The following is a 113,820-nucleotide window of genomic DNA, read 5'->3' as shown; positions in this document are numbered from 1 at the left end:
CGCCGGCGCCGGGCGAAAGCGCCTCCAGCTCCGACAGGCTGAGGCCGAAGGAGCTGGCGTGCGGCGTCAGCCCCGCCACCACCCGGTCGCGCAGCGCCGCATGCGGATAGTCGCCGAGCTCGTGATGGATCAGCCCGAGCCCCGCCGCTCGCCAGGCATCGGCGAGTTCGGCGGCGGATCGGATGGAGGCGTCGACCGCGTCCGGCGGCAGGCCGTTGAAACCGGACAGGATCCCGGCCCCGGCCGTCAACGCCAAGCCAACGCTGGCGAGCCAAAAATCCGGATCGTCGTCCAGCCCCTCGTCGGCGAAGCGGACGATGGTGCGGGAGGAGCGCCGCGGCATCGCCGGCCCGACCGGGGTGCCGGCGGTGAACTCGAAGATGTAATGAGCCGGCTTGCCGACCCCGCCTGGCCGCGCCTCCCGCGCGGCGACGATGCGGTCGCCTTCGGCCAGGCGGATATCGGGGTGCAACAGGCCGAGCTGCGCCGGCGTGCGGTCGCCGAGGGCCAGCAGCGCCGGCGCCCCCAGCAGGGCCAGCGCCTGGGCCGCCTGGGCGCCGGTGCCGCCGAGGCCGGGGGTGGAGTGGAGATGCCGGTCGATCCAGGCCGGCCCCTCCGGCCAGTCGACCAGGACCTCGCCGCCGATCCCTTCCGCGGCCCGGCGCAGCAGCTGCGCCGCCAGCGCCGCGGCGGGGGTGCCGGGCTCAGCCGCCAGCACCGGCCAGGCGCGGTGCAGCGGCAGATAGGCGTCGACGCAGGTGGTCAGCCCACAGAGTGTCGGCCGGGCCGTGGCGGCGAGACACGGCAGCCGGGCGGACAGGTCGCGGTAACGGCGGTCCCACCTCATGCCATTGGCCCTCGGGATCGGCTCTTCAGTCCTTCCCCCGTCATGGCGCTGAGGCACCTACACATTGGTGGGCGGCGCCGGACGGCGGGCATACGAACAGATTGCCTCTCCCGCTTGCGGGAGAGGTCGGGCTCGCGCAGCGAGACCGGGTGAGGGCGACCCGGCCGCGACAGCAGAGCCAGCGTTTCAGGACATGGGCGGATCATGCGCTCGCTCACCGCAAGCCCGTGCTTTCGGCAAGGCCGCGATCCCCTCACCCGGACATCCTTCGGATGTCCGGCCTCTCCGGCAAGCGGGAGAGGCAAAGGAATCTGCTCTTCGAAGATGTGCAGATGCCCAAGCGTCATGGCGAGGAGGCGAAGCCGCCTCCTTGCGTTCAGAAGGGGCCATCCAGGGGCCTCGACGAGCGGCCCTGGATTGCTTCGCTGCGCTCGCAATGACGGATCAATATGTCGGGCGGCGGGCATCATTCCTTGACCGCCCCCTGCGTCAGCCCGGCGATGATGTGGCGCTGGAAGGCCAGCACCAGCAGCACCAGCGGCACGGTCACCACCACCGAGGCGGCGGCGATGTCGCCCCAGGGCACGTAGTAGAGGTTGGTGAAGTTGGCGATTCCGACCGGCACCGTCTGCGTCGCGATGTCGGAGGTGAAGGCCAGCGCGAACATGAACTCGTTCCACGCGGCGATGAAGCCGAGCAGCCCGGTGGTCACCACCCCGGGCAGCGACATCGGCAGGGTGACGCGGAACAGGATGGTCAGCGGCCCGGCGCCGTCCATCCGCGCCGCGTCGTCGATCTCGCGCGGGATGCTGTGGAAGTAGCCGAACAGCACCCAGATCACGAGCGGCAGGCCGAGCGCGACATAGACCACGACCAGCACCGTGTAGGTGTCGAGCAGCTCCATCGAGGCGGCGAGCAGGTAGAGCGGCGCGACGATCGCGATCTGCGGAAACATCGAGATCGACAGGATCAGCCCGAGGATGCCGAAGCGGCCCTTGATGTCGAGCCGCGCCAGGGCAAAGGCGGCCAGCGCGCCGAGCACCAGGCAGAAAAGGGTCGTCGCCCCGGCCACGATCACCGAGTTCAGCAGATAGAGCTGGAACTGCTTGACCGTGAAGATGTTGACGAAATGCACCAGCGTGGCCGGGATCGGCAGCCAGCTCGGCGTCTCGGCGACCAGCGCCTTGTCCTCCTGCAGCGAGGTCGAAAGCTGCCACAGGAACGGGCCGGCCGACCAGGCGACGATGAACAGGGCCCCGGCATGCAGCAGCACGCCGCGCCAGACCCAGACCGGCAGGCCGAGCAGCCGGCCGCGCATGGCGGAAAGCGGCGTCATCGCTCGGTCTCCCGCAGCTTGCGGATCAGCACGGCGCCGAACACCCCGGCGATCAGCACCTCGGTCGCGAACATCGTCGCGGCCATGGCCGAGCCGTAGCCGAACTGCAGCGTCGAGAAGAGGGTCTTGTAGGTCAGGGTCGACAGCGTCTCGGTCGAATCCGCGGGGCCGCCGCCGGTCAGCACATAGACCAGGTCGAAGATGCGGAAGGCGTCGAGCGCCCGGAACAGCGCCGCGATCAGCAGTGTCGGCATCAAGAGCGGCAGCCGCACCCGCCAGAAGGTCGCCCACGGCCCGGCCCCGTCGACCAGCGCCGCCTCGGACAGCGAGCGCGGGATGGTCTGCAGCCCGGCCAGCAGCAGGAGCGCCATGAAGGGCGTGGTCTTCCAGACATCGGCGATGATGATGGTCAGCAGCGCCGTGTCGGTCGACCCGTACCAGTTGATGTTCTGGTCGATCAGCCCGGTCGCGCGCAGCAGGTGGTTGACGATGCCGTTCTGGCCGTCGAACAGCCAGCCGAACATCTTCGAGGTGACGACGGTCGGGATCGCCCAGGGGATCAGCATCGCCGCCCGCACCAGGCCGCGGCCGATGAACCACTCGTAGAGGATCAGCGCCATGCCGAGCCCGAGCAGCGTCTCGGCCAGGGTCGAGGCGACCGTGAACTCGACCGTGTGCAGCCAGGCGTTCCAGAAGGTCGGGTCGGCGATCAAGTCCTGGTAGTTGCGCAGCCCGAGGAAGGCGTCGTCGGGCGCGGCCAGCGAGGTGTCGCGGAAGGACAGCCAGAGGCCGAGCCCGACCGGATAGACCGAGACCGCGGCCAGGGCTCCCGCCGCCGGCAGCAGCAGGAGCAGGGCCGGGATCCGCACCGGCCCGAGGCGGGAGCGCCCCGGGCCGGCGATGCGATGCGCGATGGAGCCGGTCATCGCCATGCCGGTCACACCCCGACGATGGCGTCGATCCGGGACTTGGCGGTCTCCAGCGCGCCCTTGACGTCGCCGCCGGCCAGCGCCTTCGAGACTTCGGACTGCAGCACCAGCGAGACCTGCGGGTATTTCGGCGTCACCGGCCGCGGCGTGGCGCCGAGGAACACCGGCTTCAACTGCGCCATGAAGGGCTGGGCCTTGGCCAGCTCCGGATGATCGAACACCGCCTGCCGGGTCGGCGCCAGGCCGAGCTGCAGGGCGAAGCGCAGCTGGGTCTCGGGCGAGGACATCCAGCGCACGAAGTCGAGCGCCGCCTCCTTGTGTTTGGACGAGGCGTTGACGCCGTACTGGTAGCCGCCGAGCGAGGCGGCGCTGGACTTGCCGGGGAAATGCGGCAGCGGGGCGACGCCGACCTTGCCGACGACGCTGGATTCGCTCGCGTCCTGCGAGATGCCGTAGACATAGGACCAGTTGCGCAGGAACACCGCCTGCCCGGCAGTGAAGGGCCGGCGCGACGGCTCCTCGTCCCAGCTCAGGAGGTCGGGCGGGCTGATCTTATGGGTGGCGATGGTGTCGTGCATGAACTGCACCGCCTCGACCGCCGCCGGGTCGGCGATGCGCACGGTCCTGCCGTCGGTGTCGAGGATGGCGCCGCCGTTCGAGCCGGTGAAGGAGACGAGGTCGCAGACCAGCACCTCGGCCTGCTTGCCCTGCCACAGGAAGCCCAGCTTGGCCTGGCCGGCGTCGGTGATCTTCTTCGCCGTCTCGACCAGCTCGGGCCAGGTTTCCGGCACCTTGGCCCCGGCGGCCTCCAGCAGGTCGCGCCGGTAGTACAGCATGCCGGAATCGACGAACCAGGGCAGCGCCACCAGCTTGCCCTGCCATTTGCAGCCGGCGACCAGGCCGGGGAAATAGGCGCCGATCTCGCTGGAATCGATATGCTCGTCGAGCGGCAGCGACCAGCCGGCGGCGGCGAATTCGGCGATCCAGATGATGTCCTGGGTGAAGACATCCGGCGCGCCGTTGCGGCGGGCCAGCTGCTGCACCAGCGCCTGATGCACCTCGGTCGATGCGCTGGGCGGCGGCAGCTCGCGATAGGTGACGTGGACCTTGTCCTGGGATGCGTTGTAGGCGTCGACCAGCTGCGCGATCGTCTCCTTGCCGAAGAACTTCGCGCTGGCGAAGGTGATCTCGGTCGCCGCGCGCGCCGGCCGCGACCGGCCCAGGATCGGGGCCGCGGCCCCTGCCCCCAGCGCCACCCCAGACAGCTTCAGAAGATCACGCCGGAACAGACCGCCGGAACACGCCCGGCCAGGGATCTTGGTCATTCCTCCCTCCCATTGATGGAAACGGGAATCTGGCGCTGTTTTATGCGTGTTTGTGCGCCTATTCCGGTATAGGGCCGCAGGCATCTGGCAGAGTCAAGCAAGTTGTCTTAGACTCGATGCGGTTTTTTGCGAGGAGCCATGACCTCAGTCGACCAGGCCGCCGATGCGGCCCTGCCCGCGCGGCGGCGCAACGAGCTGCTGCGCCTGGCCCGGACCCAGGGCCAGGTGACGGTGGCGGAGCTGTCGAGCCTGTTCGCGGTCTCGGCGGACACGATCCGGCGCGACCTCGACTTCCTGGAGGCGCGCGGCCTGCTGACCCGGACCCATGGCGGCGCGGTGCCGGTCGACGGGCTGGTCGGGCACGACGTGCCCTATGCCCAGCGCATGAACGTGCACATCGACGCGAAACGGCGCATCGCCCGGGCCGCCGCCAATCTGATCGGCGACGGCGAGACGCTGATCGTCAACGGCGGCTCGACCACCCGGCTGTTCGCGGCCGAGCTCGTGGGCCGGCGCGACCTGACCATCGTCACCAACAATCTCGAGCTGCCGCTGGCTGCGCCGGCGCAGGCGGTGCGCGACGTCTATGTCCTGGGCGGCCAGTTCCGGCGGGAATCGCACGTCACCATCGGGCCGCTGGGCTTCGCCGGCGCCGGCGGCATCACCGCCGACACGGCGGTGCTCGGGGTCGGCGGCCTTTCGGCATCAGCCGGCCTGTCGACGACGCTGCTGGAGGAGGCCGGGCTGATCGCGGCGATGATGGCGGCGGCGCGGCGCACCGTTATCCTGGCCGACGCCAGCAAGTTCGGCCACGCCTCCTTCGCCCATATCGCGCCGCTGGATCGGGCGCATGTGCTGGTGACCGACCAGCCGCCGCCCCAGGACATCGCCGAGCTGCTGGAACGCGCCCAGGTCGACGTGGTGGTGGCGGGCTGAAGGGCGCGGGCGCCGGCAGCCCCTCACCTCGCCGTGAAGTAGGACGCCCGCCGGAGCCGCGTCTGCACGTAGACGTGCTCGCGGTGGGTGCCGGGCGCGTAGGACCGGTCGACCTCGGCCACCGGCACGGCGACGTTGCGCTCGCTGGGATGGCGCGCGACGAAGTCCTCGTCGATGTCGCAGCCGAGGCCCGGCGCGTCGGGCACGGCGATGAAGCCGTTCTCTTGCACCGGATGCGGCACGATGGTCTTCGCCCGGCCCGGCCAGTCGTCGTCGAGGCGCTCCAGGATCAGGGCGTTCGGGATCGCGGCCAGGAGATGCAGCGCCGCATATTCGGCGACGGGGCCGAGCGAGCCCGAATGCGGCGCCATCATGATGTGGTGCGCCTCCGCCATGGCGGCGATCTTCTTCATCTGGGTCAGGCCGCCCGCCCGGCCGGTGTCCGGCTGGATGACGTCGACCAGCTCGCGCTCGATCAGTTCGCGCTCGCCGAAGATCGTCGCCATGCGCTCGCCCGCCGCCAGCGGCACATGGGCGGCGTCGCGGATGCGCTTGTAGCCGTCGAGGTTGTCGGGCGCGATCGGGTCCTCGATCCACAGCAGGTTGTAGGGCTCCAGCGCGCGTGCCACCCGCGCCGCGTCGGCCGGCGTCAGCCAGGGCGGGCCGTGCAGGTCGATGGCGATGTCGACCTCATCGCCCACCGCCTCGCGCAGCATCGCGACCTTGCGCACCGGGTCGGCGACGCCGCCGCATTTGATGGTGCGGATGCCGCGGCCCTTCACGGCCAGCGCCATCTCCGGCGTGTTGGCGTGGGAGTAGATGCGGACGCGGTCGCGCATCTTGCCGCCCAGCAGGTTCCACACCGGCACGCCCAGCGCCTTGCCCTTTATGTCCCAGAGGGCGACATCGATGCCGGTCATCGCGCCGGCGCCGACCGTGCCGAGCAGGCCGTGCCCCATCATCGCGACCTGCATCTTCTGCCACAGCCGCTCGATATGCGTCGGATCCTCGCCGATCAGCAGGCCCTTCAGGTCCTGCACCGCGGTCTCGATCACCCGCGGCCAGCCGGAGCATTCGCCGATGCCGACGATGCCGGCATCGGTGGTGACCTTGACGAACAACCAGTTGCGGAAGCCGCCGGGCTTGCCCTGCGTCGCCGCGTCGTCGAACCGGCCGTCGGTCGCCCATTTGGCCGGATCCGGCGGGCCGGCCTGCATCAGGAAGGTGCGGATATCGGTGATCTTCATTGCGCGAGGCTCCGTTCGGCCGGTTCGGTGTAACGGATGCGGTTGTGGATGCTGCGGCGGCGCGGATCGGGCCGCGGCACGGCAGAGATCAGCGCCCGCGTGTAGTCGTGGCGCGGTGCCTCGCACACCTCCTCGGCATCGCCGATCTCGACCAGCCGTCCCCGGTACATCACGCCGACGCGGTCGCACATGTAGCGGATGACGCTGATGTCGTGGCTGATGAAGATGTAGGCGAGGCCGAGCTGGTCCTGCAGCCGGAGCAGCAGGTCCAGCACCTGGAACCGCAGCGAGACGTCGAGCGCCGAGGTCGCCTCGTCGGCGACGACGACGCGGGGGTTGAGCGCGATGGCCCGGGCGATGCCGATGCGCTGGCGCTGGCCGCCGGAGAAGGCGTGCGGGTAGCGCTCGCGCCAGGCGGGGTCGAGCCCGACCTGGCGCATGAGATCGGCAACGCGCTCGTCGAGCTCCTTCCCCTTGGCGACGCCGTTGACCAGCAGCGGCTCGCCGATGATCTGCGCCACCGTCATCCGCGGGTTGAGCGAGGAGACCGGATCCTGGAAGATCATCCGGATCTCGCGCCGGCAGGCGGCGAGCATCGGCTTGTCGGCCCTGGCGAGATCGACGACGGAGCCGTCGGCGCGGCGGTAGCGGATGGCGCCTCCGGTCGGGTCGTGGATGCGCAGCAGGCAGCGCCCCATGGTCGTCTTGCCGGAGCCGGACTCGCCGACGATGCCGAGCGTCTCCCCCGCCCTGACGGCGAGCGAGACGTCGTCGACGGCTTTGACCGCGGCGTTGCCGGTGCCGAAATGCATCTTCAGGCCATCGACCTCGACGACCGGCGGACGGTCGGCCGGAAGTTCGGGACGCTTCAGGCGGATCTCGGCCTTGTCCTCGAGCTTGAGGACCGAGCCGATCAGCATCTTGGTGTAGGGATCCTCCGGCGCGTGGAAGATGCGGTCGGCCGGGCCGCGTTCCATCACCTTGCCCTGGTACATGACCAGGACGTCGTCGGCGATCTCGGCGACCACGCCCATGTCGTGGGTGATGAACATGACGCCCATGCCGTATTCGGCCTGCAGGCGCTTGATCAGGTCGAGGATCTCGGCCTGGGTGGTGACGTCGAGGGCCGTCGTCGGCTCGTCGGCGATCAGCAGCAGCGGGTTGCAGGCCAGGGCCATAGCGATCATGGCGCGCTGGCGCATGCCGCCGGAGAACTCGAAGGTGTAGCGGTCGATCGCCCGTTCGGCCCGCGGGATCTCGACCTGCTTCAGCAGCTCGACCGTCCGCGCCCGGGCCGCGGCCTTGCCCATGCCGAGATGCAGGCGCAGCACCTCGGCGATCTGGTCGCCGACCGTGTGGATCGGCGACAGCGAGGACATCGGCTCCTGGAAGATCATCGCGATCTCACGGCCGCGCACCCGGCGGATCGACCGCCCGCGCGGATGCAGCCTGGCCAGGTCGACGCTGCTGCCGTCGGGGCGGTTGAGCACCATCTCGCCCGAGACGATGCGGCCCGGCGCGTCGACGATCTGCAGGATCGAGCGCGCGGTCACGCTCTTGCCCGAGCCGCTCTCGCCGACGACGCAGAGGGTCTTGCCGCGCTCGACCGTGAAGGAGACGCCGTCGACCGCCTTCACCAGCCCGGCCCGCGTCGGAAACTGGGTCACCAGGTCGCGCACCGCCAGGACGGGCTTCGGGCGGCCGGGGAACGGCACGGGGGCGGCCGGGGGTGTCGACATCGGGGCCTCCGCCGTCACTTGTTGTAGGGGTCGGCCGCGTCCCGCAGGCCGTCGCCGAGAAGGTTGAGCGCCATCACCGCCAGGACGACGAAGGCCCCCGGCGCGAACAGCCAGGGCGCGGTCGCGATCGAGCGGATGTTCTGCGCCTCGCGCAGCAGCACGCCCCAGGAAATGGTCGGCGGCTGCAGCCCGAGGCCGAGGAAGGACAGCGCCGTCTCGGCCAGGATCATCGCCGGGATCGCCAGCGTCACCGAGGCGATGATGTGGCTGAGGAAGCTCGGCATCATGTGCCGGAAGATGATCCGCCCCTCGCTGCAGCCGTCGAGTCGGGCGGCGGTGACGAACTCCTCGGTCCTGAGCGACAGGAAGCGGCCGCGGACGACGCGGGCCAGCTGCGCCCAGCCGGTCAGCGACAGGATCACCGTGATCATGAAGTACTGGGTGATCGCCGGCCAGTCCTGCGGCAGGGCCGCGGCCATGGCGAGCCAGATCGGGATCGTCGGCAGGGCCAGGACGAATTCGATCACCCGCTGGATGACGAAATCCGGCTTGCCGCCGTAGTAGCCGGAGATGCCGCCGAGCACGATGCCGATGACGAGCGACAGGAACACGCCGACCAGGCCGACCGACAGCGAGATCTGGCCGCCCTGCATGATCCGGCTCCAGACGCAGCGGCCCAGCCGGTCGGTGCCGAACAGGAACAGCGGCTGCTTCGGATCGGCCGAGGCGAGCAGGTGCAGGTCGGTGGTGAACAGGCCCAGCACCGAATACTCGTACCCGCGGCCGAACAGCGAGACCGCGACCTTGCGCGTCGGATCCTCCTTGTAGACGGCGGCCAGCGTCTCCGGGTCCCGCGTCAGCTTGTGGGGGTGGAAATAGAGCCCGAAGCTGAGGCTTCCGTCCTCGGCCCGGTCGAACAGATGGATCGCCTGCGGCGGGTGGAAGGCGGCGCGGGCGTTCTGCTTGTTGGGATCGTTGATCGCGAAGAAGCCGGGCACGGCCGCGACCAGGTAGAGGATCGCGACGATCACCAGCGAGACCATGGCCAGCCGGTGGCGGCGGAAGGCCCACCAGATCAGCTGCCATTGCGAGGCGACGGCGAGCTGGCCGGCGGGGGCGACGGTCGCGATGTCGGTCATGAAGCCCTCCCGGCTATTCGAGGCGGATGCGCGGGTCGACCAGCGCCAGCAGGATGTCGCTGATCAGCGAGCCGATCAGCGTCAGCGCGCAGATGAGCAGCACGAAGGCGCCGGCGAGATACATGTCCTGAGCCATCAGCGACTGCAGCAGCAGCGGCGCCGCCGTCGGCAGGTTGAGCACGATCGCCACCACGATCGAGCCGGAGACGAGATTGGGCAGCAGCCAGGTCAGCGTGGAGATGAAGGGGTTCAGCGCCACGCGCACCGGGTACTTCATCAGCAGCCGGAACTCGGACAGGCCTTTGGCGCGGGCAGTGGTGACGTAGGGCTTATGGATCTCGTCCAGCATGTTCGCCCGCATCACCCGGATCAGGCTGGCGGTGCCGGAGACGGCGAGGATCAGCACCGGGATCCACAGGTGCTGCAGCAGGTCGATGGTCTTGGCGATGCTCCAGGGCGCCTTCTCGAATTCCGGCGAGAACAGGCCGCTGACGTCCTGCCCGAATTCGATGGCGGCGACATACATCAGCACCAGCGCCAGCAGGAAGGACGGGATGGCGAGCCCGGCGAAGCTGATGGTGGTGACGATAGTGTCGCCGATCGAATATTTGCGGACCGCGGAATAGACCCCGATCGGCAGCGCGATGGCCCAGGTCGCGATCAGCGTCGCCAGGGTCAGCACCAGGGTCAGCGCCATCCGCTCCCAGATCAGGTCGCTGACCGGCTGCTGCCATTCGAAGGACAGGCCGAAATCGCCGCGGGTGATGATGCCGCCGATCCATTTGGCGTACTGCACCAGCATCGGGTCGTTGAGGCCGAAGCGCTCGCGCAGCGCCGCGGCCGCGTTCTGGTCGACGACCTCGTTCGAGGCGGCGAGCGTCGCGACATAGCTGGTCACGAAGTCGCCGGGCGGCAGCTGGATCAGGACGAAGGCGAGGAAGCTGACCGCGAAGAGCGCGGGCACCATCCACAGCAGGCGCTTGGCGATGAAGCGGAGCATCCGGGGTTCTCCTCGAAACGGACGCTGAGCGGCGGAGGAAGACCGGCGGCGCCGGGTGTCAGCTCGAGAAGAAGAACTGCTGCGGCATGGCCGGGCCGGGATTCGGCCAGGTCCAGGAATCCGGCTCCTTCTCCGGCGCGTTGACGAGGGTGTTCTTGACCACGCCGAAGGTGTTGACGGCGAGGCAGACGCCGACCGTCTCGAAGGCCTCGGCGGTCAGGTCGAACAGCTGCTTCATGATGGCGCCGCGCTTGTCCAGGTCGGCGGTGCCGCGCGCCTCGTCGAACAGCTTCATGCGCTGCTTCTGGCTGTCCGGCGGCTCCTCGCCCGACTGGCCGTTCGAGACGTACCACAGCGTCCAGGGAATGGCGTAGCGCGAGCCCTGCGGATGCTGGGCGAAGAAGTCGCGCGGGTCGAACATCGGGTCGAGCCCGCCCGCCCCCGGCCACACCTGGGCGTCGTGGTCGTTGCTGTCACCGCGGGTGTAGTAGAGGGCGCGCTCGATGGTGTTGACCTTGATGTCGATGCCGATCGCCCCCCAGTGCCGCTTCACCAGCTCGAGCACGTCGACGAGGTCGGCGTTGAGCGTCGGGATGACGTCGACGGCGAAGAAGATCTTGCTGCCGTCGGGATGCAGGCGGAAGCCGTCGCCGTCGGTCTTGTCGTAGCCGAGCTTGTCGAGCAGGGCGCCCGCCTGGTCCGGGTCGAACTCGGTGAATTGCCGGGCGAGCTTCTCATGATACCAGGGATGGCTCGGCCGCGGTCCGGTCTGGTACGGCTCCGACTGGCCGAAATAGACCAGCTCGATGATCTCCTGCCGGTCGATGCCGAGCGATAGCGCCTGGCGCACCTCCTTGTTGCCGAAGAAGGCCCGCAGCTTCGGGTCCTTGTGGCAGATGTTCAGGTAGATCTGGCACTGCTGCGCCGCCGAAGGCTCCAGCTCGATCAGCCGGTACCCACCCTTCTCCCGGTTCTGCGACAAGGTCGGCTTGTTCTGCAGCAGGCTGATGTGCCGCTCCTGGATGTCGAGCTTGCCGGAGATGGCATCGAGCAGCAGCGATTCGACATCCTGCGAGATGCCGAAATACAGCTCGTCGATATAGGGCAGCTGGTTGCCCTCGGTGTCGACCTGCCAGAAATAGGGGTTGCGCTTCATCACCACGCGGGTCGCGCCACCGACATAGGGTTCGGCGATCACCCAAGGGTCGAGGGTCGGCTTCTCCGGATTGCCCCAGCGCGAGGGAATCTCGATGTCGCCGCACTTCGCCCGGAACAGGTCGGTCCAGTTCGACAGCTTCGCCTGCTTCACCAGCTCGTCGATCTTGTCGTTGTACTTCGGATGGAACTGGCTGGCATAGTGCTTGGCGAAGAGGGTCGGGTGCTGGCCCAGCGGGGCCGCCAGCATCTCGAGATAGGTGGCGTAGGGCGCCGCGAAGGTGAACTTGACCGTCGCGTCGTCGATCTTGCTGACGACCACCGGCTTGCCGGCAATCGAGAGCTGTGAGGGGACCGAGCCGTAGAGCTCGGCGTTCTTGGCGCAGTCCTCGACCGAGAAGACGATGTCGTCCGCGGTGAAGGGATGGCCGTCCGACCATTTCGTCCCCTTGCGGAGATGGAAGACGAACTCGGTCGCGCCGGCGTTGATCTCCCAGCTCTCCGCGAGATTGGGCAGGGCCTCGGTGAATTCGAGGTTCCAGCGCACCAGGCCCTGATTGCCGACCACGCGCAGGATGCCGTTGTGGTCGGACGACCCGCGCAGGCCGCGATGCAGCGTGCCGCCATAGGTGCCGACCCTGGTCAGCGGCTGCACCACCAGCGGGTTGGCCGGCAGCCGCTCGGCCAGCGGCGGCAGCTTGCCGTCCTTCACCAGCTGCGCGAGGGCGGGCGCCTCACCCTTCGCGGCCTGCGCATGGGCGAGCCGGACCGCGAGCGGCATCGCCGCCACCCCGGCGAGCCCCCTCAGAACCGTGCGTCGGGCGAACACCTGCGGCGAGGCGCTGAGCTTGTCGTCCATCCTGGACTCCTCCCCTGTGTGCTGCGTCGGATCCGGCTTCGCCATGCGTGCCGACCCGCTTCCTTTGCCGTTCCGGTCATATTACAAATATTGACAAATCACAACCGGAATGGCCTTGTTCCGGACGTTTTCTGTCGCCCAGGATTGCCGCAGCGCAAACAGAGAAAAGATTCGCAAGGTCCAGGCGACAGTTGATGAATTCGGCATGCGGGGCCAGGCGGATCACAGCCGTGATCAATCTTGACAACTTGCCAGCAGGGGGATGGCGGGCATGAGTGGCACGGACGGCGATGCCGGCCTTCTGCCGCGGGACGGCGGGCCGCCGGCCCGGCTGAGCGAGGTGGTCTATGACGGCATCGTGTCGCTGATCGCGCATGGCGACTTCGCCGTGAACAGCCGGCTGCCGTCGGAATCGGAGCTGTCGGCGCGCTTCGGCGCCTCGCGGCCGGTGGTGCGCGAGGCGCTCGGCCGGCTGCGGCAGGACGGGCTGATCGTATCCCGCCAGGGCTCCGGCTCCTATGTCCGGCAGCGGCCCGATCTCGCGGTGCTGCGCTTCGCCCAGGTCCGCTCGCTGGCCGATGTGCAGCGCTGCTTCGAGTTCCGCGCCGGCCTCGAATCCGTTGCCGCGGCTCTCGCCGCCGAGCGCTGGGAGGCGGAGGACCTCCGCGAGATCGAGGATGCGCTCGAAGCCCTGGAGGCCTGCCTCGGCAATGGCGAGCTGGGGGCCGACGAGGACCGGCGCTTCCACGAGGCCGTCGCCCGGGCCACCCGCAACCCCTATCATATCGCCGTGCAGTCCTCGCTGGCCTCGCACATCGCCGTCGGCATGAACATCACCCGGCATCTCAGCCGGATGCGGACGCCGGAGCGGATCCGGGCGGTGCAGGACGAGCATGTCGCGATCGTCGAAGCGATCCGCCGGCGCGACGCCGGCGCCGCGGCCGAAGCCATGCGCCGGCATGTCCTCAATGCCCGGCAGCGGATGTTCGAAGGAGTGTGATCTTGACCCCAACCGTCCCGCCCGGCGGCAGCAGGGCCGGCGTCGACAGCGTTGCGCCCGCCGTCTCCGCCAAGTCGATCGTGCTGACCGGCGGTGCCGGCAATGTCGGCCGCGTGCTGCGCAAGGCGTTGGCGGGCCGCATCGGCGCGGTGCGGATCCTCGACATCGCCGATCCCGGCCCGCTGGCGGAGCATGAGAGCTGGACAGCCGTCGACATCACCGACCTGGCGGCGCTGACCGCGGCGGTCGAGGGCGCCGACGCCATCGTCCATTTCGCCGGCTACCCGAACGAGCGCGCGGTCGAGGACATCCTGAGGGTCAACGTTCTGGGCACGCACAACGTCTACGAGGCGGCGCGGCGCACCGGCATCGGCCGCATCGTGCTGGCGTCGAGCAACCATGTGACCGGCTTCTATCCGCGCGACGCCCGCGTCGGGGTCGAGGACCAGATGCGGCCGGACGGCCTCTACGGCCTCAGCAAATGCTGGGGCGAGCTCGAGGCCGGCGTCTATTTCGAGAAGACCGGCATCCGCACCCTGGCGATCCGCATCGGCAATGCCGGCGAGCGGCCGGTCGACGCCCGCGGCCTGGCGGTCTGGATCAGCCCGCGCGACCTGGCCCAGCTGGTGCTGATCGGCCTGGAGCATCCCGGGATCGACTGCACCACCGTCTACGGCGTCTCGGCCACCGACGCCGCGTGGTGGGACAATTCGGTCGCGACCGCGCTGGGCTACCGGCCGCAGGACCGCACCGCCGACTTCGCCGCGCCCGAGGCCTTCCAGCACAAGCCGTCGGCCCTGCCGCAGGTGGCCGACCACTTCCAGGGCGGGTGGTTCAGCGCGCAGGGCCATGACGGGGTGGTGCGCCGACGCCGATTTTGGCGGGCGAAGGCGTGACATCGCCAAGCGGGGCGGCGCGTAGCGCACCGGGGGGAACGGCTGCACGGCTTGCAAAATCAAATCATCTATTTCAATCGAAATTATAGCATCCTTTTGATTGAATTTTACTCAACAGAAACCCAGCAGATCCAAGACCTCCTCTATTTACTTTCAGGACGAATCAAATATTAAGAGAAGAACAGCCGCAACGTGCTCGCCTCGGCATGCCCTGCGACCTGACGGTCGCGCCGGTCAAGCGGCACATCTTCTCGGGAGGTTTCATGTCCGCTGCCTGGTCGAGCCAGATCGCGATGACGCGGCACGGCACCGGCAAACGGCGCATGGGATGGCGCGCGGCCTTGGTCCTTTCGGGCGTTCTGGCCGTCGAATGCGCGGCCCCGGCATGGGCACAGATCTCCGGAACGCTGCCCCTCCCGCCGGGCGAGGTGGTGTCCGGCCCCGTCTACCGCCGGGACGGGTCTACCGTTGCCTCGGTCACGACCGGAGCCGACGCCAACGCCTATATCTTCAGCACCCCGCCGACCGAATCCTTCGTGAACTCGGCCCCGGCTGCGGTGGTGCGGACCGCGGCCGAGACCCAGTATGTCCGGGTCTACACCGAGGGCACCACCCGGCCGGTCGGCGGCTTCATCGCCGGCTCCGACGTGGTGCGCGGGCTGACGGCCGCGGAGATCAAGGACAGGCTCGCCCTGCCCTATCTGCCGGATTCCCTGACCATCGTCCGCGTGCCGGCGGGGACCTGCATCCTGACCGGAACCGGCGCGCCGATCCTGGGCAACTTCCCTGCCAATCCCCCGTCGATTCCCGTCGGCGGCCCCTGGGGCAGCGGCGGCACAGCTCAAGGACTGCTGATCGGGCGCTCCGATGATCCGAACTGCGCCAACCCGCAGTTCCTGCCGTCCGACGCCTACACCAACCGGCAGCTGATCGGGGACAAGGCCCTGGCCTATGCGCCGCGGGCCGGCGGCGGCAATGCCGGCGCGATCGCCGAGGCCCTGGACCGCGCCACGCCGCCGCAGCTCTTCGGCGACATGGACCGCGTCTACAACAGCCTCGACCTGCTGAACTACGGCGACCAGGGCCCGCTGCGGTCGGCGCTGCAGCAGCTGAGCGGCGAGGTCTATGCGGACCTGCCGTCGGTCGAGATCGCCGGCGCCCAGACCTTCCTGAACGCGGTGCAGCAGCAGATGCGCCTGTCCCGGAACGGCGGAGCCGCCGCTGCGCCCGGCGGGCTCGTTGCCGCGGGGCGCGGCCAACCGGGCACGCCGAACGCCTGGATCGCCGGCCTGGGCAATTTCGGCCGGCTGTCGGGGGGCGGCGATACGCATGATGTCGATTTCGACATCCTCGGCGTCGCCATCGGCTTCGACCATCGGCTGGACGATGCCCTCTCCGTCGGCGGAGCGCTGGCCTTCTCCACCAGCAGCTTCGACACCCGGAAGCTTTCGGGCGACGGCGACCTCAGCACCCTCTCCCTCGGCCTCTACGCCAGCTATTCGCCCGACGCTTGGTATGTGGACGGCGCGCTGGGCTACGCCCATGGCTGGGGCTCGGTGAGCCGGGCGATCTCCTTCCCCGGCATCGACCGCCTCGCCGCGGCCGACACGGATTCGAACCTGTTCCTGTCCGGCATCGAGACGGGCTATCGGCTGGCGCTGGGCGACAGCACCGATCTCACGCCCTTCGCGGCGTTCCAGACCATCGTCGTCGGACAGGACGAGATCACGGAGAGCGGCGCCGGCGCCGTCAATCTCCGCATCGGCGGCCGGGCCGTCACCTCGGCCCAGGGCATGCTGGGCGCGGAGCTGGCGCATCGCCTCGACATCGGCCTCGACGCACCGCTCGGCCTGTCGCTGCGGGCGGCGTGGAGCCACGACGTCGCCGATACGGAGCGGTCCTTCGACGGGCGGTTCGAAGGCTCGGATGCGGAGTTCACCGTGGAAGGCGCCGAGGCGCCGCGCGACCTGGCCAGGATCGGTGTCGGCGTCACCCTCGCGGCGCAGGCGGTGAGTCTGTTCCTGCGCTACGACGGCAGCTTCGCCGACGGCTATCGCAGCCAGGCCGCCACCGGTGGGCTGCGCGTCAGCTTCTGAAGTGGGTTCGAACACCGCTCGGGCGGATCGAGGATCCGCGTTGTCCACCCGGCCGGGCGCTGAAATTCATCAGCTGCGGCGCCTTCCACGTAATCTGCGATAACGCGGCCGCTCACGCTTTTACTGCGAGTGGCGCCCTCGCCGTCGAACGCACGCCTTCGACCTCACCCCCAGGCCGCTCATCGAGCTCCGGGATCGGACTTGTCGGTTGACAAGCCTCCATCTCGAAAACTAGCTTCAAAATAGAGAACGCGTTCAAAATATTGAACGACAACACATGGAGGCCCGGGAGTGAGCGGCAGGGGCGCGGAGCGCATCCTCGATCTTCTGGAATGGCTCGCGGCGCGCGCCGACCCGGCGGCGCTGGCCGATGTCGCGCATGCGCTCGACCTGCCGAAGAGCAGCACCCTGCTTCTCCTGCGCATGCTGGTGGAGCGCCGCTACGCCGAGCGTCTGGCCGACGGCCGCTACCGCCTCATCCGGTTGCCCGGCGAGCGGTCCGAAGGCCGGGAGGCCTGGAACCTCCTGCTGCGCCTCGCCGCCCCCCATCTCGGCCGCGCCGTCGAGGAATCGGGCGAGAGCGTCTTCGTCGCCGTCCTGGACGGCGACGAGATCCGGTACCTCAACAAGCTGCTGCCGGCCCGGGAGATCCAGTACGACCGGAACATCGTGCCCACCCGCGTCGCGCATCAGGTGTCGAGCGGCGTGGTGCTCCTGGCCAGCCTGCCGGCCGGGGAGCTCGAGGCCTATTGCGGCCGCCTCGGCCTCGATCCCGAGCAGCGGCGGGAGCTTCTTGCCCGCGTCGACGCCGCCGCGCGCGACGGCTTCTACTTCAATGCCAAAGGCGTCGTCGAAGGCGCGTCCGGCATCGCCGCGCCGATCGTCGACGGCGCCGGCCGCGCGCTGGCCGCCCTCAACATCTCCGGCCCGCACCCCAGGGTCGCCGCCAACCTGCCGAGGATCACCCGGGCCGCCCTGGCCGGCGCGCAGGCGATCTCGGCGGAACTCGCCAAACGCAGCAGAACCAACAACCGCTCGGGGAGGAGCACCAGCACATGAAGCAGCACATCACCGCCGCCATTCTCGCCTTCGGCCTCGCCGCCGCCACCGCCGGCCACGCGCAGGAAGCGGCCGTGCCGGCCGGCTATCCCGCCGACTATGCCGCCGTGATCGAGGGATCGCGTTCGGAGGGGGGCCTCGTCATCTACTCCAACATGGCGGACAACAACTGGCAGCCGCTGCTGGAAGGCTTCCGGGCCGCCTATCCCTGGATCAAGGTCGAGACGCTCGACCTCGGCTCCGGCACGGTGCATTCGCGCTGGGAGGCGGAAGCCGGGTCGGGGTCCCGCACCGCCGACATCCTGATCTCCGGCGCCAACGATCGCTGGGCCGCCTATGCCGGCGACGGGCGGATGCTCGACTATCAGAGCCCCGAGCTGGCCGCCCTGCCCGGCTTCGCCCATCCCGCGCCCGGCATCTACACCCTCTCCGCCGACCCGCTCGTCATCACCTACAACGCAGCCCTGCTGCCGGAAGGCCAGCGGCCGACGGGCTTCGCTTCGCTGGTGGCGATGGCGGCCGAGGATCGCGGCACCTTCGACGGCAAGATCACCACCTATGACGCGGCCCGCAACTCCTTCGGCCTCGCCGCCTGGTGGAGCTACCTCAACGCCAAGGGCGGGAACGGCTGGGCGGAGCTCGCCAAGATCGGCCCGATGATCCGCGGCGAGGTGTCCGGCGGCGCGATGAACGAGAAGATCGCGACCGGCGAGTACGTCGTCGGCCTCGCCGTGTCCGGCATCACCATCTTCCCGCGCCTCGACCAGCCGGGCGGAGAGCTGCTCGGCTTCGCCTTCCCCGACGACGGCACGATCATGATGCTGCGCGGAATGGGCATCCCGAAGGGCACGGCCAATCCGAACTCGGCCAAGCTGTTCATCGACTACGCCCTGAGCCATGCCGGCCAGACCCTGCTCGGCAAGGGCGGCCTCACTCCGCTGCGCGACGACGTCGACGAGGCGGAGGTCCGTTACACCTACCAGGGCATCGAGAAGACGGTCGGCAAGGACAACATCGTCGTCGCCGGCTTCGACAAGGGCCTGATCGCGGAGGCTGCGCCCTTCGTCGAGAAATGGAAGGCGGCGATGGCGGGCCACTGACCGCCCGCCCCATCCCGACCTCCCGGCTGGCCCATGCATCGGACAGGCCCATGACCGCCCTGACAGACCACCGGATCGCGTCGCCCGGCCGGGACCGCTCGCGCCTGATCTTCTGGTGCGTCTCGACCCTCACGACCCTGCTGGTGATCGGGCCGCTCGCGCCGATCCTGGCGCAGGCCTTCCTCGACCGGCCGCTCTATGCCGAGGGCGCCGGCCCGACCCTCGGCAATTTCCATCGTCTGTTCGGCGACCCGGCCATCCTCGGCATCTTCGGCAACACGCTGTACTTCGCGATCCTGACCATGGTCGTCGCGCAGATCTTCGGGTCGGTGATGGCGGTGGTGGTCGGGCGCACCAACCTGCCCGGCCGCAAATGGATCGGCGAGATCCTGATCTGGCCGCTGTTCGTGTCGAACCTGGTGATCGCCTTCGGCTGGCTGACCATGTACGGGCCGTCCGGCTACATCTCGCTGGCGATGAAGAGCTGGTTCGGCTTCGTGCCGTGGAACCTGTATTCGCTGACCGGCATGGGGATCGTGGCGGGCCTCAGCCAGGCTCCGCTCGCCTATCTCATGTGCCTCGGCGCCGTCACCAAGGCCGACCCGCAGCTCGAGGACGCCGCCCGTTCCGCCGGGGCCGGCCCGTTCCGGGCCCTGTTCTCGGTCACGGTGCCGATGATGCGGCCGGCGATGATCTATTCCGCCGTGCTGAACTTCGTCATCGGCATCGAGATGCTGGCGATCCCGCTGCTGTTCGGCGCGCCGGGCGGCATCAACACCGTCACCACCTTCCTCTACAACAACGGCATCAACGCCGCGGTGCGGCCGGATTACGGCATCGTCGGCGCGGCCGCCCTGATCCTGCTGCTCGTCGTCGCCGCGCTGGTCTGGCTGCAGGGCGCCCTGATGAAGGGCAGCGGGCGCTTCGTCACCGTGCGCGGCAAGGCCAGCCGCCCCTCGACCCTCGACCTCGGGCCGTGGCGCTGGATCGCCTTCGCCGCCGTCCTCGCCTATGTGCTGTCCACCATCGTCGCGGTGTTCGCGGGCATCGTGATGCGCTCGGGCGTCAGCTTCCTGACGCCGCTCGTCCCCTTCTGGAAGCTGGTCACCACGGCGAATTTCGCCACCGTCTTCGCCTCCGAGACCTATGTCCGCTCGATCGTCAACTCGGTCGTCATCGCCCTGGTCGGCGGCGCCGTCGGCACCTTCTTCATCGCCGTGGTCGCGCTGGTCGCGCGGCGGTCGGAGTTCCGCTATGCCCGGGCGCTGGAATATGTCGCCCTGTTCCCGCGAGCCCTGCCCGGCATCATCGCCGGCCTCGGCTTCTTCTACGCCGTGGTCTGGATCCCCGGCCTCGACCTGATCCGCGGCACGATCGTCATCCTGATGGTCGCCTTCATCCTGCGCTACATCCCGGTCGGCTTCGGCGCCATCGCGCCGGCCCTGGCCCAGATCGGCGAGGAGCTGGACCGCGGGGCCCGCATCTCCGGCGCCGACTGGTGGACCACGGTGACGCGGATCATCCTGCCGATCCTGAAGCCGGCGCTGTTCTCCTGCTTCGCCCTGCTGTTCATCCACTTCTTCAAGGAATACGTGACCGCCGTGTTCCTGTTCCAGCCGGGGTCGGAGATCATCGGCACCACGATGCTGCAGCTGGCGGCCCAGGGCGACAACGGCCCGGTCGCGGCGCTCGCGACGGTCCAGGTCGTCATCACCGCCGCCTTCGTCCTCCTCGCCCGCCCGGTTTTCGGAGCCAAGATCTATGGCTGACCTCGTCCTGGACCACCTGACCATCCGCTACGGCGACGTCACCGCGGTCGACGACGTCTCGATCCATGTCGGTGCCGGGGAGTTCCTGACCTTCCTCGGTCCTTCCGGCTGCGGCAAGTCGACGACGCTGTTCTCGATCGCCGGGCTCAACCACGCGACCTCGGGCACGATCCGGATCGGCGACGCGGTGCTGTTCGACGGCGCCCGGCGCGTCTTCGTCGCCCCGGAGCGGCGCGACATCGGCCTCGTGTTCCAGAGCTACGCCCTGTGGCCGCACAAGAGCGTGGCGGAGAACCTGGCCTTCCCGCTGAAGCTGCGGAAGATCGGCCGCGCCGAGCGCGACGAGCGGATCCGCGAGGTGCTGTCGCTGGTCGAGATGCTGCCCTATGCCGAGCGCTATCCGTTTGAGCTGTCCGGCGGCCAGCAGCAGCGTGTGGCGCTGGCCCGGGCGCTGGTCTACCGGCCTCGCCTGCTGCTGCTCGACGAGCCGCTGTCGAACCTCGACGCCAAGCTGCGCGAGCGCGCCCGGGTCTGGCTGCGCGAACTGCAGGAGCGGCTGCACGTCACCACCATCTATGTGACGCATGACCAGTCCGAGGCCCTCGCCGTGTCCGACCGCATCGCGGTGATGAGCATGGGGCGCCTGCGCCAGCTCGGCACGCCGAAGGAGATCTACGAGCGCCCGGCCGACGCCTTCGTCGCCGACTTCATCGGCTCCTCCAACTTCCTGCCCGGCCGGATGGTGGCAGAGGCGAACGGCCGCGCGACGGTGGAGCTCGGCGACGGCACCCGGCTCAGCATGCCGGCGGGCAGCCCGGCCGGGGACGGCAGCCTCGTCGTCGCCGTGCGCCCGGAGCGCATCGAGCTGGTCGACGGGCCGGGCGAGAACGCGATCCGGGTCGAGGTCTCGCACGGCACCTATCTCGGCGCCGTCTACCAGTACGAGGTGGCGGGCGGCGGATCGACCTTCCGCATCCAGACCAACCGGCCGGTCGAGGCCCGGGCGGCCTTCGTCCGCATTCCCCCCGACGCCGCGGCGATCTTCGCCGCCGGCCCCGAGGCCGCGTGAGCGAGGCGCCGATGACCGAGCAGCCGATCCGCTTCGACCCAGCGCTGGCAGGCCCGCTGTCCGGCGTGCGCGTCCTCGACCTGTCCCGCCTTGTCGCCGGGAACATGCTGTCGCTCCAGCTCGCCGATTTCGGCGCCGACGTGGTGAAGATCGAGCCGCCCTCGGGCGACCCGCTGCGCGACTGGACCGATGACGGCCAGTCGCTGCACTGGAAGGTCTATGGCCGCAACAAGCGCTCGATGGTGCTGAACCTGCGCGAGGCGGCCGACATGGACGCGCTGCTCGCACTGGTCGAGACCGCCGACGTGTTCATCGAGAACTTCCGCCCCGGGACGCTGGAGACGATGGGCATCGCGCCCGCCCGGCTGCTCGAGATCAATCCCGACATCGTGGTGGTGCGGATCTCCGGCTTCGGCCAGACCGGCCCCTATGCCGCCTATCCGGGCTTCGGCACCCTGGTCGAGGCGATGAGCGGCTTCGCCGCCCGAACCGGCTTCCCCGACCGTGAGCCGGTGCTGCCGCCGCTGGCGCTCGCCGACATGATCGCCGGCATCACCGGGGCGCAGGCCGTGACCATGGCGCTGCTCGCCCGCGAGAAGGGCCGCGCCCGCGGCCAGGTGATCGACCTGTCGCTGCTGGAGCCGATGGTCGCCGTGCTCGGCCCCGAGGCCGCGATCCACCGCGTCACCGGCAAGGTCAAGCAGCGCACCGGCAGCGCCTCGAACACCTCCTCGCCGCGCAACGTCTACCGCTGCGGCGACGGCAAGTATGTCGCGCTCTCGGGCTCGATGCAGGTGATCGCGATGCGGATCTTCGACATCATCGGCCGGCCGGACATGAAGACCGACCCGCGCTTCTCCACCAACGCGGCGCGGGTCAGGAACCGCGACCTCGTCGACCAGGCCGTCGGCGCCTGGTTCGCCGAGCGCGACCGCGACACGGCGTTGCGCGTCATGCGCGAGGCGGGGGCCACGGTCGGCCCGGTCTACGACATCGCCGACATCGTCGCCGACCCGCATATCCGCGAGCGCGGCGTGGTCGTCGAGGTCGAGGACGCCGACAACGGCTCCCTGCCCATGCATGCCGTGCTGCCGCGACTGTCCGGGACGCCGGGCGGCCTGCGGCGCCCCGCGCCGAGGCTCGGCGAGCATACGGAAGAGCTGAAGGCCGAGATCGCCCGTGCGGCACAGGCGCGCAAGAGCACGAAGACGATGGGAGAATCCCCGTGATCCGCTCGCTCCTCTACGTCCCCGCCTCCGAGCCGCGCTTCATCGAAAAGGCCCATACGCGCGGCGCCGACGCCGTGATCCTCGATCTCGAGGACGCCGTCGCGCCGTCGCGCAAGGCCGCGGCGCGGGACGCGCTCGCCGACAGCGTCGCGCAGGCCGGCCGGTCCGGCGCCATCATCTATGTGCGGATCAACGCCGGGCCGGAGCTGCGCTTCCTCGACGCCGAAGCCGCGTGCCGTGCCGGCGCGGCAGGCCTCCTGGTGCCGAAGACCGGATCCGCGGCGGAGCTGGCCGATCTGGCCGGGCGGCTCGCCCCCGTGGAGCAGGCCCTCGGCCGGCAGCCGATGGAGTTCGTGCCCCTGATCGAGGATCCGGCGGCGCTGCTCGACGCCCGCCTCATCGCCGCGGCTCCCCGGGTCGCAGCGCTGGCCCTCGGCTCGGAGGATTTCGCCACCGCCACCGGCGCGTCCCCGACGCCGGAGACGCTGCGGCTGCCGAAGCTGCTCCTTCACTACGCCGCGAAGGCGGCGGGGCGGCGCTCCTACGGCCTGCTGCGCTCGGCCGCCGACTTCCGTGACGTCGAAGCGCTGAAGGCCGCCGCACGCGAGGCGCGTGCCTTCGGCTTCGACGGCGCGACCTGCATCCACCCGGCGGTGGTGCCGATCCTCAACGAGGCCTTCGCGCCGACGGAAGAGGAGCTGGCCTGGGCCCGCAGGGTGGTCGAGGCCGACGCCGCGGCGCAGCGCGAGGGCAAGGGCGCCTATCTCGTCGACGGGCGTTTCGTCGACGCGCCGATCGTGGAGCGGGCCCGGCGTATCCTCGCCGCGGCCAGATGAGCGATTGCGGCGGCTGTTGGAGGAGCATTCCAAGGTCGGCGGCGACCTATGCTTGCGCGACGTCGAGTGCTTGACGGGCGTGCGTCGCCATAAAGCGTCGGACGCGCTCGTGCCGCGGCGCCGTCAGCACCGGCCCGGGCGGTCCGCTCTCCACCACTTCGCCCCGGTCCAGGAACCAGACGGCGTCCGCCACCTCGCGCGCGAAGCCGAGCTCGTGCGTGACGACGATCATCGTCATGCCACCGCGCGCCAGCGTCTTCATCACCTGCAGGACCTCGCCGACCATCTCCGGGTCGAGCGCGCTGGTCGGTTCGTCGAACAGCATGATCTCAGGATCCATCGCCAAAGCCCGGGCGATGGCGACGCGCTGGCGCTGCCCGCCGGACAGCCGGGCCGGCAGGGCATCGGCCTTCTCGGCCAGCCCGACCCGGGCGAGCTCGGCCATCGCGCGATCCCGCGCCTCGGCCTTCGGCATCCGGCGGAGGCGCCTGAGGCCGAGCTCGATATTGCCGCGCGCGGTCAGGTGCGGGAACAGGTTGAAGGCCTGGAACACGAAGCCGATCCGGCGGCGCAGCCGGTTGATGTCGACCGCGCGCGACGCGACGTCGATGCCGCCGATCAGCACCCGGCCCTGCTGGATCTCCTCGAGCCGGGTCACCGTCCGGATCAGCGTCGACTTGCCGGAGCCGGAGGGGCCGAGCAGCACCGCCACCTCGCCCCGGCGGACCTCGCCGGAGACGCCGTTCAGGACCGGCAGCGGCCCGAAGGACTTCCGGACGTTCTCGAACCGGATCATGCTGCCGCCTCCGCCACCCGTCCGGCCCGCCCCCCCGTCCGCCGCGCGGCGACGCGGCGTTCCAGCCGGCGCGCCACCGATGTCAGGGCGAAGCAGAGCGTGAAATAGGTCAGCGCCAGCAGGCCGTAGACCTCGAACGGCTTGGTCATCAGCTGGTTGTTCACCTGGCTGGCCGCGAAGGTGACCTCATGGGCGCTGATGACGTAGCCGAGCGAGGTCTCCTTGATGGTCGAGACGAACTGGCTGACCATGCTGGGCAGCATGTTGTGCAGCGCCTGCGGCAGCACGACCCGGAAGGTCGTCGGGATGTAGCCCAGGCCCAGGGCCCGCGCCGCCTCCACCTGGCCGCGCGGCAAGGCCTCGATGCCGGCCCGGATGATCTCGGACAGGTAGCTGGCCTCGTAGATCACAAGGGTGATGACCAGCGTCTCGACGCCGCCGATCGGCCTCCCGATGACGAGCGGCGCGACGAAATAGGTCCAGAAGATGAACATGATCAGCGGCAGGCCGCGGACGACATGCACCACGGCCTTGGCCGGCCAACGCAGCCAGGAAAACGGGCTGAGCCGCGCCAGCGCCAGCGCGACGGCGAAGGGGAAACTCAGCAGCAGGCCGGCCGCCGCCATGAACAGCGTCATGGCGAGACCGCCCACGGGCCCGTGCGGATATTGGCCGATCAGGAACAGGAGCCAGTTGTCCTGCAGGATCTGGAGCATCAGCGGATCTCCAGCTTCAGCCTGCGGTCGGCATAGCTGCCCAGCGCCATGATCCCGAAGGAGATGGCGAGGTAGAGCACGGTGGCGACGGCGAAGGCCTCGAAGGTCTTGAAGGTGTAGCTGTCGACCTCGCGTGTCCGGTAGGTCAGCTCGCCGAGGCCGATCGCCATGGCCAGGCTGGTGTTCTTGAACAGCAGCAGGGTCTGGTTGATCAGCGGCGGGACCACGATCCGCAGCGCCTGCGGCAGGATCACCCAGCCCATGGCCCCGAGATAGCCGAAGCCGATCGAGCGGGCGGCTTCGTACTGCGTCTTCGGGATCGAGCGGATGCCGCTGCGCAGATCCTCCGAGACATAGGCCGCGCAGGCGAGGCCGAGCGCGACCGCGGCCAGGAGGAACTCGCTGCCGTGGCCGTTGATCCAGACCCGCATGGCCCGCGGCAGCAGCTGCGGGATGCCGAAATACCAGACGAAGATCTGCACCAGCAGCGGCACGTTGCGGTGGTATTCGACATAGGCCGCCACCAGCCATTCGCACGGCCGGAACGGAATCATCCGGATCAGGGTCAGGAGGATGCCGGCCGCCATGCCCAGCAGCCAGGCGGCGATGGTCAGCGCGATCGTGGTGGCGAGGCCCCAGACGAACCAGTCCAGGTACTCGCCGGTCAGGACCGCGGCGGGATCGAAGACGTAGCCCATGGCGTCGCGTTCCGCCTGGGCGGCGGGCACGCCCGCCGCCCCTGCCGGTTCAGCCCTTGATCTCTTCGATCCGGAAGTCCCGCTTCAGGCCGTAGACGGTGTCCGGCCCGAACCATTTGGTGAAGATGCGGTCGGCCTCGCCCGAGGCTTCGAGCGCCGCCAGGGCCTTGTCGACCTCCGCCTTGAACGCCGTCTCGCCCTTGCGGATGCCGAGGCCCCAGGGTTCGACGAACACCGACTTCTCGATGATGGCCAGGGGCGCCGACTCCTCCGCCTGCTTGCGCAGCTTCACCAGGATCAGCTCGGAGGCGCAGAAGCCGTCGACCTTGCCCTGGATCAGGGCGAGGAAGGCGGAGGACGAATCCTGGAACGTCACCGTCTCGGCCTCCGGGATCTCGCGGCGAACGCCCTGCTCCGAGGACGAGCCCTTCAGGGCGCTGACCTTGTGGCCGGCCAGCTGGTCCAGGGTCTCGATCCCGGAATCGGCCGCCACCAGCATCTTCTGCTGGCTGACGAAGTAGGAGTAGCTGTAGTCGATCTGCTGCGCCCGCTCCTTCGACCAGCCGAGATTGGCGGCCAGGATGTCGACGCGCCCCTGCAGCAGCTCCGGAATCCGGGCCTCCACAGCGATCGGCTTCAGCTCCAGCTTGACGCCCAGCGCCTCCGCGACCTTGCCGCACATGTCGACGTCGTAGCCGACGATCTCGCGCGTCTTCGGGTCCTGGAAGCTGAAGGGCTCGGCCGTGCCGAGCGTGCCGCAGATCAGCGTGCCGCGGGCCTTGACGTCGGCCAGCTCGTCGGCCCGGGCGGTGACGGAAACCCCTGCGGCGAGGGCCATGCCCAGCACTAGGATGCGAAGCGACATCATGACGGAAACCTCCTTGCTTGGTCTTGTTTGGTGTCAGGCGAGCGCGGCGCAGGCGCGCGCCAGCCTGGCGCAGGCCTCCTCGATCTGCGGCAGCGACGCCGCGATCGACAGGCGCAGATAGGGCGACAAGCCATAGGCCGTGCCGTCGACCACGGCGACGCCGGCCGCGTCAAGGAAATACATCACCACGTCGCCGTCGGTCTCGAGCACCCGCCCCTCCGGCGTCCGCCGCCCGATCAGCCCGGCGCAGGACGGATAGACGTAGAACGCGCCGTCCGGGGCGCGGCAGCTCAGGCCGGGGCAGGCGTTCAGCAGCTCGACCGCGCGGTCGCGCCGCGCACGATACGCCGCCCGCATCTCCGCCACGCCCCCCTGGTCGCCGGTCAGCGCCGCCGCCGCCGCGGCCTGGCTGACCGAGCAGGCGCCGGAGGTCGACTGCGACTGGATGGTGTTGATGGCGGCGATCAGCGGCGCCGGGCCGGCGCCGTAGCCGATGCGGAACCCGGTCATGGCGTAGGTCTTCGACACGCCGTTGACCAGCAGCGTGCGGTCGAGAAGCCTGGGCTCGACCGCGACCGGGCAGACCGCGGCGCCCCCATCGAAGCGGATGTGCTCGTAGATGTCGTCGGTCATCAGCGCGACATGCGGCTGGCGCAGCAGCACATCGGCCAAGGCGCGCATCTCGGACTCGGCATAGAAGGCGCCGGTCGGGTTGCAGGGCGAGTTCAGGATCACCCAGCGCGTCCGCGGCGTGATCGCCCGCTCCAGCGCCTCGGCCGACAGCTTGAAGCCGGACTCCTCGCCGCAGGCGACGACGACGGGCGTCGCATCGCAGGCCAGCACCATGTCGGGGTAGGAGACCCAGTAGGGCGCGGGGATGAGGACCTCGTCCCCTTCGCCCACCGTGGCGGCCAGGGCGTTGTAGATCACCTGCTTGGCGCCGCTGCCGACGCTGATCTGGTCGGCCCCGTAGCGGACGCCGTTCTCGCGCTCCAGCTTCGCGACGATGGCCCGGCGCAGCGCCGGCGTCCCGTTCACCGGCGTGTACCGGGTCTCACCGGCGTCGATCGCCGCCACCGCGGCCGCCCGGATATGGGCCGGCGTGTCGAAGTCCGGTTCGCCGGCGGTCAGGTCGATGATATCGCGGCCCTGCGCCTGCAGCTGCCGGGCACGGGCGCGGGCCACCATGCTGGGCGACGGCTTGATCCGCCGCACCCGGGCGGACAGGGCGATGGCTTCGGAGGATCCGGTCATCGCGCGGTCTCCTGCCGCAGGCCGATATAGCCGTCGGCGCGGCCGTCGCGGATGGCCTGCAGGGCCTCGGCCTCGCGCGCCTCCTGGCGGCGCACCAGGGCCAGGAGATCGCCGGCGACGGCACGGTCGAAGCACACGACGCCGTCCTCATCGCCGAGCACGACGTCGCCGGGCATCACCACCATGCCGTCGACCGCGACCGGGACGTTGATCTCGCCGGGGCCGGACTTGTAGGGGCCGCGATGCGTCACGCCGCGGGCGAAGCAGGGGAAGTCCGCCGCCGCGAAGGCGGCGACGTCGCGGATCGCGCCGTCGATCACGAAGCCGGCCGCGCCGATGGCGCGCGCCTTGCTCATCATGATCTCGCCGACCAGCGCCTGGCCGAGATCCCCTCCCCCGTCGACCACCAGCACGTCGCCCGGCCGCAGCTGCTCGAACGCCTTGTGCAGGGTGATGTTGTCGCCGCCCCGGGTCTTGACCGTGACCGCCGTCCCGATCAGCCGCGCGCCGCGATGATAGGGCCGGAGCGAGTGGGTGCCGTGCAGACGGTTCATGTTGTCGGAGACGACGGCCACGGCCGCCTGGCGGAATCCATCCAGGATCTCGGGCGGGACCGGCGGCTGGGAGGGGAGTTGGCGATGTCCGGGAATGTCCATGACGGGAACACGAAGGTGGCGCGCCTCGGCGCTGATCGGACGATCTTTCCGTGATCCAGACGTGAGCAAAAGCGAATATTTTCGTAAGATACGGATCGCTTTTCTTCATTGATCGGTCGGTTTCCATGACGGTGACGCTGAAGCAGGTGGAGGCCTTCCACTGGATCGTGCGGCTCGGCAGCCTGGTCGACGCCGCCGAACGCCTGAACCTGGCCCAGTCGACGGTCTCGAAGCGGATCCAGGAGCTGGAGGCGATCCTCGGTACCCCGCTGTTCGACCGCGGCAGCCGTGCCGTGACCCTGACCCGCACCGGCGAAGCGCTCGTCCCGCTCGCCGCCGATCTGCTGAAGTCGGAGGCCCGGTTCCGCGAGGCGGCCGCCGGCCCCCTCGCCTTCAGCGGGCCGTTCCGCTTCGGCGTCACGGAGCTGATCGCCGTCACCTGGCTGTCCAAGCTGATCGTGGCCATGAAGGCGGCCTATCCGCAGGTGGTGCCGGAGCCCGAGGTCGATTCCAGCGTGACCCTGTTCGAGCGGCTGGCCGAACGCAGGCTCGACCTCGTCATCGGCCTCGACCCGCCGGCCAATCCGGAGTTCAAGGCGGTGCCGCTCGACAGCGTCCATCTGCAGTGGATGTGCGCCCCCGGTTTCGGGCCGGCCGAAGCGGTCGTGCCGCTGGCGCGGATGGCGGAGTATCCGATCCTGACGCAATCCTCCGGCTCGGGCCTGCAGCGGCTGGTGCTGGACTGGCTGGTGGCCAACGGCCTCACCATCAACCGCACCGTCCGCTGCAACAGCCTGCATGTCCTGGCCGAGCTCGCCGCCGCCGGGCTCGGCATCGCCTTCCTCAGCGAGGTCTACAGCCGGCCCGAGGTCGCCAGCGGCCGGCTGCGGGTCATCAGGACCGACCCGGCGATCCCGCCGATCCAGTATTTCGCCGTGCACCGCACCGGGGATCTGGACTCGCTGAGCGCGCTGGCGGCGCAGATCGCGAAGGAATGCTGCGACTTCTCGGTCGGGCGGCCACCCCTTCGCCTGCGGTGAGGCATGGCTGCCGCGTCAGCCGCCGGCTGGCCGAAGACGTCCCGAAACCTTTCGTCCTATGGTGGCCGACAGGCATCGGACAGCACCAGCCGCTGGATGATGGAGCAGAGGAGCAGCGCTCATGACCACCCTCGACATCGACCATCTGCGCTCCTGGATCGGCCGCGAGGAGGTGGCGGAGGACATCGTCACCGCCGACCTGGTCCGCAAGTTCCGGGCGATGCTCGACCTGCAAGCCGATCCGCCGCGGGTCGCGGAGATCGCGCCGCGCCTCTTCCATTTCTGCCTGGCGCAGCCGGCCGCCCCGACCGCCGTGCTCGGCCCCGACGGCCATCCGCAGCGCGGCGGTTTCCTGCCGCCGGTGCCGCTGCCGCGCCGGATGTGGGCGGGCGGCAGCGTGATCTTCCAGGGCGATCTGCGGGTCGGGGACGGCGTGCGGCGCGTCTCCCGCATCGCCGATGTCGTGGCGAAGGAGGGCCGCACCGGCCTCCTCTGCTTCATCGCCGTCGACCACGCCATCGAGGTGGACGGCCGGCCGGTGCTGCGGGAACGGCAGGACATCGTCTATCGCGGCCCCGATGGCGGCGGGGCCAAGGCACCGCCGCCCCCGGCCGAGTCCGGCCGCCACCGGCGCCGCGTCGATCCCTCCCCGCCCCTGCTCTTCCGCTACTCCGCCCTGACCTTCAACGGGCACCGCATCCACTACGACCGCCGCTACGTCATGGAGGTCGAAGGCTATCCCGGCCTCATCGTGCACGGACCGCTGCAGGCGACCCTGCTGTTCAACTTCGCGGCGGAGTTGCGCGGCGCGCCGCCCGCGCGCTTCGCCTTCCGCAGCCTGTCGCCGCTGTTCGACGACGACGCCTTTCTCCTGCATGCCAGCGAGGACGGTGACGGGCTGAAGCTGTGGACGGCCCGGGAGAACGGCCCCGTGGCGATGGCGGCGGAGGCGCACTGGGCATGAGCCTCGACGTCGTCGCCCCGCTCTTCGTCCCGGCCAACCGGCCCGAGCGGTTCGGGAAGGCGGCGGCCTCCGGCGCCGACGCCGTTATCATCGACCTGGAGGACGCGGTCCCGGCCGAGGCCAAGGACCAGGCGCGGGCGGCGCTGCGGGCGGACTTCACCGCGCTGCCGGTCCTTGTCCGCATCAACGCGGCGGGGACGCCCTGGCACGCCGACGACGTGGCCGCGGTCTCAGCCCTGCCTTTGCCCGCGATCGTGGTCCCGAAGGCCGAGCTCGGCGAGGGGCTTGAAGCAATCGCCCGAAGCCATTCCGTGGTTGCCCTGATCGAGACGGCGCGCGGGCTGGCGGAGGCGCGGCGGATCGCGGCGCTGCCCAGCGTCGCGCGCCTGGCCTTCGGCTCGATCGACTATTCCGCCGATCTCGGCTGCGCCCACACCCGCGACGCCCTGCTGGCGGCGCGGTCCGAACTGGTCCTCGCCTCCCGCCTCGCCGGCCGGCCGGCGCCGCTCGACGGCGTGACCGCGGCGATCGACGACGCCACGCTCGTGACCGGGGATGCGCGCTATGCCCGTGATCTCGGCTTCGGCGGCAAGCTGTGCATCCATCCGAAGCAGGTGGCGCCGGTGCTGGACGGCTTCCGGCCGGACGAGGCCGAGATCACCTGGGCCCGCCGGGTTCTGGCCAGCGGCGACGGCGCCGCGGCCGTGGACGGCGCCATGGTCAACGAGCCGGTGCGGATCCGCGCCCGCTCCATCCTCGCCCGCAGCGGACGGACGGCGATTGACGGCGGCCCAACAGCGCTGTGACCGGGCCTCAGCCCGGGGCAAATGCGGCTACACGCCCTTCGTCCAGACGTCTTCCTCGGTGAGGCGGTTGAGCAGCGGCTGCCCTGCCCGGTAGCGGCGGAGGTTCTCGATAACGACGTCCAGCGACCGTTCGGTTCTGTCGGGCAGCGCGGCCGTGAAATGGGGCGTGATCAACAGGTTGGGCGTGTCCCAGATCGGATCGTCGGCCATCGGCGGCTCGGGATCGGTGACGTCCAGCCCGGCGCCGGCGAGCCGCCCCTCCTTCAGGGCCGCGATCAGCGCCGCCTGGTCGATCACGCCGCCCCGCGACAGGTTGACGATGACGGCGCTCGGCTTCATGCGCCGGATGGCCCGGTCGCCGATCAGATGGTGAGTCGCGTCCGACAAGTTGAGGACGAGAGCCAGGATGTCGGCCTCGTCGAGGATCGGATCGATCGTCTCGCCCCGGTCCGCCGAGAACATCCGGTCGACGCCGGGCGGATGCGGCAGGTCGCGGCGGCGATAGCCGAGCACCCGCATGTTGAACGCCTTCGCACGGGTGGCGAGCTCCCGCCCCGTATGGCCCATCCCGATGATCCCCATGGTCCGGCCATAAAGGGCGCGCAGGTCCTTCATCCCGGGCGTGCGGAGCCATTCGCGCCGCTTCTGGGCCTCGTAGACATCCGGATAGCGGTAGCTGAGCATCAGGCTGAACATCAGCACGTGTTCGGCCAGCGCCGGGCCGGAGCGCCCTGCGGAGCCGGTCACGATCAGGCCGCGTTCGAACACCTCCGGGCGGGCGGATCTGGTGAGCCCGGCATGGTCGCAATGGACCCATCTGAGCCTGGGCGCCGCCAGATGCCGTTGGTCGAGATCGCCGGCGAGGATGGCGATCTCGGCCTCCTGCAGCGCGGCTTCGACAGCCGCCGCGTCCCGCGACGAGACGGCGATCAGGCGGTCCGGTCCGACCGCCTCCGCCAGACGATCCCAATGCGCGCCCTTGAAGGGCGTTTCGGTGTCGACCATCACCACCCGTTCAGCCATGTCCTCCCTCCGGTTCGTGCCTGGCGGGCCCGCGCTCCGCGTCAGCCTTCAGCTCGAATTCAAAACAGCACACACTAAAATACATTTTGTGTGTGATATTAAAATTTGTCTTCTCGACGACCTTCTCCGTCCTGTCGTTCGGGGTCGACGTCTGGTAGGAATGGACCGGGATGACAGGTGAGGTGGCCTTGGACGGGATCGATCCCAGCGCCCGTGCGGATGAGCCCGAGATCCAGGCGAAGCGGCCTCGCGGCCGGCCGCGAAAGGGAACGCCGGCCGCGCCGAAACCGCCGAAGCGCGAGCCCGGATACGGGCGGCTGCAGCAGCTCCTGCGCGACGATATCCTCGAGGGCCGCATCCCGGCCGGCTCGCGCATCAAGGTGAGCGAGATCGCCGCGCGCTACGCCACCAGCACCAATCCTGCGCGGGAGGCGCTGCAGGGCCTCGAGGGCGAAGGCCTCGTCATCATCAGCCCGAACCGGGGCGCGCGCGTCCGCGTCATCGACGAGGACTTCATCCGCAACATCTTCGACATACGCGGGCTGATCGAGCCCTATCTCGTGCGCGGCTTCGCCGAGTTCGCCGGCGCCGAGGACATCGCCGCCATCGAGGCGATGCAGCAGGCCTGCCAGGACGCCGTCGATGCGGCCGACTATCCCGCCTTCCACCGGGCCAACGTCGCTTTCCACGACTATATCATCGAGCATCACCACAACGTCGAAGCCGTGCAGCTGATGAAGCGGCACAGCGCCTGGATCCGGGCGCTCTCGCGCCGGAATCCGCTGACGCTCGCCAATATGCGGCGCTCCACCGCCGAGCATTGGGACCTGGTCGAAGCGGTCCGCCGGGGCGATCCGGACGCCGCGGCGGCCGCGATCGAGCGGCACATCTCCAATTCCCGCGCGGTGTTCCTCGGACGGATGCGACGCGATCGCGCCCTGCGATAGGGCATTGAATACATCATTCGCACACCAATTAATATGAATAACACATAATCTCTATTTTTCGCTTCCCATTCCGCCGACGCCTGTTCTAGTCTTCCCGCCATCACGACGGCCACGCGCCCAGAGACTTCGGGCGGCGAAGTGCGCCGCGCCGGAGGGAGGACGTTGCGCGTGGCCCTCGAGCACACCAGCGGCAGGAACGGATCGCTCTTCGCCGGGACGCTATCCAGGCCGCGGCGGCGCAGGCGTGCGGCGCGGCCGCAATACGAGGCCTATCTCTTCCTGCTGCCGTGGTTCGCGGGCCTCTTCATCCTGACCGCCGGCCCGCTCGCGGCCTCGCTCTACCTGTCCTTCACCGATTTCGATCTGCTCGGCAGCCCGTCATGGATCGGGCTCACCAACTACATCGACCTCTTCACCTATGATCCGCGCTATCTCGGCGCGTTCACGGTGACGTTCGTCTATGTCTTCCTCGGCGTGCCGCTGCACCTCGCCTTCGCGCTGCTGGTGGCGATCCTCCTGAACCAGAAGGTCCGGGCGCTCGGCTTCTTCCGCGGGATCTACTACCTGCCGTCGCTGCTCGGCGGCAGCGTCGCCGTCGCCGTCATGTGGCGCCAGCTCTTCGGCGACGGCGGTGTCGTCAACCAGCTCCTCGGCCTCTTCGGCGTCGACGCGCCGAATTGGATCTCGAATCCGCGATACGCGCTCTACACGCTGATCCTGCTGCATGCCTGGCAGTTCGGATCGGCGATGGTCATCTTCCTCGCCGGGCTGAAACAGGTGCCGCAGGAGCTCTACGACGCCGCGGAGATCGACGGCGCCGGCCGCTGGAAGCAGTTCCGGCACATCACCCTGCCGATGATCACGCCGGTGATCTTCTTCAACCTGGTCATGGGACTCATCCATTCCTTCCAGGCCTTCACCTCCGCCTACATCGTCAGCGGCGGCACCGGCGGCCCGTCGGACTCGACCCTCTTCTACACGCTGTACCTGTACCAGGAGGGATTCACGAGCTTCCACATGGGCTACGCCTCGGCCATGGCCTGGGTCCTTCTGGTCGTGATCGCGTTCTTCACGGCGATCAACTTCGCCTTCTCCCGGCGCTGGGTCTTCTACGGAGATCAATGACGATGGCTTCGCTGGAGCTGGGCCTCAGGCCGAGAAGCGCGACCGGACAGGCGCGGCGGGGACGGGCGGGATGGGGCGTCTATGCCGTGCTCGTGATCGGCGCGCTCGTCATGATCTATCCGCTGATCTGGATGGTTCTGAGCTCGTTCAAGTCCGACCAGGAGATCTTCTCGAACCCGGCCGCATTTCCGACGCAGGTCGATCTCGACAACTACATCCAGGGCTGGACAGCCGCCAAGCCCAGCTTCACCCGCTATTTCCTCAATTCCTTCGCCATCTGCCTCGGCGCGGTGATCGGCAACGTGTTCGCCTGCTCGCTGGCGGCCTTCGCCTTCGCCAGGCTGCGGTTTCCGCTGAAGGGCGTGCTGTTCACCATCATGCTCCTGACGCTGATGCTGCCGTCGCACGCCCTCCTCATTCCGCAATACGTGCTCTATGTCGGCCTCGACTGGGTGAACACCTATCTTCCCCTCGTCGTGCCGAAGTTCCTGGCGACGGACGCGTTCTTCATCTTCCTGATGGTGCAGTTCATCCGGACGATCCCGCGCGAGCTCGACGAGGCGGCGACGATCGACGGCTGCGGAACCTTCGCGCTGTTCCGGCACATCATCTTCCCGCTGCTGCGGCCGGCGATCATCACGACGATCATCTTCACCTTCATCTGGACCTATAACGACTTCTTCTCGCAGCTCATCTACCTGACCTCGCCGGAGTCGCTGACGGTGCCCGTCGCGCTGCGCAGCCTCGTCGACTCCTCCGGAGGCGCCTATGCGCAGCTGCTGGCGATGTCGGTCCTCAGCCTGGTCCCGACCTTCGTCGTCTTTCTCGTCTTCCAGCGCCGGCTCGTGGAGGGGATCAGCACGTCCGGAATCAAAGGATAGGCCGGCGCTCCGCCGCACGCCCATCCGTCCACGCAGGGCACGCCGCCGAGAACGGCACGGCCCGAAACAAGGGAGGAGGACTACCGAGATGGCCACGATCAACACCACGATGAGCCGACGGGCGCTGCTCCTCGGCGGTGCCGCGCTCGGCGGGCTCGCCGTCCTGGGCAGCCCGGCATCGCGGGCTGAAGCAGCGCCGGTCCGCTTCGGCATCTTCGGCAATGCCCAGAAGCTCGAGATCCGCAGCCGCTCGATCGCCAAATACAACGAGCTTCACCCCGACACCCCCGTCACCTTCGAAGGCGTGCCGAGCGCCTCATGGCCCGACAAGATCGCCGCCATGGTCGCGGGCGGCAATGCGCCCGACGTCATCACGCTCGGCGCTCCCGACATGGTGCAATACGCGTCCCGCGGCGCGCTCGCCCCGCTCGACGATTTCGTCCCGGCCCTCTTCCGCGCCGATCTGTTCGACACGGCCGTGCTCGATCTCGGCCGGATGAACGGCAAGATCTACGGCGTGCCGATCGCCGTCAGCATCCAGGGGCTCGCCTGCAATCTGTCCGCGCTGCAGCGCCTCGGCATGGGCGAGCCGCCGGCCGCATGGACCTACGAGGAGTTCGCCAGGTTCTGCGCGGAGATCCATCGCGCCGACCCGCAGCTCCACGGCAGCCACGATGGCGCCGCGCGGCTCGACACCTTCCAGATGTATCTGATGAGCCAGGGCCGGTCGCTCTACGACGGCAAGAGGCTGGCCGTCACCGTCGACGATGTCGCCCAGTGGCTCGACTATTGGGACAGGATGCGCAAGAGCGGCGGCGCGGTGCCGGCCGACCTGCAGGCCCCGTTCACCGGCACCGAGTGGCCGAACAGCCCGCTGGTCAAGGGCAAGGCGGTCTTCGCCTCGATCGCCTCGCAGGACCTCGCCGGCGGCTACCAGGCGCTCACGAAGGACACGCTCTCGATCACGACGCCGCCCTCGGCGAGTGGCGGCGCAAGCCCAGGATACTACCCGCAGCCGACGAGCTCGCTCTGCCTCTACGCCAGGAGCGAGAACAAGGAGGCCGCGGTCAAGGTCATCGACTGGTTCGCGAGCGATCCGGAGTCGGCCAGGATCCTCGGCCTCATCAGCGGACCGCCCGCCTCGAAGCCGGCGCTTCAGGCGGTGCTGGAGCTCGAGGACCTCGCGCCGGTCGACGAGCGCGTTCTCAAATACAGCCAGGCCGCGCTCGCCAAGGCGCTGCCGGCGCCCCCGCCGCAGAAGGCCGGGCGCGCCATCGAAGACCTGATGCGCCGGGTGAACGAGGACGTCGGCTTCGGCAAGTCCTCGGTCCAGGAGGCCGCCCAGGCCTTCGTCGATCAAGGCCAGGCCCTGATGCGGCGGGCCTGAGCCCAGCCGCCCCGAACCGAGCCCACACAGGAGACGTCCCCGATGCCCCTCGATCGTGAAGCGACACCTGCCGTCGAAGCCCCCGGAGACCGCTCCGGCGGCTGGTGGCGCCGGCCCTTCTCGGTGTTCCAGACCAATCTTCAGGAAATCGACGCGGTCATGGATGTCGAGAAGGCGCTGGATTTCATCGAGGACTACGGCGCCGACACTTGGCTGATCAATACGGGGGGCATCGCGTCCTTCTATCCGACGGAGCTGCCGTTCCAGACGCGCAGCCCGTTCCTCGCCGACCGGCCCTCGGGGGACCTGATCGGCGATGCCGTGGCGGCCGCGCACCGCCGCGGTATCCGGGTGCTCTCGCGGCTGGACTTCTCCAAGGTCTCCGCGCGCATCGCGCGCGAGCACCCGGACTGGCTCTTCGTCTCGCCGACCGGGAAGCCGCAGGTCTACAATACGCTGTTCAGCACCTGCCCGTCGGCCGACTATTACCAGCACCGCTCGCTGGAGATCCTCGACGAGATCATCGGCCGCTATCCGGTCGACGGCTTCTTCTTCAACTGGTTCGGCTTCTCCGAGCGCGACTACAGTCGCGTCTATCACGGCGTCTGCCACTGCAAGAAGTGCCAGGAGGGCTTCAGCGCCTTCAGCAGCGGACAGGAGCTGCCGGACGGACCGGGCTCGCCGACCTATCCCGAATGGCTGCGGTTCTCGAGCCAGGTGATCAGGACGCTGACTTCGAAGATCGCCGCTCACATCACGATGCGGCGGCCCGACGCCGCCCTCGTGCTCGGCCGCGGCGCGCCGATCGTCTATCACGAGGCGAACAACGCCTTCGGCCGCGAGCTGTGGCATCACAACACGGCGGAATGGGTCAGCGCGCATGTGACGGCGATGCCCGAGATCGCGCTGATGGTGAACTCGGTGTCGTTCGTCGACATGCCCTACCGCATGGCGGGCGAGCAGCCGGAGCACTTCGCGCAATATCTGCTGCAGGCGATCGCGCGCGGCGGCAACCCTTCGACCTACATCATGGGCGCGCCCGGCCGGATCCCCTACGCCAACCTCGCCTATTCGAGCCCGATCACGAAGTTCCACCGCAGGCATCGCGATCTCTACGCCCGGCTGAAGCCGGCCGCGAGCATCGCGCTCGTGCGGCCGGACCGGCTGAGAAGCGCCAGCCCCGGCTACACGGAAGCGGTCGAGGAGTTCCGCGGCCTCTACACGGCGCTGCAGGAGAAGCATCTTCCGTTCGACGTCCTCGCGGTCGAGCTCATCGGCAAGATGGCCGAGGAAGGCGCGCTCGAGCGCTACGCCCTCATCATCCTGCCCGATCTCGGCGGGCTCGGCCGGCAGGCCGCCGAAGCCCTCGACACCTTCGTCCGCAGGGGCGGGAACCTCGTGCTGACCGGCAACAGCGGCGTCACCGAGGACGGCGGCATCGAGCTCGCCACCAGCCCGGCCCTGATGCGCGTCGGTGCGCCGACATGCGGTGATGAGCTCTGGTCGACCTATGTCGCCGGCAGCGAGCAGCCGGAGATCGGGAATTATCGCTATGCGCCGCCCATCGTCCCGGTCTATGGCAGCTATGCCCGCTTCGTCTGGAAGCCCGGCGTGGAGAAGATCGGCAGGCTGCTGCCCCAGGCGCCCTTCGGGCCGCCGGAGAAGTGCTATGGCCATGCGGCTGGCGACGATCCCGATCTCGTCCGGCTCGCAGGCCGGGGCACGGTCGTCCAGATCCCCTGGACGATCGGCCGGACCTATCGCGAGTTCGGCACCACCCAAGTGCGCGATCATGTCTTCGACGCGATCGGGCCGCTCACCGGCCAGCGCCTTTTTGCCGAGCTGCCGGAGCAGGTCGAGCTGATCCTCGGCCGCGATGGCGAGCACCTCGTCGTGCATCTGATCAATCAGTCGGGCGCCCGGCGGAAGTCCTTCGGCCCGCATCTGCCGGTCACGGGCGGGCGGCTCCGGCTGAAGGACACGCGCCTGTCCCGGGAACCGGAACTGCTCGTGTCGGGAGAGGCTGCGACGGTTCGGGAAGCGGATGGCGATCTGTTGATCGAGCTGCCGCCGCTCGAACTCTTCGAAGTGATCAGAGTCACGGCGGCAGGATGAGCGCGGCCGCGCGGGCGAGCCGTCCGACAGCGGCGGCTGCGCCCGCGCGGAGCACCGACGGCTAGGTCAGCCGGATCGCCAGAGCATCCCGCGGCGGGACCACCACTTCGGCACCCTCGACCCGGGCGCCCTCGCCCGCCCAATGCGTCTTGCCGAAACCGGGCGTTCCGTACCGGGAAGCGAGCGTCGCGGTCGAGCGCTGGATCTCGCGCGTCGGGTTCACCACCCAGAGCACCCGGCCGCTCTCGGCCTCGTGCAGCCTGGCCTGCATCGCGGCATTCGAAAGCCGTACATGCTGCTCCTTGCCGGTCCAGGCGAAGACCTCGGCAAAATAGCTCCGGTTCGCCGCGCCCGAGGACTTGAAGTAGCCGACCCCCGGATGGGTTCCCACCAGCAGCGTCCGTCCGCGGCCATGGGTGCTCTCGACCACCGCGATCCGCCCATCGGCAAACCGGCCGCGCTCGGTCCCGCCCGCCAGCGTGTAGCTCTGCAGGAAACCGCCGCCCGTGACGGTCTGGCCGGCATAGGCGAAGCGGATGCGGTCGCCAATATCGGGCATGAACTCGACCTCGTGCTCGCGCGCCCCGAAGACGCGGTCGAGCCCGTGGTTCGGCTGCACCGTGCCCACCTTGCCGCGATCGCCGAAATAGCCGATGCAGGCCTCGCTGATGAGCTTGCCGCCCGCTTCCACCCAGCGGGCCAGCTTCTCCGCACGCGCCGCGGTGAGCATGATCGGATAGGGCGCGTAGATGGCGTCGTAGGCATCGATATCGTCGATATGCACCCAGTCCGCCTGGATGCCGTTGTCGAAGAAGCCGCGATAGGCGCCCCACATCGCCTCGGCATAGGTCTCCGGGCAGTGGCGGTGGTTGAGCAGGTGGTCCCAGGCCTGCGCCTCCGGAATCACCAGGAGGCCGATATCGCCCTTCACGGGCCGCGCCGCGAACAGCTCCTTCTGCTCCGGCGCGTTCGCCCACTTCGCGATGGCGCTCGCCATATCCGAGCGCGGCGTGCGCGAGCCGTCCATCCCGTAGGAGCCGAAGGCGCCGAACAGCGGGCCGTCGAGCAGCGGCCGCCAGCGCAGGTTGAGGACGCCGGTCGCGCCCGCGGCGAAGGACGTCATGGTCCAGAGGCGGATGTCCTCGGGCTCGGCGACACGCCCATCCTCCTTGTCGCGGCCGAGCACCTGCGGCTGCAGCCAGAGCGGCCCGCCCTGGCGCTCCGCATGCCACCACGGCTTTCCGCGGGATGCCGCGCGGGTGAGATCCGCGCCGTAGAAATTGCGCCAGGGCTGGTTGCCCTTGCGGGCCGCGATCCAGGTCATCCCGTAGATCTCGACCTTCGAGGCCGCCAGCCAGTCGTCGCAGCCATTCGCCGCCATGTTCGGGATAGCGCCCGCGACCCCGTGCGCGGCGATCAGGCAGTCCGGGTCCACCGCCCGGATCGTGTCGATGCGCCACCGCATCTGGCCGTAGAAGTTGTCGCGCCTGAATTCGAGCCAGTCGAGCCCTTCCGGATAGGCGGCGATCTCAGCCGGCGGCTCGACATCCTCCCACTCGGCATAGGAGTAGCGGTGCCAGGCCTGGGCAAGCGTTTCGAGGTCGCCGTATTTCCGCTGGAGCCATTCGCGATAGGCGGCCTTGGCATAGTCCGAATAATCGACGTCGGCCGCGTAGTTGACCTCGTTCCAGACGTCGTAGCCGAGCAGCGCCGGATGCCCCTTGTAGCGGGTGGCGAGCGCCGTCAGGAACTGGCCGGCGGCTTCCTTCACCTCTGGGCAGTTCATGGTCAGGGCACCCGCCCCGCCGCCATTGTTCGCGAACCCGCCGACAGCGGCGCTGACGCCCATGTTCGAGGTGAGCGGACGCCCGTCCATGCGGATCTGCCGCGCATGGGCGAATTTGCGATAGGCCCAGTCGGGGACGGTATGGGTGAGCTCGGCGATGATGGTCTTGATGCCGTGCTCGGCCGCGAGGTCCATCTGCCGGTCGTAGTCGCCCCAGTCGTAGACGCCGGGCCGGCGCTCGATGACGCTCCACATGAACCAGTGGCGGAAGACGTTGAGCCCGTCCTCCGCGGCCGTCCTGTAGTCCCGCTCCCAATCCTCCCGCGGCGGGTTGGACTTGCGAAAATAGACCGCTCCGAAGGGGATCTGCGGGACCTTGTCCGTCGGCATCTGAATGCTCCTTCCGCGCAATATTGTCCTGTCGGCGGGCGCGCCGCGCCCACCGCCTGATCGCCGGCGTGGTGGACTCCTCGAGCTAGCCCGTCTCGCCGGCCAGCGCCTCGAGGGTCAGGATGAGGCCCGAATGATCCTTGTCGCCCGCGCCCATGGCGATCGCGGCGTTCATGAGCTGCTGCGTCGCCGCGGTGTTGGGCAGCATCAGATCGAGCGCCTTGGCCGCGTCGATCGCGAGGGTCAGGTCCTTCCGGTGCAGCCGGATGCGGAAGCCCGGATCGAAGCTGCGCTTGATCATGCGCTCGCCGTGCAGTTCGAGGATGCGGGAAGTGGCGAGGCCGCCCATCAGCGCCTCGCGCACCTTGGCGACATCCGCGCCCGCCCTTTTTGCGAACAGCAGCCCCTCCGCTACCGCCTCGATGGTGAGCCCGACGATGATCTGGTTCGCGACCTTGGCCGTCTGCCCGTCGCCGCTGCCGCCGACGAGGGTAATGGTCTTGCCCATCGTCTCGAAGATCGGCTTCGCGCGTTCGAAGACCTCCGCCTTTCCGCCGGCCATGATGGTGAGCGAGGCGTTCCTGGCGCCCACCTCGCCGCCCGAGACCGGGGCGTCGAGATAGTCACAGCCGAGCGCCTCGATCCTGGCCGCGAAGTCCTTCGTCGCCACCGGCGAGATCGAGCTCATGTCGATCACGAGCTTGCCGGCGCTCAGGCCGGAGGCGACGCCCTCGGCCCCGAACAGCACCTGCTCGACATCGGGTGTATCGGGGACCATCAGGATGATCACGTCCGACTCTTCGGCGACGGCCCGCGGGCTTTCGGCGGCCGTGCCGCCCCTCTCGACAAGATGGCGCGACGGCTCCTTGACCCGGTGGAGGAACAACAGGTGGCCGGCGTCGATCAGATGGCCGGCCATCGGCCGCCCCATCACGCCCAGCCCGATGAATCCGATCCTCATCGGCTTTCTCCCCAGTCTTGTCTGACCCTCTTTGGCATGGCGTCCTCAGGCGACGAAGCGGGTGCGATGCATCATCCGCTTCCGGCGCGGATCGGGGCTCGGCACCGCCGAGATCAGGCTCCTGGTGTAGGGCTCGCGCGGGGCGGTGCAGATCTCCTCCGCCGGGCCCATCTCGACGAGACGCCCGCGATGCATGACCGCGACCCGATCGCAGAAGTAGCGGACGACGGAGATGTCGTGCGAGATGAAGACGAAGCTCAGCTTCAACCGCCTCTGCAGCTCGAGCAGCAGGTCGAGGATCTGCGAGCGGATCGAGACATCGAGCGCGGCGGTCGCCTCATCGGCGATGACGATGCGCGGGTCGAGCGCGAGGGCGCGGGCGATACCGATGCGCTGCCTCTGCCCGCCGGAGAAGGCATGCGGATAGCGCTCCATGGCGAGCGGATCGAGGCCGACCAGCTCCATGAGCTCGGCGACCCGCTTCGTCAGGGCCGCCCCGCGCGCCGTCCTGCTGACATGGAGAGGATCGCCGATGATCTGCTTGACCGTCATCCGCGGGTTCAGCGACGCGAACGGGTCCTGGAACACGAGCCGCACGTCGCGATGGAAGGCCTTGAGCCCCGGCTTGCCGAGCGCCGTCACCTCCACCGGCTGACCCTTGCCGTCGACATAGGCGATGCGGCCGGCGCTGGGCTCGATCGTCCGCAGGATCAGCCGTCCGAGCGTGGTCTTGCCGGAGCCGCTCTCGCCGACGATGCCGAGATTCTCCCCCGGGAAGAGATCGAGGCTGACATCGTCGACGGCGGTGACGGCATAGTCGCCGCGGCCATAGACCTTCGACACGTTGCGCAGCGACAGCACCGGCGCCGTCTCGCCCGGCGCGACGCCCGCCGGCCTCGTGACCGCCCGCCGGCTCTCCTCCAGCTTCATCGTCGAATGCAGCAGGGCACGGGTGTAGGGGTGCCTGGCGTCGTGGAAGATCGCGTCGGCGCTGCCCCGCTCGACGATGCGGCCGTAATGCATCACCGCCACCTCGTCGGCGATCTCGGCGACCAGGCCCATGTCGTGCGTGATCAGCAGCATCGCCATGCCGCGGCTGTCCTGCAGCCGCTTGATCAGGTCGAGGATCTCCGCCTGGGTGGTCACGTCGAGCGCCGTCGTCGGCTCGTCGGCGATCAGGACGTCGGGGTCGCAGGCGAGCGCCATGGCGATCATCGCCCGCTGCCGCATGCCGCCCGAGAACTCGAAGGTGTAGCGATCGACCATCCTGTCGGGATGGGGGATCTCGACCTGCCGCAGCAGGTCGATGGCCGCGTCGCGCGCGGCCCGCTTGCCGAGCCTGCGGTGGAGCCGCAGCGCCTCCACGATCTGGGAGCCGATCGTGTGCACGGGCGAAAGCGAGCTCATCGGCTCCTGGAAGATGAGGCCGATCCGCCCGCCCCGGATCTTCAGGAGTTCCGGGCTGCGTTCGCCGAGCCCGGCGATGTCGATCTCGCCGCCATGGCCCCGCAGCAGGATGCGCCCGCCGGCGATCCGCCCGTTGCGGTCGATGATGCGCAGCAGCGCCCGCGCCGTCACGCTCTTGCCCGAGCCGCTTTCGCCCACCAGGCAGAGCGTCCTGCCGCGCTTCAGCTCGAAGCTCACTTCCCGCGCCGCGTGCAGGACATGGGTGCGCAGGTTGAAGTCGAGGCTGAGCTGTTCGACCCGCAGCACCGTCTCGGCATCGGCGGCGGCCGTGGCGGGCTTTTCCGCCGTCATGAGTCCCATCGCGGCCCCGGTCATGAATCGTAGGGGTCGGCGGCGTCGCGCATGCCGTCGCCGAGGAAGTTGAAGGCCAGCACGGCGAGCACCACGGCGCCGGCCGGCCAGGCCAGCAGCCACGGGGCGCCGGCGATGGTGCGGACGTTCTGCGCCTCCTGCAGCAGCACGCCCCAGGACACCACCGGCGGCTTCAGCCCGATGCCGAGGAAGGACAGCGCCGTCTCCGCCACGATCATGGTCGGGACGGCGAGCGTCACCACCGCCAGGATGTGGCTGGTGAGCGAAGGCAGGATGTGCCGGAAGATGAGCCGGCGCTCGCTCGACCCGTCCAGCCGCGCGGCGGTGACGAAGTCTTCGCCCCTGAGGGCATAGAACCGGCCGCGTACCTCGCGCGCCAGCCCGGTCCAGCCGAACAGCGAAACGATCAGCGTGATGACGAAATAGACCTGGAGCGGCGACCAGGTGAGCGGGATCGCAGCCGCGAGCCCGAGCCAGAGCGGGATGGTCGGCATCGCGCTGATCACCTCGATGATGCGCTGGATCACCATGTCCACCGCCCCGCCGTAGAAGCCGGAAAGGCTGCCGAGCGTGACGCCGAGCAGCAGGCTGATGCAGACGCCCACCAGCCCGATCGACATGGAGACGCGGGTGCCGTGAATCAGCCGGCTCAGCATGTCGCGGCCGAGCTTGTCGGTGCCGAGCAGATACATGGTGTCGCCCGGCCGCAGCGGCCCGACGAGGTGCCGGTCCATGGGGATCAGGCCCCACAGCCGGTAGGCCGGGCCCTTCACGAAGACCCCGATGGGCACCACCTTGGCCTCGTCCACCACATAGCTGCGGCGGAGCGAGGCCTGGTCCACCTGCATGGAATAGCCGGTGACATGGGGCAGGAAGCGCGAGCTGCCGTCTGGCTCGGTCGTGAAGAACCGGATCTTCTGCGGCGGCGCATTGGTGAATTGCGGCCGCGCGGCATTGGGCAGGGCCGGCGCCAGGAACTCCGCGAAGGCGCCGATGAGATAGAGCGCGAGGATGATGATGCCCGAAGCGACCGCCAGCTTGTTGCGGGCGAAGCGCCGCCAGATCAGCGTCCACTGCCCGGCGGCGGCGATCTCGCTTCCGTTGGTCCCGGGCTTCAGGAGGGTGATGGCGGGTCCCGTCTCCGCCGGCCCGTCGATGAAGATGTGCTCGCTCATCAGGTGAACCGGATCCGTGGATCGAGCAGCGCGAGGAGGAGGTCGGAGACCAGCATCCCGATCAGCGTCAGCACGCCCATCAGCAGGATGAAGCTGCCGGCCAGATACATGTCCTGCGAGATCAGAGCCCGAAGGAGGAGCGGCCCGGCCGTCGGCAGGTTGAGCACGATGGCGGTGATGGTCACCCCCGAAATCAGCTCCGGCAGCACCCAGCCGATGGCGGAGACGAAGGGATTCAGCGCGATGCGCACCGGATACTTCACCACCACCTTGTATTCGGGCAGGCCCTTCGCCTTGGCCGTGATGACGTAGGGCTTGTTGAGCTCGTCGCTGAGATTGGCGCGCAGGATGCGGATCAGCGCCGCGGTGCCGTTCGTGCCGATGACGATGACCGGAATCCAGAGATGCGAGAGGAGGTCGAGGAATTTCGCCCAGGACCACGGCGCATCGGCATATTCCGGCGAGTACAGCCCGCCCACGCTCTGGCCGAAGTATTTGTAGGAGAGATACATCAGCGTCAGCGCCATGATGAAATTCGGCACTGCAAGACCGAGGAATCCGAGAAAGGTGAAGCTGTAGTCACCGATCGAATGGCGGCGGATGGCGGAATAGATGCCGATCGGCAGCGAGACCGCCCAGACGAAGAGCAGCGAGACGATCGAGATCGCCAGCGTCGAGCCCATCCGTTCCCAGATGAGGTCGGCGACCGGCCGATTCCATTCGAAGGAATAGCCGAAGTCGCCGCGGAACAGGATGCCGCTCATCCACTTCCAGTACTGCACCCAGATGGGGTCATCGAAGCCGTAGATTTCCCTGAGCCGCGCCACCTGCGCCGGATCCACGTTCTGGCCGGAGTCCGTCATCATGGCGATCATCGAGGTGAGGTAATCGCCCGGCGGAAGCTGGATGATGAGGAACGCGATGATCGACATGCCGAACAGCGTCGGGACCATGTAGATCAGGCGTTTGATGACGTAGCGCAGCATGTCCGCCCGCGCCTCCTTCCCCCTCAGGCCCAGGTGATGTGGACCACCTCGACCAGGTCGATCCCCGGCACCGTCACGATCACCCGGTCCCCGTCCCCCCTCGCCTCCGCCTTCGCCCCGGCGACGAGCAGCCGTGCGTCGGCGAAGGAGCGGTCCGCGGGGATGGCCACCGAGACCTCCTGCCGCTCCACGGGGTGGATCTCCCGGGTCGGGCCTTTCATCATCATCGGGTTGGTGAGGTTCTGCAGCGCGACGGCGAGTCCGTTCTCGCCTTCGCGCACGGCGACATCCAGCACCGCCCGCCCGCTCACCTCGACGTCCGGCCGCTTGCCGAGCGCCCAGCGCACGGCGTTCGCGATCAGCCGCTGGTGGTCGGCGGCCAGCACCTCCCAGAAGATCCCGCCGATGTTCCAGGGGATGTAGACCGTGCGGCCCCCGCCCGGGTGCCGGCGCGCCACCACCGCGGCGCCCTTCGGCGCCTCGCGCGGATAGACCTCCTCCATCGGCAGGTCCGGGAAGTCCGGCACATACAGGAACGGAGCCTCGGCGTCGGCCGCCGCCTCGACGGCGATCAGATGCGTGCCGCCGATGATGCGCTCCGCCCCCTCATAGCCCTCCGAGATCGGATGGCTGCCGTTGAGCGCCACATAGCTGTTCTGGACCGGCCCCCTGGACGGCGTTGTCATCGTCGCGCCGAGAAGGCCGCCCAGCGCCAGGGTCCCGCGCGGGCGGTTGTTCTCGTCGCGCACCGAGGTCTGATAGGCCGCGACCACGCTGCCGCCGCGGGCCACATAGGCTTCCAGCGCGGCGCATTGCGCGTCGGAGAGGCAGGTCGCATTGGCGAGGATCACGACCTTGAAGCGGTCGAGCCGCTCGGGCGTCATCGCCTGGTCCGACAGCATCTCGAAGGGCAGCTTCTCCTCGACCAGCGCCTGATAGAAGCCGAGATCGTCGGCCTCCGCCTCCTTGTGCGTCTCCGGCCCGTGGTGGCGCAGGGTGGTGGCCGGATCGATGATGGCGATCTCCGCCGCCGGCCTGGTCGCCGCAAGGACCGGCTCCAGCGCGGCGTGCAGGCCGAAGCTCTCGACGACCGGTTCGACCCAGCGCCTGTCGGGCACCACGCCGTTGAACTTCGTGAACCAGGGCAGCATGCCCTGGACCACGCCGTCGAGCATCCACGACCGGATCTCCGGGCCGGTCGTCACCGCATCCTTCCAGCGGTACTTCTCCTCGGGCCCGATGGAGGTGATGAGGACCGCCGGCCGCTCGCGGAAGGTCGCCCGCATGCGCTTGCCGTTCCGGCCCGCCATCCAGATCGGCTCGGTGCCGCGCCGGCCCTGATCGTCGACGACGAGGAACGGGCAGTGCCGTTCGATCAGCTTCAGATCGAACTCCATCAGCGACACGCTGCCCATGTTGGGGATGAAGCTGGTGTCCGGCTTGATCGCCTTCATCGCCTCGTCCCATTCGACGACAAGGCGGCTCAGCACCGCGCGCCGCCAGGCCGCCCAGGCCAGCCAGGCCGGATTCTCGGGATCGGCGTCGAGCGGCAGGTCGTGGCCGGACGCGTCGCGGAAATTCCTCCGGCAGGTATCGCAGTAGCAGACCCCGTGCCCCTGCCAGCGATTGGCGAAGATCGCATCGATGTCGTAGTCGCGCGTGATCTCCCGCAGCACCTGCGGCATGAACCTGAAGTTGTAGTCGCTGTAGGCGCAGGTCACCCAGACGCTCGGATAGGCCCAGTGGCGACGCTTGTTGCCGTCCTTGTCGACGGCGATCCATTCCGGATGGGCGTCGGCCGCATCCTGGTGGATGGCGTGCGGGTCGACACGTGCCATGACATGCATGCCGAGGCGACGGGCGCCCTCGACCAGCGTGCCGAAGGGGTCGGTCTCGCCGAGATATCGGCTCACATAGTGGAAGGGCACCTTCGACGGGTAATAGGCGATATAGCCCCCCGCGCTGAGACAGGTCGCGTTCGACTTGCTGCGCTTGAAGAGGTCGATCCAGAACTCGGGATCGAAGCGGATGGGGTCGTCCTCGGCGAGGGTGAGCTGCGTCCAGCGCGTCGCCGACCTGTACCAGTCAGCTGTCCTCAGGCCTCCGGCCGACGGCGCAACGGTCTCCAGCATGTCTCGCGTCCTGTTTACCGGTCGAGGGGGCCCGGCGCCGGCCATGGGCCGGATCCGGATGCGACGAAGGGTGTGCCGATCAGGCCTTGAAGAACTGCTCCGGCCGCGCCGGACCGGGGGTCGGCCAGCCGAAGGAGTTCGGCATGGTCTTCGGCACGTTGACCATGGTGGTCTTGACGATCCCGTAGCCGTCCGGCGGCAGGCTGACGCCGAAGGTCATGAACAGATCCGCCGCGTTCTCCAGGATCTGCCGCATCAGCGTCTTCTGCTGCCCGGGATCGGCGGTGGCGAGCAGCTTCCGGTAGAGATCCTGCTGCGCCTTCACCTCCGGCGGCGGCTCGATCGCGTCCGGATTGCCCGGATCGAGATAGTGGAGCGACCAGCCGGGGGCATAGAGCGAGTTGGTCGAGAAGGGCACGAAGTACCGCGCATCGAGCATGGCGGCGATGCCGCTGTTGGCCCCGAACTGATGCGCCGTCGCGTCGAAGTCGCGCCCGCGGCGGACCCGCGTCTCCCAGAGGGAGCGGTCCATGCTGCGCACCTGCGCATCGATGCCCACCGCCTGGAACATGGGCACGGCGAGCTGGAACATGTCGAGGAAGGTGGTGCGGGTCTGGTCCAGCTCGAAGATGATCGTCACCCGCCGGCCGCTCTCGTCGAGCCGGAAGCCGTCGCCGTCCTTGTCGGGGATGATCTTGTCCAGCATCGCATTGGCGGCGTCCGGATCGTACTGCGTGAAATCCTTGGCCAGCCTTTCGACATAGAGCGGGTCCTCGGGCCGGATCGAAGCCTGCGCCGGCTCACCCTGCCCCACGAACACCGCGTCGATCAGCGCCTGACGGTCGATGGCGATCGAGAGCGCCTGGCGGAATTCCCTGGTGTTGAACAGCTTGTTCTTGACCGGATCGGTGTGGTTGAGGTTGAGCTGGAAGACCATCACATTGGCGGCGGTCTCCTTCAGAGTATAGAAGCCGTAGCCGCCCTTCTCCTGGCCATCGAACAGGACCGGCTTGTTCGCCGGGGTGGCGATGTACTGGTCCATCATGTCGATCTCGCCCTGCAGCGTCTTCAGCAGCAGGACTTCGGGGTCGGCCACCATCTGGTAGACGATGCGGTCGAAATAGGGCAGCTGGGCGCCTTCCGGATCGACCTTGAAATAATACGGATTGCGGACCGCCAGCGCCTGCTCGGTGTTCTGCCCGGGCGCTATCGTGAACATCCAGGCATTGAGCGTCGGCCGGCTCGGGTTCTGGAAGAAGGTGTTGTCGTCGACGAAGCCGATCTCGCGCTGGAACAGCGCGATCCAGCTTTCCAGCCCCCGCTCCTTGGCCAGCTTGTCGGCGTCCGGGTTGTATCGGATGTGGAATTGCTGGAGATAGTGCTTCGGCGCGCGCGTCAGCTGGTCCTGCTGCGCCCAGGCGAGATTCTGCACGAAGAAGCCGTTGGGCGACGGAAAGATCACCTTGAAGGTCGTTTCGTCGACCACCTCGATCCGCGCCGGCTTGCCGTTGGCGTACCACCAGGTGTTGCCGCCGGTGTTGGTGTCCTTGTCGGTGAAGAAGGCGTCGTACCAGAACTGCACGTCCTCGGTCGTGAAGGGATGCCCGTCCGACCATTTGTGGCCCTTGCGCAGGCGGAAGGTGTATTCGGTGGCGTCGGCATTGACCTCCCAGGACTCGGCCACGTTCTCGACCAGCCCCGACCAGTCCGGGTTGAAGCGGACGAGCGGTTCGTAGCCCTGATACCGCACCACCATCGAGAGCGATCCGCCGCCGACCAGAGCGTGCTTCCAGTCGCCGCCCTGCCGACCCGGGCGCTCGAAAGGGGTGATGACCAGCGGGTTTGCCGGCAGTCGCTGCGCGACGGGAGGCAAGGCGCCGGCGTCGACCTGCCCCTTCAGAAAGGCCGACTCCTTGAGATCCGCGGCGCGGACAATTCGGGGCAGCGCGAGCGATCCGGCGACGGCGGAACTGGCGGCGATGAAAGCCCTGCGGCTCAACTTCACCATCTCGATGTCTCCTCCCCGCCCGGCCTGTTATGATCGGCCGTGACATGTTGAAGGCTGTCATATGCCCATTTGTTAGGTAAAGCGTTATGTTCTGGAAATTTTGCAGTTATCTAACCGAGTGTTTTGATCTGGATGTGAATGATGTTTGCCTCCCGCAAGCGTCTTCGGGCAGCGCAACAAAACTTTTTTCTGCGGTATGCGCCGATGCTAGAAGGGATGGCCTGAGAACAAGGATCAACAATGGCCAAGGTCACATTGGCGACCATCGCCCAGCGCACCGGCCTGTCGAAATTCGCCGTGTCGCGCTCCCTGTCCGGCAAGAGCGGAGTGTCCGAGGAGACGCGCCGCCGCGTGCAGGAGGTGGCTGCCGAGCTCGGCTACGCGCGCGCGAACCCCGAGCCGGAGCCGCTCACCCTGGGGGTGATCTTCCACGACACCGATCTGATCAACAGCGAGCTTCACCTGCTGATCCAGAATGGCGCCCAGTCCGAAGCGCAAAGGCTGGGCTACCGCCTCACCATGCGCTGGACCCATCAGGCCGATGAGATCGAGGCCTTCGTGCGCTCCTGCGCCGGCGCCGTTCTCGTCGGGCCGCATGGCCGCGACAGCCTTGCCCGCGCCTATGCGCTCGGCACGCCGATCGTGCGGCAGGGCTGGCTCGAGCCGCTCGAGCAGGCGGACCATGTCGGCGGCACCGATCACGAGGCGGGCTCCGCCGTCGCCAACTATCTCCTGGCCCTCGGACACCGCCGCATCGCCTATGTCCACGGGACTCCCGGCTACCGCGGCCGTGTCGAGCGCTTCTATGGCGTCCGGGAGGTCCTGGAGAAGCATGAGGACGTGGAGTTCCGCGAGATGAAGTTCGATGCGGAGACGCGCTTCACCGAGCATCTGCGCGCCGCGCATGCGGAGGGCTTTCGCCCGACCGCCTTCTTCTGTGCCCATGACGGGCTGGCGCTGACGGTGATGTCCGAACTTCTGCGGCTCGGCTATCGGATTCCGGAAGACGTATCGGTCGTGGGCTTCGGCGACTACTCCGCCGCGACCCAGATCTCGCCGCAGCTGACCACCGTCAAGGTCTTCGGCCAGCAGATGGGGGCCACCTGCGTGCGTCTGCTCGATGATCGGATCCAGGGGCGCATTCCGCCCGACATTTCCCTGCGCGTCCACATCACGAGCCGTATCATCGAACGCGCTTCCTGTGGCCCGAGCAGAACGCCGGAGATCGCAGCCCCAGCAGTGTCGGCCGAGTGAGAGCGCTTCACGTCGGCCCGGCCGAAGCCCGCCACTCGGTCAGGCCATGGCGCCACGGGCCGCGACCGGCCACAGGCATTCGACCCGGCCGGACCTAATCCCGACATACCAGTCAAAGCGATCGACCGTCGGGTCGCAATGGCCCGGCACCAGGCGCAGCCGCTCGCCGAGCTTCGGCCTGGCGGCGCCGGGCTCGATCACCAACCGGCCATGCTCGTCCGACGGGCCTTCATAGCGGATGCCGTCCCGGCCCCAGACCAGCGGCATGCCGCTGTCGGTCGGGAGCGCCTTGTGGCCGGCATCGACCACGGCGGCGCCGTCGCGCGGGACGCTCATCACCGTCGCCAGCACGAACAGCGCCTGGAGGAAGGGCGGCGGCGGGTCGTTGCGGGCGTAATCCGCGTCCATGAAGGCGTAGGAGCCGACCTGCAGCTCGGTGAAGACGCCGCTCGCCGCCTCCAGCGCGAAGGTGCCGGTGCCGGCGCCGCCGACGACCGGGCAGTCGAGGCCGGCCCGGCGCAGATCTTCCACCGTCCGCCCCGCCGCCTCCGCCGCTTCGGCGATGGCGGCGGCGCGCTCCTCCGGCGACCGGCGGTGCTGGGCGCGGCCGTGATAGGCCTGCAGCCCGCCGAAGACGAGATGCCGGCTGGCGGCGATGCGCCGGGCCAGCGCCATCGCCTCCTGCCCCGGCGCCACGCCGCAGCGGCCGGTGCCGACATCGATCTCCACCAGCACGCTCAACCGCGCGCCGGCGGCCTCCGCCGCGGCCTCGATCGCCGCCACGGCATCGAGATGGTCGGCGCAGACGGCGACCCGCGCGATCCGGGTCAGCGCCGCAAGGCGGGCCAGCTTGCGCAGGCCCACCACTTCGTTGCTGACCAGGATGTCCGGCACGCCGCCCCAGGCCAGGATCTCGGCTTCCGCCACCTTCTGGGTGCATTGGCCGACGGCGCCGCGCGCCAGCTGCAGATGGGCGATCACCGGCGATTTGTGGGTCTTGGCGTGCGGCCGCAGCTTGACCCCGGCCGCCGCGGCCAGACCGGCCATGCGGTCGAGATTGGCCTCGAAGGCGTCGAGGTCGAGGATCAGGGCCGGGGTGTCGACCTCCTCCTCGCGCATGCCCGGCTCGGCCGGCGGCGGCTGCAGCATCGATCGGACTCCCTTGAGCTCCTGCCAGCGATACGAAACCTTAATCCGTCATGGCGAGCCCCGCAGGGGCGTGGCCATCCAGGGACCGCTCGCACTGGCCCCTGGATGGCCACGTCCCCCGGCTCAAGGCCGGGGCCCTCGCCATGACGGTTTGGGAGACGGCCGCCATCTCTTGTAATCGGTATCACGCCGCCATCGGCCGGGTCGCGCCCTTGAGCTCGCGGAAATTGTCGCGGATATGGGTCGCGGCCCGCAAGGCCAGGGCCGAGATCGTCGGGGTCGGGTTGACCACGCCGCCGGTGGCCAGGACGCTGCCGTCGACGATGAACAGGTTCGGCACGTCCCAGCTCTGGTGCCATTGGTTCACCACCGAGGTCTCCGGGTCGCTGCCCATGCGGCAGGTGCCGATCATGTGCCAGGCCGGGGTGCGGTAGACGCCGTCCTTGTCGCGGTAGTCCTGCAGCTTCACCTCGAAGGCACCGGCGGCGGTGCCGATGTCGACCAGCCGGTCGAGCATGTAGTTCATCATCCGCCGGTCGTTCTCGCCCGGCAGGTAATGCATGGTCGCGACCGGGATGCCGTCGGCATCCCGCCTGACCGGGTCGAGGGCGACGCGGTTCTCCGGGTTCGGCAGGTCGTCGCCGATCGCGTAGATGCCGATGCCGTGGCCGAAATGGCGCTCGAACCAGCGGTGGTGGTCGCGGCCCCAGGGCGCCCGGGTCTCGGTGATCCAGCCCGCGGCGACCTCGGCGGCGGCCGAGGTGCTGGTCAGGCAGTTGAAGTTGAAGCCGTTGACGAAGCCGCGGCGGACATCGGTCTCAGCGAATTCGCGGCTGATCAGCGAGGCGACATAGCCCATATGGCCGTCGACCGGCTCGTCCACCCAGATCTCGGCCCCCACCAGCGTGTGGTGCAGCAGGTTGCGGCCGACCTGGTCCGACTGGTTGGCGAGGTTGTCCGAGGCCAGCAGCAGCCGTGGAGTGCCGACGCCGTTGGCGGCGACGACCACGATCTCGGCCGGCTGGAACTCGGTGCGGCCGGTTTCGCGGTCGATGTAGTGGGCGCCGGTGGCCCGCCCGTCCCTGCCCTTCTCGATCCGCAGCACCCGGGCGTGGATGCGCAGCTCGGTCCCGGCCGCGAGTGCCTTGGGCCAGATCGACAGCGAATACTTGCTCATCGACCCGCGCGGGCAGCCGTTGCAGATGCCGCAGCCGTTGCAGCCGGGTCGGCCGTCGTAATCCTCCGAGATCACCCCCGCCTCGGCCGGCCACCAGTGCCAGCCGAGGGTGTCGAAGGCCTGGGAGAGGCGGCGCGCCGCCTTGGTGAAGGGCAGCGGCCCGGTCGGGCAGGCCTCGCGCGGCGGCATCGCCGGATCGCCGGCCAGGCCGCTGACGCCGATCATGCGGTCCGCCGCCTCGTAGAACGGCGCCAGGTCCTCATAAGCGATCGGCCAGTTCGGCTGCAGCCCGTGCTCGTCGCCCTTGCGGAAATCCGAGGGCCGGTAGCGCGGCCAGATCGCGCCATAGACATTGGTCGAGCCGCCGACGCCGTTCCACATCAGCACCTGCGAGCTGTCGGAGACGACCGGGTAGTCGTCCGGATGGCGGCGGCGGTTGACGTCGGCGTTCCACCGGGTGCGGCGCTGCCAGGACCAGTCGGAGCTGTAATGCGGGTGGTCGCCGGCCTCGACCCAGGAGCCCTGCTCGAGGCAGACGACCTTCAGCCCGGCCTCGGCCAGCACCACGGCGGCCAGCGATCCGGTGGCGCCGGCGCCGATGATCAGGATGTCGCAGGACGGCTTGGTCATCGCTTCAGGCCCCAGGCTTGCGTGCGGTCGCTGTCGAGTTCGAGGCGGGAGATGTCGACCCGGCGCACGGCCGCGGTCGGCAGATAGCGGCCCCGGCCGTGCCGCGGCGTGTCCCGCGCCGGATCGAAGCGCGGCAGCGGATAGCCCTTCACATGCGGCCGCAGCCGGTAGGGATGGCCCTGGGCGTTGATCACCGCCACGATGTACGGGCTTTCGTAGTAAGCGAAGTAAGCGGCATCGCGGACCCAGCCGAACAGCTCCGGCTCCGCCGCTTCGAAGGCCTGTGCGATGGCGATGCGCCGCTCCTCCGGATGGTCCGCGAAGGGCCCGCCGGCTTTCAGGATGGCCTGCGCCAGCCGGTCGAGGTCGGCCTCGCCGCGCTCCTCGACCAGGCGCATGGCCAGCGCCGACTGGACGCCGACGGTGGCGCCAGAGGGCCAGTCGCCGCCGCCCGGCAGCAGGAGGTCGACGAGGTCGGCCAGCAGCCGTGCCGCCACAGCCGCAGAAGGTGTGCTCATCTTGGATGTCATTTCCCGGTCCGGGTGATCGAGATCATCTTGAGTTCGGTCATCGCTTCGAGCGTGTGGCGCCCGCCGAGCCGGCCGATGCCGCTGCGGGTGCCGGAGCCGCCGCCGAAGGGCAGGTGCAGCTCCCACCAGGTGCTGCCGGCGTTGACGTTGACGATGCCGGCGGGGATCGCCTCGCCGAAGCGCAGCGCCCGGTCCATGTCCGCGGTGAACAGGCCGACGCTGAGCCCGTGGTCGGTGTCCAGCGCCAGGTCCAGCGCCTCCGCGTCGTCGTCGAAGGCCAGGACCGGCACCACCGGGCCGAACGTTTCCTCCCGGTTGATGCGCATGTCGCGGGTGACGCCGGCGATCACGGTCGGCTCGAAGAAGAGGTCGCTGCCCAGATCCGGCCGCGGCCGGCCGCCGGCCAGCACCGTGGCGCCGCGGGCGACGGCGTCCTCGACATGCTCGCGCACCTTGGCCGCGACCTTCGGGTTGTTCAGCGGCCCCATGGTCGTGCCCTGCTGCAGCGGATCGCCGAGCTTCTGCGCCCGCGCATGTTCGACCAGCCGCTGCGCCAGCGGCTCGACGATGCTGCGATGGGCCAGGACCCGGCCGGTGGCGGCGCAGACCTGGCCGGCGTTGAAGAAGGCGCCGCCGGCGGCGGCCGCGGCGGCGCGGTCGAGATCGGCGTCCTCGAACACCAGCACCGGCCCGTTGCCGCCGAGCTCCAGCAGCATCGGCTTGCCGGCGCCGCGCTCGGCGATGCGCTGCCCGGTGGCCGGGCTGCCGGTGAAGCCGATGCCGTTGGTGTCCGGATGGGCGACGATCTCGTCGCCGACCACCGCCCCCTCCCCGATCACCAGATTGACCACGCCCGGCGGCAGCCCCGCCTCCTCGATCGTATGCATCAGCTCGACCGCCGCCATCGACGTGCTCGGCGCCGGCACCCAGACGATGGCGTTGCCGGTGGCGATGCCCGGCGCGAGGTATTCGACCGGGATGTTCACCGGGAAGTTCCAGGGCGTGATCACCGCATAGACGCCGCGCGGCTGGCGCAGGGTCAGCACCAGCTTGCTCGGGTCCTCCGCCGGCAGGGTCTCGCCACGCAGCTGCTTGACCAGCTCGGCCGCCAGCCGGAAGCCGTCCGCCGCCTTGCCGACCTCGCCCTGCGCCTCTTTGAACGGCTTGCCCTGCTCGAGGCTCAGGGTGCGGGCGATGCGGTCGCGCGCGCCGTCGATCTGCGCGGCGATGGCGAGGCAGGCGCGCGCCCGCTCCCACACCGGCGTCGCGGCCCAGCCGTGCTGCGCCTGCCGCGCGGCGGCGATGGCGCGCCGCGCCGTCTCGCGGCTGCTGCGCGGCAGCCGGCCGATCGTCTCGCCGGTCGCCGGGTTCACTGCCGGCATCCATTCCGGCTCCGCCTCCCAGCGCCCGCCGATGTGGTTGGCGAAGGTCTCGATGTCGTCGCGCTGCATCATTCCGTTCCTTCCACCGGGTGCCACCAGCGCCCGTTGACCACGACGCCTTCGGCGAAGAGCCGCCGGCCGGCGGTGACGACCTCGCCGCGCACATCCTCCAGCGGGAAGGCGCCGTCCTTCAGCGACAGGATGCTGACGTCGCCGACGCTGCCCGGCCGGAGCGTCCCGAGCTCCGGCCGGCCCAGCGCCTTGGCGGCGTTGACGGTCGAGGCCGCGATCACCTCGTCCAGCGGCATGCCCAGCGCCAGGAACTTCGACAGCGTCGTCACCTGGTCATAGGCCGGCCCGTTGATGCACAGCGCATGGACGTCGGAGGAGATGGTGTCCGGCTTGAAGCCCTGGGCCAGCATCGCCCGCGCGGTCTTCCAGCCGAACGACCCCATGCCGTGCCCTATGTCGAACAGCACGCCGCGCTCGCGCGCCGCCAGCACCTCGGGCTTGACCTTGCCGTCGCCGGTGACCGGCGCGTTCGGGAAGGGCCGGAAGCAGTGGGTCAGCACATCGCCCGGCCGCAGCCGGTCCACCACCGCCTCGTAGGAGGGCGGCGGCTCGTCGATATGGACCATCAGCGGCAGGCCGGTCTCGTCCGCCACCTGCAGGGCGACGTCGAGCGGGGCGATGCCGGACGGGCCGCTGGCGATCCGGCCGATCCGCACCTTGATGCCGATGATCACATCGCGGTTGGCGTCGGCCACCTCGACTGCATCCCGCGCGGCCATCAGCCGGATGTCGTGGCTTTCGCCGACCATGACCCGGCTGGAGAAGCCGAAGATGCCGGCGAAGGAGACGTGCAGATAGACCAGGATGCGGATCCGGCTCGGCTCGATCACATGCCTGCGGAAGCCCGGGAAGTTGCCGGGCCCGGCGCTGCCGGTGTCGACGCAGGTGGTAACGGCGCTGGCCCTGGCGAACGCCTCGGCGTCGATGCCGAGCGAGGTGCCGCCCCAATAGACATGGGTGTGCAGATCGATCAGCCCCGGCGTCACGATCAGGCCGGACACGTCGCGGACGGCCGCGCCGCCGGGATCCAGGCCGGCGCCGATGGCGGCGACCTTGCCGCCGGCGAAGGCGATGTCGGCGACGCGGTCGATGCCCTGCGACGGGTCTATCACCCGACCGTTCCTGAGCACGAGATCGAAGGCCATGGGATGCAACGCTTCCTTGCGGTGGAACTAGACCCGGGCGCCGCTGGCGCGGTCGAACAGGTGGATGCTGCGGTCCGGGGCGGTCAGGGTCAGGCTGGCGCCCGGGCGCAGGCCGTCGGGGTCGCTGCAGGTGGCCTTGACCATGCGGTCGCCGACCAGCACGTCGAGGAAATGGACCGGCCCGGCCGGCTCGATCAGCGCCAGCTCGCCGGTCAGGGACAGCGCCCCGTCCTCCGGCCCCGCCGACGGCGTCAGATCGTGCGGGCGGATGCCGACCACCCGGCTGTCGTCCCGGCCGCCCGAGACGGCGGAGCCCGGCAGGAAGTTCATCTGCGGGCTGCCGATGAAGCCGGCGACGAACTGGTTGGCGGGCTCGCGATAGACCGCCATCGGGTCGGCGAATTGCTGCAGCACGCCGTCATGCATCACGGCGATCCGGTCCGACAGGACCATCGCCTCCTCCTGGTCATGGGTGACGAAGATGGTGGTCACCGCCAGTTCGCGCTGAAGCCGCTTGATCTCGGTCCGCATCCGCACCCGCAGGCTGGCGTCGAGGTTGGACAGCGGCTCGTCCATCAAGAGCGCCGCGGGGTTGCGGACGATGGCGCGGCCGACCGCCACGCGCTGGCGCTGGCCGCCGGACAGCTCGGCCGGCGACCGGTCCAGCAGCTCCTCCAGCCCCAGCAGCTCCGCCGCCCAGGCGACCTGGCGCCGGATGGCGTCGGCGCCGACCTTCTGCTGGCGCAGCGGGAAGGCCATGTTGTCCCGCACCGCCATGTGCGGGTAGAGCGCGTAGTCCTGGAACACCAGGGCGATGTTGCGGTCGCGCGGCGCCAGGCCGCTGATGTCGCGCCCATCGAACAGGATGCTGCCGGTGGTGATCTCCTCCAGCCCGGCGATGCAGTAGAGCAGCGTGCTCTTGCCGCAGCCGGAGGGGCCGAGGAAGGAGATGAACTCGCCGTCGGCGATGTCGAGGTCGAGCCCTTTCAGCACCCGGTGCTGGGCATAGCTCTTGGACACGGCGCGGATGTTGATCGAGGTCATGGGGGCCTCCCGCTTCTCAGCCCTTGACGGCGCCGGAGAGCGCGCCCTGGACGAGGTAGCGTTGGAACAGGAAGGCGACGAGCACCGGCGGGGCGATCGACAGCACGCTGGCAGCGAACATCGGCCCGTATTCGTAAAAGCGCGCCTGGCTGAGGAAGCCCGACAGCACCACCGGGATGGTCTGGGAATTCGGCGTAGAGGTCAGGATCAGCGCGAACAGGAACTCGTTCCAGCTGACCAGGAAGCAGAAGATCGCGGCGGCGATGATGCCCGGCCGGGCCACCGGCAGCAGGATCTTCCACAGCATCTTCAGCCGCGAGCAGCCGTCGATCAGCGCCGCCCGGTCGAGGCTGGCCGGGATGCCCTCGAAATAGCTCTTCATCATCCAGGCGCTGAGCGGCAGCAGGATGCTGCTGTAGGCGATGACCAGCCCGATGCGGGTGTCGATCAGTCCCAGGGTGCGGAAGATGACGAAGAAGGGCAGCACCAGCGTCAGCGCCGGCGTCATCCGGGTCAGCAGCAGGCCCCACAGGCTGATCTTGAAGAAGCGCGCCTTGCCGTGCCGGGCGAAGGCGTAGCCGGCCAGAGTGCCCAGGGCGACGCTGATCGCCACCACGACGACGCCGACGACGAAGCTGTTCAGCAGCGACAGCGGCACCCGCTTGGCCTGGACGCTGGTCTCGTTGCCGCTCGCCAGCTCCGGCGCCAGCACCGCGGTGAAGTTGTGCAGGGTGAAGCCGCTGGGGACGACCGTTGGCGGCATGCGGATCAGGTCCGAGGCCGGGGTCAGGCTCATCAGCACCAGGGCGATGACCGGCAGGGCCGACCACAGGAAGATCAGCAGCGCGGCGAGAGCGAAGCCGAAGCGGGCGAGGGCGGCCTCGACCGGCCGGGGCAGCCGCGCCCGCGGCCGGTGGGGCGGCAGCGTCACCATGGCGTGACGCCGCCCGCCGACGGCCCGCCCATCATCGGAGCCAGCGTCGGCTGCGGCCGCCGCCCGGCGGCGCTGCCGCGGCCCGAGCACCAGGAAGTAGAGGATCGCCAGCACGAAGCTGAGGATGGTCAGGTCGTAGAGGATCGCCGCCCCTTCCCCGAACTTCAGGAATTGGAAGGAAGTGAGGTAGCCGAGCCAGGCGAAGACCGTGGTGGCCGCCCCCGGCCCGCCCCGGGTCATGATCCACAGGATGTCGAAGGCCATCAGCGAGTTGATCGTCGCGATGATGGCGATGAACAGCAGGTTGGGCTTCAGCCAGGGCAGCGTGATGGCGAAGAAGCGGGCGACCGGCCCGGCGCCGTCCAGCATCGCCGCCTTGTGCAGGTTCCGCGGCATCGACTGCAGCCCGGCCAGCAGCAAGAGGGCCGTCAGCGGCGCCTGGTTCCAGACCTGGGTCAGGGCGACGAGGTTGAGCGCGCGGAACCCGTCGCCCAGCCAGGGCGTGACCAGGAAGCCGAGGCCGAGATCGGTCAGCAGCCCGTTCAGCGTGCCGTAGTCGCCGGCGTAGACGAAGGACCAGAGCACGCCGACCGAGACCGGCGCCATGGCCCAGGGCACCAGCATGACGCTGCGCAGGAAGCCGCGCCCGGCGAAGCGCTCGTTCAGGACGAGGGCCATGCCCATGCCGATCAGCGTGGTGCCGATCACCGAGAAGGCGGCGAAATAGGCGGTCCGGCCCAGCGCCGCCCAGAACTCGGCGTTGCCGAGCATGCCGGCATAGTTGTCGAGCCCGACGAAGATCCAGCGCTTGGTGATCGGGTTGGTGCGATGGAGGCTAAGATAGAGGCTGTAGGCCAGCGGCAGGGCGACGACGGCGATCACGATCGCCAGCGTCGGCGCCACCGCGCCATAGGCGAAGCCCGGGATCCGGCCGACGCGGCGGCGCGGACGGTCCATGGCGGGTGCTCGCGGGATGGTGATCGACACCGGGCCGCCCCTCCGACGAATGGCTCGCGAAGGACGATCGCGGCACGGCCGCGATCGCCGTTCCTGCTGGCTACTGGTACTGCTGCTTCAGCTCGGCCACCTTCTGGCCGAGCTCGTCGACGATCTGGTCGGTCGACATGCTGCCGCGGATGTATTCCTGCACCCGCTGCATCATGAACAGGTCCCATTCCGGGAACCAGATCTGCTTGGCGATGTCGCGGGAGGTGGCGATCTCGAGCTGCTTGTTGGTGACGTCGAGGTCGCGCCACTTGCCGAAGCTGGCGACGACTTCGGGATCCGTCATCACCTCCTTGTAGGCGGAGCCGAGACCGAATTCGAGCGCCCAGCGCTTGATCACATGGTACTGGCCGTCCTTGGACTTGCCGCCGAAGAAGCGCAGCAGGTTCCAGGTGCGGTCGACGTCGGTCGGCTGCGCCCCCATCATGTAGACGGCGGTCCAGGCGAAAGTCGACTTGGTCTTGCCCGGCATCAGGGCGTTCCTGACCTTGCCGGCGGCCTTGGAGAGCTTGGGATCGTTGGCGACCTTCTGGTCGTAATCGTGCAGCACCATGAAGGTGTGGCGGCCGGTGGCGTAGCTGGGCACGCCTTCATTCGGCAGCGTCATGATGTCGGCCGCCACCAGCTGCTCCTTGTACAGCGCCTGGTGCGTCTCCAGCACCTTGCGCAGCGCGGCGTCGTCGACGAAGTCGCCGGCCTCGTTGAAGACGGGCGCGCCTTCCGCGTACCAGCAGGCGAAGATGCTCCAGGACAGCTCCGGCCATTTCTGGCCCCAGGCGCTGTTGTAGGGCGCGTCCGAGATGCCGTCCTTCTTCAGCTTGCGGCAGGCGTCCAGCAGCGAATCCCAGCTGTCGGGCACCGCGAGGCCGGCCTTCTGCAGATGCTCCTCGTTGTAGATGAAGGCGTTGTGCCCGGCGTAGTAGGGCAGCCCCGCCAGCTTGCCGTCGGGCAGCGACATCGACTTGACGCTGACCGGGAACATGCCGGCCTTCATCTCGTCCACGCCGTCCAGCCCTTCGAGGTCCCGTGTCCACTCCGCCGCGCACCAGCGGGCGATGTGATCCTCCTCGGCATACAGCATGTCGATGCGCTGGCCGCCGGTCAGCTTGGTCTCGACCACCGGGTGGTAGTCGCCGGTCACCAGCTCGTAGTTGACGTTCTCGTCGTACAGCGACTTGAAGGTGTTGACGTTCGCCTCGACGATCTGCGGCTGGAACTGCCAGCCGATGAAGCTGAGCGGCGTGGCCGGCGCGGCGCGGGCCCATCGGCCGCCCAGCCCCGCGAAGGCGGCGCCCGACCCCAGGGCGGCGCCCTGCAGCAGACGACGGCGGGACACCAGATAACGACCCAGCAGATCCTTATCCATTCGCCTCTCCTGTGATTTTTTCGGGCTTGCTTCCAACCGGCATGGATGGTGGCCGGGACGGGCTCGCTCCATTGGTATGTTTGTTATATTTCCAAACAAACTTGCCGTCAACGCGGAAGGCGTGCCACAGAGCGTGCATCCGGAGGCGGCGCGAGGAGGATCGTTCCGCACCACGCGCCACCGCCGGTAGACTGTCGCAAGGCCGGGCCCTGCCCGGCTCGTGGGAAGAGTAGGTGATGTCGACTGGAAAGATGTCAGGCCGGGTGATGGACGGCGCCGCCGGCGAGGACACCCCGCCATCACGCGGAACGCCGGCCGGGGCGGCAAAGCCGCGGCCCCCTTCCCTGTTGTCCCCGGCCAAGATGGGCGACGTGAACCGCAGGCGCCTGCTGCAGTCGCTGTTCGATCTCGGGCCGACCAGCCGCGCCGACCTGGCCCGCCACATCGGCGTCAACCGCGCCACCATCACCGGCATCGTCCAGCCGCTGATCGACGACGGCATCCTGGTGGAGGGCGAGCCCGCCTCGCCCGGCGGCGCCGGCGGCAAGCCGGCCCGGCCGCTGCAGTTCTCGCGCGACGCGCCGCAGATCGGGGCGGTGGCGCTGAGCCACGGCTCGGTCCGTACCGCGCTGGTGTCCTGGACCGGCGAGATCACGGCGGTCGAGCGCGCGGAATTCCCCACCGACGACGGCGACCCCGGCCACGCGGTCGCGGCCGTCGCCGGAAGCCTGTCGCGCACGCTCTCGGCCGCCAGGCAGCCGCCGCTCGGCATCGGGGTTGCCGCGGCCGGCATGATCGACCGCGACCGCGGCGTCATCGTCAAGGTCAACCTGGCGCCGGTCCTGTCCGGCCTGAGCCTGGGCGCGATGCTGGAGGAGCGGACCGGCCTGCCGGTCTATCTCGACCATCATCCGCGGGCGCTGCTGCTGGCCGACCGCTGGTTCGGCATCGGCCGCAGCCTGCGGACCTTCGCGGTGCTGTTCCTGTCCGACGTGATCGGCGGCGCGCTTCAGTTGGATGGACACCTGCAGAGCGGGCCGGCCGGCGCCGGCGGCGAGCTGGGCCACACCTTCGTCCAGATCGACGGCGAGATCTGCGCCTGCGGCCGCCGCGGCTGCTGGGAGACGGTCGCGACCATCGGCTGGCTGCGGCGCCAGGCGCGGGCCGCCGGCCTGCCCGGGGCCGAGGAGATGACCCCCGCCCTGCTGGCCGGGCAGGCCGATGCGGGGTCCGAAGCGGCGGAGCGCCTGCTGGACCTCTATGCCCGCAACATCGCGGTCGGCATCGCCAACCTGCAGCAGACGCTGGCGCCCAACCACTTCGTGCTGCATGGCGAGGTGGTCGAGGCCGGGGAGCGGCTGCGGGCCGCGATCGAGGCGCATGTCGGCCTGCTGGTGCCGCCCCGTCCCGGCAGCGATCCCCGCGTCCTGCTGACCGACCAGAGAGGGTTCGCCACGCTGCGGGGGGCCGCTGGGATCGTCCTGTCGCGCCGGCTGCAGTTCCAGCTGTAGCGCTTGTGGCCGGCCCGTGCGCTTCCGGGGAGGACCTGCTGGTCCATGCATCACTCGGACCGGGGGGCGCCATAATGAGACGTTCACCAGCATGCCGTGATCGCCTCTCGGCGCTTTTGCGGAAGACTCGGTACATCGTCACCTCCCCGGGGCGACCGGCCAGGCGCCGCGCCGGATGGGGCCTCGCCGACGCTCGGCGCCGAAAGCGGTTCCGGCCCTGGGCCATTTGCCTCGCCGAAACGCGAAATTAAGCATCGCGGCTGCAGCATGCCCCCCCGAGGGGCCAAGACGGATCGGACGCCATGAATGTTGCCCGCCTTCTCGCCCGGCGCGAGCAGCAGCGCCTCGATGACGTCCAGCGCACCGCCGTTGCGGTCGAGCGCCAGCTGGACGAGCTCGAGCGGCAGGATCGCGCCGACATGGCCGAATCCAGCCGGCAATTTACCCTTGCCGACGAGCACGGGCTGCGGCAGATGCCGGCCTATCTGGCTGGGCTGCGCGCCCGCCGGGCCGACCGGGCGAGAGAGCGGCTGGCACTGCAGGAGCAGCTGGAGCAGTTGCGGCGACGGGTGCTGCTGCATCACCGCGAGGCCGAGAAGTTCGCGACGGTCGACGCCGCAGCGCGGGAGCGGACGCGCAAGGCCCGCGCCGTGAAGGCGGAGGCCGCGCTTTCCGACCTTGCCACGCTGGGCTTCGCCGTCCGCCGCCGGGCCGATCGCGGCTGAGACCGGGGAGCCTGTGGGAGAGTTAGGCAGGGCCCTCGCCCGCCAGCGCCCCGGCGAGCCGGTCCTGCCCTTCCCCGGGCGGCGTCCGGTCCTCCCGCTCCTGGGCCAGGAACCGCTCCAGTGCGGGCAGGATCCGGATCGCTTCGTCGACATCGGGGTCGGAGCCGGCGACATAGGCGCCGATGCGGATCATCTCCGCCACCCCCTCATGCACCGCCAGGAGCTGCCGGGCCCGGGCGGACAGGGCCAGCGCCTCCGGCGTCAGCGCCCGGTCGACGGCGCGCGACAGGCTGCGCAGCACGTCGATCGCCGGGAAGCGGCCGGCCTGGGCGATCCGGCGCGACAGCACGATATGGCCGTCGAGGATGCCGCGCACGGTGTCGGAGACCGGCTCGTCGTGATCGTCGCCCTCGACCAGCACGGTGAACAGCGCGGTGATGTCGCCCTGCAGCCCGCCGCCGGTGCCGGCGCGTTCCAGGAGGCGCGGCAGCTCGCCGAAGACCGAGGGCGGGTAGCCGCGCGTGGTCGGCGGCTCCCCGGCCAGAAGGCCGATCTCGCGCAGCGCGGTGGCGTAGCGGGTCAGCGAATCCATCAGCAGCAGCACGTCGAGGCCGCGGTCGCGCAGATCCTCGGCCACGGTCATGGCCAGATGGGCGGCGTCGCGGCGCAGGAGGGCGCTCTCGTCCGAGGTCGCGACCACCACCACCGACCGCGCCAGCCCCTCCGGCCCCAGCCCCTCCTCGATGAACTCGTTCACCTCGCGCCCGCGCTCGCCGACGAGGCCGATCACGATGGCGTCGGCCTCGGCACCGCGCGCCAGCATCGACAGCAGGGTCGACTTGCCGACGCCGGCGGCGGCGAAAATGCCCATGCGCTGGCCGCGGCACAGCGGGGTAAAGGCGTCGATCGCCCGCACCCCGGTCCCGACCCGCGGGCCGAGCCGCCGTCGGGCGGTGGCGAGCGGCGGCTTGCCGCGCAGCGGGCGCGGCGCATCGCCGGCCGGGATCGGGCCGCGGCCGTCGATCGGCTCGCCCAGCCCGTTCACCACCCGGCCGAGCCAGGCCGGCGACGGGCGGATCAGCGCGTCGGCCCGGCGCAGCTCGACCGGGTGGCCGGGCGCCACGCCGGCCGGATCGTCCATCGCCATCAGCACCGTCCGCCCCTCGCGGAAGCCGATCACCTCGCAGCGGATCTCGCGCTCCGGCGCCCCGCCGCCCCCGGCCAGCACCGTACAGCGGTCGGCCAGGGCGATGCGGCGGCCGAGGCCGCCGGCCTCGATCGTCATGCCCGCCGCGGCGGCGACATGGCCGCGCAGCACCGGCCCCGGCAGCGCCGCGATCTCGGCCGCGGCCCGGCGCAGCAACGACGCAGCCTGGATGCGGTCCGCCATCGCGAATTCCTTCAATCCTTATTGAATCCAGCGATTGAATCCTTTAGTGAAAATTCCGCCGGACATAAATCCATTAATGTCCGAGAGAAAATTACCTAGAATCCGAGGTATCGGCGGAATGGACATCAAGGCGATCGGGGTGGTCGGCCTCGCCGACAGCCGCATGACCTATCTGGCCGAGCGCCAGAAGGCGGTGGCGCAGAACGTCGCCAACGCCGACCAGCCGGGCTACCGTGCCAAGGATCTGCCGCCCTTCGCCGAGATGCTGAGCGGGGCGCAGTCCCGCCTCGCCCTCGCCGCCACCCGGCCGGCGCATCTGGCCGGCACCCGGCCGGGCGGGCCGCTGGCGCCGCGGCCGGTCGAGACCTGGGCCGCCGACCCCAACGGCAATTCGGTCAATCTCGAGGAGCAGATGGTGCTGTCCGGCGAGATCCGTGACGCCTACGGCCTGGCCGCCGGCGTCTATCAGCGCAGCATGGGGCTGTTCCGCATCGCCACCGGGCAGCAGTGACCCGGTCAACGACAGGAGCCGAGGCATGGATCCGCTGAGCGCGGCGATGAAGGTCGGGGCCTCCGGCCTGCGGGCGCAGAGCCTGCGGCTGCGGGTGGTGGCCGAGAACGTCGCCAATGCCGAGACCACCGCGACCCAACCGGGCGGCGACCCGTATCGCCGCAAGACTGTGACCTTCGCCTCGACGCTCGACCGCGCCAGCGGGGCCGAGCTGGTGGAGGTCCGGCGGGTCAGGACCGATCAGAGCGCTTTCCCGATGTCCTACGACCCCGGCCATCCCGCCGCGGATGCCGCCGGCTACGTCAAGCTGCCCAACGTCAACACGGTGATCGAGATGGCCGACATGCGGGAAGCCTCGCGCAGCTACGAGGCCAATCTCTCTGTGATCGAGCAGGCGCGGACCATGCTGTCCCGCACCGTCGACATGCTGCGCGGCTGACATCATGGCCCTGCCGCCCCTGCTCCTGCAGCCGGTCGCCCCGGCCGGCGCCACCGCCGCCCCCCTGTCCACCGCGGCGCCGTCCAGCGCTCCCGTCGGCCCGGCCGCGACCAGCTTCGGCGAGGTGCTGAAGGATGCCGCCGCTTCGACCATGGACAGCCTGCGCGGGGCCGAGTTGGCATCCCTCGCCGGGCTGCGCGGCGAGGTGCCGGCGCAGCAGGTGGTGAACGCGGTGCTGGAGGCCGAGACCACGCTGCGCACCGTGGTCGCGGTCCGTGATCGCGCCATCGCCGCCTACAACGAGATCATGCGCATGGCGATTTGACCGGGCGCCGGCATGAACGAAGCCGACATCATCCAGGTGCTGCGCGACGGGCTGTGGACCTCGATCCTGGTGGCCGGGCCGGCGCTGGCGGTGGCGCTGGTGGTCAGCCTCGGCATCGCCCTGTTCCAGGCCCTGACCCAGGTGCAGGAGATGACGCTGACCTTCGTGCCCAAGGTCGTCGCCATCATCGCCACCGTCATGCTCGCCCTGCCGCTCATGTTCCAGCTCCTGACCGGGCTGATGGAGCGGATGACCGACATCATCGTCCGGCTGTGATGGGGCTGCAGGAGATTGACCCCGTCCAAAACAAGCCCCCCCTCCCCTTGCGGGAGGGGGGCAGGGGGAGGGGTCTGCGCGCGTCCGCGCGCGATGAGGCGAGGACCGAACCTTTCCTCGCCGAACGCCTTGATCATGATTCCGCGCCAGCGGCGAAAACCCCCTCCCCCTATCCTCCCGCAGGGGGAGGGGGGACTCCAAAGAGAAGCACCGTAAGGGCGGTAGCCATCGTCCTCGCCTGCTTGATCCCGGTCCTTCCCGCCCTCGCCGCCCCCGGCGCGATCGGCGGCAGTTGGGTGACGCCGGGGGCGAGCGGCCCGGCCGCCGATGCCGCGATCTGCGCCCGCGAGATCATGCGCCAGGCGCCGGGATCGGGCGTCGACGCCGCCATGGCGCTGTCGGTCGGGCTGACCGAATCCGGCCGCCGGGTCGAGGATGGCCGCGTCGTCATCTGGCCCTGGACCGTCAATGCCGAGGGCGAGGGCCGGCGCTTCGACAGCAAGGCCGAGGCGGTGGAATGGGTGCGCCGGGCCCTCGCCGCCGGCATGCGCTCGATCGACGTCGGCTGCATGCAGGTCAATCTGCGCTGGCATCCCGACGCCTTCGACTCCCTGGAGGCGGCCTTCGACCCGAAGGCCAATGTCGCCTACGCGCTCGGCCATCTCGGCGAGCTGTCGCGGCAATACGGCCCCCGGCTCGGCGTCGGGCGCTATCACTCCGCAACCGCCGAATACCAGGAGCGCTACCTGGCCCGGATCGACCACAATCTCGGCTATGTCGAGGAGATGCGCCGCCGGGTGCAGACGGCGCCGCCGGGGATCGAGCCCGGCGGCTGGGGCGAGGCGGTGCTGGGCGGCATCGCCTTCACCCGCGGCCTGATCGCCGACACGGCACCGCAGCCGCTGCTGCCGACGGGATTCGTCGAATGAGTTCGTCTTCGCGGACCGCCCGGCCCCGGGTGGCCGGGGTGAACGGCAACAGCGCCCTGGCGCGGCTGTCCCTCGCCGGCGCCTTCGGCGCCCGGCACCGCGACATCCTGTTCGCGATGGGCATCGCCGCGATCCTGTCGGTGCTGCTGCTGCCACTGCCGGTGGTGGTGCTGGACATCAGCCTCGCCTTCTCTTTCGCGATCTCGGTGCTGATCCTGATGGTGGCGCTGTGGATCGGCCGCGCTTCCGACTTCTCCTCCTTCCCGACCGTCCTCCTGGTCGTCACCCTGATGCGGCTGGCGCTGAACGTCGCCACCACCCGGCTGATCCTGTCGCACGGGCATGAGGGGCCGGGCGCCGCCGGCCATGTAATCCAGGGCTTCTCCGGCTTCATCATGTCGGGGAACTTCGTGATCGGGGTGATCCTGTTCGCGATCCTGGTGGTGGTGAACTACATCGTCATCACCAAGGGCTCGACCCGCATCGCCGAGGTCGGGGCGCGCTTCACCCTGGACGCCATCCCCGGCAAGCAGATGGCGATCGACGCCGACCTTTCGGCCGGGATGATCGACGAGAAGGAGGCCCGCCGGCGCCGCCAGGAGCTGGAGGACGAGAGCTCCTTCTACGGCGCCATGGACGGTGCCTCGAAATTCGTCCGCGGCGATGCCGTGGCTGGCCTCATCATCGTCTTCATCAATCTGGTCGGCGGCATCGTCATCGGCACGCTGCAGCGGGGCATGCCGATCGGCGAGGCAATCACCACCTTCGCCACCCTGACCGTGGGCGACGGCCTCGTCAGCCAGATCCCGGCGCTGCTGGTCTCGCTGGCCGCCGGCCTCGTCATCTCCAAGGGCAGCAACCGCGGCCCGACCGAGCAGGTGGTGCTGTCGCAGCTCGGCGCCTATCCCAAGGCGCTGCTGGTCGCCGCCGGGCTGCTGCTGCTGCTGGCCGTCGCCCCCGGCCTGCCGGCCTTCCCCTTCCTGGTCCTGGTCGCGATCTTCGGCGGCCTGGCCTGGATCATGCCGCGGGTCATGGCCCGGCGGGCGGAGGAGGCGCGCCGGGCCGAGGCCGCGGCGGCGGATCCGCCGAAGACCGCCGAGCAGACGGTGCAGATCCTGCTGCGGCTCGACGAGCTGCGGCTTGAGATCGGCGTCGCCCTGGTGTCGATGGTCGGGATGTCGGACGACCTGGCGGAGAAGCTGAAGACGCTGCGCGGCCGCTTCGCCGGCGAGTACGGCTTCGTGCTGCCCTCGATCCGGATCAAGGATTCGGCCGATCTCGGCAACACCGCCTACCGCCTGCTGGTGCATGGCGAGGAGGTGGCGCGCGGCGAGGTGCGGCTGGCCAGCCGGCTGGTGCTGGCGCCGGGCGGATCCGTGGCGCTGCCGGGCGTGCCGACCAAGGACCCGACCTTCGGCCTGCCCGCCCTGTGGGTCGACGCCGGCCTGGCCGAGGAGGCGGAGGCGCTGGGCTGCACCGTGGTCTCGCCGGAGGGCGTGATCGTCACCCATGTCGCCGAGGCGGTGAAGGACAACTTCTCCGCCCTCCTGACCTATGCCGCGGCGGAGCGGCTGATCGACGGCATCGACCCGGAATACGCCAGGCTGGTGAAGGAGCTGGTGCCGACGCAGCTGCCGATGATGACGATCGTGCGGGTGCTGCAGTCGCTGCTGGCCGAGCGGGTGTCGATCCGCAACCTGCCGGCGATCCTGGAGGCGATCGCCGAGGCCGTGGCCTGGACCCGCAGCGCGCCGATGCTGGTCGAACATGTGCGGATGCGCCTGGCCGGCCAGATCTGCCGGTCTTTGACCGACGCCGACGGCTATCTTTCCGTCATCACCATGTCGGCCGACCGCGAGCGGGAGCTGGCCCAGGCGGTGATGGTGGAGGGCGAGGAGCGCCGCTTCGCCCTGGCGCCCGACCGGGTGCAGGGCTTCCTGGCCGAGCTGCGCGGCAAGATCCAGGCCCATGCCGGCCGCGATCCCCTGCCCGCCGTGCTGGTCAATCCGGATGCCCGGCCTTTCGTCCGCTCGCTGCTGGAACGGATCAGCCCGGCGACCGCGGTGATCAGTCACAACGAGATCGCCCGCCGGACGATGCTGCGCACGGTGGATGTGGTGTAGCGGGATGAAGCAGAGCCATCACCGCCTTCCGCGTTGCCTCTCCCGCGGGGCGGGAGAGGTCGGACGTCCGCCAGGACGTCCGGGTGAGGGCCGGCACAGACCTCGACGAACTCCCCTCACCCGGTCTCGCTGCGCGAGCCCGACCTCTCCCGCAAGCGGGAGAGGCAACCGGAAATGACCATCGACGGCTTCGCCCTGGCCGGGCTGGTCACGCCCTGGGTCTATGGCGCCCTCCTGGTGTTCTGCCGGATCGGCGCCGCCTTCATGCTGATGCCGGGGCTGGGCGAGGCGCAGGTGCCGGTGCGCGCCCGGTTGGTCGTCGCGCTGGCGGTCTCCCTGGCGCTCACCCCCGCCGTCGACGGCGTTCCCCTACCCGTCCCGGCCGATGCCGTGACCATCCTGGCCCATGTCTTCGGCAACATCCTGGCCGGCGCCCTGCTCGGCGTCGGCGCCCGGCTGCTGCTGTCCGCCCTGCATGTCGCGGCCCAGGCGGCGGCGCAGCAGATGGGGCTGTCCAATCCCTTCACCGCGGCGGTGCCGGGCTTCGAGGGCGCCTCGGCCCTCTCCGCCTTCTTCGTCATGTGCGGCGTCGCCGTGACCTTCGCCGCCGACCTGCACCACCTGCTGATCCAGGCGCTGGCCGGGTCGTTCCGCCTGGTGCCGGTCGACGGCATCCCCGACGGCGGGCTGCAGGCGCAAGTCGTGATCCGCGCCGCCGGCCAGGCGATGCGCCTCGCCGTGCAGTTCGCCGCGCCGTTCCTGGTGATCGGCCTCGTCGCCAATGTCGGCCTCGGCATCACCAACCGGATGATGCCGGCCCTGCCGGTGTTCTTCGTGTTCTCGCCGCTCCTGATCGGCGCCGGGCTGGTGCTGGCCTTCCTGGTCGCCGGCGCCGTGATGGCCCTCTATGCCGACGCCGTCGGCCTGTGGCTGCGGGACGGCGGGATGCCGCCCTGATGGCCGAGGAGGCGCAGGACAAGGACCAGAAGACCCACGACGCCACCGACCGCAAGCTGGAGCAGGCGCGCGAGAAGGGCAACGTGCCGCGGTCGCGCGAGGTCTCGACCTTCCTGATGCTGCTGACCCTGCTGGTGCTGGCCTGGATGGTGTTCCCGGCGGTCGGCGGCGCCTTCGTCCAGGCCGTCCTGCCCTTCATCGAGAGCCCGGATCTGATCCCGCTGGCGACGGCCGAGGACGCCTTCCACGCCGCCGCCGCCGTCATCCGCGCCATGGGGCTGGCGCTGGCGGCCGGGGTGGCGCTGCTGGTCGTCGGCGCCGCCGCCAGCGCCTTCCTGCAGGGCGAGGTGGTGGTCGCGCCCGACCGGCTGTCGCCGAAGCCGGAGCGGCTGAGCCCGCTCAAGGGCATCGGCCGGATGGTCTCCCGCAACGGGCTGGTCGAATTCGCCAAGGGCATCCTCAAGACCTCCGTCGTGCTGCTGGTCACGGCGCTGTTCCTGCGGCCGAGCTTCGAGCAGGCGGAATGGCTGGTCTCGGTGCCGGTCGAGGGCATGCTGGGTGCGATCCGATCGCTGGTCATCGGCCTCGTCGCCGTGCTGGTGCCGGTCGCGGGGCTGGTCGCCGTCGGCGACCGGCTGTACCAGTCCTGGGAGTGGCGGCGCGGCCAGCGCATGACCCTGCGCGAGGTGAAGGACGAGCTGCGCAGCACCGAGGGCGACCCGCAGGTCAAGGCCCGGCGGCGCGAGATCGGCCGCAGCCGCGCGCGCCGCCGGATGATGGCTCAGGTGCCCTTCGCCAGCGTCGTGCTGGTCAACCCGACGCATTATGCCGTGGCGCTGCGCTATGAGCGCGGCCGCGACGACGCCCCGGTCTGCGTCGCCAAAGGGCAGGACCGGATCGCGCTGAAGATCCGCGAGATCGCCCGCGAGAAGGGCGTGCCGGTGATCGAGAACCCGCCGCTGGCGCGGGCGCTGCATGCGGCGGTCGCGGTCGACCAGCCGATCCCGGAGGAGCACTACAAGGCGGTGGCCGAGATCATCAGCGTCATCCTCGGCCTGCGCCGGCCGGGCCCGGCCGTCCCCTCGTCCACGAGCCTGATCGGCCGGCCCGGGAGCGGCCGCTCCGCAGGGTGATCTAGGACGGCGGCAGCTGATGCCGCTCCAGGATCAGGCGGGTGACCTCCTGCGCCTTGAGCGGCGTCATCGCCCCCAGGATCGGCGCCGAGCGCCGCTCCGGCATCTGGTCGAGGATGGACACCACCGTGGCCGGCTCCATCTCGTCCATGATCCTGGCGGCGTCGCGCGCCCGCATCGCCGCATAGGTCGCGCCCATCCGCTTCAGATCGGCCGCCAGAAGGCCCGACTGCTGCGCCAGCTGGCCCTCGATCTCGCGCTTCAGCACGGCCAGCCGGTCGACCTCGTGCCGCACCCGGGCCTCGGCCACGGCCAGCAGCGCCTCGCGCTCGTCGAGCTTCGCCCGCAGTTGCTCCAGGTCCCGCCGCTCGGCATCGATCGCCGCCAGCAGCTCGGAGGGGGTCGGATCGGCCGCTGCCGGCTGCGCCGGAGGAGAAGCCGGCGCGTCCTGGCCGCCCGCCGTCGCCACTGCGACCGGGACGCTCAGGACCGCCATGACGGCGATGGCGCCAAGGGCACGCATCAGGAGCCACCGCCTTCGGGCACGGCGGGAGAGGCCGAATCGGCCTGCTCGATCCGCAGGGCGCGGACGCCGCGGCTGTGGCCGATCGTGCCGTGAAGGAGAGCGCGGCCGCCGGCGACCAGCCGGGCCCGGTCGGCGTCGCCGGCCGGCAGCGGGATCATGTCTCCCGGCTTCCAGGACAGGATCTCGGCGGGGGTCGCCGTCACCTCGCCGAAGACTGCCAGCGCCGGCAGCTCGACCCCGTTCAGCGCCTCCCGGAAGCCGGCGGCCCAGACGGCATCGGCGTCGCCGCGGCGCCGACGCGACCAGGCATCGCGCAGCGCGGTCAGCGACGGCACCGGCAGCACCACCCGCAACGAGCCCGACCGTCCCCCGGCCTGCACCGGCACGGCGATCTCCACCGCCGTCGCAGTGCCCGGCGCGACCGCGGCGAGCCGCGGATCGGTCTCGACCCGCTCGATCTCGAACACGGCTTCGGAGAGCGGCGCCAGGGCCTGGGCCAGGGCCGAGAGAGCCGACGTCATCACCTCTCGCAGCAGCCGCTGCTCGATGGGCGTCGGCGGGCGCCGCGGCGCCGACGCCGCCGGTTCCGCCGCCCCGCCCAGCAGCCGCTCGATCAGCGCGCCGGCCAGCGCAGCATCGAGCAGGAGGAGGATCCGGCCGGCCCAGTCGCGGGCGCGCACGACGCCGGCCAGCGCATCCTCCGCGGCCAGAATCTCGGCCAAGGGCGCCGACCGCACCGAAGCCGGAGCGGTCTCGATCGTCCCGGCCCCCAGCCCGCGCAGCGCGGCGCCCAGGTGGAAGGCGAAGCGCTCCGCCGCCGAGTCCAGCGCCGGCAGCCCGCCTTCCGCCGCCGCCCGGATCATGACGCGGATCGCCGCGGCCTGGGTGGTCGTCGCGGTCATTGCAGCACGAGATCCTGGATCAGCACCTCGGCCACCGCGTCGTCCCCGGCCAGCGCCCGGGCCCGGCGCAGCAGGTCGCCGCGCATCCGGTAGACGCCGATCGAACCGCGCAGATCCGACTCGCCGAGCTGCCGACAGTACTCGAGAAAGGAATCGCGGATCCTGTCCAGCTCGCCGCGCACGGCCGGCTCCGCTGCCGCCGGGACCACCAGCGCCACCGAGGTGCGGATCAGCCGTGCCTTCGAGCCGGGGGCGAGATTGGTCAGGATCTCCGGCACCGGCACCACCGCCCGGCCCGGCTCGGGTGCGGTTTCTGCGCGAGAACCGACGAAGGGCAGCGCCCCGAGCGCCCAGGCGCCGAGAATCGGCGTGGCGAAGCCGAGGGCGAAGGCGACGCCGACGGCAATGGCGAACGGGCGCCAGCGGCGGCGTGCCGACGCGGCATTCGGATCGGCCGACCTATCCTTCATATCCTTCGCCAACGAATCCTCCGGCTGCCAGCCGACCGCAACCCTCTTCTATGAATTCATCAGGTAACAGATCGCTTTTGTCTTGTCATCTTGATGCATCCGGTGGATTCATCCCTGGCCATGCTTAACGGCCGCCGTCCCGTCGCGGGCGTTCCGGCGTGGCATCCTGACCTGCGGCTGGTGGGCCTGTTTTCGTGAAAGCCTTGCTCGACAACCTCAAAGCGCTGGGGCCGCGGAGGCTGGCGATTCTCGGCGGTGTCGGCCTGCTGGTCCTGGCCGCGATCGGCTGGCTGGCCTGGGAGGCGTCCCGGCCGAAGATGGCGATCCTCTATTCCGGCATCGCCCCCGCCGAGGCCGGGCAGATCGTCTCCCAGCTCGAGGCGATGGGAATCACCGTCGGCACCAGCTTCGACGGCAGCACGATCCAGGTCCCGGCGCCCGATGTCGCCCGCGCCCGCATGGCGCTGGCCGAGAAGGGCCTGCCCTCCGCCTCCGGCGTCGGCTACGAGCTGTTCGACGCCGACAACGGCCTCGGCCTCACCAGCTTCATGCAGCAGATGAACCGGCTGCGGGCCATGGAGGGCGAGCTCGGCCGCACCATCGCCACCTTGTCCGGCGTCGAATCCGCACGGGTGCATCTGGTGCTGCCGGAGCGTGAGGCCTTCGCCCGCACCGCTCCGACCCCGACCGCCGCCGTGGTCGTGCGCATGCGCGGCGGCTTCGGGCTGGACCGGCAGCAGGCCCGCGCGATCCGGCACCTGGTCGCGGCCGCCGTGCCGAACCTGAAGCCGGCCGACGTCACCCTGCTCGACGCCGCCGGCGAGGTGCTGCTGACCGAAGGCGACGACGGCCCGGGCCAGCCCTCCTCCGAGGGGCTGAAGGCTTCGCTCGAGACCCGGCTGGCCAAGGCGGTGGAGGACCTGCTGGTGCCGCGCTTCGGCCGCGGCAATGTCCGCGTCACCGTCGCCGCCGACCTCGACATGAGCCATGAGGTGGTTCGGACCGAGCGCTTCGACCCCGACGGCCAGGTGCCGCGCTCGACCCAGACGGTGGAGGAACGGCAGAGCAGCAGCGACGGCACCGGCGACCTGCCCACCACGGTGCAGCAGAACCTGCCGGACGCGCAGATCCCGGGCGCGCCGCAGCCGCCGGGATCGAACACCACCTCCCAGTCCCAGCGCACCGAGGAGACGGTCAACTACGAGATCAGCGCCGAGCGCCGCGAGAAGGTGCGGGAGGCCGGCGAGCTGCGCCGCCTGTCGGTCGCCGTACTCGTCAACGGCCGGCGCGAGCCGGACGCCGACGGCACCAGCCGCTACGTCCCGCGCAGCCAGGAGGAGCTCGACGCGGTCACCGCCCTGGTCCGCACCGCCGTCGGCGCCAGCCAGGACCGCGGCGACGTGGTCACGGTGCAGAACCTGGAGTTCGCCGACCTGATGCCGGCCGGCGCCGACGAGGATTCCGGCTTCTTCGCCGGCCCATGGGCCGGCCTCCTGGGCACGCTGGTGCAATGGCTCGCCGTGCTGGGCATCGCCGCGCTGGTCGTGCTCTATCTGCTGCGGCCGCTGCTCGAGCGGCTGACCGCGCCCCCGCCCGCGCCGGCGGAGCCGCCCCTGGCCTCGGCCGAGACCGCGGAGCCCACCGCGACCGCCGAGGCGGCTGCGGATGAGGGTTCGCCCTTCCGGCTCGACTTCGGCGACCGCGAGGAGGCGATCCGCGCCCTGGCCGACGCCTTCGAGGATTATCCGGATGAGGCCGCTGCCATTCTGCGCAGCCTGATCCGCGAGGACGCCCCGGCGTGAGCCCGCGGCGCCTGACCTGGGACCAGGGCTTCGATGCAGGCCCGGACGCCCCCGCCCCCTCCCCCGTGGAGGAGGCGGCGGAACGCCGCCTGCACCAAGCCTGGGAGGACGGCTATGCCGCCGGGCGCGCCGCGGGCCGGGCCGACGCGGCCGCCGCGGAGGAGGCCCGCTGCGCCGAGGCCCTGGAGCGGCTGCTGCAGGCGATCGGCCATGAGGCCGAAGGCCTGCGCTCCACGCTGGACGACGTCGCCGCCGCCGGCGCCCGGGCGGTCGTCCAGGCCCTGCAGGCGCTGCTGCCGGCCTTCTCCCCGCGCTTCGCCGCGATCCAGGCCGAGAGCCTGATCGAGGAGGCGATCCTGGCCGCGGCCGGCAAGCCGACGCTCCTGATCGCCGCCGCGCCCGATCTGCATCCCATCCTGGCCCGGCGCCTCGCCGACCGGGCCGCGCCGGCCACGCCGGCCATCACCGTCGATGCCGATGAGGGCCTCGCCCCCGGCACTGTGACCGCGCGCTGGGACGGCGGCGGCGCGCATTGGAGCGCCGCCGGGACGGCCCGGCGGATCGAGGCGGTGCTCGACCGATTGCTGAAGGACCTGGACCATGACCGAGCCGACTGACACCGCCGCGGCGGACGCCCCGGGCGAGCACGCGATCTACGGCGTGCCCTTGACCGTCCAGGTGGTCCTGGGCCGCGCCGTGCTGCGGCTGGACGAGCTGATGAAGCTGGGCCGCGGCGGCGTGGTCGAGCTCGACCGCCGGGTCAGCGATCCGGTCGAGATCATGGTCAACGGCCGGGTGATCGCCCGCGGCGAGATCATGGTCTTCGACGAGACCGGCCAGCTCGCCGTCACCCTCTCCGAGATCGTCCGCCACCCGGCGGAGTGAGGCGACGGCGATGTCCTTCAGGTCGGGCCGGTTGTGGCTTCTCCTCCTCGTCCCCGGCCTGCTCCTGCTCCCGGGCGTCGCCGCCGCGCAGAGCCTGACCATCGATCTCGGTCCGCAGGGCGCCAGCCTGTCCGGCCGGGTGATCCAGCTGGTGGCGCTGATCGCGGTGCTGTCGGTCGCGCCCGGCCTCCTGATCATGGCCACCTGCTTCACCCGGCTCGTGGTGGTGCTCTCGCTGGTGCGCTCGGCCCTCGGGCTGCAGCAGACGCCGCCGAACATGGTGCTGGTCAGCCTGGCGATGTTCCTGACCTACTTCATCATGCAGCCGGTGTTCGAGCAGGCCTGGGACGAGGGCTTGAGGCCGCTGATCGACCAGGAGATCTCCGAGGAGGAGGCGTTCGACCGCACCGTCGACCCGTTCCGCGGCTTCATGGAGGCCAATGTCCGCGACAAGGACCTGGCCTTCTTCCGCGACCTGGAAGGCAAGTCGGCGCGCGCTGTCCCCGGGCCCGCCGATGCCGCCCCGGCCGGGGCGGAGGACCGCCCCAGCCTGCGCGCCCTGGTGCCGGCCTTCATGCTCAGCGAGCTGCGCCGCGCCTTCGAGATCGGCTTCCTGCTGTTCATCCCCTTCCTGGTGATCGACATCGTCGTCTCCGCCATCCTGATGTCGATGGGCATGATGATGCTGCCGCCGGTGATGATCAGCCTGCCGCTCAAGCTCGTCTTCTTCATCCTGGTCGACGGCTGGCACCTGATCGCCAGCTCGCTCGTCCGCTCCTATCTCGGCTGACACGCATGACCACCGCCACCGCGAAATCCGCCCCCTTCGCCCTCTCCGGCGTCCAGCGCGCCGCCGTCCTGATCCTCGCCCTGGGCGAGGAGCGCGGCGGCAAGGTGCTGGCGTCGCTGGACGAGGAGGATCTGCCGGTCGTCACCCGCGCCATGGCGGAGATGGGCCGGGTGCCGCCCGAGACGGTGACCCGCGCGATCCAGGATTTCCTCGGCCGGCTGGCCCGCGGCGATACCGTGGCCGGCGGCCTGTCCGCCGCGGCCCGGATGCTGGGCCGGTTCCTGCCGGAGGACCGGGTGGCGCAGATCCTCGACGAGATCCGCGGCCCGGCCGGACGCACCACCTGGGACAAGCTGTCCAACGTCAGCGAGAAGTCGCTGGTCGACTACCTCTCGGCGGAGCAGCCGCAGACCGTCGCCGTGATCCTGTCGAAGCTGCGCCCCGACTATGCCGCCAAGGTGGTGGCGGCGCTGGCCCCTGCCCTGCGCCTGGCGGCGATCGAACGGATGATCGCGCTGAAGGCGGTGCCGCGCGAGGTGCTGGCCCAGATCGAGGAGACGCTGCAGGGCGAGTTCATGTCCGGCTTCGGCGCCGGCGGGGCGCGGCGCGCCGACCCGCCGCGGATCCTGGCCGAGATCTTCAACCGCACCCCGTCCGATCTGCTGGACGAGCTGATGGCGGCGCTGGAGCCGCGCTTCGGCGCCGAGCTGGATCGGATCCGGTCGCTGATGTTCACCTTCGAGGATCTGGCGCGGCTGGACGCCCGCGCCCTGGAGGCCGTGATCCGCGCCGCCGACAGCCGCCTGCTGCCGGTGGCGCTGAAGGCCGCCTCGCCGGGGCTGCAGGAGGCCTTCCTCGGGGCGCTCAGCGAGCGCGGCGCCGCCATCCTGCGCGACGAGATCGCGACCCTGGCCAATATCCGCCTGCGCGACGCCCAGGCGGCGCAGGCCGAGATCCTGGAGGTCGCCAAGCGTCTGGCCGAGGACGGAGCGATCGTCATCCCCGAGGCCGGCGAGGACGACCGGGTGATCCCGTAGCCGCAGCTCGGGTACGCGGCACGCGAACCCGAGCTGCGGCTCGATCGGCCGCTTCCGGAGCTCGCTAGGACCTTCGCGCCGTCCACCAGGCGCCCACGATGAAGCCCGCATTGAGCGCCAGCCAAACGATCCCGGCGAGGATGGTCCAATGCACCACCGATCAGCCCTCCACGAGGGCCGGATCGAGGCCGGCCGGCTCCCGGTCCATGAAGGCTCTCGTCGACGCTCGCGGCACGCCGCCCCTCACTGCAGCCGGACCTTCGTCGCCGCGGCCAGGGTCGCCGGATCGAAGGTGATGATCTGCGGCGATGCGCTGCGCGAGACGAGCAGGTTCGGCACCCGCGCCGTCGCCGTGCCCTGGTCCATGTCGGTGAAGATGGCGAAGCGCTGCAGCAGGGCCCCGACCTTCTTCGGGTCCTTGAGGTCGGCGATCGGCATGCGCCTCTCCAGCATCTCCTTCTGCTTGTCGATATCCCTGCCGGCGGTCGCGGCCGGGATGCGGAAGGCGGTGCGGATCACCTCCGACAGCGCCTTGTCGCCCAGCACCTGGTACCAGCTGGTGATCGTCGGCGCCTTGCGTTGGAAATACATCGCCAGCCGCACGCCGACATTCTTCTCGCCCTGCTCCGCCTCGATGCCGCTGGTGACGAAGCGGCCGACCAGGGCTTCGATCTCCTTCGGGTCGGTCAGGCCGGGCTTGGCCGCGTCGTCCTTCGACAGGTTCAGCGTGTCGGCCAGCTCGGCATAGACCTTGTTGGTCATGCGGTTGGCGAGCGATTTCGGGTCCTGGGTGCCACCCTCGATCACCTGCCTGATCAGGGCCCGGTACGGGATCTGCTCCTCCAGGCCGAAGGCCTTCATCACGAAGCTGTACAGCCGGTAGTCCTTCATCAGGTCGTCGGCCGTCCTCACCGTCGCGATGGTCTTGCGGAAATAGTCGATCTCGCGCTGGTTGACCGGCCGGGCGCTGAACAGCTTGACTTGCCGGTCATAGGTCCGCTGGACCAGCTGGAAGTCGAGCAGCGTGGACATGGGTCGTCTCCTCAGGCGGCCGTGCGGCCGAGCACCCGGTCCTCATGGGCGAAGACATCGCGCAGCGCCGCGAGGGCCTTGTAGAAATCGCGGCGCGACAGGGCGTCGGCGGCCTCCAGCACCCGATGGCGGGCATCATCGGAGGCCGCGAATGCGCCCTGCAGCCGTTCGAGCGCCGCCGCGGCCTCCTTGTGGAGCAGCACGGCGTCGCCCTCGCCGAGCAGCAGGAGCTGGATCCGGACATAGGCGGCCCGGCCCGGCGTCGTCGCCTGCTCCGGCTGCAGGATGTCCTTCTCGCGCAGGATCTGCGCGAAGTTGTCCACCGTCAGGGTCGTCTGCCGGCCCTCGTTGCGGATGACGCAGCCATTGACGACGACCCGCTCGTTCGGGCGGAGCTTGAGCTTCAGGGGCATGGCCGCCCTCCTCAGACCTGGCCGCGCAGCCCGGCCAGGATCTTGCGGTTGACGTCGATCAGCGGCTCGGCCGTGGCCGCGCCGCCCAGGACCTGAAGGGTGTGGCGATCGACCCAGAAGGACAGCGAGATCAGCCCGGCCCGCAGCCCCGGCGGCAGGCCGTTGCCGTCGTCGACCAGATCGGCGCGGAAGGCACCCCACAGCCGCTGGTTGCGCGTCAGCGCCTCGCGCAGCTCCGGAGAGGCCGGGCCGGCCCCGGCATGCCGCTCCAGCGCCGCCGTGACCTGGGTCACGACGCGGCGCTCGATCTGGCGCGGCGTCTCGGTTTCCTTGATGGTCTGGGTATAGGCCGCGATGCTCATCGGATCTCCGGCGGCTGGTCACGGAGCGGGAGGGGCCGAGTGGGCCAGCCCCTCCCGCTCCGCACGCCTCAGCCCGTCCTCAGTTGCGGAAGAGCGAGAGGATGCTCTGCGGCGCCTGGTTCGCGATCGACAGAGACTGCATCGCGAGCTGTTCCTGGACCTGAAGCGCCTGGAGGCGCGCCGCCTCCTCGTTCATGTCCGCATCGACGATCGAGCCCACGGCGGTGTTGATGTTGTCCACCAGCTTGCCGATCGTGTCCCGCTGTCCGTTCAGCGAGTTCTGGGCCACGCCGAGCTCGGTCGCCGCCTTGGTCACCGCCGCCCGCTGGGTGGCGACGGTCTGCGCCATCGTGGTCTGCCCGGCGGTGTCGGTGATCGTGGTCAGGTCGAGGGTCGACAGCGCCGTGTAGACGGCCTGCAGGTCCTGCTGGTTGAAGCTGAAGGTGGTGGTGGTGTAGGTGGCGCCTTCCCGGCTGATGCCGGTCACCACCGAGACCGCGTCGCCGCTCTTCAGCAGGTTCTGGCCGTCGGTGGTCGAGGAATCGATATAGGTCTTGATGTTGTCGATGGCCGCCTTGACCTCGGCCTGGAACTTGGCCTTGTCGAGGCCGTTGTCGGACCCGGCCGAGGCGATGGCGTTGGCGATCTTGTCGATCTCCGCCCCGATGCTCTCGGCCGCGCTGCGCGCATTGCCGATCGAGGTGGCGACCACGCCGAGATTGTCCTTGATCGCGTTGAAGACGCCGGCGTCGCTCTTCATGGTCGTGGCCAGCGAGAAATAGGCCGCGCCGTCACGCGCATCCTGGACCTTCAGGCCGGTCGAGATACGGCTCTGCGTGGTCTGCAGGTTCGACTGCACGGTCTTCAGGCTCTGCAGCGCAGTGATCGCCTGCAGGTTGGTGTTGATGGAAGCCATGTCGCTTCTGCTCCGTCTGCTTCGCTGTCGTCGCGCCTTCTGGCGCGGCGGGGGCGAGGATTCGCCCTCGCCTCCCCACAATGCCGCCCCGAATCCTAAGAAGTTCCCAAGGATCGGCCGTCGCGGCTCAGTAGGCCTCGTCCAGGCCGGCCACGGTGCGGTCGTAGCCGGCGACGGCGCGGCCGGATCGGCCGTACATTCCCTCCGCCCGGGTCTCGGTCAGGCTCTTCTTGACCAGGCCGGCGACATAGGAGACGGCGTCGTGCGCCGCGGCCAGGGCCTCGGCGTTGCGCTGGCCGGCGCGCTCCAGCGCCGCGATCGCCGCGGCGGCGCGGGCGGCGTGCGGCGAGTCCTTGTCGAGGGCCAGGCCGGCGGCCACGGCCCGCCGCGCCGAATCCTTCACCGCGGCCTCGGCCTCGTGCTTGCGCCGGATGAACTCGGCCAGCCGCTCGGCCCGCCCGGCGATCAGCGCCTCGGCCTCCTCCTCCAGCAGGGCGGCCAGCGACTCGATCGCCGCGAGCCAGGCGTCGAGCGGCGGCGGCAACAGGGCCGGCGCTTCGGGCGCCGCCTCGCCGCGCCGGCGACGCGGGCGGTCGAGACGGCCGAGCCGGTCGGCCAGGCGGCGCGGCGCCTCAGCCACGGGCCGGCCCCTCGGCTGCCGCGGGCTGCACCGGATCCGGCGCCTCGCCCTGCATCCGCCGGATCTCGGCCTCGACCTGGCGGGCGATGCCGAAGCTGCCGGATTCGGCGGCGCCGCGGGCGTATTCGGAGAGGAGGAAGCTGCGCCACAGCTCCTCGGCGAAGCCGCCGCCGGTCAGCGACGGGATCTTCACCCCCCGGAACAGCGCCTCGAAGCTCTGGGCCAGCACCATCGCCTCGAAATCGACGGCGGTCCGATGCGCCTTGTCGCCCTCGGCCCGGGTGGGCCGCCGCGCCTCCACGGCCACGGTGCCGGCGCCGCCGAGGGCGGAGATCACGGCCAGCGGGTCCATCAGATCACCTCCAGATCGGCATGCAGAGCGCCTGCGGCCTTGATCGCCTGCAGGATCGAGATCATGTCGCGCGGCTTGACCCCCAGCGCGTTGAGCCCGGCCACCAGCTCGCGCAGCGTCACCGGGCCGTTCAGCACGGCGAAGCCGCCGCCGCCCTCCTCTGCCTGGATGTCGGTGCGCGGCACCACCACGGTCTGGCCCTGGCGGGCGAAGGGCGGGGGCTGCGACACCTGCGGCGTCTCTGTGACCTGGATGGTCAGTCCGCCCTGCGAGACGGCGACGCGGCTGATCCGCACATTCTCGCCGATCACCACGGTGCCGGAGCGCTCGTCGACCACCACCCGGGCGGGCGTATCGGGCTGGATCGGCAGCAGCTCGATCTCCGCCATCAGTCCGGCGACGTCGCCCCGGCGGCTCCCGGGCGGCACCACCTGGACCGTGGCCGGGTCGATCATCCGGGCGGCGCCCGCGCCGATCCGGCGGTTGATCGCCGCCTCGATCCGCTTGGCGGTGGTGAAGTCGGGCGTGCGCAGCGCCAGCTTGACCGAATCCATGCTGCCGAAATCGAAGCCGACCTCGCGCTCGACGATGGCGCCGTTGGCGATGCGCGCCGTGGTCGGCACCCCCTGGGTCAGCGACGCCGCCTGGCCGGCGGCGGTGAAGCCGCCGACCACCAGCGGCCCCTGCGCCACGGCATAGACCTGGCCATCGGCGCCGAGCAGCGGCGTGACGATCAGGGTGCCGCCGGACAGGCTGGTGGCGTCGCCGAGCGAGGAGACGGAGACGTCGATGGTGCCGCCCTGGCGGGCGAAGGCCGGCAACGAGGCCGAGACCATCACCGCCGCCACATTGCGGGTGCGCAGGTCGAGATCGCGGACGCTGGTGCCCAGCCGCTCCAGCATGCCCTGCAGGCTCTGCTGCGTGAACGGCGCATTGCGCAGGCGGTCGCCGGTCCCGTTCAGCCCGACGACGAGGCCGTAGCCGACCAGTTGGTTGGCGCGCACGCCCTCGACATCGACCAGATCCTTCAGCCGCTGCGCCGAGGCCGCCGGCGTCAGACAGACCCAGACGGCAAAAGCCGCCACGGCGGCGCGCAACGCCGGCCCGAAACGCATCAATCCCTCCTGCCACTCTTCCCTGTGTGCCGCAGCGCGGGCACCGCCGCAAGCATTCAATTCATAAAACTTTATATATTTACCGGGTCCTTGAATCGAATCCTATATTTCCTTGACGATCGCTTCGAATGTCTCCTAACGTCGCTCCGGTCGCGGTGGCCTATACCAGAACAGGGGGAACCGGAGCACGGCATGCAGGTGATCCTGTACGAACCCGACGATGCGGCTCGATCGAGCCTCGCCTCCTCCTTCTGCAGCGGCGGGCTGGAGTGCTATCCGGCCTCGCGCGAGGAGATCGAAGGCCTGGTTCCAGTGGGGCGCAGCGACCGGTCTCCCGGCGCATCCCCCGCCATCATTCTCGGCGTCTGTCCGGAGGCGCGGGGCATCGTGGCGACGCTGCGGTCCGGCCGCTGCGACAGCCCGATCATCGCGCTGCAGGACGGGCGGTCGACCGAACGCACGCTCGACCTGCTGATGGCCGGCTGTGACGACGTGGTGCAGCGCCCGGTCAGCCCGCGCGAGCTGGCGGCCCGCATCGCCGCGATCCAGCGCCGCGCCTTCGGCCATGCCGCGGCCTCGCTCACCATCGGCGGGATGATTGTCTATTTCGACGGGCGGGAGCCGGAGATCGACGGCCGGCCGATCCGGCTGAGCGGCCGCGAGAACGCGATCTTCCGACACCTCGCCCTGCAGTCCGGCAAGGTGGTCAGCAAGGGCTCGCTCTACGACGCGGTCTACGGCGCCTCGAACCGCATGCCCTTCGACAAGGTGATCGAGGTGCATATCTGCAAGCTGCGCAAGAAGCTGGCGGAGGCGAGCGGCGGCCACGACTTCATCGAGACGGTCTACGGCCGCGGCTACAAGCTGGTGGCACCGAAGGGCATGGCGGCGGCCTGAGGGCCGCCCTCGCCTCCTCACCCCAGCTGCGCCAAGGTCATCCCCTGCAGCTGCTTCGTCAGGTCGAGGCTGGCGGCCAGCTGCTGCTTCAGCACCTCGAGCCTGGCGTTCGCGGTATACGGGTCGACCTGCTCCAGCCCGACGATGCGCTCGTTCAGAAGGGTCAGGCGGGCCTGGTTGCGTGCCTTGGCGGCATCGAGATCGGTCTGCTGGCCGCCGAGCCGGGCGACGTCCCGGCGCAGCCCGTCCAGCCCGGCGCCGAGCGTCTGCATCGCCGAGGTGATGTAGGCGGCCCGGGCGTCCGTCGGCATCGCCGTCAGATCGGCGGCGGCGATCATGGTCAGCCCCTGCAGGATGTTGCGCAGCGACGGATCGTTCGCCTGGATGCCGTAATCGACCCGGGTGCCGTCGTCGCTGCGCCCCGACACCCGCGGATTCGGCCGGCCTGCGGCGTCCAGCGCCGGCGTGCCGCGATAGAAGCTGCCCTCGAAGCGCTGGTCGGCCGGGACCGAGGGATCGGAGGCGAAGGCCTTGCCGACCGCCTCGACCAGGGCCTGCACCCCGGCCGGATCGGTCGGCGGATGGGCCGCGATCAGCCCCTCCATGATCCCGATCGGCGACTGCGCCATGCCGGGGGCAGCTCGGCTCGGGTCCTGCAGCGCCGGGCGGTCGGTGTCGACGCCGGCGAAGAGCGACTGCCCCTCGAGCGAGACGTTGAGGGCGCTGACGATGCTGGTCAGGGCCGACATCGCGCTCTGCGGCAGGGTGCCGATCGTGGCGGAGGTCCCCTCCGACGCGGCGGTGAGCTCGCTCAGCAGCTTGGCGGCGGCCTCGTCGACCGCCTTCAGCGAATCCGCCATCGCCTTGGTGCGGGTCTGCATCGCGGCGATCGAGGTCTGGTAGGCCTCGATCTGGTCGATGCTGCCGCGCAGCGACACCGATTCGGCCATTCGGCCGCCCAGCGTCGCCGCCACGTCGTTGTATGTGCCGGTGCCGACCTCGTTGGCCAGGGCGGCGACCTGGGCCTGAGAGTTGCGCACCAGGGCGCGCATCTGCAGCGACAGGCCGAGGCTGGAAACCGGGATCGTCATGCTGTCCTCCTGCCCTGATCCGTTTCAGTGCCCCCGCCCCGCTTCTGTCATCCTCGGGCTTGACCCGAGGATCCAGGGGCTTTCAGGAGCCGCTCTCGGTGGCCCTGGATTGCCGGGTCAAGCCCGGCAATGACAATGAGGGAAACCGAACGGATGGTTCTGGTCCTCTAGATCTTCAGCAGCGTGTCCATCATCTGCGACACCGAGGAGAGCACCTGGGCCGAGGCCGCGTAGCTCTGCTGCACCAGCGTCATCTTCTGCAGCTCGTCGTCGATGTTGACGCCGTCGCGGCCCAGCCGGGCCGATTTCAGGCTCTCCAGCGTCACCGTCTTGGCGTCCAGCGACGAAGCGATCGACGTCCGCGCCCCCTGCTGCGCCGTGACCAGGCCGGTGGCGTAGCCCTCGATCGTGGCCGAGCCGGCGAGGCCGACCCCGCTGTCGAAGCTGCGCTGCTCGCCGAAGCCGTCGAGGAAGGCCTGCACCTGGCGGGAATCGCCGCTCGCCGGCGCCTCCGCCGCATGCATGCCGCCGGAGACGCGCCACAGCGCGCCGCCCGCCTCCGGCCGCACCAGGTCGTTGACCGCGATCCGCCCGGCCAGCCCGGCGGCATTCGCGGCGTCGAAGGCCCGGTCGCCATCGGTGAACAGCCCGGTGCCGTTCGGCGGCGCGCCGACCGTCGCATCCTTGTCCTGGAACAGCGTCACCAGCCCGGCCGCCAGCTGGTCGAGCTGGGCCTGGAACTGGGGCATGGTCTCGTCGCGGATCCTCAGCAGGCCGGCCAGCGCGCCGCCCTGCAGGCTGTTCGGATTGCCGCCCCCCGGCGTCAGGTCGACGCCGTCGGCGGTCATGACCCTGCCGAAGGGCGACGCGGTCAGCAGGTTGGCGGAGGCATCGACCAGGGTGGCGCCGCCCTTCGTCATCACCACCATGTCGCCGTCGCGCAGATATGTCGCGACGCCGAGCTCCTGCGACAGCCCGTCGGCCAGCCGGTCGCGCTCGTCCTGCAGCGCGCCGACTTCGGCGCCGTTCGGGTCCAGGCCGCGGATGGTCCGGTTCAGCTCGGCGATGCGCTGCAGGCTCCGGTTGATCTCGGAGACCTTGTCCTGGATGTCGCGGTCGGCGTCGGTCCGGGCCTGCTGGGCCGCGGCATGCATGCCCCTGATCGAGGCGGCGGTGCTGGTCGCCGCATCGACCGCGGCGCGCTGGAAGTTCTGGTCGCCCGGGCGGTCGACCAGGCTCTGGAACGCGGTCTTCAGCTTGGACAGCAGCGAGGCGACCGACCGCTCGTCCTGCGGCTGGCCGATCGTGTCGGTGTAGCGGGTCAGCAGGTCCTTCTGCGCCGACAGGCTGCCGGTCTCGGACTGGGCGCTGCGCACGTCGCGGATCAGCCGCTCGTCGACATTGCGCCGGACGCTGACGTCGAGCCCGAGATTGACCCCGGCCACCACCCGGGTGGTCAGCTGGATGTCCTGCCGGACATAGCCGGGGACCGCCGCGTTCTCGATGTTGCGTGAGATGATCGAGGTCTGCGCCTGGCTGCCGCGCAGGTTGGCCAGGGCGCTGCTGATCGCGAGCGAGAGGCTCATGCCCTTGTCTCCGCCGGGTCAGGCCGGTCAGCGCTTGAGCTGGGTGGTCTCGTTCAACATCTCGTCCGCGGTCTGCACGATCTTGGCGTTCGAGCTGTAGGCCCGCTGGGTCTGGATCAGCTGGGTCAGCTCTTCGGCCAGGTCGACGTTGGAGCTTTCGAGGCTGCCGCCGGCGACGCTGCCGACCGGACCGGTGCCGGCGCCCCACAGCCGCATCGCGCCGGAGTCGCGGCTGACGGTGTAGACGTTGCCGTCCTCGGGGTTCAGCCCGTCCGGATTGGCCACGTCGGCGAGCGGGATCTGGTACAGGGTGCGGCGCGCGCCGTTGTCGAAGATGCCGATCAGCCTGCCGGATTCGTCGGCCTCGACCCGGGACAGCCGGCCGACCGCGGCGCCGTCCTTGCTGACCTTCGGGTCGTAGCTGCCGGCGAACTGCACCACGCCGCCCGCCGTGTTCGGCGCGCCGAGCGACAGGGTGATCTGCTGCGGCGTGCTGCCGTTCGGCACGCTCAGCACCGCCTGGCCGGTGGCAGCGTCGAAGATGAAGCCGCCGAAGCCGCCGGCGGTGGCGTTGCTCCAGCCCGCCGGCTGGCCGGCATTGGCGCCGCTGTCGTTGAAGGTGACGTCGACGCTGCCGAATTTGTTGCCGGAGGCGTCGGTGACCGTCAGCGTCCACTGATTCTTGGCGGTCGAGGGCTGCCATTCCAGGAACAGCCGGTCGGAGGTGCCAAGCGGCGAGAAGAACTCGACCGAGGTCTTGAACGGCACCGCCGGCGCGTTCGGTCCGGTCTGGTCGGCCGGCAGGTTGCCGCTGAAGCCGATCGTCGTGGTCGGCTGGCCGGCGGCGGTGACGCTGTTGATGTTGACCACCTGCAGCGAAGCCGTGCTGTCCTGGTCGACCGGGCCGATCGTGCCGTCGGCCTTGGCCGGCCAGCCCAGCAGATAATAGCCGGCGGTGTTGCGAAGGTTGCCGTTCTCGTCCGGCAGGAAGGACCCGGCGCGGGTCAGCGCCGTCTTCGCCGTCGCCCCGCCGGTGGCCGAATTGGTCACCAGGAAGAAGCCGCGGCCCGAGATGGCGAGGTCGGTGGTGCTGGAGCCGGGATTGATGATGCCCTGCTTGCTGATCTGCAGCCGGGCGTTGGCCGAGACGCCGCCAGCCGCGTAGGAGCCGCCGGCCGAGGGCGTCACCAGGGTCGAGAAGTCGACGCTCGCGCGCTTGTAGCCGACGGTGCCGCTGTTGGCGATGTTGTCGGAGATCGACGACATCCGGGCGCTCTGCGAGAACAGGCCCATCACCCCGGCCTGCATGGCGCTTTGAATGCTCATCTCTCGCTCCTCGGCTGATGGGCGACCGTCGGGAATGCTGTTCCGAGTCCAGTCTAGCGGCGGTTGCTTAAGGACTGCTTTCCGGAGTCCTTGGCGGCGCGCAGGATGGTGATGCTGATCCGGCGGTTGCGCGGGTCGGCCGGATCCTCCGGCAGCAGATGGACCCGGTCGGCCAGCCCCTCGACCCGGGCGAAGCGCGCCTCGTCCACCCCGGCGGCCACGAGACCGCGGCGGGCGGCGTTGGCCCGGTCGGCCGACAGCTCCCAGTTGCCGTAGCCGGACCGGCCGGCATAGGGCCGGCCGTCGGTGTGGCCGCTGACGGCGACCGGGTTGGGCAGCCCGGCGATGGCCTGGCCGACCAGCCGGATCAGCCGCAGCCCCTGGGCGCTGATGCGGCCCGAGCCGACCTCGAACATCGGCGCCTGGCTGCGGTCGGTCAGCTCGATGCGCATCCCCTCCGGCACCATCTCGATCCGGACATTGTCCCGCAGCGCGCCGAGGTCGAGATCGGCCGCGACCTCCGCCTGGATCCGCTGCTGCACGGCGGCGAAGCGCGCGCCCTCGACCGTCGGCGTGATCTCGGCGCTGCCGGCCGCCAGCCACGGCCCGGCGTCGCGATACGGCGAGAGATCCCCCTGCCCTTCGCCCGGCTTCGAGCCGACCGGCACCATGGCGGCCGGATCGGCCTGCAGCACGGTTCCCGTCTCGACCCCGGCCTCGCCGTCCCGGCCGATCCGGCGCTGGTCTCCGGACTGCGGCTGGCCGGAGAACACGTCGCTCTCCGGCCCCTCCTGGCTCGACTGGAACACGCCGTCGGCGCCGTCCAGCACCCCTTCCCCGCCCGCGCCGGACGACCGGCTGGCCATCGGGTTGAAGTAGAGGGCGATGGCGTCGCGCTGCTGCTCGGTGGTGACGTTCAGGAGCCACATCAGCAGGAAGAAGGCCATCATCGCCGTCATGAAGTCGGCGAAGGCGATCTTCCAGGCGCCGTGGCCGCCATGGTCCTCGTGACCCCGCCCGCGGCGGCGCTTGATCACGATCTGCGGCGGCCTGGCCTTCGGTCCGGTCGCCATGGTCAGGCGGCCTCGCGCACCGGGCTGCGGGTCGCGTCCTCGACCTCGAAGAAGCTCGGCCGGATGTCGGAGGTCAGCACCTTGCGGGCGTATTCCACGCAGATCTGCGGCTGATAGCCGTGCAGATAGGCCAGGAGGGCCGAGCGGATGCAGATGAAGTAGTTCACCTCAGCCTCGCGCTGGGCGGCGACGTAGCTGGCCAGCGGACCGACCAGGCAATAGGCCAGGAGGATGCCGGAGAAGGTGCCGACCAGGGCGCCGCCGACCATATGGCCCAGCACCTCGGGCGAGGAGTTGATCGCTCCCATCGCCTTCACCATGCCCATGATCGCCGCGACGATGCCCAGCGCCGGCAGCGAATCCGCCGCCGCCTGCAGCGCCCGCGGCGCCTTGGACAGCTCGCGCGACAGCGTCTCGATCTCCTCGTCCATCAGGGATTCGAGCTCGTGCGGGTTACGGGTGCCCAGCTGGATCAGGCGGAGGTAGTCGCAGGCGAACTGCAGCGCCCGGCGGTTGCGGTGGACGGTCGGGTAGCGCTGGAAGAAGCCGCTCTCGGCCGGGGCGTCGAAATCCTTCTCCAGCTCGTTGAAGCCCTTGGCCCGGCCGGTGCGCAGCACGGTGTAGACCATGGCCAGCAGGTCCAGATAGTCGGCCTTGGAATAGGGCCGGCTGCGGAACAGCGTCGCCAGGGCGCGGCCGGTGTCGGCCAGCACCGTGCCGGGGTTGGCGATGACATAGGCGCCGATGGTGCCGCCGACGACGATCACCAGCTCCCAGGGCTGCCACAGCACCAATAGGTTCCCGCCCATCGCGGCATAGCCGCCGACGACGCAGACGACGACGACGACGAGCCCTACGATCGCATTCATCCGGTACCGCCTTTCCTGTTCCCGCTCTGCCGCCCCTCGATCCCCGCACCTTGACCGGTGACGCCGACGGCAGGCTTTCGAGCCCGACCTCTCCCGCAAGCGGGAGAGGCAACGAACAGGTCGCCGCGAGCGTGTGGATGAGATCCGTGAATCCGATCGTTAACCCGATCAGCCGCCCGCATCGGCCGCCCCCGCCTTGTCGGGGCCGAACACATCGTCGAAGGTCGCCAGCACCCGGCCCGCCTCCTGCAGCGCCGCCAGCCCCGCCTTGCGGTCGGCCGTGATCGAGACCGGTTCGGACCGGGCGCCGGACAGCAGCCGCGCCGCCGCGCCGCCGAGGCGGTGTCCCAGAGCGTCGGCGGCCGCGGCGTCGCCCGCCCGCAGCGCCGCGGCAGCCCGGCGCATCCGCTCGGCCGGCGACAGGCTCCCGCCGCCGGCCTCGATCACGTCGAAGGCGGCCCGGGCGCTGGGCCAGTCGCCGGCGGCGAACAGGATGCCGGCGCGGATGCGGGCCGAGTCCGGATCCTGCCGCCCCTCGATCGCCCTCAGCGCCGCGGCCCGGTCGTCGAGGCCGGCCAGGACGCGGGCCCGCAGCGCCGGCACGGCGTCGCCGGCAGCGCCGTCCAGGCTCTGCAGCGCCCGCTGGCCATCGCCCTGGTCGAGATAGGAGGCGGCCAGGGCCGCCGAAGCATCCGGCGCCCCGAGGGAGACCGCCGCGCGCATCGCGTCCTGCGCCGCCAGGCTCAGCCCCGCCCCCTGCAGGATCCGGGCGTAGCGCAGGGTCCGGGCGCCGAGCGCCGCCGGGTCGCCCTCGGGGGCGAAGCGGGCGTGGACCGCGACCAGGACGGCCGGTGGCAGATCCCGCCGCTCGGCCCGGTCATAGGCGGCGTCGAGCGCGGCCTCGAAACGCCGGCGCCACTCGAGGGCCTGCGCCTCGTCGCCGGCCAGAACCGCCAGCCGCGACAGGGCCGACAGCTCCTGCCCCGGGTCGCGCCGGCGGCCGGCGAGATCGAGACGCAGGCGCTGAACCCGCTCCTCGATCCCATCGCCGCGCCAGTCGGCGGCAAGGCCGGCCAGGGCAGCGGCCGCATCGTCGGGCGTCATGCTGCCGGTGCGCAGCCCGTCCTCGACCAGCTGCAGGCGCGCCCGCGCCGCCCAGGGGCCGGGCAGGTGCGCGGCGGCGACAAAATCCTTCTCCGCCGGCTGCCGGCCGGCCAGCGCCAGCAGGCCGCGCAGATAGGGCAGCGCCGCCGGGTCGACCCGGCCCTGCGCCGCCATCGGCTGCAGCCGGTTGAGCGCGGCGCGGGCGAGATCGCCGTCCAGGCCGCGGATCGCCGCCTCGGCCAGGCGCGGCAGCAGCGCCGCTTCCAGATCGGGACCATAGGCCCGGATCCGGTCGAGGCCGCGGGCGATGTCGTCGCGATCGATCGTCGGTTCGCCCCCGGCCAGCCAGGAGAGCACGGCGAAGGGGGCCCAGTCGGGATGGTCCCTCGGCCCGGTGTCGAGCATCGACGATGCCGGGGGCGGCAGCTCGCCGGCCAGGGCGGCCGCCTCGTCCAGCAGCAGCGCCTCCCCCCGCCGCGGCCCTTCGAACGCCGCCGCGGCGGAGGCGGCCTCCCGCGCCCCGGCCCATTCGCCCCAGGCGAAGTGGAATCGGGCGGCATCGATCAGCGCGTCCTCGTCGATCACGCCCTGCAGCACGGCATGGCGCCGCTCCGCATAGCTCGATCCTCGCCAGACTGCTGGCTCCATCGCCGGGACTCCGGCCAGGCTCGCCTTCGCCTCGACCGGGGCCGGAGCAGGCACCGGAAGTCCTGGCATGGCGGCCGGCGTCGGCGCCACGGCCGGTGCCTGGTCCTGCGGAACCGGGACCTCCGCCGGAACGGGCGGCGCGGCGGGCGGGTCGGCATCGACCACGGCCACGGCCTGCCGGACCGCGGCCTGGATGCGGGCCGTGTCGTCGCCGGGTTCGCCCGCCGATGCAGCGGCCGCCGCGGGATCTGCAGGCGGCGGTGGTGCCGCATCCGCGACGGCCGGGGCATCGCCCGGGCGGCGTACCGGCAATGGCGGGATCGGGAACACGCCGCCCGGCCCGGCGGCGATGTCGAGCAGCAGCAGCCCGCCCTCCCGCCGGGTCTTCATCTCGGCGGTGCAGGACACTGAAAGGACCAGCCGGCCTTCGGCATCGACGGCCGCCCCGGCCAGCCGGCGGGAGGGGAGCCGCGCCGCGGCCGCCAGATCGCCCTGCCAGGAGGTGTCCGCGCCGCGCAGCACGACGGCGCAATGCGCCCGGTCGTGCTCGGCCGTCACCGCCGCCGCGCCCGGCCGCACCGCCACGCGGGAGAAATCGGCATGGTCGCCGAAGCTGACCCGCACCGGCACGGCCGCGCCCGCCGGCATGACCGCCAGCGCGATCGGCGCCCCCAGGGCGATGGCCAGGCCGGTCTTCCCTCGCACGCGGCAACTCCCGATCAGCGGCACGGCGAAACCAATTCTTAAGGATCGCCGCTTAGGATTCAAAAGCACTTAAACGATGCCTTGAACCTGTTTCAAGAATTCGTCAGAACTCAGTACACCGAATTCGCGACCGCGGGGCCATGGAAAACGTCACCTATGTCGGATTGTCGGCCGAAGTCGCGCTGCGCCGGCAGCTCGAGGTGGTGGGCAACAACCTGGCGAATATGAGCACCGTCGGCTTCAAGGCCGACCGGATGCTGTTCGACACCGCCCTGGCGCAGACCCGCCGGGGCGAGGAGGGCCGGGTCGCCTTCGTGCTGGACCGCAGCACCTATACCGACTTCTCGGAAGGCGGGTTCAGGCGCACCGACAACCCGCTCGATGTCGCCATCTCCGGCGCCGGCTTCTTCCGCGTCGACACGCCGGACGGTCCCGCCTACACCCGCGACGGCCGGCTGGCGCGCGATCCGGAGGGGCGGCTGGTCACCCTCTCCGGCCATCCGATCACCGACGACGGCGGCCAGCCCATCGCCATCCCGGACGACGCGCAGTGGATCCAGATCGCCGGCGACGGCTCGATCACCGCCGACCGGCAGCAGATCGCCCGGCTCGGCGTCTGGTCATTCGACGACCCGCGGGCGCTGAACAAGAGGGAGGGGCTGCTGTTCACCGCGCAGGACGGCGCCGCGCCGGTGCCGAACCCGGCCGCCAAGGTCGAGCAGGGCATGGTCGAGGAGTCGAACGTCAACGCCATCCTGGAGATGACCCGGATGATGGACGCGACCCGGGCCTATGAGCGGGCCGACCGCATCGACACCACCGCCGACGGGCTGATCCGCGACGCCGTCTCGCGCCTCGGCCGCGTGGCCTGACGCCGGACAGAGGGGAGAACGAGATGAAGGTCCTGGGCATCGCGGCGACCGGCATGGCGGCGCAGCAGCTGAATGTCGAGGTGATCGCCAACAACATCGCCAATATGAGCACCACCGGCTTCAAGCGCGCCCGGGCGGAGTTCCAGGACCTGATCTATCAGAGCCAGCGGCGCCAGGGGTCGATGTCGTCCGACGCCGGCACCATCGTGCCCGCGGGGGTGGAGCTGGGCCTCGGCGTCAAGCCGGCGGCGGTGACCCGGATCAACACCCAGGGCACGCTGACCCTGACCAACAACAAGCTGGATGTGGCGCTGGAGGGCCGCGGCTATCTGGTGGTGACCCTGCCGGACGGCACCGAGGCCTACACCCGTGCCGGCAACCTGCAGAAATCGGCGGAGGGCCAGATCGTCACCGTCGACGGCTACGAGGTCTCGCCGGGCATCGTCATCCCGGACAATGCGCGCGACATCGTCATCAACCGGTCGGGCGAGGTCATGGCCTATGTCGACGGCCAGACCGACCCGCAGATGCTGGGTCAGCTCGAGCTCGCCAATTTCGTCAACGAGGCCGGGCTGGAGGCTCTGGGCGACAACCTGTTCCGCGAGACGCCGGCCTCCGGCCAGCCGCAGGGCGGCGTGCCCGGCACCGACGGTTTCGCCACGCTGCGCCAGGGCTATGTCGAAGCCTCGAACGTCAACGTCGTCGACGAGATGACGGCGCTGATCACCGCGCAGCGCGCCTATGAGATGAACTCCAAGGTCGTCCAGGCCGCCGACCAGATGTCGCAGACCGCGACCACGATGCGATGACCCGGCGCTTCCGCTCCGCCCTGCTGGCGGCCCTCGCTCTCTTCGCCCTCCCCGCCCCGGCCCTCGCCGCCGATCCGAAGGCGCTGATCGCCCAGGCCGTCGTCGCGCGCTGGCCGGACGAGGCCGGCGGCCTCGGCGAGATGACGGTGCGCTTCTCCACCCAGGCGCCGGTCGAGGCCGACAGGGTCGAGACCATCCTGTGGGACCCCCGCTCCGGCGGCTTCGACGCGGTGCTGGCCTTCGGCAAGCGGCTGGCCCGGGTGCAGGGCGTGGCCCGGATGGAGGAGGAGATCCCGGTGCCGGCCCGGCGCATCACCGCCGGCGAGACCATCGCGGCGGACGACCTGACCTCGCTGCGCGTGCCCTCGGCCCGGCTGGACGGGGTGCTGACCGATCCGGGCCTCGCCGTCGGCAAGGAGGCGCGCCGGGCCCTGACGCCGGGCCGCGCGATCCCGGCCGCGTCGCTGGGCGACCCGCTGGTGATCCGGCGCAACCAGGAGGTGACGATCTCCTACCGCAAGGGCGGCCTCGCCATCACCGCGCGCGGCAAGGCGCTGGGCGATGCGGCGGCCGGCGCCATGGTGCGGGTGGCGCTGTCGGGCGGCGGCACGCCGATCGACGCCGTCGCCGACGCCGAAGGCCGGGTCACCGTCGCGCCATGAGAGCCCGCCCCGCAACCGCCCTCGTCCTCCTCGCCCTCGCCGGCTGCACCCGGCTGGGCGAAATTGGCCAGGAGCCCGAGATGAGCGGCATCGGCGACCGTTCGAACATGCCGGAATCGCGCCTGGTCTCGCTGCCGATGCCGTCGCCGACGGCGGTGCGGCAGCTGCCCAACTCGATCTGGCGGACGGGCGCGACCAGCTTCTTCGGCGACCAGCGCGCCTCGCGCGTCGGCGACATCCTGACCGTGCTGATCGACATCCGCGACGAGGCCAAGCTGCGCAACGACACCCAGCGCCAGCACCAGGCCAGCGAGTCGGCCGGATTCGCCCATTTCTTCGGCCTGGAGACGCTGTTCGACGACATCTTCGGCAGCGGCGTCGAGGCCGACAAGCTGGTCGGGGTCAGCACCGATTCGCGGACCACCGGCACCGGCCAAGTGAACCGCAACGAGCAGATCCGGCTGAAGCTGGCGGCGATCGTCACCGATGTGCTGCCGAACGGCACGCTGGCGATCGTCGGACGGCAGGAGATCCGGGTGAATTCCGAGCTGCGCGAGCTGCGGATCGCCGGGGTGATCCGGCCGCAGGACATCACCGCCACCAACACCATCGGCTACGAGCATGTCGCGGAGGCGCGGATCTCCTATGGCGGGCGCGGCACCCTGACCGACGTGTCCCGGCCGCGCTACGGGCAGGAGATCTACGACCTGGTGATGCCGTTCTGATGGGGGTCGCCGACCGCCTCGTGACGCCGGGCGCCCGGCGCCAGGCCAAGGGCTTCGCCCTGGCGGGCGCCTTCTTCCTGGGCATCGGGGCCGGCTGGTGGTGGCACGCCGCTTCCCCGCTCGGCGGCGCCGCCCCGGCGGAGCATGCCGGGCCGCCGGGGCGGATCGACGCCGGAGAGTTCGTCGTGCCGGAGCCGGCCGGCGCCGATGGCCGCCGCGGCTATCTGATGGTGCGGCTCGGCCTGGAGGCGGCGGACCAGGCCGGCGCCGACGCCGTGGCGGGCCATCTGCCGCACGTCAAGGACGCGGCGGTCGAGGCGATCCTCGCGCTCTCCCCCGGCTGGTTCGACGGTGTCGAGCTGCGCACCGCCCGGGCGGAAGCGGAGCTGCGCCTGCTGGTCAACCGCAACCTCGGCGGGCCGTGGGTGACGCGGGCCGCGCTCGACATCCTCCGCCGCCTGCCGGCCCCGGCCGGATAGCTCCCGCTATCCCGAGACCTTCAGCACGTCGGCCGAGCGCACTTGGCCGCCGCCCTTCAGCAGCAGCACGGCGCTGCCGGCGTCGGGCGAGAAGATCACCTCCTTGACCGTGTCGGTGACCACCACGGCGGCATCGACGGCGTCGCCCGCCTCGCTCTTGGCCACGGCCTCGACCAGATAGGCCCCGGCCGGCGCCTTGCCGCCGTCGTCCCGGGCGCCGTCCCAGGCGATCTCGTGCCGGCCCTCGGCGGTGTCGCCGGCGATGTGCCGAATCACCGTGCCGTCCGGCGACTTGATCTGGATCTCGACCGACTTCGCGTCCTTGCCCACCGCATACGCCAGCGCAGCGCTGCTGCCGTCGAAGGAGAAGCGGTCGGTCTGCGCCTCGACGCTGCGGCCGAGATAGGCCAGGTCCAGCCGGTTGGTGTTGGCCGTGGTGGCGTCGACCAGCTGCGTCAGCCCCTTGTTGGCGCTGACCAGCTGCTCGACCTGGCTGAAGGTGGCGAGCTGGCTGACGAACTGGGTCGCGTCCATCGGCGCCAGCGGATCCTGGTTCTTCAGCTGCGCCGTCAACAGCTTGAGGAAGGTCTGGTAGTCCGTCGCGGTCTGCGGCGTGGTGGACTGGGTGCTGCTGACGGGATCGACCGCCATCGCGCGGCTCCTTTGCAAATGCGGTGTGGCGGCGGCTCACACCAGGATGTCGAGGCCCGACCGCGAGAGCGGCAGTCCGGGCTCCGGAGGGGAGGCCGCTTCGGGCCGGGAGCCGGCCCCCGCCTCCTCCGCCCGCCCGGGCGGGGTTTGCGGCGACGGCGGCTCTCGGTCGCGCCCGCCGTCCCCGCGCAGCGCGAACTCGATGCCGCGCCGGCCCAGATCGACGCCGGCATCGTTCAGCGCCTTCTCCAGCATCCGGGCTTCGGTCATCAGCAGGTCCAGCGTGTCGCGCCGCTCGGCGGTGATCCGGGCCCGGCCACCGCGCTTCTCGACATCGAGCGTGATCTCGACCCGCCCCAGCTCCCGCGGCACCAGCTCGACCACCAGGCGCGGCGGCGCCCCGTGCATGCCCCTGGCGATCGACGCTGCGATCTGGACGGCGGCGGTCGCCGCGCGCTGCTCGGGCGCCTGGGCCGGACGAGCAGGCGCCGCGGCGTCGGCCGGGGCCGGACGGGGGCCGGACACGGGATCCGCCGGCCATACCGGCGGGCGGCTTTCCTCGATCGACGCCGGAAGGCGCCGGTTCGTCGCGGAAACAGGACGGACCGCATCGAGGGCGGCCGGCGGCGCCCGCTTCGCCGCCCTGCCCTCGACCATGAGCCAGGAGGGGCTCGCGGGGCCTGCTGCAGCCCGGGTGTCGACGAGAGGGCGTTCGTCCGTCGCCTGCAACGGCGGAACGGGCAGCGGTTCCTCCGCCGCCGATGCCGCCTGGGCGGGCGTGATCGCGGCAGCGACCGGCGCCGCCGGAGCCCGCAGCAGCGACTGCCGCAATGCCGGCGCATAGGGACTCGCCGCTTCGGCCGGGGTCGTCGCGGCGGCATCGAGCGGCGCGCCGGCGGCGTCGCGCGGCACGGAAGACAGGACGGCCCGGGAAAGAGGGATCGGAGGCATGGCCCGCGGCATCGCGGCGGCTTCGACGCCGTCCGGATCGGCGGCCGCCATCACCTCGACCGCCGGGCGGCCGGGTTCAGGATTCATCGGACTCGGCCAAGGAAAAAGCGGAACCGCGATCGGCAGGGCCCCGTATCCGGCCTCGGACGCCGGATCAGGCACCGACGGGCATCCGGCGTCGAGCTCGATCAGCGAAGAAAAGAACGTCCCGCTCCCGCGCCGCCCCGACTGGCCTCCGGCGTCCTCGGGCGCCGCGCGGCCGATCAGGATGGGAATGAGGCTCGTGACCATGCATCCGATCAGGTTGGCGGAAGGACGGCGGTCATCTTAGACCGAGGATTCCTAAGATCCGGTTACGGCCGGGCGACCGGCACGAAGCGCGGATCGTACATGCCGGCATGGGCTCCGGGATCGCCTCGCCGGGTCTTCCATCGTTCCTTGCCGATCCTGCGGCATTCTCGGCCATACCGACTTATGCCGATTCGATATAGATCGACGCGATGCAGGATTCGCTCGAATGATCCAGACCGCAGATTGTCGATATTGCTCCAGGCCGCGAAGATGGGCAAGGAACCAAACCATCCTGAGCAACAAACATACACGGCCCGGATTATATTCCGAGGGGTCATCCGATCGAAGGAAAGAGCCACGGGACCGAAAACTTTTTTCTGAATCCCTCGGAACCTTACGGCCTGTTCTTGCTTGTAGCAGTTGCCAGCACGAGAGCAGTCTTGGGGCGGCAGCGGTCGCCCGCAGCGGCCGGCAAGTGGGGGAACAGCACGGACGTTAGAGGAAAGCGCGATGTCGACGCTGAGCGAGAACGAGATCCTGAAATTCACCAAGGAAATCATCGTTGCCCACGTCTCCCACAATGCCGTGGACAGCGAGAGCCTGCCGGATCTCATTCGAAGCGTGCATCTGTCCCTGATCGAAGCCCGCAACGCGTCGGCCCCGCGGGATCCGGCCATCTTGGACGCCGACGCGGCTGCGCCCACGGCCGAAGGCGGGCCGGCCATGCCCGAGGCAGGCGCACCGGCCGCGCCCCATGCGGCGGCCTCGCCCGGCCCCGTCCCGGCCGTGCCGATCTCGGAATCGGTGACGCCGGACTACATCATCTGCCTGGAGGATGGCCGTCCCTTCAAGATGATGAAGCGCTGGCTGCGCGCCACCTACGGCATGACGCCGGAGCAGTATCGCGCCAAATGGAACCTGCCGCCCGACTACCCGATGGTCGCGCCGAACTACGCCCGGTCGAAATCGGTCTACGCCAAGGCCCAGGGGCTGGGGACCAGCCAACTTCGCCGCCGCAGCGGAAAGCGCCGGTCCCGGGCCAGCGCCTGAGTCCTTCCGCTCGGGCGACCGCGACCAGACTGATATCGTCGGGCCGAGACAGGGCAGGATCGGGTATTGCCGACAGCGATGCACGCCAGCAACGCCCGGGCGGAACGCAGCGGCGCCGGGATCGGCGGGCCTGGTTCTGGGCCGCTGTCGCGACCGATATTGCGTTTCGCCCGTGGTGGCGCTCGGCGGCCCTTCCCCTTCGAGATCTCGACCGGCGCAGGTTCAAAGCGGGGATGCGCAACGAGCTACGCCCAAATGCGTCGATCGACGGCTGATCCCCGTTAGTCCCTACCACGCGTCCTCTACTGGTCGACGACGGAGCCGTCCTTGTGCAGGCGGGTGTGGATCTTGCGGGGCCGGTAGGGGAACTTCTCGGCCGCGTCGGGGCGAAGCGAGACGCCGATCCCCGGCTCGTCGCTGATCGTCAGGAAGCCTTCACCGTCGTGCCGCGCGGCGCCGACCAGGAAACTGTCCGAGTCCGGCCGCTTGTCGGTGACGTCCCAGGTGTCGTTCGGGAATTCCTGCAGCACGAAGTTCGGCGCCGTCGCCGCGATCTGCAGGCAGGCCGCCGTCGATACCGCGCTCAACGGGTTGTGCGGCACGACGCCGGCGTGCGACGCCTCGGCCAGCGCCGCGATTTTCCGCGCCCCCGAGATGCCGCCGACGATGCAGACATCCGGCCGCACCATCTGCACCGCGTTGCGGGCCAGCAGCATCTGGAACTCCCACAGCGAGGTCATGCGCTCGCCCGTGGCGATCGGGATCGAGATCTTGTCGGCGACATAGGCCATCTCGTCGAGGTTGTCCGGCGTGATCGGATCCTCGATGAACAGCGGATGGAAGGGCTCGATACCCCGCCCCAGCTGGACGGCCTCGAACGGCGTCATCCGGCGGTGGATCTCGATGCAGAGGTCCATGCCCCGCCCGGCGATCCGCCGGTACTCCTGCACCGTATCGATCGCATCGGCGATCTTCTCGGCATGGGTCTGGAAGTAGGGAACCTCCCGCCGGCTGTCGAGGAACGGCGTCAGGTGGCCGACGGCGGTGAAGCCCATCCTCTTGGCCTCCTCCACGCCGGCGAACAGATCCTCCTTGGTCTCGCCGAACACGTGGTAGTAGGCGCGCGCCCTGTCCCGCACCTTGCCGCCGAGCAGGGCGTGCACCGGCGCCTCGAAATGCTTGCCGGCGATGTCCCACAGGGCGATGTCGATGGCGCTGATCGCCGCCATCACCGCCGAGCCGCGGAAATGGGCCCAGCGGTACATGTACTGCCAGTGATGCTCGATCCGCAGCGGATCCTGCCCGAGCAGATAGTCCTTGAAGCGGAGGACCGCGCCGGCGGTTGCCTCATGGAAGCCCCAGGCCCCGCCTTCGCCGAGCCCCACCAGCCCGTTGTCCGTCCGGATCTCGACGAACAGGTACCGGTCCACCAGGATGGTCTCGACGCTGTCGATGCGCATGTCTCTGTCCTTCAGGAAAGGTTAACGGCGCCTAGCCGTTCGGGATCAGGATGGCGGCGTCCGGCTCGACCCGGATGCGGATGGTCTCGCCGGGGGACGGCGCGGCCCGGGCCGGCAGCTCGGCGCGGAGCGCGAGGCCGCCGACGCGCAGCAGGCAGGTGACGACCGGCCCGAGGAAACCGACGGACGCGACCTCGGCGTCGAAGCCGCCGTCCTCCCCGTCCCGCACCCGCTGGATGCTCTCGGCCCGGATGCAGGCCAGGATCGGCCCCGACAGTTGGACAGATTCGGGCCGCGGGAACTGCCCTTCGATCACCGGGCCGCCGTCGAGGGCGACGAGCGCACGCCCATCCCCCGCGGACCGGACGATGCTGGCGGCCAGGATGTTGGCGTTGCCGATGAACTCGGCGGCGAAGCGGCTGGCCGGCCGGTCGTAGAGATCCCGCGGGCTGCCGGACTGCACCATCTCGCCGTCCTTCATCAGGATGATCCGGTCGCTCATCAGCATCGCCTCCGACTGGTCGTGCGTGACGTAGAGCGAGGTCTGGCCGAGCCGCCGCTGCAGCTCGACCAGCTCGAAGCGCATGCGGTCGCGCAGCCCGGCGTCGAGATTGCTCAGCGGCTCGTCGAACAGCAGCAGGCGCGGCGAGGTGACGACGGCGCGTGCCAGGGCGACCCGCTGCTGCTGTCCGCCGCTGAGCTCGGTGCCGTACCGCGCGGCGAAGCCGTCGAGGCCGACGGTCTTCAGCGCCTCGCCGACCTTGACCTCGACCGTCGCGGCGGGCTCGCGCCGCGTCCGTAAGCCATAGGCGACGTTCTCGAAGACCGTCATGTGGGGCCAGACGGCGTAGGACTGGAACACCATGTTGATGCCGCGCTTCTCCGGCGGCACGTCGCGGCCGTCCGCCGCCACCACCTCGCCGCCGATCCGGATCGTGCCCGCCGAGGAGCCTTCGAGGCCGGCGATGCAGCGCAGCGTCGTCGTCTTGCCGCATCCGCTGGGGCCGAGCAGCGAGACGAACTCGCCGTCCTCCACGGTGAAGGAGAGGTTGCGCACCGCCGTGACGCTGCCATAGGCGACGACGAGGTCTTCCACGCTGAGCTTGGCCATGACGCTCCTTCCGGCCGCCGTTCAGACCGCCTGGGACAACCTGACCCTGAGGACGTATCGGCCGACGGCGATGCCTGCGATCAGCAGGACCGTCTGCAGCAGGCCGACGATGGCGGCGTTCTGTACGTTGCCGAATTCGAGATAGTCCCAGGACATCACCGACAGGACCTTGTTGCTCGGCGACGCCAGCAGGATCGCCGCGCTGATCTCGCGGACCGAGAAGATGAAGACCAGGATCCACGCGGCCAGGACGCCGGGCCGGATCAGCTGCAGCGTCACCAGCCGGGCCGTCCGCCAATGCGACGCACCGCAGACGGACGACGCCTCCTCCAGCGCCTTGTCGATCTGCAGGATCGAGGTGTCGACCATGCGGTAGGCGAAGGGGATGTAGGAGGCGACGAAGGCGATCACCAGGATCCAGATCGTCCCGTAGGCCGGCGTCAGCAGATAGGTCCAGAAGATGCCGGTGCCGAAGACGATGCCGGGGACGGCGATCGGGAACATGGCGATGGCGTCGAGGATGCCGCCGCCGCGCACATGCAGGCGCCGCACCGCATAGGCGATGACGGTGCCGAGCAGCACGCACAGCGTCGGGGACAGAATCCCGACCAGCAGCGTGTTGCCGATCGACTGGCGCACGGCGACCGAGCCGAGCACCGACCAGACATTCGCCAGGGTGAAGGTCGCGTCGAGGATCGACGACGAGCTGAAGCTGGTGAAGGCGACGTAGAGCAGGGCCAGATAGGGCAGCACGATCGCGAGCGTCACATAGAGGAGGATCATCAGAATCGCCGGCAGCCGCCAGCCGCGCAGCTTGACCAGGCGGGTGCGGTAGCCGCGGGCTGTGACCGTGACGAAGCGCGTCGCGGCTCGGGAAGCGAAGCGATAGAAGAAGACGCCGATCAGCGAGATCCAGAACAGCAGCGTACCGATCGCGGCCGCCCGGGCGTAGTCCAGCGGGAAGGTCGCGACCGCCCGGTAGATGTCGACCGCCAGGAACGGCATCGCCTGCGTGCCGCCGAGGGCCGCCGGGATCGAGAAGGTGCCGCAGGTCAGCACGAAGACGAAGAAGAAGGCCGAGACGATCGACGGGCGGACGACCGGGAAGGTGATCTTCAGCGCCGTCGCCAGCGTGCCCGCCCCGTTGAGGCGGGACGCCTCCTCCATCGACGGGTCCATGCCCTTCAGCGCCGCCGAGACGGTCATGTAGGCGTAGGGCACGTTGTACAGGGCCATGACCAGGATCACCCCGCCGGCCGTCATGACATTGACCACCGGACCGGTGGTGCCCAGCAGGTCGTGGGCCAGCACGTTCAGGAGGCCGGCATTCGGCGATGCCAGGACCAGCCAAGCCAGCGCCCCGACGAAGGGCGACAGGTAGAGCGGCGCGATCACCGCGCTCTCCAGCAGCCCTCGGGCAGGCAGGTCGGTCCGGGCCAGCAGCCAGGCCAGGGCGATACCGATGACGCAGGCGACCAGGGACACCAGCAGCGACGCCCCGATGGTGACCGCGAGGGTCTTGAGGTAAGGCAGCGTCGTGTAGACCGCGGCGAGGCTGCGCAGCGAGAACTGAGCCCGCGGATCGACGAAGGTTCCGGTCCGCACCGCGCCGACGAACATCAGCACGATCGGCACCAGGACCAGCACGGCGAGAAGGAGGCCGAGAACCAGCGGCAGCGCCAGGCCGCGCCGGCGCCGGCGCATCGCGGCGGTGCCGGCCGGGCGGTCCTCCGTCCTCGATGCGGATACGGTCGTGGAGACGGTCACCGCGCGCCTCAGCGGCCGAAGATCTGGTTCCACTCGGCGATGATCGGCTTCGCCGGGTCGACATAGCCGGCGTCGTGCAGGTAGTCGATATAGAGATCCGCGGGATCGGCGTACCAGTCCTCCTTGTACCAGTCGGCCTTCGCCGCCTTGCGGGGGTCGACCGTGTCGTCCCGGGCCGAGGCGACGCCGGCGACCTTGAACCAGGCCGCCTGCCCTTCGGCGCTCGCCGCCCAGTGCTGGAACAGCCGGGCCGCGTTCGGATGCGGCGCCTGGGCGGAGATCGCCTGGACGGTCAGGTTGGCCGGGGTCGGCTTCGGGAACACCCAGCGGATCGGCGCGCCTTTGAGGTAGAGGCCGCCCATGTCGCTCTGCGAGGCCTGGTCGACGATCGCATGCTCGCCCGCGGCGAGACGGTCGTACATCGGCGACTTGCTCTCATAGACCTGCGGCTTCAGCGCCGCCATCTTCGCCAGGAAGTCCGGCCCGAACTGGTCACGCTTCCCGCCCAGGAACATGTAGACATAGGAGTAGCTGCTGCCGCCGGAGGCCGGGGTCCCGGTCGCGAAGCGCCCGGCCCAGCGCGGATCGGTCAGGACGCTCCAGCCGCCCTCGCGGATCAGCTTGTCCTCCTCCGGCGTGATCTTGGTGGAATTCCAGGCGATCCCCATGGCGTTCACGAAGATCGTGTACCAGACGCCGTCCTTCTTCATCTCCGGGCGGATGCCGGCCGCCGAGGCCGGGGCATAGTCCGCGACCAGCCCCTCCTCATGGGCGGATTCGATCAGGACGGTGTCGGTGATCTGGACGAGGTCGGCGATGTGCTGCCCGACGCGCTCCTCCGTCAGCCAGCGCTCGAACAGCGGGTAGCTGGGGCCGCGGACGTTCTGCGTCGTGATCCCGTAGGTGTCGGTGAAGACCTTCGTCCAGACCGCGGTCGGGTCGATCGCGGTGGTGTGATAGTAGGTCAGCGTGCCCTCGGCCTTGGCCGCGGCGACCAGCCCGGCATCCGGCTCCGCGCCTTGCGCGAATCCCGACCGGCCCAGGGCGGACAGGCCGATGGCCCCCAGCCCGGCCAGCGCACCGCCCTGCAGCACCCGGCGGCGCGACCAGGCGCCCTGCGAACCGAAGCGCGAACGATCGTCGAAACCGGCCATGACGCTCCTCCCAGGTATTCTTGGTCGAGGAATGCTTAACGGCATCTCCTCATTGTCAATCGTACATTTGCGCAAATGTATTTGCGCGTCAACGCTGCAGCCGCGATACTCTCGCGAGGCAAGGCATCAGGACGTGTGGCGGACGAATGGCGCAGGAGAAGATTGCGGACCCGTGGGTGAGCCCGGCTCCCGAGGCACCGCTGAACGAGCCGACCTATCTCAGGGTGAAGCGCGCCATCATCGGCGACCTGGTGTCGGGGCAGTTCGTGCCGGGAACGCATCTGACGATCGAGGCGCTGACCTCGCGCTACGCCGTCAGCCACATGCCGATCCGCGAGGCGCTGCGCCAGCTCGAGGGCGAAGGGATCCTGATCTCGCTCGCCCATCGCGGCTTCCGGATCGAAGCCATCACCGAAGGCTATATCCGCAACATCTACGACATCCGGGTCGGGATCGAATCCATGCTCGCCCATCGCGCCGTCGAGTTCGCGTCCGACGCCGACATCGCCACGCTGCGGCGGCTGCATGAGGATCTGAGCGTCCGGATCCGGTCGGGGAAGCCGATGGTGGCGTCGCGGGAGAACATCATCTTCCACAAGCGCATCTACGGCATCGCGCGGAACCCGGAGGCCGAGGCCATACTCGAAGGGCGCACGCGGGTCGTGCGGACGGTGGCGGACAGCCTCGGCGGCTACACCCCCGACGTCTACGACGCGGTCGTCGCCGAGCACGAAAAGATGATCCTGGCCTTCGAGGCCCGCGACCCGGCGGCGGCGGGACAGGCCGTCTTCGATCATGTCAGCGCGGCCCGGGACCGGCTGCTGACCCGCATGGCGAAGACCGGCGCGTTTCCGCAGGATCCGTGAGACCCCGACGGTCGCATCGCCTTTGTCACAAAGTTATATGATAACTTTGTGAGCAATCGCCCCGGCACGCACCAGAAGCCTGACGAACCGAGCCGGCGCGGCACCCGCCGCTCGCGGCGTGTCCTGAAATTCTTTTTTTCAACAAGATGTTACGGAAACCGGAGCCGAATCCCGATACCCGGCCCGAGCAGAAGAGATGAGGCCGGCCGGAGATCATGCCGTGCAGGGACTGGTCCGATCGCGCAGAAGAGGCGTGACAATGGCCGGCTTAAGTTATATGACATCATTTAAGTTTCTGCCGAACGATAAGAAATGCGCCGCGGGAGAACCGGACGGGCGCGCGTAGGGAGGAACAGGATGACCGCAATTTTCCGCGCCATCGGCGCCGGACTGTTCGCGCTCGCCATCATCGCCTGGCCGGTCGGCCGGGGCGACGCCGCCACGCCGGACGACCAGATCGTCGTTGGGCTCAGCATGACGAACATCCTGGCGCTCGACCCGCCCTTCCAGACCGGCCGGGAGTCGCTCGAGGTGCTGGCCAACGTCTACGACTCGCTGATCGATTCCGACCCGCGCGAGCGCGGCAAGCTGCTGCCGGGCCTGGCGGAAAGCTGGACGGTGAGCGAGGACGGGCAGACCATCACCTTCAAGCTGCGCAAGGGGGTGAGGTTCCATTCCGGCAACCCGCTGACGGCCAGGGACTTCGTCTGGTCGGTGACGCGGGCGCTGAAGACCCAGTCGACGCAGGGCTCGAACTGGAAGATCTCCGGTTTCACCGCCGACAACGTCGCCGAGACCGTGACGGCGCCGGACGACGAGACCGTCGTGATCAGGATCCCGCAGCGGACCGATCCGACGCTGGTGCTCTACACCGTCGCGCACAACACCGCCGGCATGGTGCTCGACAGCAAGCTCGTGATGGAGCACGAGAAGGACGGCGATCTCGGCCAGGCCTGGCTCGCGACGAACGACGCCGGCTCGGGCCCCTACACCCTGCGCAACTGGCAGCCGAACAACATCATCATGCTCGAGCGCTTCGACGGCTACTGGCGCGAGCCGGCGAAGATGCGGCGCGTGATCTACCGCCACATGCCGGAGCCGCAGACGCAACGCCTGGCCATCGAGCGCGGCGACATCGACATCGCGATGAACCTGTCGGTGGCCGACATGGAGGCGCTGAAGAACAACAAGGACGTCGTCATCAACTCGGCGCCGGGCGGCAACATGTACTACCTCGCCGTCAACATGAAGGACGAGAAGTTCGCCAAGAAGAATGTCCGCCTCGCGCTGCGATACCTGATCGATTACGACGGCATCAACAAGACGATCATGCCGTTCTACGGCTTCTATCACCAGCGTCCGATTCAGATCGGGCTGCCGGGGTCGCTGCCCGACCCGGGCTACAAGCTCGACGTGGACCAGGCCAAGAAGCTTCTGGCGGAAGCGGGCTATCCGGACGGCTTTTCGACCACGCTGCGGGTGCTGTCGGACCCGCCTTTCATCGACGCCGCCACCTCGATCCAGGGCACGCTGGCCCAGGCCGGCATCAAGGCGGAGATCATCTCGGGCAACGGCGACGCCGTGTACGGCGCCATGCGCGAGCGCAAGTTCGACCTGCTTGTCGGCCGCGGCGGCGGGGGCACCGACCCGCATCCGCATTCGAATCTGCGCAACCAGCTCTACAACCCCGACAACCGAGACGAGGCCAAGCTGACCTCGTTCCAGGGCTGGCGCACCGCCTTCTACGACGAGAAGCTGAACCAGTTGATCGACGCCGCGCTCCTCGAGCCTGACCCGGACAAGCAGAAGAAGATGTACGAGGAGATCCAGCTCTATGCCGAAGACGTGGTGCCGTCGATCCAGCCGTTTTCCCAGGCCCTGGACTCCGTCGTCACGCGCGCGGACGTGAAGGGCTACGTCTACCACTATGCCTGGACCACCCGGTATCGCGAGGTGACGAAGGCGCGATAGCCGGACGGTCCCATCGTTCCGGGGAGCGGGAAGCGTGCTGTCACAGCTGTCAGGATGGCTCGGACGCGGCAGGCCGTCGCGCCCGTGGTTCGACCAGGCCCTCGCGGTCGTGGTCACCCTGCTCGGGCTCCTGATTCTCACCTTCCTGATCGGCCGGGTCATGCCGGTCGATCCGGTGGCGAGGCTGGTCGGCGCCGATGCCGACCAGGCCGCGTATCAGGCGATGTACCAGAAGCTCGGCCTCGACCAGCCGCTGCATGTGCAGCTCTGGTACTATCTGCGGCAGATCTTCAGCGGCGATTTCGGCGTGGCGCTGCTGACCGGCCACCGGGTGATCGACGACGTCATCCGCGTCTTCCCGGCGACCATCGAGCTGGCGACGGTCAGCATCCTGCTCGGCGCCGGCATCGGCGTCCCGCTCGGCGTGCTCGCCGCCAGCCGCCGCGGCCGCCCCACCGACCATATCGTCCGCGTCATCACCCTGCTCGGCCATTCCGTGCCGATCTTCTGGCTCGGCATGATGGGGCTGCTGCTGTTCTATGCCCAGCTCGGCTGGGTCGGCGGTGGCGGCCGCGTCGAGGTCTTCTACGAGGGCATCGTGCCGGTCAGGACCGGGCTGCTCCTCGTCGATTCCCTGATCGCCGGCGACACCGAGGTGTTCTGGAGCGCGGTGCGCCACATCGCGTTGCCGGCCTCCGTTCTCGCCTATTCCTCGATGGCCTATCTCAGCCGCATGACCCGCAGCTTCATGCTGGAGCAGCTGTCGCAGGAATACATCATCGCCGTGCGCGTGAAGGGCCTGCCCCGCCGCGACGTGATCTGGCGCCATGCGTTCCGCAACATCCGGGTCCAGCTCGTCACCATCATCGCCCTCACCTACGGCAACCTGCTGGAAGGCGCCGTGCTGGTGGAGACGGTGTTCGCCTGGCCGGGCTTCGGCCAGTACCTCACCAACAATCTCCTGCTCGGCGACATGAACGCTGTGATGGTCTGCGTGCTGATCGTCGGGCTGATCTTCATCAGCCTCAACGTCCTGAGCGACCTGCTGTACCGCGTCTTCGACCCGAGGACCCGCTGATGGCCGACCTGCCCGCCGATGCCGCGCCGCCCGCGAGGGGCCTCAGGACCTATATGGCGCGCGAGCCCCGCTCGCCCGGCGAGGCGATGCTGCACGAGCTCTACGCCACCGCCCTGCGCTTCTTCGCCAATCCCCTCGCCGCGATCGGCCTCGCCATCATCGTCCTGCTCTGCCTCGTCGCCATCTTCGCGCCGTGGCTCGCCACCCATGATCCGCTGGCGCAGGATCTCGGCAACGCGCTGCGCCCGCCCTCTTCCGCCCATTGGTTCGGGACGGACGAGATTGGCCGCGACATCTTCAGCCGCATCGTCTACGGCTCGCGCGTCACGCTCTACATCGTCGCCCTGGTCTTCATCACCGTCGGGCCGATCGGCCTCGCCGTCGGCGCCACCGCCGGCTATCTCGGCGGCCTCGCCGACACGGTGCTGATGCGCCTGACCGACCTGTTCCTGTCCTTCCCGGGCCTGGTGCTGACGCTGGCCTTCGCCGCGGCGCTGGGGCCCGGCCTCGACCATGCGGTGCTGGCCATCACCCTCACCGCCTGGCCGCCGATCGCGCGCCTCGCGCGGGCCGAAGCCCTGACCATCGCCGGCAGCGACTTCATCGCCGCGGCGAAGCTGCAGGGCGCGTCGGCGCTGCGCATCATCACCCGCCACGTCATGCCGCTGTGCCTGCCGTCCCTGATCGTCCGGGTCACGCTGAACATGGCGGGCGTCATCCTGACCGCGGCGGGCCTGGGTTTCCTCGGCCTCGGCGCCCAGCCGCCGACGCCCGAATGGGGCGCCATGACCTCCACCGGCCGCCGCTTCATGCTCGACCACTGGTGGGTCATCACCATGCCCGGCATGGCCATCCTGATCGTCAGCCTCGCCTTCAACCTCTTCGGCGACGGGCTGCGCGATGTCCTCGACCCCAGGCAGGATTGAGATGGCCGAGCCCCTGCTCACCGTCGAGGACCTCCGGGTCCGCTTCTCCACCCCGCGCGGCCTGGTCGATGCGGTCCGCGGCGTCTCCTTCACCGTCGGGCGCGAGAAGCTGGGGATCGTGGGGGAGTCCGGTTCCGGCAAGTCGACCATCGGCCGGTCCATCCTGCGGCTCCATCCGCGCTTCGCGCAGATGACCGCCCGGCGGTTCGACTTCCGCGGCATCGACCTGCTGCAGGCCGGCGAGCGGCAGATGCTCGACATCCGCGGCCGGCGCATCTCGATGATCCTGCAGGACCCGAAATTCGCGCTCGACCCGGTCATGACCGTGGGCGAGCAGATCGCCGAGGCCTATCGCCGGCACCGCAAGGCCTCGCGCGCCGAGGCCCGCGACCGGGCGCTGGCGATGCTGGAAGCGGTGCGCATCCGCAACCCCGGGCATGTCTACGGCCAGTATCCACACCAGGTCTCGGGCGGCATGGGCCAGCGCGTGATGATCGCGATGATGCTGATCCCCGAGCCGGACCTGATCATCGCCGACGAGCCGACCTCCGCCCTCGACGTCACGGTGCGGCTCCAGGTCCTGGCCATCCTCGACGACCTGGTCAGCGAGCGCGGCATCGGCCTGATCTTCATCAGCCACGACCTCAACCTGGTCCGCTCCTTCTGCGACCGGGTGCTGATCATGTATGCCGGCCGCATCGTCGAATCCGTCCCCGCGGCCGAGCTCGACACCGTCCGGCACCCTTACAGCCGCGGGCTTCTCGACGCCCTGCCCCGCATCGACCAGCGCCGCGACCGGCTGCCGGTGATGGTGCGCGATCCCGCCTGGGCCCAGGGGTGAGGAGGCGGCCATGGCGATCCTGACCGTCGACGATCTCAGCCTCGCCTTCGGCAGCGGGTCCTACGCCCTGCGGGTGCTCGACGGCATCAGCTTCGCGGTGGAGCGCGGCGAGGTGTTCGGCCTGGTCGGTGAGAGCGGGTCGGGCAAGTCCACCATCCTGCGCTGCATCGCCGGGCTCCACCGGCACTGGACCGGCGCCGTCCGGCTCGACGGCGAAACGGCGGCAGACCGCAAGGCCCGCTCGCGCCTGGTCCAGATGGTGTTCCAGGACCCCTACGGCTCGCTGCATCCGCGCCGCACGGTCAACACCACGCTGGCCGAGCCGCTGGTCATCCACGGCATCGGCGATGTGCGCGACCGCATCGACCAGGCGCTGCGCGACGTCGGCCTTGCGCCGCAGCTGCGCTACCGCTATCCGCACCAGCTCTCGGGCGGCCAGCGCCAGCGCGTCGCCATCGCCCGGGCGCTGATCCTGGAGCCGCGACTGCTGCTGCTCGACGAGCCGACCTCGGCGCTCGACGTCTCGGTGCAGGCTGAGATTTTGAATCTCTTCGCCGATGTCAGGGCGCAGAAGCAGCTGACCTACATCCTGGTCAGCCACGATCTCGGCGTGGTCGCACATATGTGCAGCCGCTTCGCGGTGATGCAGCACGGCCGCATCCTGGAGACGCTGACCAGCGCCGATCTCGCCGAGGGCCGGGCGCAGCATCCCTACACGCAGATCCTGATCGAGGCCAGCCGGCGCTACGACCGGTCGCTCGCGCGCCGGCTGGCGCGGTCCGACGGCGCCGGTCTTCAGCCCGAACAGCCGCCCGACACGCCCCTGGACCTCGCCGCAATCCGCCCCGATGGAGGACGCCCGTGAAGATCGTCGACGTGACCGTGCGCGTATTCGTCCACAAGACCCAGATCGCACGCGACAAGGCCGGCCATGCCCATCCCGGCAAGGAGACCGAGACGCGGAGCGGGCTGCTGACCGTCCATTGCGACGACGGCACCGAGGGCCACTGCATCTACAACCCCGAGGTGATCCGGCCCTATGTGGTGGAGAAGCTCTACAAGCCGGTCCTCCTCGGCCAGCATCCCTTTGAGCGCGAGCGGCTGTGGCAGGAGCTGCTGTTGCGGCAGCGCGGCAGCGCCGAGCAGCTGACCGACCGGGCGCTGTGCGCGGTCGAGCTGGCCTTGTGGGACCTGGCAGGGCGCAAGCTCGGCCTGCCGGTGCACCGGCTGATCGGCAGCTATCGCGACAAGGCGCCCGCCTATGGCAGCACCATGGTGGGCGACGACATCCCGGGCGGCCTCTCCTCCCCCGAGGATTACGCCCGCTTCGCCGAGGCGCTGGTCCGGCGGGGCTACAAGGGCATCAAGCTGCACACCTGGATGCCCGACGGCGCGGCCGCGCCCGACCCGAGGCGCGACGTCGCAGCCTGCGCGGCCGTGCGCGAGGCGGTCGGGCCCGGCATCGCCCTGATGCTGGACGCCTATCACTGGTACAGCCGGTCCGATGCGCTCTATCTCGGCCGCGAGCTGCAGAAGCTCGATTTCGCCTGGTACGAGGAGCCGATGGACGAGGCCAGCATGAGCTCCTACGCCTGGCTCGCCGGCAATCTCGACATCCCGGTCCTCGGCCCGGAAGTGGCCATGGGCAAGCACATGGTCCGCGCCGAATGGGCCAAGGCCGGCGCTTGCGACATCATGCGCACCGGCGTGTTCGATGTCGGCGGGATCATGCCGAGCCTGAAGGTCGCCCACCTCGCCGAGGCCTTCAACATGGATTGCGAGATCCATGGCAGCGGCGTCGGCAACCTGACCGTCATCGGCTGCATCAAGAACTGCGTCTGGTACGAGCGCGGCCTGCTGCACCCGCTCCTCGACTACGACCGCGTGCCGGAATACCTCAACGCGCCTGTGGATCCGATGGACCAGGACGGCTTCGTGGTCCTGTCGCAGCAGCCGGGCCTCGGGGCCGACATCAACCTCGAATACATCAACGACAACCTGGTGCGCTGATCCTCCGGGACACACAGGGGAAACCGCCATGGCGACCATCCCGACGAAACGGCTGGGCAGCAGCGGGCTGGTGGTGTCGCGGCTGGCGCTGGGCACCATGACCTTCGGCGCGACCACGGATGAGGCCGAGGCGAAGCGCATCGTCGCCTCCGCGCTCGACCGCGGCGTCAACCACATCGACACCGCCGACACCTATGCCGGCGGCCGGTCGGAGGAGATCGTCGGCCGCGCCATCGCCGCCGACCGCCATCACTGGGTGCTGGCCACCAAGCTGGCGAACCCGAGCGGGCCCGGCCCCAACCAGCGCGGCCTGTCGCGCAAATGGATCATCGAGGAGGTGCAGCGGAGCCTGAAGCGGCTGGGCACTGATTTCATCGACATCCTATACCTGCACAAGGAAGACCACGGCACGCCGCTGGAGGAGACGGTGCGCGCCGTCGCCGACCTGCAGCGCAGCGGCGCCATCCGCTATCTCGGCCTCTCGAACTTCAAGGCTTGGCGCATCGCCCGCATCGCCGCGATCTGCGACCAGGCCGGTATCGACCGGCCGGTGGTCGACCAGCCGCTCTACCATGCCCTCAACCGCACCGTGGAGGTCGAGGTGCTGCCGGCCTGCCGGGCGCTCGGCATCGGCGTGTTCTGCTACAGCCCGACCGCGCGCGGGATGCTGACCGGCAAATACGCGGTCGGCGAGCCGCCCCCGCCGGACAGCCGCGCGGCCCTGCAGAACAGGCGCATGATGGAGACGGAATACGTGCCTGCGGCTCTCGCCGCCGCGGCCGAGATCGGCGGACACGCCCGCCGGCGCGGCTGCGACCCCGCCGCCTTCGCCGTGGCCTGGGTGCTGGCCAATGAGGCGGTGACGGGCGCCATCGCCGGCCCCAGGACGATGGCGCAGTGGGACGGCTATCTCGCCGCCTTCGACGTCGACTGGACCGCCGAGGACGAGGCCGCGGTCGACCGGCTGGTGCCGCCCGGCACCACGGCGATCCCGAACTTCATCGATCCGATCTACCCGGTGGAAGGGCGTTTCGCATCGCATCACGACGGCAGTGGAGGCGCGCATGGACGCGACGTTTGAGCGGGCTTCGCAGGAGGAGATCGCCGCGCTCGCGGTATTCTCGCCGCCGACCCTGCACGAGGCGATGGGCCAGCGCGGCGCCATGCCCGCCTGCATCAAGCCGATCTACCCGGGCATGAAGCTCGCCGGCTCGGCCCTCACGGTGCGCTGCAAGCCCGGCGACAACCTCGCCATCCATGTGGCCGCCGCCTCGGCGCAGCCCGGCGACGTGCTGGTCGTCGACAATGACGGCTTCGTCGAGTCCGGCCCCTTCGGCGACGTCCTGGCCACCGCCTGCCAGGCGCGAGGTGTCGTCGGGCTCGTCATCGACGGCTGCGTGCGCGACGGGCCCTGCCTCCGGGAGATGGGCTTTCCCGTCTTCTCCCGCGGCCTCGCCATGAAGGGCGCCGCCAAGACCCATCCGGGCGAGGTCGGCGTCCCGATCGTCTGCGCCGGCGTCGCCGTCTCTCCGGGCGACG

The 113,820-nt window shown here is 69.9% G+C and carries 104 protein-coding genes (2 of these 104 running past the window's edge); 50 read left to right on the top strand and 54 right to left on the bottom strand.

From position 1 onward, the window contains the following. From G537_RS37250 to G537_RS0109955, 4 genes are all read right to left on the bottom strand, one after another. Positions 1-847 carry the 5' portion of an ADP-dependent glucokinase/phosphofructokinase gene (locus G537_RS37250; protein ID WP_051248261.1) on the bottom strand. It extends 392 nt beyond the left edge of the window, so only the first 847 of its 1,239 coding nucleotides appear in the window; the start codon lies at positions 845-847; its stop codon lies beyond the left edge, outside the window. Positions 848-1,313: 466 nt separating this feature from the next. Continuing rightward, complete coding sequence (locus G537_RS0109965; protein ID WP_211230346.1) at positions 1,314-2,183, bottom strand: carbohydrate ABC transporter permease; 870 nt, start codon at positions 2,181-2,183, stop codon at positions 1,314-1,316. After that, positions 2,180-3,109, bottom strand: a complete 930-nt coding sequence (locus G537_RS0109960; RefSeq protein WP_026869997.1) for a carbohydrate ABC transporter permease — start codon at positions 3,107-3,109, stop codon at positions 2,180-2,182. Before G537_RS0109960 ends, G537_RS0109965 begins: the two co-directional genes overlap by 4 nt. A gap of 11 nt (positions 3,110-3,120) precedes the next feature. Then, positions 3,121-4,437 carry an ABC transporter substrate-binding protein gene (locus tag G537_RS0109955; RefSeq protein ID WP_051248260.1) on the bottom strand — a complete coding sequence of 439 codons (1,317 nt, stop codon included), beginning with the start codon at positions 4,435-4,437 and terminating at the stop codon, positions 3,121-3,123. Positions 4,438-4,575: 138 nt separating this feature from the next. On the opposite strand from G537_RS0109955, the gene G537_RS0109950 reads away from it, so the two are divergent. After that, positions 4,576-5,373: a DeoR/GlpR family DNA-binding transcription regulator gene (locus tag G537_RS0109950; protein ID WP_026869995.1), complete on the top strand. Its 798-nt coding sequence runs from the start codon at positions 4,576-4,578 to the stop codon at positions 5,371-5,373. A gap of 23 nt (positions 5,374-5,396) precedes the next feature. Here the strand turns inward: G537_RS0109950 and G537_RS0109945 are convergent, their stop codons facing one another. Genes G537_RS0109945 through G537_RS0109925 form a run of 5 tightly spaced genes read right to left on the bottom strand, consistent with a single transcriptional unit; the run spans position 5,397 to position 12,512 of the window. Further along, the gene (locus G537_RS0109945) at positions 5,397-6,620 is read right to left on the bottom strand and encodes a mandelate racemase/muconate lactonizing enzyme family protein (RefSeq protein WP_026869994.1); all 1,224 of its coding nucleotides are present in this window, start codon (positions 6,618-6,620) and stop codon (positions 5,397-5,399) included. Next, complete coding sequence (locus tag G537_RS0109940) at positions 6,617-8,359, bottom strand: ABC transporter ATP-binding protein (protein ID WP_051248259.1); 1,743 nt, start codon at positions 8,357-8,359, stop codon at positions 6,617-6,619. The genes G537_RS0109945 and G537_RS0109940 overlap by 4 nt, the downstream gene beginning before the upstream one ends. 14 nt (positions 8,360-8,373) lie before the next feature. After that, complete coding sequence (locus tag G537_RS0109935) at positions 8,374-9,498, bottom strand: ABC transporter permease (RefSeq protein WP_026869992.1); 1,125 nt, start codon at positions 9,496-9,498, stop codon at positions 8,374-8,376. Positions 9,499-9,511: 13 nt separating this feature from the next. Further along, positions 9,512-10,498, bottom strand: coding sequence for an ABC transporter permease (locus tag G537_RS0109930; RefSeq protein ID WP_026869991.1), 987 nt, complete (start codon positions 10,496-10,498; stop codon positions 9,512-9,514). 58 nt (positions 10,499-10,556) lie between these two features. Next, positions 10,557-12,512 carry an ABC transporter substrate-binding protein gene (locus G537_RS0109925; protein WP_026869990.1) on the bottom strand — a complete coding sequence of 652 codons (1,956 nt, stop codon included), beginning with the start codon at positions 12,510-12,512 and terminating at the stop codon, positions 10,557-10,559. A gap of 271 nt (positions 12,513-12,783) precedes the next feature. Between G537_RS0109925 and G537_RS0109920 the strand changes: the two genes are divergently transcribed. The 9 genes from G537_RS0109920 to G537_RS37245 all read left to right on the top strand — a co-directional run bounded on the left by G537_RS0109920 (position 12,784) and on the right by G537_RS37245 (position 23,566). Next, positions 12,784-13,512, top strand: coding sequence for a FadR/GntR family transcriptional regulator (locus tag G537_RS0109920; RefSeq protein ID WP_051248258.1), 729 nt, complete (start codon positions 12,784-12,786; stop codon positions 13,510-13,512). Positions 13,513-13,514: 2 nt separating this feature from the next. After that, entirely contained in the window at positions 13,515-14,408 is an 894-nt protein-coding gene (locus G537_RS0109915; protein ID WP_081688740.1) for an NAD-dependent epimerase/dehydratase family protein, read from the top strand. A 263-nt stretch (positions 14,409-14,671) separates the two neighbouring features. Continuing rightward, positions 14,672-16,504 carry an autotransporter outer membrane beta-barrel domain-containing protein gene (locus tag G537_RS0109910; RefSeq protein WP_155888565.1) on the top strand — a complete coding sequence of 611 codons (1,833 nt, stop codon included), beginning with the start codon at positions 14,672-14,674 and terminating at the stop codon, positions 16,502-16,504. A 291-nt stretch (positions 16,505-16,795) separates the two neighbouring features. Then, positions 16,796-17,563 carry an IclR family transcriptional regulator gene (locus G537_RS0109905; protein ID WP_026869986.1) on the top strand — a complete coding sequence of 256 codons (768 nt, stop codon included), beginning with the start codon at positions 16,796-16,798 and terminating at the stop codon, positions 17,561-17,563. Continuing rightward, positions 17,560-18,663 carry an ABC transporter substrate-binding protein gene (locus G537_RS0109900; protein WP_051248257.1) on the top strand — a complete coding sequence of 368 codons (1,104 nt, stop codon included), beginning with the start codon at positions 17,560-17,562 and terminating at the stop codon, positions 18,661-18,663. Before G537_RS0109905 ends, G537_RS0109900 begins: the two co-directional genes overlap by 4 nt. A gap of 50 nt (positions 18,664-18,713) precedes the next feature. After that, positions 18,714-20,432 carry an ABC transporter permease gene (locus G537_RS0109895; RefSeq protein WP_026869984.1) on the top strand — a complete coding sequence of 573 codons (1,719 nt, stop codon included), beginning with the start codon at positions 18,714-18,716 and terminating at the stop codon, positions 20,430-20,432. Then, complete coding sequence (locus G537_RS0109890; RefSeq protein WP_026869983.1) at positions 20,425-21,501, top strand: ABC transporter ATP-binding protein; 1,077 nt, start codon at positions 20,425-20,427, stop codon at positions 21,499-21,501. The genes G537_RS0109895 and G537_RS0109890 overlap by 8 nt, the downstream gene beginning before the upstream one ends. Before the next feature lie 11 nt (positions 21,502-21,512). Then, a complete protein-coding gene (locus G537_RS0109885) occupies positions 21,513-22,730 on the top strand; it encodes a CaiB/BaiF CoA transferase family protein (protein ID WP_026869982.1) in 1,218 nt (405 codons plus the stop codon). Then, positions 22,727-23,566, top strand: coding sequence for an HpcH/HpaI aldolase/citrate lyase family protein (locus tag G537_RS37245; protein WP_034851210.1), 840 nt, complete (start codon positions 22,727-22,729; stop codon positions 23,564-23,566). The genes G537_RS0109885 and G537_RS37245 overlap by 4 nt, the downstream gene beginning before the upstream one ends. Before the next feature lie 46 nt (positions 23,567-23,612). On the opposite strand, the gene G537_RS0109875 is transcribed toward G537_RS37245, so the two are convergent. The 6 genes from G537_RS0109875 to G537_RS0109850 are packed head-to-tail and all read right to left on the bottom strand — an operon-like array spanning position 23,613 to position 28,554. Then, positions 23,613-24,362: an amino acid ABC transporter ATP-binding protein gene (locus G537_RS0109875; protein WP_026869981.1), complete on the bottom strand. Its 750-nt coding sequence runs from the start codon at positions 24,360-24,362 to the stop codon at positions 23,613-23,615. After that, positions 24,359-25,078: an amino acid ABC transporter permease gene (locus G537_RS0109870; protein ID WP_026869980.1), complete on the bottom strand. Its 720-nt coding sequence runs from the start codon at positions 25,076-25,078 to the stop codon at positions 24,359-24,361. Before G537_RS0109870 ends, G537_RS0109875 begins: the two co-directional genes overlap by 4 nt. Next, positions 25,078-25,806 carry an amino acid ABC transporter permease gene (locus tag G537_RS0109865; protein ID WP_211230345.1) on the bottom strand — a complete coding sequence of 243 codons (729 nt, stop codon included), beginning with the start codon at positions 25,804-25,806 and terminating at the stop codon, positions 25,078-25,080. The genes G537_RS0109870 and G537_RS0109865 overlap by 1 nt, the downstream gene beginning before the upstream one ends. A 19-nt stretch (positions 25,807-25,825) precedes the next feature. After that, positions 25,826-26,644, bottom strand: coding sequence for an ABC transporter substrate-binding protein (locus G537_RS0109860; protein ID WP_026869978.1), 819 nt, complete (start codon positions 26,642-26,644; stop codon positions 25,826-25,828). Between the two features lie 33 nt (positions 26,645-26,677). Next, positions 26,678-27,898 (bottom strand): aspartate transaminase, encoded by a 1,221-nt coding sequence (locus G537_RS0109855; protein ID WP_026869977.1) that lies wholly within the window; start codon positions 27,896-27,898, stop codon positions 26,678-26,680. Further along, on the bottom strand, positions 27,895-28,554 hold the full coding sequence (locus tag G537_RS0109850; RefSeq protein ID WP_026869976.1) for an RraA family protein: 660 nt from the start codon (positions 28,552-28,554) through the stop codon (positions 27,895-27,897). Before G537_RS0109850 ends, G537_RS0109855 begins: the two co-directional genes overlap by 4 nt. 125 nt (positions 28,555-28,679) lie before the next feature. On the opposite strand from G537_RS0109850, the gene G537_RS0109845 reads away from it, so the two are divergent. The 3 genes from G537_RS0109845 (at position 28,680) to G537_RS0109835 (ending at position 31,364) form a co-directional block, all read left to right on the top strand. Continuing rightward, positions 28,680-29,594, top strand: coding sequence for a LysR family transcriptional regulator (locus tag G537_RS0109845; RefSeq protein ID WP_034851209.1), 915 nt, complete (start codon positions 28,680-28,682; stop codon positions 29,592-29,594). A gap of 121 nt (positions 29,595-29,715) precedes the next feature. Beyond that, on the top strand, positions 29,716-30,558 hold the full coding sequence (locus G537_RS0109840) for an HTD2 family dehydratase (protein ID WP_026869974.1): 843 nt from the start codon (positions 29,716-29,718) through the stop codon (positions 30,556-30,558). Then, complete coding sequence (locus G537_RS0109835) at positions 30,555-31,364, top strand: HpcH/HpaI aldolase/citrate lyase family protein (RefSeq protein WP_026869973.1); 810 nt, start codon at positions 30,555-30,557, stop codon at positions 31,362-31,364. Before G537_RS0109840 ends, G537_RS0109835 begins: the two co-directional genes overlap by 4 nt. Before the next feature lie 27 nt (positions 31,365-31,391). Here the strand turns inward: G537_RS0109835 and G537_RS37240 are convergent, their stop codons facing one another. Next, entirely contained in the window at positions 31,392-32,387 is a 996-nt protein-coding gene (locus tag G537_RS37240) for a D-2-hydroxyacid dehydrogenase (RefSeq protein WP_081688718.1), read from the bottom strand. Positions 32,388-32,575: 188 nt separating this feature from the next. Between G537_RS37240 and G537_RS37235 the strand changes: the two genes are divergently transcribed. From G537_RS37235 to G537_RS0109805, 5 genes are all read left to right on the top strand, one after another. Continuing rightward, positions 32,576-33,334 (top strand): GntR family transcriptional regulator, encoded by a 759-nt coding sequence (locus G537_RS37235; protein ID WP_211230344.1) that lies wholly within the window; start codon positions 32,576-32,578, stop codon positions 33,332-33,334. A gap of 168 nt (positions 33,335-33,502) precedes the next feature. Beyond that, positions 33,503-34,459, top strand: a complete 957-nt coding sequence (locus tag G537_RS37230) for a carbohydrate ABC transporter permease (RefSeq protein ID WP_155888564.1) — start codon at positions 33,503-33,505, stop codon at positions 34,457-34,459. 2 nt (positions 34,460-34,461) lie between these two features. Next, entirely contained in the window at positions 34,462-35,340 is an 879-nt protein-coding gene (locus G537_RS0109815; RefSeq protein WP_169516724.1) for a carbohydrate ABC transporter permease, read from the top strand. Between the two features lie 88 nt (positions 35,341-35,428). Continuing rightward, on the top strand, positions 35,429-36,727 hold the full coding sequence (locus tag G537_RS0109810; RefSeq protein ID WP_026869971.1) for an ABC transporter substrate-binding protein: 1,299 nt from the start codon (positions 35,429-35,431) through the stop codon (positions 36,725-36,727). A 42-nt stretch (positions 36,728-36,769) separates the two neighbouring features. Further along, positions 36,770-38,842 carry an alpha-amylase family protein gene (locus G537_RS0109805; RefSeq protein WP_026869970.1) on the top strand — a complete coding sequence of 691 codons (2,073 nt, stop codon included), beginning with the start codon at positions 36,770-36,772 and terminating at the stop codon, positions 38,840-38,842. A 61-nt stretch (positions 38,843-38,903) separates the two neighbouring features. Here the strand turns inward: G537_RS0109805 and G537_RS0109800 are convergent, their stop codons facing one another. From G537_RS0109800 to G537_RS0109770, 7 genes are all read right to left on the bottom strand, one after another. Continuing rightward, positions 38,904-41,018 (bottom strand): beta-galactosidase, encoded by a 2,115-nt coding sequence (locus G537_RS0109800; RefSeq protein ID WP_026869969.1) that lies wholly within the window; start codon positions 41,016-41,018, stop codon positions 38,904-38,906. A gap of 85 nt (positions 41,019-41,103) precedes the next feature. Next, positions 41,104-41,979 (bottom strand): 2-hydroxy-3-oxopropionate reductase, encoded by an 876-nt coding sequence (locus G537_RS0109795; protein ID WP_026869968.1) that lies wholly within the window; start codon positions 41,977-41,979, stop codon positions 41,104-41,106. Positions 41,980-42,024: 45 nt separating this feature from the next. Then, a complete protein-coding gene (locus G537_RS0109790; protein ID WP_034851207.1) occupies positions 42,025-43,737 on the bottom strand; it encodes an ABC transporter ATP-binding protein in 1,713 nt (570 codons plus the stop codon). A gap of 20 nt (positions 43,738-43,757) precedes the next feature. Then, positions 43,758-44,933, bottom strand: coding sequence for an ABC transporter permease (locus tag G537_RS0109785; protein WP_034851205.1), 1,176 nt, complete (start codon positions 44,931-44,933; stop codon positions 43,758-43,760). Beyond that, positions 44,933-45,919, bottom strand: coding sequence for an ABC transporter permease (locus G537_RS0109780; RefSeq protein ID WP_026869965.1), 987 nt, complete (start codon positions 45,917-45,919; stop codon positions 44,933-44,935). The genes G537_RS0109785 and G537_RS0109780 overlap by 1 nt, the downstream gene beginning before the upstream one ends. A gap of 23 nt (positions 45,920-45,942) precedes the next feature. Next, on the bottom strand, positions 45,943-48,051 hold the full coding sequence (locus tag G537_RS0109775; RefSeq protein WP_026869964.1) for an alpha-amylase family protein: 2,109 nt from the start codon (positions 48,049-48,051) through the stop codon (positions 45,943-45,945). Between the two features lie 79 nt (positions 48,052-48,130). Further along, the gene (locus tag G537_RS0109770) at positions 48,131-50,059 is read right to left on the bottom strand and encodes an ABC transporter substrate-binding protein (protein WP_026869963.1); all 1,929 of its coding nucleotides are present in this window, start codon (positions 50,057-50,059) and stop codon (positions 48,131-48,133) included. A gap of 240 nt (positions 50,060-50,299) precedes the next feature. Between G537_RS0109770 and G537_RS0109765 the strand changes: the two genes are divergently transcribed. Then, on the top strand, positions 50,300-51,313 hold the full coding sequence (locus G537_RS0109765; protein WP_034851203.1) for a LacI family DNA-binding transcriptional regulator: 1,014 nt from the start codon (positions 50,300-50,302) through the stop codon (positions 51,311-51,313). 39 nt (positions 51,314-51,352) lie between these two features. Here G537_RS0109765 and G537_RS0109760 read toward each other — a convergent pair whose 3' ends face one another. The 8 genes from G537_RS0109760 to G537_RS0109720 form a co-directional block, all read right to left on the bottom strand. After that, the gene (locus G537_RS0109760) at positions 51,353-52,462 is read right to left on the bottom strand and encodes a DSD1 family PLP-dependent enzyme (RefSeq protein WP_026869961.1); all 1,110 of its coding nucleotides are present in this window, start codon (positions 52,460-52,462) and stop codon (positions 51,353-51,355) included. Between the two features lie 184 nt (positions 52,463-52,646). After that, on the bottom strand, positions 52,647-54,269 hold the full coding sequence (locus G537_RS0109750) for a GMC family oxidoreductase (RefSeq protein WP_026869960.1): 1,623 nt from the start codon (positions 54,267-54,269) through the stop codon (positions 52,647-52,649). Beyond that, positions 54,266-54,787, bottom strand: coding sequence for a hypothetical protein (locus G537_RS0109745; RefSeq protein WP_155888563.1), 522 nt, complete (start codon positions 54,785-54,787; stop codon positions 54,266-54,268). The genes G537_RS0109750 and G537_RS0109745 overlap by 4 nt, the downstream gene beginning before the upstream one ends. 8 nt (positions 54,788-54,795) lie before the next feature. Next, positions 54,796-56,253 carry an aldehyde dehydrogenase family protein gene (locus G537_RS0109740; protein ID WP_034851202.1) on the bottom strand — a complete coding sequence of 486 codons (1,458 nt, stop codon included), beginning with the start codon at positions 56,251-56,253 and terminating at the stop codon, positions 54,796-54,798. After that, positions 56,250-57,398, bottom strand: a complete 1,149-nt coding sequence (locus G537_RS0109735; RefSeq protein WP_026869957.1) for an amidohydrolase/deacetylase family metallohydrolase — start codon at positions 57,396-57,398, stop codon at positions 56,250-56,252. The genes G537_RS0109740 and G537_RS0109735 overlap by 4 nt, the downstream gene beginning before the upstream one ends. A 27-nt stretch (positions 57,399-57,425) precedes the next feature. Continuing rightward, positions 57,426-58,442, bottom strand: coding sequence for an ABC transporter ATP-binding protein (locus tag G537_RS0109730; protein ID WP_026869956.1), 1,017 nt, complete (start codon positions 58,440-58,442; stop codon positions 57,426-57,428). A 16-nt stretch (positions 58,443-58,458) separates the two neighbouring features. Next, a complete protein-coding gene (locus tag G537_RS0109725) occupies positions 58,459-60,333 on the bottom strand; it encodes an ABC transporter permease (protein WP_026869955.1) in 1,875 nt (624 codons plus the stop codon). 100 nt (positions 60,334-60,433) lie between these two features. Then, positions 60,434-61,747 carry an ABC transporter substrate-binding protein gene (locus G537_RS0109720; protein ID WP_026869954.1) on the bottom strand — a complete coding sequence of 438 codons (1,314 nt, stop codon included), beginning with the start codon at positions 61,745-61,747 and terminating at the stop codon, positions 60,434-60,436. 371 nt (positions 61,748-62,118) lie between these two features. Here G537_RS0109720 and G537_RS0109715 point away from each other — a divergent pair, with 371 nt between their 5' ends. Together G537_RS0109715 and G537_RS0109710 are read left to right on the top strand one after the other, a co-directional pair. Beyond that, entirely contained in the window at positions 62,119-63,258 is a 1,140-nt protein-coding gene (locus tag G537_RS0109715; RefSeq protein WP_211230342.1) for an ROK family transcriptional regulator, read from the top strand. Positions 63,259-63,560: 302 nt separating this feature from the next. After that, entirely contained in the window at positions 63,561-63,983 is a 423-nt protein-coding gene (locus G537_RS0109710; RefSeq protein WP_026869952.1) for a hypothetical protein, read from the top strand. Between the two features lie 22 nt (positions 63,984-64,005). Here the strand turns inward: G537_RS0109710 and G537_RS0109705 are convergent, their stop codons facing one another. Beyond that, a complete protein-coding gene (locus tag G537_RS0109705) occupies positions 64,006-65,373 on the bottom strand; it encodes a FliI/YscN family ATPase (protein WP_026869951.1) in 1,368 nt (455 codons plus the stop codon). A 118-nt stretch (positions 65,374-65,491) separates the two neighbouring features. Here G537_RS0109705 and G537_RS0109700 point away from each other — a divergent pair, with 118 nt between their 5' ends. The 8 genes from G537_RS0109700 to G537_RS37220 all read left to right on the top strand — a co-directional run bounded on the left by G537_RS0109700 (position 65,492) and on the right by G537_RS37220 (position 72,066). Continuing rightward, the gene (locus G537_RS0109700) at positions 65,492-65,884 is read left to right on the top strand and encodes a hypothetical protein (protein WP_026869950.1); all 393 of its coding nucleotides are present in this window, start codon (positions 65,492-65,494) and stop codon (positions 65,882-65,884) included. 25 nt (positions 65,885-65,909) lie between these two features. After that, positions 65,910-66,323 carry a flagellar basal body rod protein FlgC gene (gene flgC / locus G537_RS0109695; protein ID WP_026869949.1) on the top strand — a complete coding sequence of 138 codons (414 nt, stop codon included), beginning with the start codon at positions 65,910-65,912 and terminating at the stop codon, positions 66,321-66,323. A gap of 4 nt (positions 66,324-66,327) precedes the next feature. Further along, positions 66,328-66,648 carry a flagellar hook-basal body complex protein FliE gene (gene fliE, locus G537_RS0109690; protein ID WP_051248254.1) on the top strand — a complete coding sequence of 107 codons (321 nt, stop codon included), beginning with the start codon at positions 66,328-66,330 and terminating at the stop codon, positions 66,646-66,648. A 12-nt stretch (positions 66,649-66,660) separates the two neighbouring features. Next, positions 66,661-66,924: a flagellar biosynthetic protein FliQ gene (locus tag G537_RS0109685; protein ID WP_026869947.1), complete on the top strand. Its 264-nt coding sequence runs from the start codon at positions 66,661-66,663 to the stop codon at positions 66,922-66,924. Between the two features lie 242 nt (positions 66,925-67,166). Beyond that, the gene (locus G537_RS37225; RefSeq protein ID WP_051248253.1) at positions 67,167-67,853 is read left to right on the top strand and encodes a lysozyme family protein; all 687 of its coding nucleotides are present in this window, start codon (positions 67,167-67,169) and stop codon (positions 67,851-67,853) included. After that, positions 67,850-69,976, top strand: coding sequence for a flagellar biosynthesis protein FlhA (gene flhA / locus G537_RS0109675; RefSeq protein ID WP_081688714.1), 2,127 nt, complete (start codon positions 67,850-67,852; stop codon positions 69,974-69,976). The genes G537_RS37225 and flhA overlap by 4 nt, the downstream gene beginning before the upstream one ends. A gap of 174 nt (positions 69,977-70,150) precedes the next feature. Continuing rightward, positions 70,151-70,933 carry a flagellar biosynthetic protein FliR gene (locus G537_RS0109670; RefSeq protein ID WP_051248252.1) on the top strand — a complete coding sequence of 261 codons (783 nt, stop codon included), beginning with the start codon at positions 70,151-70,153 and terminating at the stop codon, positions 70,931-70,933. Next, positions 70,933-72,066: an EscU/YscU/HrcU family type III secretion system export apparatus switch protein gene (locus G537_RS37220; protein WP_051248251.1), complete on the top strand. Its 1,134-nt coding sequence runs from the start codon at positions 70,933-70,935 to the stop codon at positions 72,064-72,066. Before G537_RS0109670 ends, G537_RS37220 begins: the two co-directional genes overlap by 1 nt. 1 nt (position 72,067) lies before the next feature. Here the strand turns inward: G537_RS37220 and G537_RS37215 are convergent, their stop codons facing one another. From G537_RS37215 to G537_RS41985, 3 genes are read right to left on the bottom strand one after another with little or no spacing between them, the layout of a single operon-like run. Then, on the bottom strand, positions 72,068-72,589 hold the full coding sequence (locus G537_RS37215) for a MotE family protein (RefSeq protein WP_051248250.1): 522 nt from the start codon (positions 72,587-72,589) through the stop codon (positions 72,068-72,070). Beyond that, positions 72,589-73,494, bottom strand: a complete 906-nt coding sequence (locus tag G537_RS0109655; RefSeq protein ID WP_026869944.1) for a FliM/FliN family flagellar motor switch protein — start codon at positions 73,492-73,494, stop codon at positions 72,589-72,591. The genes G537_RS37215 and G537_RS0109655 overlap by 1 nt, the downstream gene beginning before the upstream one ends. Beyond that, on the bottom strand, positions 73,491-73,964 hold the full coding sequence (locus G537_RS41985; RefSeq protein ID WP_051248249.1) for a flagellar basal body-associated FliL family protein: 474 nt from the start codon (positions 73,962-73,964) through the stop codon (positions 73,491-73,493). Before G537_RS41985 ends, G537_RS0109655 begins: the two co-directional genes overlap by 4 nt. A gap of 194 nt (positions 73,965-74,158) precedes the next feature. On the opposite strand from G537_RS41985, the gene fliF reads away from it, so the two are divergent. From fliF to G537_RS0109625, 5 genes are read left to right on the top strand one after another with little or no spacing between them, the layout of a single operon-like run. Beyond that, positions 74,159-75,766 (top strand): flagellar basal-body MS-ring/collar protein FliF, encoded by a 1,608-nt coding sequence (fliF, locus tag G537_RS0109645; protein ID WP_026869943.1) that lies wholly within the window; start codon positions 74,159-74,161, stop codon positions 75,764-75,766. After that, entirely contained in the window at positions 75,763-76,383 is a 621-nt protein-coding gene (locus G537_RS0109640) for a hypothetical protein (protein ID WP_026869942.1), read from the top strand. Before fliF ends, G537_RS0109640 begins: the two co-directional genes overlap by 4 nt. Continuing rightward, positions 76,367-76,651, top strand: coding sequence for a flagellar motor switch protein FliN (fliN, locus tag G537_RS37205; protein WP_051248248.1), 285 nt, complete (start codon positions 76,367-76,369; stop codon positions 76,649-76,651). Before G537_RS0109640 ends, fliN begins: the two co-directional genes overlap by 17 nt. Before the next feature lie 10 nt (positions 76,652-76,661). Then, entirely contained in the window at positions 76,662-77,441 is a 780-nt protein-coding gene (fliP, locus tag G537_RS0109630) for a flagellar type III secretion system pore protein FliP (RefSeq protein ID WP_026869941.1), read from the top strand. 5 nt (positions 77,442-77,446) lie between these two features. Further along, positions 77,447-78,478, top strand: a complete 1,032-nt coding sequence (locus G537_RS0109625) for a flagellar motor switch protein FliG (protein WP_026869940.1) — start codon at positions 77,447-77,449, stop codon at positions 78,476-78,478. Between the two features lie 243 nt (positions 78,479-78,721). On the opposite strand, the gene G537_RS0109620 is transcribed toward G537_RS0109625, so the two are convergent. The 7 genes from G537_RS0109620 to G537_RS0109590 form a co-directional block, all read right to left on the bottom strand. Continuing rightward, positions 78,722-79,510: a DUF1217 domain-containing protein gene (locus G537_RS0109620; protein WP_026869939.1), complete on the bottom strand. Its 789-nt coding sequence runs from the start codon at positions 79,508-79,510 to the stop codon at positions 78,722-78,724. 11 nt (positions 79,511-79,521) lie between these two features. Then, positions 79,522-79,923 carry a flagellar biosynthesis repressor FlbT gene (locus tag G537_RS0109615; RefSeq protein WP_026869938.1) on the bottom strand — a complete coding sequence of 134 codons (402 nt, stop codon included), beginning with the start codon at positions 79,921-79,923 and terminating at the stop codon, positions 79,522-79,524. A gap of 11 nt (positions 79,924-79,934) precedes the next feature. Next, positions 79,935-80,285, bottom strand: coding sequence for a flagellar biosynthesis regulator FlaF (gene flaF / locus G537_RS0109610; RefSeq protein ID WP_026869937.1), 351 nt, complete (start codon positions 80,283-80,285; stop codon positions 79,935-79,937). A gap of 79 nt (positions 80,286-80,364) precedes the next feature. Continuing rightward, complete coding sequence (locus tag G537_RS0109605) at positions 80,365-81,201, bottom strand: flagellin (RefSeq protein WP_026869936.1); 837 nt, start codon at positions 81,199-81,201, stop codon at positions 80,365-80,367. Positions 81,202-81,328: 127 nt separating this feature from the next. Further along, the gene (gene flgN, locus G537_RS0109600) at positions 81,329-81,841 is read right to left on the bottom strand and encodes a flagellar export chaperone FlgN (RefSeq protein WP_026869935.1); all 513 of its coding nucleotides are present in this window, start codon (positions 81,839-81,841) and stop codon (positions 81,329-81,331) included. Next, positions 81,834-82,193, bottom strand: coding sequence for a rod-binding protein (locus tag G537_RS37200; RefSeq protein WP_051248247.1), 360 nt, complete (start codon positions 82,191-82,193; stop codon positions 81,834-81,836). The genes flgN and G537_RS37200 overlap by 8 nt, the downstream gene beginning before the upstream one ends. Next, on the bottom strand, positions 82,193-83,308 hold the full coding sequence (locus G537_RS0109590) for a flagellar basal body P-ring protein FlgI (RefSeq protein WP_034851200.1): 1,116 nt from the start codon (positions 83,306-83,308) through the stop codon (positions 82,193-82,195). The genes G537_RS37200 and G537_RS0109590 overlap by 1 nt, the downstream gene beginning before the upstream one ends. A 192-nt stretch (positions 83,309-83,500) precedes the next feature. Here G537_RS0109590 and G537_RS0109585 point away from each other — a divergent pair, with 192 nt between their 5' ends. Further along, positions 83,501-84,205: a response regulator transcription factor gene (locus tag G537_RS0109585; protein WP_026869933.1), complete on the top strand. Its 705-nt coding sequence runs from the start codon at positions 83,501-83,503 to the stop codon at positions 84,203-84,205. A 17-nt stretch (positions 84,206-84,222) separates the two neighbouring features. Here G537_RS0109585 and G537_RS0109580 read toward each other — a convergent pair whose 3' ends face one another. From G537_RS0109580 to G537_RS0109555, 6 genes are all read right to left on the bottom strand, one after another. After that, complete coding sequence (locus G537_RS0109580; protein ID WP_026869932.1) at positions 84,223-85,296, bottom strand: flagellin N-terminal helical domain-containing protein; 1,074 nt, start codon at positions 85,294-85,296, stop codon at positions 84,223-84,225. Positions 85,297-85,463: 167 nt separating this feature from the next. After that, complete coding sequence (gene flgK / locus G537_RS0109575; protein WP_026869931.1) at positions 85,464-86,882, bottom strand: flagellar hook-associated protein FlgK; 1,419 nt, start codon at positions 86,880-86,882, stop codon at positions 85,464-85,466. A gap of 27 nt (positions 86,883-86,909) precedes the next feature. After that, the gene (locus G537_RS0109570; protein ID WP_026869930.1) at positions 86,910-88,208 is read right to left on the bottom strand and encodes a flagellar hook protein FlgE; all 1,299 of its coding nucleotides are present in this window, start codon (positions 88,206-88,208) and stop codon (positions 86,910-86,912) included. Between the two features lie 53 nt (positions 88,209-88,261). After that, positions 88,262-89,281, bottom strand: coding sequence for a flagellar motor protein MotB (locus tag G537_RS37195; protein ID WP_051248246.1), 1,020 nt, complete (start codon positions 89,279-89,281; stop codon positions 88,262-88,264). Positions 89,282-89,283: 2 nt separating this feature from the next. Then, positions 89,284-90,150, bottom strand: a complete 867-nt coding sequence (gene motA, locus G537_RS0109560) for a flagellar motor stator protein MotA (RefSeq protein WP_026869929.1) — start codon at positions 90,148-90,150, stop codon at positions 89,284-89,286. 168 nt (positions 90,151-90,318) lie between these two features. Then, on the bottom strand, positions 90,319-92,607 hold the full coding sequence (locus G537_RS0109555; protein WP_026869928.1) for a hypothetical protein: 2,289 nt from the start codon (positions 92,605-92,607) through the stop codon (positions 90,319-90,321). Between the two features lie 140 nt (positions 92,608-92,747). Here G537_RS0109555 and flgF point away from each other — a divergent pair, with 140 nt between their 5' ends. From flgF to G537_RS0109530, 5 genes are read left to right on the top strand one after another with little or no spacing between them, the layout of a single operon-like run. Then, a complete protein-coding gene (gene flgF, locus G537_RS0109550) occupies positions 92,748-93,479 on the top strand; it encodes a flagellar basal-body rod protein FlgF (RefSeq protein WP_026869927.1) in 732 nt (243 codons plus the stop codon). Between the two features lie 23 nt (positions 93,480-93,502). Continuing rightward, positions 93,503-94,288, top strand: a complete 786-nt coding sequence (gene flgG / locus G537_RS0109545; protein ID WP_026869926.1) for a flagellar basal-body rod protein FlgG — start codon at positions 93,503-93,505, stop codon at positions 94,286-94,288. Next, positions 94,285-94,950, top strand: coding sequence for a flagellar basal body P-ring formation chaperone FlgA (flgA, locus tag G537_RS41980; protein ID WP_051248245.1), 666 nt, complete (start codon positions 94,285-94,287; stop codon positions 94,948-94,950). The genes flgG and flgA overlap by 4 nt, the downstream gene beginning before the upstream one ends. Beyond that, positions 94,947-95,675, top strand: coding sequence for a flagellar basal body L-ring protein FlgH (gene flgH, locus G537_RS0109535; protein WP_026869925.1), 729 nt, complete (start codon positions 94,947-94,949; stop codon positions 95,673-95,675). The genes flgA and flgH overlap by 4 nt, the downstream gene beginning before the upstream one ends. Continuing rightward, entirely contained in the window at positions 95,675-96,154 is a 480-nt protein-coding gene (locus G537_RS0109530; protein ID WP_026869924.1) for a flagellar basal body-associated FliL family protein, read from the top strand. The genes flgH and G537_RS0109530 overlap by 1 nt, the downstream gene beginning before the upstream one ends. Positions 96,155-96,160: 6 nt before the next feature. Here the strand turns inward: G537_RS0109530 and G537_RS0109525 are convergent, their stop codons facing one another. Further along, positions 96,161-96,805, bottom strand: a complete 645-nt coding sequence (locus tag G537_RS0109525; protein WP_026869923.1) for a flagellar hook assembly protein FlgD — start codon at positions 96,803-96,805, stop codon at positions 96,161-96,163. A 36-nt stretch (positions 96,806-96,841) separates the two neighbouring features. Continuing rightward, a complete protein-coding gene (gene fliK / locus G537_RS0109520) occupies positions 96,842-98,047 on the bottom strand; it encodes a flagellar hook-length control protein FliK (RefSeq protein WP_026869922.1) in 1,206 nt (401 codons plus the stop codon). A gap of 510 nt (positions 98,048-98,557) precedes the next feature. On the opposite strand from fliK, the gene G537_RS37185 reads away from it, so the two are divergent. Then, the gene (locus G537_RS37185; protein ID WP_034851199.1) at positions 98,558-99,097 is read left to right on the top strand and encodes a Ros/MucR family transcriptional regulator; all 540 of its coding nucleotides are present in this window, start codon (positions 98,558-98,560) and stop codon (positions 99,095-99,097) included. Between the two features lie 302 nt (positions 99,098-99,399). On the opposite strand, the gene G537_RS0109510 is transcribed toward G537_RS37185, so the two are convergent. The 4 genes from G537_RS0109510 to G537_RS0109495 are packed head-to-tail and all read right to left on the bottom strand — an operon-like array spanning position 99,400 to position 104,589. Next, complete coding sequence (locus G537_RS0109510) at positions 99,400-100,557, bottom strand: mandelate racemase/muconate lactonizing enzyme family protein (RefSeq protein ID WP_026869921.1); 1,158 nt, start codon at positions 100,555-100,557, stop codon at positions 99,400-99,402. 31 nt (positions 100,558-100,588) lie between these two features. Then, positions 100,589-101,668 (bottom strand): ABC transporter ATP-binding protein, encoded by a 1,080-nt coding sequence (locus G537_RS0109505; protein ID WP_026869920.1) that lies wholly within the window; start codon positions 101,666-101,668, stop codon positions 100,589-100,591. A gap of 21 nt (positions 101,669-101,689) precedes the next feature. Continuing rightward, positions 101,690-103,435: an ABC transporter permease gene (locus G537_RS0109500; RefSeq protein WP_155888561.1), complete on the bottom strand. Its 1,746-nt coding sequence runs from the start codon at positions 103,433-103,435 to the stop codon at positions 101,690-101,692. An 8-nt stretch (positions 103,436-103,443) separates the two neighbouring features. After that, complete coding sequence (locus G537_RS0109495) at positions 103,444-104,589, bottom strand: ABC transporter substrate-binding protein (protein WP_026869918.1); 1,146 nt, start codon at positions 104,587-104,589, stop codon at positions 103,444-103,446. 176 nt (positions 104,590-104,765) lie between these two features. Between G537_RS0109495 and G537_RS0109490 the strand changes: the two genes are divergently transcribed. From G537_RS0109490 to G537_RS0109450, 9 genes are all read left to right on the top strand, one after another. Beyond that, entirely contained in the window at positions 104,766-105,455 is a 690-nt protein-coding gene (locus G537_RS0109490) for a GntR family transcriptional regulator (protein ID WP_162146096.1), read from the top strand. 357 nt (positions 105,456-105,812) lie between these two features. Beyond that, positions 105,813-107,426 carry an ABC transporter substrate-binding protein gene (locus G537_RS0109485; protein WP_081688712.1) on the top strand — a complete coding sequence of 538 codons (1,614 nt, stop codon included), beginning with the start codon at positions 105,813-105,815 and terminating at the stop codon, positions 107,424-107,426. A gap of 34 nt (positions 107,427-107,460) precedes the next feature. Beyond that, entirely contained in the window at positions 107,461-108,504 is a 1,044-nt protein-coding gene (locus G537_RS0109480) for an ABC transporter permease (RefSeq protein ID WP_026869915.1), read from the top strand. Next, positions 108,504-109,430: an ABC transporter permease gene (locus G537_RS0109475; protein ID WP_026869914.1), complete on the top strand. Its 927-nt coding sequence runs from the start codon at positions 108,504-108,506 to the stop codon at positions 109,428-109,430. The genes G537_RS0109480 and G537_RS0109475 overlap by 1 nt, the downstream gene beginning before the upstream one ends. A 1-nt stretch (position 109,431) precedes the next feature. Beyond that, a complete protein-coding gene (locus G537_RS0109470; protein WP_026869913.1) occupies positions 109,432-110,271 on the top strand; it encodes an ABC transporter ATP-binding protein in 840 nt (279 codons plus the stop codon). A 10-nt stretch (positions 110,272-110,281) separates the two neighbouring features. Next, a complete protein-coding gene (locus G537_RS37180) occupies positions 110,282-111,136 on the top strand; it encodes an ABC transporter ATP-binding protein (RefSeq protein ID WP_064742101.1) in 855 nt (284 codons plus the stop codon). Beyond that, on the top strand, positions 111,133-112,281 hold the full coding sequence (locus G537_RS0109460; RefSeq protein ID WP_026869912.1) for a mandelate racemase family protein: 1,149 nt from the start codon (positions 111,133-111,135) through the stop codon (positions 112,279-112,281). Before G537_RS37180 ends, G537_RS0109460 begins: the two co-directional genes overlap by 4 nt. 28 nt (positions 112,282-112,309) lie before the next feature. Continuing rightward, entirely contained in the window at positions 112,310-113,362 is a 1,053-nt protein-coding gene (locus G537_RS37175; RefSeq protein ID WP_051248244.1) for an aldo/keto reductase, read from the top strand. Beyond that, on the top strand, positions 113,346-113,820 hold the 5' portion of the coding sequence (locus G537_RS0109450; RefSeq protein ID WP_034851196.1) for a 4-carboxy-4-hydroxy-2-oxoadipate aldolase/oxaloacetate decarboxylase. It continues 176 nt past the right edge of the window; only the first 475 of its 651 coding nucleotides appear in the window; the start codon lies at positions 113,346-113,348; its stop codon lies beyond the right edge, outside the window. The genes G537_RS37175 and G537_RS0109450 overlap by 17 nt, the downstream gene beginning before the upstream one ends.

This window comes from Inquilinus limosus DSM 16000, assembly GCF_000423185.1.
In the GTDB taxonomy this organism is placed as follows: Bacteria; Pseudomonadota; Alphaproteobacteria; order DSM-16000; family Inquilinaceae; genus Inquilinus; species Inquilinus limosus.
This window is presented reverse-complemented; position numbering and strand designations above follow the sequence as displayed.

Coding starts and splice junctions, on each gene's coding strand:
- G537_RS0109965 (WP_211230346.1), bottom strand. CDS start 2,183: ATGACGCCGCTTTCCGCCATGCGCGGCCGGCTGCTCGGCCTGCCGGTC.
- G537_RS0109960 (WP_026869997.1), bottom strand. CDS start 3,109: ATGACCGGCTCCATCGCGCATCGCATCGCCGGCCCGGGGCGCTCCCGC.
- G537_RS0109955 (WP_051248260.1), bottom strand. CDS start 4,437: ATGACCAAGATCCCTGGCCGGGCGTGTTCCGGCGGTCTGTTCCGGCGT.
- G537_RS0109950 (WP_026869995.1), top strand. CDS start 4,576: ATGACCTCAGTCGACCAGGCCGCCGATGCGGCCCTGCCCGCGCGGCGG.
- G537_RS0109945 (WP_026869994.1), bottom strand. CDS start 6,620: ATGAAGATCACCGATATCCGCACCTTCCTGATGCAGGCCGGCCCGCCG.
- G537_RS0109940 (WP_051248259.1), bottom strand. CDS start 8,359: ATGTCGACACCCCCGGCCGCCCCCGTGCCGTTCCCCGGCCGCCCGAAG.
- G537_RS0109935 (WP_026869992.1), bottom strand. CDS start 9,498: ATGACCGACATCGCGACCGTCGCCCCCGCCGGCCAGCTCGCCGTCGCC.
- G537_RS0109930 (WP_026869991.1), bottom strand. CDS start 10,498: ATGCTCCGCTTCATCGCCAAGCGCCTGCTGTGGATGGTGCCCGCGCTC.
- G537_RS0109925 (WP_026869990.1), bottom strand. CDS start 12,512: ATGGACGACAAGCTCAGCGCCTCGCCGCAGGTGTTCGCCCGACGCACG.
- G537_RS0109920 (WP_051248258.1), top strand. CDS start 12,784: ATGAGTGGCACGGACGGCGATGCCGGCCTTCTGCCGCGGGACGGCGGG.
- G537_RS0109910 (WP_155888565.1), top strand. CDS start 14,672: ATGTCCGCTGCCTGGTCGAGCCAGATCGCGATGACGCGGCACGGCACC.
- G537_RS0109900 (WP_051248257.1), top strand. CDS start 17,560: ATGAAGCAGCACATCACCGCCGCCATTCTCGCCTTCGGCCTCGCCGCC.
- G537_RS0109895 (WP_026869984.1), top strand. CDS start 18,714: ATGACCGCCCTGACAGACCACCGGATCGCGTCGCCCGGCCGGGACCGC.
- G537_RS0109890 (WP_026869983.1), top strand. CDS start 20,425: ATGGCTGACCTCGTCCTGGACCACCTGACCATCCGCTACGGCGACGTC.
- G537_RS0109885 (WP_026869982.1), top strand. CDS start 21,513: ATGACCGAGCAGCCGATCCGCTTCGACCCAGCGCTGGCAGGCCCGCTG.
- G537_RS0109875 (WP_026869981.1), bottom strand. CDS start 24,362: ATGATCCGGTTCGAGAACGTCCGGAAGTCCTTCGGGCCGCTGCCGGTC.
- G537_RS0109870 (WP_026869980.1), bottom strand. CDS start 25,078: ATGCTCCAGATCCTGCAGGACAACTGGCTCCTGTTCCTGATCGGCCAA.
- G537_RS0109860 (WP_026869978.1), bottom strand. CDS start 26,644: ATGATGTCGCTTCGCATCCTAGTGCTGGGCATGGCCCTCGCCGCAGGG.
- G537_RS0109855 (WP_026869977.1), bottom strand. CDS start 27,898: ATGACCGGATCCTCCGAAGCCATCGCCCTGTCCGCCCGGGTGCGGCGG.
- G537_RS0109850 (WP_026869976.1), bottom strand. CDS start 28,554: ATGGACATTCCCGGACATCGCCAACTCCCCTCCCAGCCGCCGGTCCCG.
- G537_RS0109845 (WP_034851209.1), top strand. CDS start 28,680: ATGACGGTGACGCTGAAGCAGGTGGAGGCCTTCCACTGGATCGTGCGG.
- G537_RS0109840 (WP_026869974.1), top strand. CDS start 29,716: ATGACCACCCTCGACATCGACCATCTGCGCTCCTGGATCGGCCGCGAG.
- G537_RS0109835 (WP_026869973.1), top strand. CDS start 30,555: ATGAGCCTCGACGTCGTCGCCCCGCTCTTCGTCCCGGCCAACCGGCCC.
- G537_RS37240 (WP_081688718.1), bottom strand. CDS start 32,387: ATGGCTGAACGGGTGGTGATGGTCGACACCGAAACGCCCTTCAAGGGC.
- G537_RS0109815 (WP_169516724.1), top strand. CDS start 34,462: ATGGCTTCGCTGGAGCTGGGCCTCAGGCCGAGAAGCGCGACCGGACAG.
- G537_RS0109810 (WP_026869971.1), top strand. CDS start 35,429: ATGGCCACGATCAACACCACGATGAGCCGACGGGCGCTGCTCCTCGGC.
- G537_RS0109805 (WP_026869970.1), top strand. CDS start 36,770: ATGCCCCTCGATCGTGAAGCGACACCTGCCGTCGAAGCCCCCGGAGAC.
- G537_RS0109800 (WP_026869969.1), bottom strand. CDS start 41,018: ATGCCGACGGACAAGGTCCCGCAGATCCCCTTCGGAGCGGTCTATTTT.
- G537_RS0109795 (WP_026869968.1), bottom strand. CDS start 41,979: ATGAGGATCGGATTCATCGGGCTGGGCGTGATGGGGCGGCCGATGGCC.
- G537_RS0109790 (WP_034851207.1), bottom strand. CDS start 43,737: ATGACGGCGGAAAAGCCCGCCACGGCCGCCGCCGATGCCGAGACGGTG.
- G537_RS0109785 (WP_034851205.1), bottom strand. CDS start 44,933: ATGAGCGAGCACATCTTCATCGACGGGCCGGCGGAGACGGGACCCGCC.
- G537_RS0109780 (WP_026869965.1), bottom strand. CDS start 45,919: ATGCTGCGCTACGTCATCAAACGCCTGATCTACATGGTCCCGACGCTG.
- G537_RS0109775 (WP_026869964.1), bottom strand. CDS start 48,051: ATGCTGGAGACCGTTGCGCCGTCGGCCGGAGGCCTGAGGACAGCTGAC.
- G537_RS0109770 (WP_026869963.1), bottom strand. CDS start 50,059: ATGGTGAAGTTGAGCCGCAGGGCTTTCATCGCCGCCAGTTCCGCCGTC.
- G537_RS0109765 (WP_034851203.1), top strand. CDS start 50,300: ATGGCCAAGGTCACATTGGCGACCATCGCCCAGCGCACCGGCCTGTCG.
- G537_RS0109760 (WP_026869961.1), bottom strand. CDS start 52,462: ATGCTGCAGCCGCCGCCGGCCGAGCCGGGCATGCGCGAGGAGGAGGTC.
- G537_RS0109750 (WP_026869960.1), bottom strand. CDS start 54,269: ATGACCAAGCCGTCCTGCGACATCCTGATCATCGGCGCCGGCGCCACC.
- G537_RS0109745 (WP_155888563.1), bottom strand. CDS start 54,787: ATGAGCACACCTTCTGCGGCTGTGGCGGCACGGCTGCTGGCCGACCTC.
- G537_RS0109740 (WP_034851202.1), bottom strand. CDS start 56,253: ATGATGCAGCGCGACGACATCGAGACCTTCGCCAACCACATCGGCGGG.
- G537_RS0109735 (WP_026869957.1), bottom strand. CDS start 57,398: ATGGCCTTCGATCTCGTGCTCAGGAACGGTCGGGTGATAGACCCGTCG.
- G537_RS0109730 (WP_026869956.1), bottom strand. CDS start 58,442: ATGACCTCGATCAACATCCGCGCCGTGTCCAAGAGCTATGCCCAGCAC.
- G537_RS0109725 (WP_026869955.1), bottom strand. CDS start 60,333: ATGGACCGTCCGCGCCGCCGCGTCGGCCGGATCCCGGGCTTCGCCTAT.
- G537_RS0109720 (WP_026869954.1), bottom strand. CDS start 61,747: ATGGATAAGGATCTGCTGGGTCGTTATCTGGTGTCCCGCCGTCGTCTG.
- G537_RS0109710 (WP_026869952.1), top strand. CDS start 63,561: ATGAATGTTGCCCGCCTTCTCGCCCGGCGCGAGCAGCAGCGCCTCGAT.
- G537_RS0109705 (WP_026869951.1), bottom strand. CDS start 65,373: ATGGCGGACCGCATCCAGGCTGCGTCGTTGCTGCGCCGGGCCGCGGCC.
- G537_RS0109700 (WP_026869950.1), top strand. CDS start 65,492: ATGGACATCAAGGCGATCGGGGTGGTCGGCCTCGCCGACAGCCGCATG.
- flgC (WP_026869949.1), top strand. CDS start 65,910: ATGGATCCGCTGAGCGCGGCGATGAAGGTCGGGGCCTCCGGCCTGCGG.
- fliE (WP_051248254.1), top strand. CDS start 66,328: ATGGCCCTGCCGCCCCTGCTCCTGCAGCCGGTCGCCCCGGCCGGCGCC.
- G537_RS0109685 (WP_026869947.1), top strand. CDS start 66,661: ATGAACGAAGCCGACATCATCCAGGTGCTGCGCGACGGGCTGTGGACC.
- flhA (WP_081688714.1), top strand. CDS start 67,850: ATGAGTTCGTCTTCGCGGACCGCCCGGCCCCGGGTGGCCGGGGTGAAC.
- G537_RS0109670 (WP_051248252.1), top strand. CDS start 70,151: ATGACCATCGACGGCTTCGCCCTGGCCGGGCTGGTCACGCCCTGGGTC.
- G537_RS37220 (WP_051248251.1), top strand. CDS start 70,933: ATGGCCGAGGAGGCGCAGGACAAGGACCAGAAGACCCACGACGCCACC.
- G537_RS37215 (WP_051248250.1), bottom strand. CDS start 72,589: ATGCGTGCCCTTGGCGCCATCGCCGTCATGGCGGTCCTGAGCGTCCCG.
- G537_RS0109655 (WP_026869944.1), bottom strand. CDS start 73,494: ATGACCGCGACGACCACCCAGGCCGCGGCGATCCGCGTCATGATCCGG.
- G537_RS41985 (WP_051248249.1), bottom strand. CDS start 73,964: ATGAAGGATAGGTCGGCCGATCCGAATGCCGCGTCGGCACGCCGCCGC.
- fliN (WP_051248248.1), top strand. CDS start 76,367: ATGACCGAGCCGACTGACACCGCCGCGGCGGACGCCCCGGGCGAGCAC.
- fliP (WP_026869941.1), top strand. CDS start 76,662: ATGTCCTTCAGGTCGGGCCGGTTGTGGCTTCTCCTCCTCGTCCCCGGC.
- G537_RS0109625 (WP_026869940.1), top strand. CDS start 77,447: ATGACCACCGCCACCGCGAAATCCGCCCCCTTCGCCCTCTCCGGCGTC.
- G537_RS0109620 (WP_026869939.1), bottom strand. CDS start 79,510: ATGTCCACGCTGCTCGACTTCCAGCTGGTCCAGCGGACCTATGACCGG.
- G537_RS0109615 (WP_026869938.1), bottom strand. CDS start 79,923: ATGCCCCTGAAGCTCAAGCTCCGCCCGAACGAGCGGGTCGTCGTCAAT.
- flaF (WP_026869937.1), bottom strand. CDS start 80,285: ATGAGCATCGCGGCCTATACCCAGACCATCAAGGAAACCGAGACGCCG.
- G537_RS0109605 (WP_026869936.1), bottom strand. CDS start 81,201: ATGGCTTCCATCAACACCAACCTGCAGGCGATCACTGCGCTGCAGAGC.
- G537_RS37200 (WP_051248247.1), bottom strand. CDS start 82,193: ATGGACCCGCTGGCCGTGATCTCCGCCCTCGGCGGCGCCGGCACCGTG.
- G537_RS0109590 (WP_034851200.1), bottom strand. CDS start 83,308: ATGCGTTTCGGGCCGGCGTTGCGCGCCGCCGTGGCGGCTTTTGCCGTC.
- G537_RS0109585 (WP_026869933.1), top strand. CDS start 83,501: ATGCAGGTGATCCTGTACGAACCCGACGATGCGGCTCGATCGAGCCTC.
- G537_RS0109580 (WP_026869932.1), bottom strand. CDS start 85,296: ATGACGATCCCGGTTTCCAGCCTCGGCCTGTCGCTGCAGATGCGCGCC.
- flgK (WP_026869931.1), bottom strand. CDS start 86,882: ATGAGCCTCTCGCTCGCGATCAGCAGCGCCCTGGCCAACCTGCGCGGC.
- G537_RS0109570 (WP_026869930.1), bottom strand. CDS start 88,208: ATGAGCATTCAAAGCGCCATGCAGGCCGGGGTGATGGGCCTGTTCTCG.
- G537_RS37195 (WP_051248246.1), bottom strand. CDS start 89,281: ATGGCGACCGGACCGAAGGCCAGGCCGCCGCAGATCGTGATCAAGCGC.
- motA (WP_026869929.1), bottom strand. CDS start 90,150: ATGAATGCGATCGTAGGGCTCGTCGTCGTCGTCGTCTGCGTCGTCGGC.
- flgF (WP_026869927.1), top strand. CDS start 92,748: ATGGAAAACGTCACCTATGTCGGATTGTCGGCCGAAGTCGCGCTGCGC.
- flgG (WP_026869926.1), top strand. CDS start 93,503: ATGAAGGTCCTGGGCATCGCGGCGACCGGCATGGCGGCGCAGCAGCTG.
- flgA (WP_051248245.1), top strand. CDS start 94,285: ATGACCCGGCGCTTCCGCTCCGCCCTGCTGGCGGCCCTCGCTCTCTTC.
- flgH (WP_026869925.1), top strand. CDS start 94,947: ATGAGAGCCCGCCCCGCAACCGCCCTCGTCCTCCTCGCCCTCGCCGGC.
- G537_RS0109530 (WP_026869924.1), top strand. CDS start 95,675: ATGGGGGTCGCCGACCGCCTCGTGACGCCGGGCGCCCGGCGCCAGGCC.
- G537_RS0109525 (WP_026869923.1), bottom strand. CDS start 96,805: ATGGCGGTCGATCCCGTCAGCAGCACCCAGTCCACCACGCCGCAGACC.
- fliK (WP_026869922.1), bottom strand. CDS start 98,047: ATGGTCACGAGCCTCATTCCCATCCTGATCGGCCGCGCGGCGCCCGAG.
- G537_RS37185 (WP_034851199.1), top strand. CDS start 98,558: ATGTCGACGCTGAGCGAGAACGAGATCCTGAAATTCACCAAGGAAATC.
- G537_RS0109510 (WP_026869921.1), bottom strand. CDS start 100,557: ATGCGCATCGACAGCGTCGAGACCATCCTGGTGGACCGGTACCTGTTC.
- G537_RS0109505 (WP_026869920.1), bottom strand. CDS start 101,668: ATGGCCAAGCTCAGCGTGGAAGACCTCGTCGTCGCCTATGGCAGCGTC.
- G537_RS0109495 (WP_026869918.1), bottom strand. CDS start 104,589: ATGGCCGGTTTCGACGATCGTTCGCGCTTCGGTTCGCAGGGCGCCTGG.
- G537_RS0109485 (WP_081688712.1), top strand. CDS start 105,813: ATGACCGCAATTTTCCGCGCCATCGGCGCCGGACTGTTCGCGCTCGCC.
- G537_RS0109475 (WP_026869914.1), top strand. CDS start 108,504: ATGGCCGACCTGCCCGCCGATGCCGCGCCGCCCGCGAGGGGCCTCAGG.
- G537_RS0109470 (WP_026869913.1), top strand. CDS start 109,432: ATGGCCGAGCCCCTGCTCACCGTCGAGGACCTCCGGGTCCGCTTCTCC.
- G537_RS37180 (WP_064742101.1), top strand. CDS start 110,282: ATGGCGATCCTGACCGTCGACGATCTCAGCCTCGCCTTCGGCAGCGGG.
- G537_RS37175 (WP_051248244.1), top strand. CDS start 112,310: ATGGCGACCATCCCGACGAAACGGCTGGGCAGCAGCGGGCTGGTGGTG.